Genomic DNA, 115,343 nt, shown 5'->3' with positions numbered 1-115,343 from the left:
GGCCAGCAAACAAGGCTTTACCAAAACTATCAATCGGAAAAACTTTTTTACGTATTGGGGCAAGCGATTGCCAAAAACGCATCCCGAACTTTTCTAACTGATTAAACAGCGGTAACCCAAGCATGGCAAGCCCAATCAACACCAGTACCGCACCCAGTACAATTCTTGGCGCACTGTTACTCATAATGGACTGAAAGATTGCCACCCCAATAACACTTGCAATCAAGCCAAGCAAGGCATAACTGATGAGGCGCCCCAAATGATACGTCAAAATCAAGCCATTTTTTTTGCTGTCCGATACATGCTGCATAGACAGCCCAAAAGCTGTCACAATGCCCCCACACATCCCCAGACAGTGCGGTGAGCCAAACAACCCCATGCTAAAGGCTGCCAAAAATAATGCCCAAGTCATAAAATGCTCCAAAAATGTCTAAAAATTTTTCAAAAAAAGTAAACAAATCAATAGAAAGAAATCAGCAGGAAAACAAATAACACCAACGCGTTATTTTTGCTCGTCAGTAGGGTCTTGTATTTTTGGGGGCTGAGAAGATGAAGGCTTGGCGGGATTTTGCCCCAATTGTTCGCGGCGAAATTGTCTGTCATCCAAAATGACCCGCTGAGATTCATTGTCCAAATCGTCAAATTGGCGTGATTTGATGGCGTAATAAATGGCAAAAATACCCAATACAAATAGCACTAAACTAATAGGAATCAAAAAATACATGCTTTGCATCGCGCATCCCCATTACTTGGCGTAAACAAACGAATTAAGTTTAAAAACCATTATACGCTTATTTTGGCATAAATAAATGCGGCAAAATGTCGCAGTGTTGCACTAGTAATTAAATAGCAGCAATCAAATAGCCTTTGCTATGCTTACAAAAAAAACACATGGGTTGCAAATCAAAGCAACTCAGTGATTTGAGTGCGAACAATGAATGCTATAATCAATGAATGCTATAATCATAGTGGGTTAAACATTGAGGTTTAACTTGGTTTTAAAACTCAAAATTCTACAAGGAAATTATGATGTTGATGCCTAAAATCTTTAAGCTTTCAAAAAAACGGTTGCTTGCCTTAGGCGCGGCTGTTATGGTTGGTGCGTTATTGATGCCAACAGCAAACGCGGCGACGGTGCTCATTGATGTGCGTACCCCAGAGGAGTATTCTGTGAATCATCCCGCAGGCGCCATTAATATTCCACACAATGAATTGCTTGCCAAAATAACGGCGCAAGGCATTGCCAAATCAGATACCATTAAAGTATATAGCCGTGGCGGCAGTCGTGCCCAACAAGCCAAATCTGCTTTGCAATCAGCTGGCTACACCAATGTAGAGATTCAAAAATAACTTATTTATTGGTCGGTTGGCAGTCGTATTGGGGTTTGACAAGATCGCGAGCGAATGCCAGCAATTCATACAAAGCGCGTCTTGAGTGCTGCAGATTCTGATCAAAATGCTGCCAATCATTTGCCTTTGGTAAAGGGGCGACACTTGGGACAGTAGCCACGCCATTGATAGCAAATTGCCTTCTTGAGCGGTTCATATGATACGCATCGGTTACTAAAATTACCTGTTTGACATTGACCATTTCTGCGGTAAATTTGGCATTCTGACAGGTGTTAAAGCTGTTTTTTTCTGCCACTATCCACATAATGCCTTTTTTTTGCAGCCATTTTGCCATCCATGGCGCCTCCTTACCACTGACGATAATGGGTAAGTCAGTCTGCTGATACACTTGGCTGGCTTTAATCAATCGACCTTCGGTAAATTGGTTAATCACAATCTCATTTTGCTGGTTATTGGTTAATCCGCCACCTAACACTACAATCGCTGTTGCAGGATTGACGCTCACCGCCGATTCTGGCAGGCGATAACAATCTAACATAAACAATACCATGGTAGAAAACAGCGGGGTGAAAAAACTGAGCGTGATTAAACACCCCACCAATACAACAACGGTCAAAATCCGTTTGATGGTTGAAAAAAATCGCTCAAGATAACTAATGAGCTTGGCGAGTGCTACCATCAGATTCAATCCAAACCGGTTCAGCTTCCAATTTTATCCCAAATTTATTCAATACAGTCTCTTGTATAAATTGCATAGTTTTGGCAACATCACGTTGCGTTGCAACGTTTGGCGCATGGTTAGTCAAGACTAGGGCTTGTTTCACATGGGTTAAAATCGGCGCAATGCCTTTACCCTTAAGCCCTGACTGGTCAATAAGCCAGCCAGCCGCAACTTTGCAGTAATCAGTCAAATTGCCTTGGGCATCTTTGACAGGATAATGCACCAGATTGGGATAGCTCTGCAGTAACTGGTCAACTTGAGATTTGGCGACGATGGGGTTTTTAAAAAAGCTGCCACAATTTGGCAAGTCATTGGTATCGGGCAGTTTACTTTGACGAATGTCGATGATGGCATTCATGGTGTCCACGGGTGTGACTTCATCGCGACCGGCTTGGCTTGCATAGTGCTGTGCAACTTTTGCCACATCCCCATACTGGGTATTGGGTTTGGCGGTTTTACTGAGGGTAAAAATCACGCTGGTAATGAGCCACTGTCCTGCTTGCTGTTTAAACAAGCTGTCACGGTAGCTAAACTCGCAATCAGATTTGCTTAGATGATGCCACGTTAAACTCGGTATATGAAACGCTTTCACGCTGTCTATTACATCTTCAGCTTGTACCCCATACGCACCGATGTTTTGCACGGGACTGCCACCCACCCAGCTTGGAATTAACGCCAAATTTTCCAGTCCATACCAACCTTGATTGACCGTGTCTACCACGAGCGTATGCCAATCCTCGCCAGCCATCACCTCAAGGGTTATTGTTTGGGTGTCTTCAGACAGGATAGTTTTACCTTGAAGACTGGGCGACACGACAACCGCGTCCAACACTTCGGGCAAAATAACATTACTGCCATTCGATAGCACAACAAACGCTTGTTGATGGGCTGCCAGTTGCCTAAAAGTCGGCTCGATATCAGATAGTTGAGTTAAACGGATAAATTGTTTGGCTTGACAGGCCAATGCCATGGTATTGTATGCGCTAATATCCACATAGCTAGCATTCGCCTGCGCAGGGTTAGATTCAAAGAAATTGGTCATAAAAATATCGTTAATAATCGGCAGAGGTGCTCATCGCCAGTGCAATGACTAGCGCAATGATAAAGTGCTTATTATAACGAAATATCACAGAGAAAATCGGGATTTTTATGACCCCATGACAGCCAATTAAAAACCTTCTTCATCACTGCCAAAATGGTTAATATCCCTAAAGCGGCTCAGCTGACGACGCTGTTTTTTATTTGGGCGATGATCTGGGCGGGCAAGGTTAGCAAGTTTTTTTTGTTCGGTGAAAAATTCTCGTTGACTGATACTGGCATCGGTCTCTTGGTAAAGTACACTAGCGGCAGTGGCATTGCCGCGCACTTCAGACAGCGCCAGCACCTTGACCGTCTTTTGGGTGTAATGATTGGCTGACCCTTGACGAATCGTCAATTCATCACCCACCGCTATTTCTTTACTGACCTTCACGCGATTGCCAAAATGGTGGACCCGTCCCGATTCAATCGCTTCCTTGGCTAGGGTGCGAGTTTTATAAAACCTTGCTGCCCATAGCCATTTATCTAAACGCACTTTAATTTTATCAGTTGTACTCAATGACATTTCCTATAACTTCACTGCATCAATAACTTTAGATTAAATGGTTGTTTTTTAGAATCTTTCAATACACCACATCGATATTTGTAACAAGCAACTGGCGTGTCAAAACGCGGCTATTGGTTTATCCGTTATCCATATCCATCATCAAAATTATAAAACGCTGCTTAAACACTGAAAAGTCACACTCATTAGTAAGACTCAGGGGGTTTAAGCTAATGGATATGGTGAGTGAGCCAAGCCAAAATATCATCATACACTTGTTGGTGATTAGGCTCTAGCAAGATTTCGTGGCGCATCGCTTCATATTGCTGCATGCTAACCGAGGTAAAATTATTTTGTTGCAAACGTTTGACGATACGCGGAATGCCTTTTCCCATCTGCCCAACGGGGTCATCTTTTCCGCTGACAAATAGCAGCGGTAACTGTCTGGGTACTTGTTGATACCAATGCTTATTGGTGCCTGCTTGCATCAACGACATAAGCGCAAAATAGCCATTGTTGGTAAACTGAAAGCCGCAAAGCTTGTCATCAAGGTAGGCTTTTACTTGCTTAGGATCTGAATTCAACCAATTAAACCCTTGTAAATCGGGTTCTTTTCTAAAGGGTAGGTTATTAAATTGGTTTAAAATCTTATCCAATACCGGATTGGTGCGGCGCGTGGTAAAGTGATTAAGATTTTTGGTCACAGGCACAAACAAGTTTGCTAACGGATTAAAATCTGAGGTACCCATAATCACTGCCCCATCAAATCGCTCACCATAGCGCTGCAAAATACAGCGAACGATAAATGACCCCATACTGTGACCCAAGATAAAATGGGGGATATCAGGGTATTTTTCAGCCATTAACTGCGCATGCTCCATCACATTATCAATCATCAACTCAGCAGGATTGGGGTTGCCCATATAGCCTAAGCAACCATTGTCATAGGCTTGCTGTCCATGACCTAAATGGTCAAACGTCAACACCGCAATATCATGATTTGCCAAAAATTGCGCAAAGGGTTGGTAGCGGCCTTGGTGTTCTGCCATGCCATGTACGATTAGCAAGGTGGCAACGGGCGTCACTTTAGGCAGATACAATGTGTAGTTGTTATTCATCGCAAATTTCCTGTGAGTGTTATTTTATGATTAGGGTAGCATAAAAAAGCCGTCATCAGACGGCTTTAAATCAACACACAAATTCACATATCAACAACCTGATTTTTTCATATCCGCTTCTGATAACGGATTGGCACCACGGGTAGGGCGCGGGCAAGGCTCACCATAGTATTGACGATCGGCAAAATAGCTTGAGCGCACCATCGGACCTGCCCAAATATTTGCAAAGCCCAATTTTTTACCGTGTGCAGTATAACGGTCGAATTCATCAGGGTGCACAAATCTATCAACTGGGGCATGCGATTTGCTTGGCTGCAAATATTGACCGATGGTAATTAAATCCACATCATGCGCCTTTAAATCATTAAGTAAAGCATAAACCTCTTCTTCGGTCTCGCCAAGACCCACCATAAAACCACATTTGGTGACGATATCAGGGCGACGCGCTTTGTAATCTTTTAACAGCTGTAATGAATGCTGATAATCCGACCCCGGGCGAAACGCTTTATATAAACGTGGCACGGTTTCGATATTGTGGTTAAATACGTCCGGCGCTGTGTCACTTAAGATATCAAGTGCCACTTGCTCACGACCGCGAAAGTCAGGGACTAAAATCTCAATCAGGCAATTAGGGCTTAACTGACGAGATTCTTTAATGACATTGGCAAAATGCTGAGCGCCGCCGTCACGCAAATCATCTCGGTCAACCGAGGTAATCACCGCATATTTTAATCCTAAACCGGCAATGGTCTCAGCGGTGTGAATCGGCTCAAGCTCATCAAGCGCATTGGGGCGACCATGCGCCACATCGCAAAATGGGCAGCGACGGGTACAAATATCTCCCATAATCATAAAGGTCGCGGTGCCATCACCAAAACATTGGGGAAGGTTAGGGCAAGCCGCTTCTTCACACACCGTATACAGCTTTTGTTCACGCAAAGTTGACTTGATGCGCGCCACTTCACTGGGCGATGACAGTTTGACGCGAATCCAGTCAGGTTTTTTTGGGGTTTCTACCGTTGGAATGATTTTAATCGGAATACGGGCAACCTTATCATGGCCACGTAGTTTTTCACCCACTTCAGGACGTTTTGGCTTGTCGCAATTTGATTTGTCACGAGCGATGGGTCTATCGGTGTGCGGCGTTGAAGGGGCAAAAGTTTGTACAGTGTCGGTCATTGCTATGATTAATCCTTGAATTCATTTAGCATATTTTAGGGGGTCATTATAACAGAAATCTATGCTGACGAATTTAAACTATTTTGGGATAAGCTTTGTTGTTTAAAGTACAGAGCCAAAGTTATTTTTCATCATAGTAAAAAAGCGATAATCGGCTCAAACGCATTTATTAAAAATTATTGGGCTATTTTTTTAAAAAATAATGGCTATGTTAACAAAAACGTATTTTCTCATTAACATTTCATCACATTTCAAGTATATTAGAAGGGTTAAATTTTTTAGCCAAAGCCATGCTGGCTAGTAGCCATTTCAAAATTCAACTGTGTTGTGAAGAGGGCTTTCAGACGCATGGTTAACACAATAATCTTACATGACTATGAGGACGATTCATGCTAGAGAACTATCGTAAACACGTCGAAAATCGTGCGGCACAGGGTATTGTGCCACAGCCACTTAACGAACAGCAAACGGCTGACTTGGTTGAACTATTAAAAAACCCACCAGCGGGTGAAGAAGCGACACTTGTAGATTTATTAGAAAACCGTATTCCACCTGGGGTTGACCAAGCAGCGTATGTTAAAGCGGCATTTCTAGCGGCCATCGTTAAAGGCGAAACCACTTCTCCTCTGATTTCAAAACTAAAAGCGATTGAATTATTGGGTCATATGCAAGGTGGTTACAACGTTGAACCATTAATTCAAGCATTAGACGACAAAGAATTGGCGAAGGCTGCGGGCGACGCGCTGAAAAAAACCTTACTGGTATTTGATGCCTTTAATGATGTCACTGAAAAAGCGGAAGCGGGCAATGAAGTGGCTAAAGAGGTATTACAATCTTGGGCAAACGCTGAGTGGTTCACCAGCCGTCCAGAAGTGCCAAAAAAAGCCACTTACAAAACCTTCAAAGTCACCGGTGAAACCAATACCGATGATTTGTCACCTGCCCAAGATGCATGGTCACGTCCAGACATCCCCCTACACGCATTAGCCATGCTAAAAAATGCGCGTGAAGGTATTGTGCCAGACCAAGACGGCGTGATTGGTCCGATGAAACAAATCGAAGAGATGAAAAAAGACGGTATTCCATTGGCATATGTGGGTGACGTGGTTGGTACCGGTTCAAGCCGTAAATCAGCGACCAACTCGGTATTGTGGTTAATGGGTGATGACATCAAAGGCGTGCCAAACAAACGTGCCGGCGGTCTTGTATTGGGTGGTAAAATCGCACCGATTTTCTTCAACACCATGGAAGATGCGGGCTCATTACCTATCGAAGTGGATGTTAGCAAACTTAACATGGGTGATGTATTTGATATCTACCCACATGACGGCAAAATCACCAAACACGATTCTGACGAAGTGATTGCAACTTTTGAATTAAAATCACCAACGCTGCTCGATGAAGTGCGTGCCGGTGGTCGTATTCCATTGATTGTAGGTCGTGGCTTAACCAACAAAGCCCGTGAATATCTAGGTCTAGGGGCGTCTGACATTTTTGCAAAACCAGAACAGCCTGTCGACACTGGTAAAGGCTATACTTTAGCGCAAAAAATGGTCGGTAAAGCTTGTGGCGTAGAAGGTATTCGTCCTGGTGCCTACTGTGAACCAAAAATGACCACCGTGGGTTCGCAAGATACCACAGGTCCAATGACCCGTGACGAATTAAAAGACTTGGCTTGTTTAGGCTTCTCTGCAGATTTGGTCATGCAATCATTCTGTCATACGGCAGCTTATCCAAAACCAATCGACGTAGAAACTCAGCACACACTTCCTGACTTCATCATGAACCGTGGCGGTGTATCATTACGTCCAGGTGATGGTATTATTCACTCGTGGTTAAACCGTATGCTATTGCCTGATACTGTTGGTACAGGTGGTGATTCACATACCCGCTTCCCAATGGGTATTTCATTCCCAGCAGGTTCAGGTCTAGTGGCGTTTGCGGCAGCGACCGGTGTAATGCCATTAGATATGCCAGAATCAGTTCGTGTACGTTTTGTCGGTGAAATGCAGCCTGGTATCACCTTGCGTGACTTGGTACATGCGATTCCTTACCAAGCCATCAAAGAAGGTTTATTGACTGTTGAGAAAGCCGGTAAGAAAAACGTATTTAACGGCCGTATCCTAGAAATCGAAGGTTTAGAAGACTTAACCGTTGAACAAGCATTCGAATTATCAGATGCCTCTGCCGAACGTTCAGCCGCAGGTTGTACTATCACCCTGTCTGAAGAATCAGTAAAAGAATACCTAACGTCAAACATCACCCTACTCAAATGGATGATTTCTGAAGGTTATGGCGATGCCCGTACCATTGCACGCCGTATCAAAGGTATGGAAAGCTGGCTTGCCAACCCAACATTATTACGTGCTGATGCAGACGCAGAATATGCCGCTGACATCACTATCGATATGAGCGCCATCAAAGAACCGATTCTTTGCTGTCCAAACGACCCAGATGATGCCAAAACCTTGGCAGACGTTGCTGGCGACAAGATTGATGAAGTGTTTATCGGTTCATGCATGACCAACATCGGTCACTTCCGTGCAGCGGGCGCGTTGTTAAAAGAAGTACCTGCGGGTAGCTTAAGCACACGTCTATGGATTGCACCACCCACTAAAATGGATGCACGCCAATTGATGGATGAAGGTCTATACAATGTCTATGCACAAGCGGGCGCACGGACTGAAATGCCGGGTTGTTCACTGTGTATGGGTAACCAGGCGCGTATCGCACCAAAATCAACGGCTGTATCAACTTCGACACGTAACTTCCCGAACCGTTTAGGTCAAGGTGCTAATGTGTACTTGGCTTCTGCAGAGTTGGCGTCGGTGGCTGCGGTACTTGGTAAGCTACCTACCAACGAAGAATACCAACAATATGCTGGTAAGCTCAACAGCATGTCAGCTGATATCTACAAATACTTAAACTTCGACCGTATGAGCGAATATACTGAAGAAGCAAATAAAATTAACGTAGCACAGCTTACCTAACCATCGTTAGATTAAAGTTAGGCTCATCTAATTTTGATTAAGTAGGATAGCTTTTAATTAAGTAGGATAACAATAAAGTAAGACCCTGCAACATAGCAGGGTTTTGCTGTTGTTAGCACTTACATAAAAATTTTTGAACGTTTAGCTAAAAAATATCTTGGCAAAATTTGGCTTATAGTAATGGCATCTGTGGCGAGGCTTCAGCTTGCAGCAAATTTGAATAAGTCACCCCAACCAAACGTACGGGTAAAAGTTTTGGGGTATGCTCATATAACCATTGAATCCAATAATGGGCATCAGATTCTTGTTCAAAGTAGGAGGAAATACTATGAGAACGGGTAATCACACTAAAATCGCTGTATTTGATTTTAATGGTGATGGTGCGAGCGTAACGCTGCTTTTTTTGTAAATCTTTAAACGCTTGGCTATTTTCGCGATATAGGGCAGCCACAATGACTTTATCATCCATGGTATTTTGTAAAAATGTTGTCTCAGAACCGACAGATTTATGGTTGCGCTCAGCTTTAACCTCTCGATTATCAATACCGTGGGCAATCTGGTGAAAGAAATCACCGCGTTTGCCAAAGCGTTGTTTTAATACGTCCGCTGGGGTATTGCGTAAATCCAATCCTGTAAATATACCCATGTCATGCAACATTTTGACGGTGGCTTTGCCAATCCCGTGAAATTTTTTTACCGGTAAATTGGCGATAAAGTCCAATCCTTGCTCAGGTGTGATAACCGCAATACCGTTGGGTTTATTTAAATCTGACGCGATTTTGGCAAGCATTTTGTTATAAGACACGCCTGCTGAAGCGGTCAGTTGCGTTTGCCGCAAAATCTGTTGGCGAATGCGATTGGCGATTAGTGTCGCAGAATTTTTTTCATACGGGCTATCGGTCACATCCAGATACGCCTCATCCAGTGATAAGGGTTCGACCAGTGGCGTATATTGGTGCATGATGGTACGAATTTGCTCACTAACTTCTTGATACACCTCAAAACGTGGTTTGACAAAAATTGCTTGGGGACACAGCTGACGGGCTCGATAGCATGACATGGCAGAATGCACACCAAACTTGCGTATCTCATAACTTGCTGCTGCGACGACACCACGCCCATTGGGGTCACCGCCAACGACCAATGGTTTACCTTGTAACTCAGGATTATCCCGTTGCTCAACACTGGCAAAGAACGCATCCATATCGATATGAATAATTTTACGCATGGATGTTAGTTTACCATTCTAACTATACGGGGAAAGTATTTAATTAACTTGTTAAACATAAAGACGCTAGCTAATATAAACAATAAATTCAAAATTTACTGATTGATAAATTCAATTGATAAGTAGTCTGTAATCTGCTACATTATCGGTATCAAGGGGAGTAACTTCTCACTTTAACAGTTTGTGATTTATCGTCATTACGTAAGCAGCCGCTTACCGGTAAATCAGCTATTTTTTAGCCATATATTGAGCTAATCATCAAATAGTAAGCCAGACCTTGACTTAACACAACCACATATTTGGTCGGTGTGAGTCAAGGTTTTTTTGTGCTTAGCATTTCCCAAAATCCTTTGACTTATTGCCAACCATAGTTTGTGAATGCATACTAAGGAGCGATAATGTTACTTGCAGCAGTGAATCAAATGACAGAACCCATGAGCATTGGCAGTCCCATGCTATATGCCGTGTTCTTTGCTATCGTAGCGATACTGTTATTGGTTGATTTTTTTACCTTTAAAACCCCAAAAAATGGTGAAGCGGTTTCGATGAAACAAGCGGGTATTTGGAGTGCCATTTGGGTGGGCGTGTCTGTGCTGTTTGCAGCCGGTCTATGGTGGTATCTAGCACAAAATTTTGGCGGTGATATCGCCACTCAAAAAGTAGGGGAGTTTTTTACAGGATATTTACTGGAAAAATCGCTCGCCATTGATAATGTTTTTGTATGGCTGATGATTTTTGCGGCGTTTGCGGTGTCGCCTGCGATGCAACGGAAGATTTTACTGTACGGGGTGATTGGTGCGATTGTCATGCGCACGGTGATGATTTTTGCAGGGGCTTGGCTTGTCACGGAGTTTAGCTGGATTTTATATATTTTCGGTGCGTTTTTGCTCTACACCGGGGTAAAAATGTGGCAAAACCACGATGAGCAAGAAGACCCGAAGCAGTCAGGCTTATATAAGTTTTTACAAAAACATCTGAAAATCAGCGATGACAGCCATGATGCATCAGGCCAAGAGCGGTTTGTGTTAGTGAAAAATGGCGTAAAATATTTTACCCCGTTAGCGGTGGTGCTTATCTTGGTTGAATTGTCGGATGTGATTTTTGCGGTGGATTCAATTCCTGCAATTTTTGCGGTCACTACCGACCCGTTTATTGTTTTGACGGCAAACTTGCTGGCCATTTTGGGTCTACGGGCGATGTTCTTCTTGTTATCGGGTTTGGCGGATAAATTCCATTTATTGCCTTATGCGCTTAGTGTTATCTTGGTGTTTATTGGCGCCAAAATGCTACTGCTTGATGTGTTCCATGTGCCGATGGCTATCTCGTTAGGCTTTATTGCTACCGTACTAACAGTGACAGCGATTTTATCGGTAAAGTTTCCGAATTTGGGTAAAGTTGAAGCATAAAAAATATTTTTGAATAAAAAAAAGGGCTAACAATTTAGCCCTTTTTTGTGAATTAAAAACTGACTATTTGGCATAAAATGCTTCTAAAGTAGGCACAAATTGTTTTTTTCGGCTGATCAAGTTACCCAAATCAAGCAATTTATCATTGAGTCTGGTATCAAATGCTTGCTCAATGATTTCATTTTGTGCATCGTTGCTACCAACCGCCCAAGACTGCTGTTGTAAAATATCAACAATAATAACTAGCATATAATCCAAGCCATCTCTTTGGCGGATTAGTTCACTGGCTTGTTGGATACCCTCAATGCGCGAAAACACCACATCAGGATTAACAGTTTCGATACTAGCGATTGCCCATTTTTTATTTGAGAAAATAAACTGTTTATAATCGGTAGTGACTAACGCATCATCCGTTAAGTCGCTGATATTGCTTTTTGCATCGAATAATTGATTGGCAAAGCGGTTTGTATCGTGAATCCCTGCAAGGTGAATGACTGCTTGTAACGCTCGTTTGTCACTGTCTGTAGTGGTAGGACCTGTCAGATTAAGCGTATCAGAAATAATTGCACCTGCCATCAATGTCGCCATTTGCTGAGAAATCAGCAAATTCTTTTCCATAAACATATGGTATAAAATGGTGCTGGTAGATCCGACAGGTTCAAATCGAATATAGGCAGGTTCGGCAGTGGTCAAATCACCAAGTTTATGATGGTCGACAAGGTAACAAATACGGGCGTCTGCTAGATTGGCAATCGATTGCTGGCTTTCATTATGATCGACTAAAGCAGCGAGTTGGTCAGGCTCAAGATGGGTGAGTAATTCTGGTAATCGGACTTTAGCAAGTTCAATTAAAAATTTGGTTTCTTGATTGATATCATCTAAGCGGTAACTTTTGGCATCTATACCTTGTTGATTGAGCCAATAGGCCATGACGATGGCGGATACAATAGCATCGGTATCCGGTTTTTTGTGCCCAAAAACAGCAATGGTTGTCATAAAATTACCCCAATATAAAACACAGCTATTATATCATCTTGTCAAAATCAAACGGTTGACTGGCAAGTTTGCGATGAAAAAGCCGATATTGACTAATCGGCTAACTTTACCATTAAGTGCAACAAAACTACAGGGCTGATTGGATAAGGTGAATGAGGCGCTCACCGATTTGGACGGTTTCATCGGCACTCATGTTGAGCGGTGGCAATAAACGAATGGCATTACCGCCTGCGACATTAATGATTAGATGATGATTGTCACGCGCTTTATCGACCAAGCTATCAAAGGCAATGCCGCGATCCTGTGGCAGCACCACCCCTAGCATCATGCCTTTTCCGCGTACAGTAACCCCTTGGCTACCCAGCTCGCTGGTGATTTGCTCAATCAATGCTGCGCTATTGCTAAGGGTAGTTGCCATCATATTCTCATCATCAATGACATCAATCACTTCGCTAACCACACGGCAAGCAAGCGGCGTACCACCATACGTTGAACCGTGTGAACCATAGCTAAAAATATCATTGGCTTTTGCGCTGGTCATGCAAGCACCCACAGGAAAACCATTCCCCAAACCTTTTGCTGTGGTCAAAATATCAGGTTTGATGGAGGAATATTGATAAGCAAAGTATCGCCCCGTACGACCATTGCCCGTTTGCACCTCATCTAAAATCATTAGTAAGTCATGGTCATCGCAAACTTTGCGAACTTGGCTTAAAAAATCAAAGCCATTGGTCGCAGTATTGACGCCACTTTCACCTTGGATAGGCTCAAGCATCACAGCGCAAACATTGTCGTTATCGGCAATCGCTTGGCTAATCGCTTCAATATCCCCAAAAGGCACGCGAATAAAATCATCATCTAAGGTAAAAAATCCTGCTCTAGCCATTGGATTTGCGGTGGCGGATACGGTCAGTAAGGTGCGTCCATGAAAGGATTTTTCCATCACAATCACTTTGGCTTGGGTTTGACCACGATTTGATGCAAACAGTCGCGCCATTTTTAATGCCGCTTCGTTGGCCTCGGCACCGCTATTGGCAAAAAATACTTTATCCATGCCTGCGACTTGGCATAACTTTTCACCCGCGCGCTCTTGCCAATCAATACCAAAAAGATTGCTAGTATGCACAAGCGTTGCGGCTTGATCGGCGATCGCGGCAGTGATACGCGGATGACAATGCCCCAGGCCACAAACAGCAATCCCTGTTAACGCATCCAAATACGGCGTTCCGTCAGCGGTATAAAGGTAACTACCTTGACCTTTGACAAAGCTAATGGGCTGGCGTTTATAGGTGGGGAGTAAATAAGAGCTCATGGGGATTCCTTTAATCATAGTTAGCGAATCATAGTTAGCAATTCATAGCTAGCGAAATCACTAACCAATCAAATCTACGTTATTTAAAAGCGTCTAATTCGTCACTAAACGGGGTGTCTTCTGCACCGACTTTATAGTCCTCATTCGCCCAAGCGCCTAAGTCAATGAGCTTACAGCGTGCACTGCAAAATGGCTTGGTGGGGTTATCTGCCCAAACGGTGGGTTTGCCACAGCGCGGACAGGGGTAAGTTTTGACAGGTGCATTTGATGGGGTGTGCTCGGTTTTAGACATAAACAAAAGGTATTCTGAAAAATGGTGTATCGGATTATTTGCCATAGTATACTATAAATCCTTTTTTTTGGGCGAATCAAGCGACTGTTCATGCTAAGTCATCAATTTACTAGACCGTTTCAACCCGATCGTATCCGTCATCCCAGAGATTTTCAGCCACTTGCCGCAACATTTTGGCAGCAACCCGCCATTTTTCTTGAAATCGGTGCAGGGAAAGGCAAGCATGCCTTGAGTTTTGCCAGCGATAATGCCAATGCCCATCTCATCGCGATTGAACGTACTGCAGAAAAATATCAAGCCATGCAAAAAATGGCGAATCAAGCAAAGTTGTCTAATTTAACGACTATTCATGCCGATGCCATTGCTTGGGTCACCCATGCTGTACCTGCCCAAAGCTTATCAGGGGTGTTTATTCTTTACCCCAATCCAGAACCGCACAATCCCAACCAACGCTGGCTTAACATGCCGTTTTTTGAGTGGTTGCTGTCTCGGTTAAAACCAGGTGGCGAGCTTATACTTGCCAGTAACATTGAAAGTTATATTGATGAAGCTGAGCATAAAGCACAGACGGTTTGGCAAGTACCGGTGGAGAAAACCCAAGTACCCAATCATAGTGAACGCACGCATTTTGAGGTGAAATACCTAGCGCGTGGCGAGGCGTGTTGGCAACTGAGCATAAAAAAACCGCATGGTTATACCACACGGTTTGATGATTTTAATTCACTTTAGTCAGGTTTTAACGCAAGGGGCGTGGTTTGGGTGTCATCGGCACGTACCACATAAGTTTTGGCGATTTTATCATGTAGGCTTAATCGCTCTTTGCTGGTGAGCATCATGACCAAATCAACGACTAACACAACCAAACCAAAAATCGATAAAGAGTAAGCCAATGTGGTAAATAACCCACGCATAATGATTAAATTAAAAAATCCAGGAATGGCATTGGACTTGCGATCCAAAATGCGTATGCCCATTATCATTTTACCGATAGTCTGACCACGGCGCATCAATAATAGGACTTGCGCAATCATTAAGCCCCATACCAAAATATTGGTCAACAACAATATATGTTCAGGTAATGCTGACATGAGTTCCATCTGCTGGGCAGATGTCAATCGGGTTTGTCCTGCTTCTGCCCATTTGAGTAATTTATCAAAATTTGGGCTGTTGTACAGGGAAATGAACAGGGGCGACGACGCCAATACCATAAGCAGGGTATCTACTAATTTTGCTGCGATACGACTACCGATGCTGGCAAGGTCTAACTGTTTTTTGGCATGGGCAATGTCTTGGTTTGAGCCAAGTTTTTTGGTCAATGTGACCTTGGTAGGGTTAGGGGATTTGTGCGGGTTATTCGCTGAATACCGATCCCAAACATTCTCAGCGTCTTCTGAAGGCGATATAGGATTAGGCGTGTTGTTAATAATATAATCTGCTTCATCAGAAGCGGGCTGCTCACGTTGGTGGGTATCGACTGGCAAGCTTTCATCAATCGTTGGACGGTAAAAAAATTGTCCATCCGTCATCGCATTGACTGTGTTCCAGTTATCCATCCCTTGATGCCACATCAAATCAGTGAGTAACACTTGCCCTGTGGCAAGCATTTGATTGAGTTGTTCAAGGGTATAAGGGCCGGCTTGCACATTGTTGCGAGCTAGAAAAATATGCATGTAATAACTCTACTTCTACTGGGTGGTAAAATTTGAATGACTGTATCTTATTATATGATGTTTTGCAACATCGTGCTAAAAATCGCTTATTATACAAGGCATGTTATTCAAAAAAACGCGATATCCTTATGGATTGACGTCAACAGCATCTAAACCATTAGCTATGCTTGGGTGGTAATGATGGCTAGTAATGATTGGTAGGTGGTAATTATCTATCATAGGCTGAACCAAAAGTATGCTAATATTTTTGGTTTAGCCTACGATTATTTTTCTTATTCTTATACTTGTTCTTATATTGTCAGATTGTATTTATGTCAGCAACTCATCCCACCAATGTCAGCATTGATTTTGATAAACCTTGGTATCACTATTTGACTTATTTTCCGAATTTCCCCAAGCTTGATGCAACATATACTCATGCAACACATAGTCATGCCCCTGCTATCAATATTGTTGAAAATTTGAATGCTGATTTGGATAGATATGAGCATGTAAACGCCAGCCGTATAGGCAATTTTGAAAAATTACCGATTCGCTTTGTTGACCAAGCGTGTCTGCCTGAGGGCGAGGCTTATGAAAGTTTTATTGCCAAGACAGGTAAAATTCCAACCCGTGACAATCACCATGATTTACTTAACGGTTTGATTTGGCTGAATTTTCCGCAGGCTAAAGCGGTATTTAACGAACTCCATGCCAAAGATATTTTGCGACATGGTATTCATAACGCCAGAACAGCGCTGCGTAATGCGTTAACCGTATTTGATGAAAATGGCGGCATTGTGGTGAGTTCAAATAGACTATTGCTTGAACAGTTACAAGCATTTAAATGGCACGCAGCTTTGGTCACTCATAGAGCAAATTGGTTGGCTCAACATCGTACCATTGCCTTTTTTCCATTTGGTCATGCCCTGCTTGAAAAATTGGTTAACCCAAGAAAAAATATCACCAGTCATACCTTGCTGATTTTAGTAGATGAGGGTTGGTTTGAGCAATCCATAGCGAGTCAGAGAAACCAGCTTGATACCGCAATTGCTAAGCTATTTCGAGAGCTAGCAATGCCAGATTTGGCGGGCAATTCAGTTAAGCTATCATCCAAAAGCTTTCAGCCGTTACCTGTGATGGGTATCCCTGGCTATAGTGCTGACAATGTGATACCCGCATTTTATCAAGATGAGGCTGTTTTTAGGGGTCCAAGAGCGTTCAGCGCGCCTATTTTTCCATTGCATGACTGATTACACCAGTGAACAGACAATTTATAGCAGTGGTTGGGGTGATTGCCCAGTCTATGAATCTTGCTTGATAAAAGCCGGTTAATCCGTTAGCATTAAAGCAACCTCTAGTTCATCCAGTCGCATTTATTGATGAAACTCATAATTACTAATAAAAATATTGGAGCATCGGCATGACCACCAAAGTCGTCAAAATTGATAATAAAGTTCGTATGATTACAGGTAAATTAGCCCCACATCTTGAAATTCAATGGGAAAATTATACGTTAGCAGAATTGCAATCATTGCTTGCGACGGTGGTGCGTTTTGAAATTGAGCACAACTTTCGTCGTCATAAAGATTATAAAGATAGCAAAGGCGCTAACATTCAAGTGTTTAATGATGCCAACGAACTTAAAGTCACAAGTTTAAAAGACGAATTATTAATCATTCGCGATAGCCAAATCGATTCACAATAACTATGAATCCGTGAATCAATCAAAATCCAAGCCGAATGACTTGGATTTTTTTACGAGTTAGATTTTTTCGCCATGTTGTTGGTGATTGTTGAAGCAAAGTATCACCCTAAATGCTCAATGATTGCCATTGATAAAAAAATAATCGATAGCCTTTTAAGCATGGTATAATTGTCAGTTTTTATTGACAAGCGAATCATGGGTGACACGATGAAATACCCTAAAATCTACGACGTAATTGTGATTGGTGGCGGTCATGCTGGTACAGAAGCGGCGCTAGCTGCTGCGCGCATGGGTCAGCAGACGCTGTTATTGACGCATAATATTGAAACCTTGGGACAGATGAGCTGTAATCCTGCGATTGGCGGGATTGGCAAGTCGCATTTGGTGCGTGAAGTCGATGCGTTGGGCGGTGCTATGGCGCTTGCCACCGACAAAGCAGGGATTCAGTTTCGTGTGTTAAATAGCCGTAAAGGTGCCGCTGTCCGTGCCACACGAGCCCAAGCGGACCGTATTTTATATAAAGCGGCGATTCGCTATACCTTAGAGAATCAGCCAAACTTGGATATTTTCCAACAAGCGGCGGATGATATTTTGGTTGAGAACGGCAAAGCCGTAGCCGTGGTTACCCAATCAGGGATTGAATTTGCTTGTGGCGCAGTGGTGTTGACGTCTGGCACTTTTTTAGGCGGTACTATTCATATTGGACTGGAAAACCACAAAGGTGGACGTGCAGGCGATCCGCCTTCCATCCGTTTGGCAGATAGATTGCGTGAACTCAAGCTGCCGGTTGGACGTCTCAAAACAGGCACGCCCCCACGCATTGATGCGCGCACGGTAGATTTTAGTGCCATGACCGTTCAGTCAGGGGATACACCACTGCCAGTCATGTCGTATTTGGGCGATGTGTCTATGCATCCGCGCCAAATCAACTGCTATATTACCCATACCAATGAACGCACCCATGACATTATCCGCAGCGGGTTAGATCGCTCACCCATGTATTCAGGGGTGATTGAAGGCATTGGCCCCCGTTATTGCCCATCGATTGAAGATAAAATTCATCGGTTTGCTGATAAAGACAGCCATCAGATTTTTATTGAGCCTGAAGGGTTGACCACCCATGAGCTTTATCCCAATGGAATTTCAACCAGTCTGCCATTTGATATTCAGTTGGCTTTAGTGCGCTCGATGAAAGGGCTGGAAAATGCGCACATCTTGCGTCCTGGCTACGCGATTGAATACGATTATTTTGACCCGCAAAATCTTAAACCAAGCCTTGAGACCAAATCGATTGATAACCTATTTTTTGCCGGTCAAATCAACGGAACGACAGGGTATGAAGAAGCCGCTGCACAAGGTATCTTAGCTGGGTTAAATGCCGCACGTCGTACCCAAGGACTGGATGCTTGGACACCGCGCCGCGACCAAGCCTATATCGGTGTGTTGGTAGATGATCTTATCACCCATGGCACTAAGGAGCCGTATCGTATGTTTACCAGTCGTGCCGAATACCGTCTGCTGCTACGTGAAGACAATGCCGATCAACGCTTGACAGAAATTGGGCGCGACTTAGGACTGGTGGACGATGCGCGCTGGCAAGTGTATAGCGATAAAATGACAGCGATTGAGCAAGAAACCGCACGTTTACGCTCGCTTTGGGCAACGCCCACTAATACGCTGGGTCAATCATTTATCAATAAAACCGGCGAAGTATTGACCAAAGAGAATAACGCGCTGGATTTGTTAAAACGTCCGAACGTGTCATTTGATGATATTAGCGAATTGACCGAATCTCCTGTGTCTGCTGAAGTGGGTGAGCAAATAGAAATTGGTGTCAAATACGCCGGTTATATCGATCGTCAGCAAGTTGAAATCGGTCAGATGAAAAAACTTGAACACACGCTCATTCCAGAGGATTTTACTTATCATGATATCTCTGGGCTTTCCAATGAAATCGTGCAAAAACTTGAAAAAGTGCGCCCAACGACGCTTTCCCAAGCCAGTCGCATTAGCGGTGTCACGCCAGCTGCGGTACAGCTTTTGGCAATGATGATTAAAAAAAGCAAAAAAGCGCGTGAAGTGCTAAGCTCCTAACTTTACACCATGCTACATAAGTCCCATGGTATTGGTATGTGCCAAACTTGGGACTTTTTTATCCTCTGTTGCCGTAAAACCACCGACTTCAGGCGGTGGATATAAGGCAGCTTAAGCAACCATATTCACGCACAAAGAATATAAAACATGCTAGAATAAACCCATGAAAACACTCAAGTTACGCATACGAGATAAGCACACAGCACAGCTTAATAACTTAAGCGGTTCGGTTAATTTCGTATGGAACTATGTCAATGACTTGAGTTATAAGCACCTACAAAAAACTGGTAAATTCTTTAGTGCTTACGACCTAAACGACTACACCAAAGGTAGTGGTGAGTTACTAGGCTTGCATAGTCAGACTATTCAGGCAATCAATGAAACCCATGCCAAAGCTAGAAAACAATTCAAAAAAGCCAAACTAAACTGGCGAACCAACAACCCAAATTCAAAACGTAAATCATTAGGCTGGCTACCGTTTAAACAATCTGCCATTAAGCATATTGCCACACACCAAACAGGTAAAAAAGGCTTAAAATCCACCTTACAGCTTAGTTTAGCCAAAGGGCAAAAGCTAATCATCAACCTATGGGACAGCTACAACCTTAGCCTATACCAAATCAACACATGCGAATTGGTACAAGACAGCCGTAACCGTTGGTATGCCTGTATCACCGTCAAAGACTACCCCAAGACACAATGCGGAACGGGTAGCGTAGGCATTGACTTAGGCTTAAAAGACAGTGCTACCACCTCAAAAGGCAATAAATTACAAATCAAACAAACGCTCAACTATGCCAAAGATTTAGCCACCGCCCAACGTGCCAAAAACAAACAGCGTGTCAAGGCAATCCATGCCAAAATCAAAAACACACGCCAAGACCTCATCCATAAATTCACCACCCAATTAGTTAAAGATAATGCGCTAATCGTGGTCGGTGATATTCAGAGTAATCAATTTAATAGTAAAAAAGGCAAACTCGCCAAATCGGTTTACGATGCAGGCTGGTTTGAACTCAAAAGGCAACTGACCTACAAATGCGAGAACGCAGGTTGCCGTTTTGAAATCGTGAATGAGAGATACACGACCCAGCGATGTTCGTGTTGCGGTGAAATCACCGCCAATAGTCCGAAAGGTAGAAAATCGCTTGGAATAAGAGAATGGATATGTGCTTCGTGTGGCACATGGCATGATAGAGATATTAACGCCAGTCGGAACATTCTTGCGGTTGGGCTTGACCGTCTTGTAGAAGGAATCCCCGAACGATAGGGAGGGGAGGAAGTCAAGTGATGGCTCGTAGCATGGGCGGCAATGAAATATTAGCGGCCAATATTTTAGGATTTACCACCGTGTTTTCCATGTTTAGTCTAGCCATCGGCATGGCGTTGTTACGCCATTTTGGCTTGGCTTAGCACAAAATTGGCTAGTCGTAGATTATTCAAAGTAGATTATTCAAAGTAGTGTAGCCATTTTAGCGCAACTTCATCAACGTTATCGATATTGTCAGACTTTGGCAACCATTCACGGCTAGCGGTAACCCGAATCGCATTGGTTTGATTGATATCATATTGACTACCAATACTGATTTTAGGCTGCCAATAGCTTTCATTATCGCTATCGCCACTTATCCAAAATGGCAGTTTTAATTCTGATATCGCACGCCAATTTGGACGCAATTCCGCATTGCACCCGACATTGACGCCAAGCCCAGCACGATAACCATGGTATAAGCCTTTACCAAACTGCGCTGCAATAGTGCCCAAGCCATAGCAAATATTGGCGGGCATATCGCCTGTGTTTGGGGCAGCGCTACCGATTGCCACGCTTTTACCAAATTCACCGCTGATATTTGCGACCAAATGATTGTCTGTAGCGCTGCGGTCATCTTTGTTAATAGCCTTGATACCCTCAAAGACTCGCTGTAAGCCAATATTACCACCCCATGAAATACCCTTTTTTGCGCTATTAATCGGATGAAATGAACGCACATCAAATAATCCTAGCTGCTCAAGTTGCACGCTATCTTGGTGGTCTGCGTTGTCGTGGATGCTAAGACCCATACTCAATGCCGTCAATTGTGAGCCTATGGGATAACCATCAATTTTATCCAACGCATCACGATACACCATGCGGTAATTTAAAGTGATAGCCTGGTTACTGTCTAATTTAGGTCGTCCACTCACACTATCAAGCGACTGCTGGCTAATCCCAATATCAAATCGACTTAAAGGATTAGCCAGTTCAGGATTGTCTCGGCTAGGCAATATCTGAGAACTTAACGCCCGATTTTGATGGGTATTGTTAAAAGCCTTGGGATGATTTGCCGTGTTGCGGGCATTTAATTGCGCTTGCACAACGGTCGGTGTGGAAGGACTAAAATTGGTAGAGCGAATCAAATTTTCGCGATTTAACATGCGTACCACTTGGGCAGGGGAAATCATTGGGGAGTTATTCACTAAAAAATTTTTATCGGGAAAAATAGAATTTAGTAACACTAAAATTTCAGAGGCGCAATTATCGGATAACAGATAATAGGGCAAGTTTTGGTCTTTGATTTCCCAAGTTCGATAGGCAAGTTGTTTAACCTGTTTATCGGTAAGATTGAGCTGATATTGCCATACATTGCGCCCATTATCTTGCAAATATTCTTTGATACCTTGCTGATAATTGGTCATGGTAAATTCGCCCGCATTGCCACCGATACTGGATTTGTAAGCAAATTTTAAAAAATGCTCACCGTCGGTGACTTTCGGCGTGAAATTCAAATAGTATTGATTGCTAAGATCGGCATTATCAAATCGCAAAAAACTATGGGCAAACGCAGACGGTGGGCTATCTAAATACTCACTGGCAAAAATTAATGAGACGGATTGGGGATTGATTTTTTGTAGCCATGAATCGAGCGCATCACAATGTTGATGGGGTAGGCTTGAGGTATCGATGGCTAAGTTTTCAATGAGCCACTGTGTACGAGCGGGAAAGCGACATTGGACAGAGGCATTATTTTTTTCGCTTGGGTGAAATAACTGTGTAAGGATTTCATCAAGTTCTGCTTGTGGATTTTTGGCGCCTTGTGTGCTGGCAAAAAATTGTCGTTGGCTCGCTTGTGGGTTAAAACGATTGTTGACCCGACTTTCAAAGGGCTGTTTTCTGGTGACTGTTTCAGGATAATACAACAACCGCAGCCATGCTTTTTGCGCCGCTAAGTTTTGCTCATGGGCTGATGTCAATGCCGTTTGCAGTGCTTGGGTAGTGGTAATAGGCGTCGGCGTAGATAGGGCTGTATGTGACGAGAATTGCTGAGCTGGCGCAGGTGATACATGTGACACAGGCGCTGCTAACGCATAATGTTGAGCGGATATTAGGCTCAATACAAAGACTGCTTTAGCTAACTGCTTTTGAGTAAAAGCTGTTTTCTTTTGATTAAAAACACGGGTTACAGCGTGTTGATGATAGCTGTATTTGAGAAAGTTCATATGGGTGCTCTTTTTTTATAAGATAAGTTTTATAAGCTAAGTTTTCACAATTTTTGATAAGCAAAGCATATAATATCTGTGTGCGAATTAACATTGCCCAATTTGTAATCACATCATTGTAGGCAGCTAGCCGACTGTAAGACAACTTGCCAAATAGATTTTATCCGCTTAATTTGCTATAATTTTTTAATTATTTAGCAAAATTTTTTTAAACTATTGTGATTTATTGAAGGGTATAAGGACAATTCAGTCATGGATAAACAAGCGATTTTATCAGCGTTAACGCCTGAAATTGTTGAAAAATTTCGTCAAGCAATTTCGCTTGGCAAATGGGAAGATGGTCGAAAGTTGACGGAAGAACAGCGTCAAACTTGTATGCAAGCGGTGATGGTATGGGAGCATGAATTTTTGGGTGTAGAAGAGCGCACTGGCTATATTCATCGTCCCAAAAAAGCGGCAGAAGACTGTGATATCGGTCATGATCATCACTACCCAAATAAATCGCAAGATGAAGATGGCGAAAAACCGATTAAATTTAGTTAGGCGATAAAAAAAGGCGAGAGCATTTTCTCGCCTTTTTTACACTATTTTATTAAGTATTTATTTATCAGTTATTTGAATACTAAGTACTTAAGTATAAGTACTTAGTATTAGCTAGTTGATTATTTTTCTAGAATGGCGACTACACCTTGTCCGCCCGCCGCACAGATAGAAATCAGCGCACGACCTGACCCTTTTTGATCCAGTAGTTTAGCGGTGCTGGCAAGAATGCGACCACCGGTTGCGGCAAACGGATGCCCTGCAGCAAGTGATGAGCCATTTACGTTAAGTTTACTGCGGTCAATCGCGCCAAGTGGCTTATCAAGACCTAAGCGTTCTTTGCAAAAACTTTCGTCTTCCCACGCAGCAAGCGTAGACAATACCTGTGAGGCAAATGCTTCGTGAATTTCATAATAATCAAAGTCTTGCAGCGTTAATCCTGCACGTTCCAACATACGTGGCACAGCATACGCAGGTGCCATCAAGAGGCCTTCTTTAACGCCTTTTTTACCGGTAAAATCAACCGCAGCGGTTTCTTGGTAGGTGAGATAAGCAAGCGGTTTTAATCCATTCGCTGCAGCCCACTCATCTGTGCCTAATAACACACAAGATGCGCCATCGGTCAACGGTGTTGAGTTACCTGCCGTCATGGTTGGGTTGGCATTTTTCTTACCAAATACAGGTTTTAATGACGCCAATTTTTCTAACGAAATATCAGGACGTAGATTATTGTCGCGTGTCAAACCCTTAAATGGCGTGATTAAATCATCAAAAAACCCCTCATCATACGCACGTGCCAAGTTTTTATGGCTGTTAAAGGTAAACGCATCTTGTGCTTCACGGGTGATCGCCCATTCAAGTGCGGTGATGGCTTGGTGCTCACCCATCGATAATTTGGTACGAGGTTCACCATTTTGCGGTGCATCAATCAAGTCTTTTGGATTAACGCTTAATAACGCTTGCAAGCGATCTTTATTGGTTTTGGCATTATTAAGTTTTAACAGCGCTTTACGCAGCCCATCACCAATGCCTAAAGGGGCATCAGAAGTGGTGTCAACACCGCCAGCAATCCCTGAATCAATCAGTCCCAAGGCGATTTTATTGCTCACCGCGAAAGCCGCTTGCAGCCCAGTACCACACGCCTGTGACACATCATAAGCAGGCGTTTGCGGACTCAATGCCGTGCTTAACACACATTCACGAGTAAGATTGATATCACGGCTTAATTTAATGACCGCGCCCGCCACTACTTCACCCAAGCGTTTATCTTGTAAGTTATAGCGTTCCACCAAGCCGTTAAGCGCAGCTGTCAACATTTCAGAGTTGCTGACATTGGTATATTGACCATTTGAACGGGCGAACGGAATACGGTTGCCACCTAAAATAGCGACCTTTTTACCAGCAGGTTGATGAGTGGGGTGTTGAAAATTGTCCATAGAAAAGTCCTTTTGAGCAATTAATTAAAAAAATTGGCTAAGCTTAAACCAAATAATTTTTAAAAATAACGAAATCTTTTAAAAATAACTAAACTTTTTAAGTTGCAGTGATGTTACCATAAAACGCAGACAAAAATACCCATTAAAGGTATATATATAACAATAATTTATATAAATTGCTAACACCAATAAAATTTTATTTGATATGACTGTTCAATATTGCTTGATTGGTATAGAATTTAGACAGAAAATATTTTTAAATTAGTGTTTTACTCAGTGTTGAACTTAGTATTTAATTGAGCCTTATCTAATAGCCTAAGCAAAACAAACTATTCAAAGGAGTCCTTATGTCAGACCATTATTCCGAATTCGTTCAAAATCCATTGGGACGTAAGATTGCCCAAAATTTGGGTTTACCGATGCCAGTCAACCTTGAGCGTTATAAAGACGGTCAAGCACCTATTACCGGTAGTGTCATTTTTGGAGTCAGTGAAAACGCTGTCATAGCAAATGACATCGCCAAAGTATTAGCCAATGTGCAAGCCGATGTCTATCTAGACGCCAATGAGTCAGCGCGTGATGCTTTACAAAATGCACAGATTGACGCCGAGCAGTTTGGCGCGAATCAGTATTTTAAAGTGGCTATTTTCGATGCTTCAGGTATCAACACAACCCATGAGCTAAAACAAGTTTACAACTTCTTTCATCCGATCGCGCGTTCGATTGACCGCTCAGGTAGGGTCATCGTTATTGGCTTGCCACCTGAAAAATGCACCAGTATCGCACAGGCAGCAGCCCAGCGTGCTTTAGAAGGATTTGTCAAATCCGTCGGTAAAGAGTTTAAGCGCGGTATCACAAGCCAGCTTATCTATGTAGACCCAAATGCGGCGCAAAACCTTGAATCTACGCTTCGTTTCTTTGCCTCACCGCGTTCTGCGTATGTGTCAGGACAAGTGGTGAGAGTGGGTCAAGGCAACCTAGTCACGGTCGATTGGCAAAAGCCCTTAAAAGGTAAAACACTGGTGGTGACTGGCGCGAGCCGAGGTATTGGCGAAGCCATCGCAAAGGTATTGTCGCGTGATGGCGCACACGTTATCTGTGTGGATGTGGCTGCACAGCAATCGGACTTGCAAAAAGTAGCAGGTGAGATAGGCGGCTCTACCTTAACATTAGATATCACCGCCGACGATGCTGGCGAAAAAATAGCCGCAGCGGCAGCTAAGCGTGGCGGCTTAGATGGTATTGTCCACAATGCAGGCATAACGCGTGACAAGACATTGGCAAAAATGGATGATAACATGTGGGATGCCGTCATGAACGTCAATCTCAATGCGGAAGAAAAAATTGATGATTATCTGCTCAGTCATGACAGTTTCAATGAAAACGCGAGAATTGTATGTGTATCATCCATTAGCGGTATTGCCGGCAATTTGGGACAGACCAATTATGCCATGAGCAAAGCTGGCGTGATTGGTGCGGTACAAGCGACTGCGCCTACGTTAAAGAACGGTATTACCATCAACGCGGTAGCGCCAGGATTTATCGAAACCCAAATGACCGCTGCCATACCTTTTGCGATTCGAGAAGCAGGTCGCAGGATGAACTCAATGAGCCAAGGCGGTTTGCCGATTGATGTGGCTGAGACCATTGCTTGGCTGGCTTGCCCTGCATCGGGCGGCGTCAATGGCAACATTGTCCGCGTCTGTGGTCAAAGTGTGTTGGGTGCGTAATTATTGACGGGCTGAAAAAATCAGTATCGAAAATATCGCTACTGATTTTTTCCATTATTTTTTCTAAGTCAAACTTAAACTAAGCTTTATGCAAAAAATCAACAATTAGATTGTGACATTCGATTATAATAAACTAAGTTCTCAGATTTTGAGATCTGACGGTAATAAAAAGTAATGGAATATACCCGAACCCTATTCAATCGCCAGCCCTTTGTTGGCTCAAGCTTAAAAAGTAAAAAAGTAAGGACAGTCTGTATGTCAGACCAAAATTTTAGTCGTTTGCCAAAACCGCACACCACCTATGCCAATATTATTAAAAGTTTTTTACCCATTGGCGACCAAGACAAATCAGCCAATGCGGTGTTGCCTAGCGCTACTTATAGCGTCAATACGCTTGAAATCGACCATGATAACTTAGCCGATTACCGTAGGATTTGTGGTTTTGAAAATAATAGCTACGTGCCGCCGACGTATTTTGCGGTGCTGTCACAGTCGTTACAGATGAACATGATGGTCAAAGAGCCATTTCCCTTTGCCATGCTAGGCTTGATTCATGTGCAAAATACTGTTACCCAATATCGGCGCATTAAAGATAGCGCAATTTTTAGAATGGCGGTGAGCTTTGCTAACCTGCGCGACCATGATCGCGGTAAGCAATTTGATTTTGTGACTAAAGTTTTTGAAAAAGATGAGCTGGTTTGGGAAGGGACTTCGACGTATTTATCACGCCAAAAAAGCAAAAAAACGACTCACAAAGCATCGACGACGCAAGTAGAACCCAAGCCCACACTTGATAGTAATGATATGCATGAATTTTGGGAAATTCCCGAAGATATTGGGCGTCGCTATGCGTTTATCTCTGGGGATTTTAATCTGATTCATTTGCATCCTTTATCCGCCAAAGCATTTGGTTTTCCAAAAGCCATTGCACATGGTATGTGGACAAAAGCCAAATGTTTGGGTGCGTTGGGTGATTTGCCAGAGAGCTTTACCTGTGATGTGACGTTTAAGTTGCCGATTTTTTTGCCCTCTGAAGTAGAGTTTATCGCAAAATTTGATAACCGTGACGAGCAGGTGGATTTTGGTGTGTATGATGCCACTACACCAAAAGCCAATTTGATTGGGAAAATCACCCAAGCGCAGGCTAAAAAATAGCGATAAAGAGAAGGTCAATAAGGGTTCAATGTTAAGCGGCTATTTTTTTAGCAGGGTGTTTTTTAGCACAGGATTTTTTAGGATGCTATTGAAGCAATGAAGGATTTAATGGATTATCAAGCGCTAAATCAAAACCTAGCCCAACTATTATCAAAATTTGATCTTAATCAAAAGGTAGGTGGTTGCAGTCTGGTCATTTTTCATCAAGGTAAAGCGGTCACTCAACTGGCTCATGGCGTAGCAAATATTGATAAAACTAACCAGCAAATTACCCCTTGGCAGCCATCCACCCTGTCGCTGAATTTTTCGACAGGCAAGGGCATACTGGTTACGTTGATTCATATTTTAGTGAGTCAAAATCTTTTAGCATATGATAAAACCTTGGCTAGTTATTGGCCAGCATTTGCCCAAAATGGCAAAGATAGCGTCACTTTGCGCGATATGCTAACCCACGAGTCAGGATTATTTAATATTGTCAGTATTACCGAACACGCCAAAGACATGCTAGATTGGCAACTGATGCTCAGTAATGTTGAGCAAATGGCGTTGAATAGTCCAACTAATACGCATAGTTCAGGTAATAGTTCAGCTAATAATAAGCAGTCTGTTAATCAATCAACCGAATCCAGTGCGGCTTCCAATGCAGATTCCAGCGCGGCTTATAGTGCCTTGGTATCGGGCTGGGTATTGGGTGGGCTGATTGAAAAAGTAACGCAATTACCCCTGCAGCAAGCCCTAGAATATTATTTATTGCAACCGCTTAATTTGGTCGGTCAAGTCTACTTTGGGGTACCCAAAGACAAAGTCGAGCAGGTTGCCGGTCAAATACGTGCCAAAGAGACTCAAGCTAAACCTTTACTCACTCAAGATGCCGACTCAACGCTACAATTTTATCAATCACTGCCTTTTTACCCAGCATGGTTAACATTGTCTCAATCGGGCTCTCCTTTGACGACGCAAGCCATTAACGCGCTGTATTTTCAACCTGCTAATATCAATATCGAAGACTATAAATCTGCGCTGGTACCCATCGGTAGCAGACAATTTAATTATTATCACCCTGTCACACTGCAGGCGAAAATTCCTGCCGCAAATGGAGTAGCCAGTGCGATAGCATTGGCAACAATCTATGCAATGCTTGCAAATCGCGGTGTTTGGCAAGGTAAAACGCTAATCAATTCTGCTGTTTTTAAGGCGCTTTCAACCATTCACAATGAGCAATTTGACAAAATCATGCCAGCGGTTATGGCATGGCGACTCGGTTACCATCGCGTGTTTAGTCTGTTCCATGATGTGTCTGATGCATTTGGACATATGGGGTATAATGGGTCTATGGCTTGGTGTGATCCCAGTCGCGCATTAGCAGTCAGTTTTGTACATAATTATGATGTGACTATGCTGGGTGATGATCGACAATTTATCTTGAATGAAACGATATTGGATTTTTTTGCTTAGCCTAATTGTTGAGGCTTGTTTGTTAGTCTCGTTTCTTAGCACCATTTAAACAATAAAAGGAATGTAATCAATGCAGTATGACAATCAAAATATTTTTGCCAAAATTCTTCGTGGTGAGATTCCTAGCCATAAAGTTTATGAAGATGACAAAACGCTTGCTTTCATGGATATCATGCCGATGGCAGAAGGGCATGTTTTAGTGATTCCAAAATGTGAAGCCGTTGAATTGTCGGATATGCCAGCAGATTACATTGCGGCAGTTTTTAGCGCCGCGCAAAAAGTCATGGCAGCGCAGCGCAAGGTATTTAACCGCCAAGGTATTGTGCAGATGCAGTTAAATAATGCAGAGGCAGGACAATCAGTATTTCATTACCACGTTCATTTGATTCCAAGCAGTATCTATCATCTTGGCTTGCATGAAGATCGACAAGGCGATCATGAACGCCTAGCAGCATTGGCAAGTCAATTAAAATCAGCAATTGCAAATTAATTAACTACTTGCAAGTAGCAAATGGTTAAAACCCAACCCCCTATTTGCAAGCCGGTAAGATGGTGGTAGAGGTACAAATCGGCAAAAACCCCGCATCGGTTAAAACATCTTGTGCTTTTGCTGATTTTAGGTAATCCACAAAGATTTGACTGGTTTCAGGGTGATTCAAAATTATCCCATCTTGCAGAATTGGCGGATAACTATCTTTGGGTAGTATTAAATAGTTATTGGTTAGCGTCTTCACATTTTGAAGGGCATTGTCATTGGGTTTATTCAATACTTGAGACAGACTTACAAATCCAAAATCTGCTTTTCCACTATCCGTTAACGCAAAAGTTTCATCGAGGGTATTGGTATATACAATCTTAGACTGGATATTATTATAAAGATTTTGATTGACCAACCAGGCTTCTGCTGCCACGCCATAAGCTAAACTCTTTGGATTGGCTATCGCTAAACTAAAGGGTTTATTGTCAAGCATCAACTGATCGAGCGTGGTTGTAGCGCTAATGTCCATGGGGTATTTATGACTATAAAGCACTAGCTGACCCCGGGTATAAGTGAAGGGCGATGATTTAACACCCTTAACACTGGCAAGCATTTGCTTCGGATAACTCTGATTACCCGACAAATAAATATCAAAGCTTTGAGGATTGGCATTGACCGTATCATACAGCGCAGCATTGGGCGCAAAAGTAATTTGAATCTTTATATTCGGGTAATTGTGATTAAAATCTGATACCAAAATAGGCAATACCATGCGAAGATTGGAAAAAGCGGCTATACGTAGATTTTCAATCGCTTTAGGTGAAGAGGCGGCAGGCGCATTCTTTGAGATAGCTTTGGCAGGTTCTTTGGCAGATTGGTTATTTGACGTCGTTGAGTTTTGATTGCTATTTGATGAATTACAACCTACTATCAATGCTGTGAAAATACATAGCATTGTGTTAAAACAGATCGAGGTAGGTTGATTAAAAGACATATATTTACAAATTTAACCCTAGTTTTTAGCGACAATATGATTAAGTGACGGGCAAGAATACTATACAAAGTAGTAAGTGAGTGTGTAAAAAACGTATCGATTTTATGGAAAAATTATTTTTTACGTGTTTTTTGTTTTGAAACAGAAATAATGAAAATAGTTGTTGCAAAAAAAAATAAAGTTGCTAAAATACCACCCCACATAGCCGATTACAGATAAACTAAAAAGCTATGGCCATCTATGCCAGTGTGGTGAAATTGGTAGACACGACGGATTCAAAATCCGTTGCCTTTAAAAGCGTGTCGGTTCGAGTCCGACCACTGGTACCAAATTAAAGCTCCTAATAACAGGAGCTTTTTTTTTGAGTTAAAATTGCTGTATAAAAGAATGATTAAGGTATTATTTTTAATTGTTTATCAAGCAAATCTATAATGCTATAATGGATTACATGTTACTCAGTCGCAGTGCTAATACTTTTGTTAGGGGCTAATAAAAAAATTAAGTGGTGATGACGGCCATATTGCTTACTTAAATTTACAAAATTTACAAGCGTGTAGCATTCAACTTTTATTACAATTACGCACCATATCTATTAGAACTGTTAGATTTTGCCTTTTATCTTACGAGATTGTCACATGTTAGCAAAGCTCATAAAATTATCTCCTCTCATCTTTGCACTTTCATTTGCTGGATGCAGCTCTAAAACAGCAATTATTAGCGGTATGAATGTGGGTAAATTGCCTGAATCGACAGTACCCGACCAACCCGTGTCATTTGTAGCAGATAATGGCATTCGTTTTAATGTGACCGAATTAACCGCAAATAACATTCCTATGCCTAACCTGTTAGGCTCGAGAACGATCTCATTTCCGCCTGTTTCGAAGTCCGCTGCAACCTATAGTACAATTGCAAAAGGCGATGTGATTGAAATATTCTTACCAGGATATCCTGAAATCACGCAAGGTGTTCAATCGGCAGGAAATAGTATTTATGCAAGTGGCTACCTAGTCGACCAAAGCGGTTTTTTGCAGTTTCCCATGATAGGGCGAGTGAAAGCTGAAGGTTTAACAGTTTCACAACTCACCAGCCACCTAGCAAACCGTTTATCTCGTTATCTTAAACACCCAGATCCGCAAGTACGGGTTATTTCCTATCGTGGGCATAAGTTCTATGTTGATGGTCAGGTAAAATCGCCTGGACAGTATGATATCGCGGATCAGCCCGTCAATCTGTATACAGCAATCAGTATGGCAGGCGGTACTATTAATACCTCAGATACCAATAACATTCAGCTGATACGCGACGGTAGAAGCTATAACTTTGGTTTTAAATCACTACAAAATGCCGGATATTCCCCAAACTCGCTATATTTGAGAAATGGTGATACTATCAAAGTCGGTGATATTACCAATCATAAAGTCACGGTAATGGGTGAGTTTACCAAACCCAGTACCATCCAAATTCCTGAGAATGGATTAAGTTTGATTAGTGCGATTGGGGAAGCCAATGGTATGGTGCCTACCTCTGCAAATGCCAAAAAGGTATACGTACTAAGAGAAAATAGTTACCAAAACGAGTCAAATATTTATCATATTGATTTAACTTCCATTACAAATTTTTCGGTTGCAAATCGATTTAAAATGCAGCCGGGTGATGTCGTGTATGTAGACCCAACAGGTCTGACACGTTGGAATCGTGTAATTAGTCAAATCTTACCATTCTCTTCAATTACAAATATTGCTAGAAGCTTTTAACCGCATGGAAATTAACGATGTCATTTAAAAAAGTTTTAGTGGTATGCGTCGGTAATATCTGCCGCAGCCCTATCGGTGAAGCGCTATTACAGAAACAACATCCTAATCTAATCGTAAAATCAGCGGGATTAAGCGCATTAGTGGGGGAAGGGGCTGATGACAAAGCCATTCAAGTGATGGATGAATGGCATATTGATATTCGTAGTCATCGCGCCCAGCAGCTTACCCAAGAATTGATGCAAGCATTTGATTTGGTGCTTTGTATGTCCAAAGATCAAGAGAATTGGATCAAACAAAATTATTCAAGCCAACGTGGCAAAGTATATCGGATTGGCCATTGGATAAATGAAAATGTAGCCGATCCTTATAAACTTACCATCGACAAATTTTATGAAAGTCGAGCAGTGCTCAGTAAAGCCGTAGAAAGCTGGAAGGATAAATTAGCGTAAATTCTGACGCTAGCCAGTTTTTCGAAATTATAAGAAAGATTTATTTATTCTGTAACAATTAAAATGTATTTTATCGTAGTTTAGCATCAAGTGAGTAAGCATGGATCAGAAAGTAAATGATGATGAAATTGATTTAAGAGCGTTGATCGCAACTTTGTTAAATCATTGGAAATTAATTTTATCAATGCTGTTACTTGGTTTATTAGGCGGTCTCTATTATGCCCAATCGGCAACGCCAATTTATAAAACCAACTCATTGATTCAAGTTGACAAAAAATCCTCAGGCGTTTCTGCGTTAGGTGAGGATGTTGCCGGTCTTCTAAACACTCAAGATGGTTCTGCTCAAACAGAAGTAGAAATCATCAACTCTCGTATGATTCTGTGGCCTGTCATTAACCAATTGCATTTGGATTTAACGGTCAATCAACTTAAAGACAGTTTTTTAGACAAATTACTTACCAAGAAAAGTGTTCTAGTTAGTCATACAGACAATGGGGTGGGTAATTTAAAAGTTGGATTATGGATAGCTGAATTTAATGTCCCTTTGGCCTACCAGAATAAAAATTTCACTTTAACTGCCATAGACAGCCAAAATTTTAAGCTGATTTCGCCTGATGGCGCTGAGTTTACCGGTAAAGTTGCAACGGCATCGCGTTTTAAAATGAGTGCGGGTAATATAGATATTCAAGTCACTTCATTAGCACCTGGTTATTCTTATAACTTGAGTAAACTTACACCGGCTAAGGCGATAGATAACCTTAGAGCAAATCTTGCGGTGGCTGAAAAAGGTAAACAAACAGGCATTTTAGACGCTTCACTTACAGGCGCTAATCAAGATGAAATCACCCATACATTAACGCGCATCGTTAAAATGTATGAAACGCAAAATCTTGATAAAAGTAGCGCGGAAACGACTAAAACCCTGGCATTTATGCAAGAGCAACTGCCTAAACTCAAATCAAAACTTGCCGAAGCAGAAGCAAAATTTAATAATTTCCGTGAGCAAAATGCGACAGTTGATATTGATAAAGAAGCGGAATTGGCGGTCACACAAAGAGCGACAATTGAAACCAACCTGCGTGAACTTGAGCTAAAACGAGCAGAATTATCCGAGCGCTATACGGATGAATATCCGGTATTAAAGCAATTAAATATGCAAATACAAGAGCTAAAAGACAAAGAAGACGCGCTTAAACAAAATATCACGCGTATTCCAGAGGTGCAACGTCAGTTTTTAGAGTTATCGAGTGATGTTAAGATTAGCAATGAAATTTATTTAAATATGCTCAAAAACTACGAGCAATTACAAATTGTCAAATCTGGACAATTGGGTAATGTACGCATCATAGATTTACCTATTAACACCTATGAACCTATTGCACCAAAAAAAGCGCAAATTGTTCTAATCGCGACCCTTTTAGGGTTAATGCTAGGCATCGGACTGGCCTTCTTAAAGTCATTGCTATTTGCGGGCGTGAAAAATTTAGAAGAATTAGAGAACAACACAGATGTTCCGGTTATTGGTGTCATTCCTCATTCGCCTCGATTAACGCGGTTGTTAAAAAGTAAATCAACTAAAATTCCTTTGGTTGAAAAAATTGAACCTGAAGGTATTGTTAGTGAAGGCTTTAAGTCCATTCGCACTCATTTATTGTTTAATGCAACAAAAACCGATGGCAATACATTGTTGATAACGGGTGCAGGACCTGGTGTCGGTAAGTCATTTATTGCTGCCAATCTTGCCGTGGCAATGGCGATGACAGGCAAACGGGTACTGTTAATTGACGCGGATGCTAGGTTAGGTCATCTGCAAGATCGATTTAATTTGCCAAATATCAATGGATTGGTCGATTATTTGGTTGATGATACGATTGATGCAGCTAATAGCAGCTATATGATTCAAACCACACTATACGAAAATCTGCAGTTTATACCCAGAGGAAAAGGGCATAGCCACGCTTCAGAATTATTCTTGAAAGAAAAAATGAAAGCGCTTTTGGATTTTTATCGTCAGTTTTATGATTATATCATTATCGACACTTCACCTGTAATGGGCACTTCAGATGCGCTATCGATAGGGCAATTGGTGGATGCAGTCTTATTTGTCGTACGATATGACGTTTCAAACGTAAAACAGGTGAATTATGCAGTCGAAAAACTACAACGTGCGAATGTAAAAGTAGAAGGGATTATTTTCAATGATGCTAAGCAGTCTTTAATTGGCGCCTATAATTATCATTACGGTTATGAATATAAATCAAAAAATTAATGACATAAAAATTAAGCATAGCCATATTTTCTACTAGGTTTTATATGAGCAATACAACTAACGCTACTAAAGCGCCTTTAGCTTTTACCGTATTATCTAATGCGATTGAGCAGCCTCGCTGGCTAAAAGTAGTGAGTCTGCTACTGATAGATTATATTGCATCTATCATTACGTTGGTTTTAGCGATTGCCCTACGCTATGCAAAATTTGACTTTCATACCAATCTTTTGTCAATTATGCTGCTTGCCGCTTTACCTGTTATTTTTTTAGCGGCTACCAAGTTTTACTCGCATGTCATTCGAGTTTTTCAAGATGAGCGTATGCGTTGGGCGCTGGTAGTTTTGCTGGGTTATTTGTTAATTAGTCAAATACTGATTTTTTTAGGAGTAACCCCTGAGATTCCGAGAGCGGCTACCGCTATCCATGTTTTTTTGTTTTACTTATGGATATGGAATAGCCGAATTGTTTTGCAATTTATTATTTCAAGAACATTGCATCCTGAATTTTATACACAAAAAAAAGAAAATGTATTGATTTACGGGGTGGGTCATATCACGAAAGATTTGATGCATGTACTTCATCAAACTCACCAATTTAAAATAGTTGGGATTATCGATGTCAATGATAACTTTATTGGGGCTAGGGTATTAGGGGTTAAGGTCTATCCTAAAGATAACCTTGAGTCTTTAATTACAGACTTAGAAGTTAATCATGTGTTTTTTGTATTACCCAGCCATCAGCGCCATATCCAAGAGCGTATTGTCAAGCAATTAGAAAACGTACCAGTTAAAATTAGTGAAATTCCAAGTTTGGAAGAAATCACCAGTGGTCGAATTAAATTATCAGATATTAAACCTGTCGATGTGCTAGATGTGCTACAACGAAATACGGTTAAACCAGATACATCGCTTCTTACCAAAAATATCAAAGATAAAGTTGTGATGGTGACAGGGGCGGGCGGTTCAATCGGTAGTGAGTTATGTCGCCAAATATTAAAGCAGCAACCAAAAGCCTTGGTATTATTTGAACTGTCGGAGTATGCACTTTATGCCATACATAGTGAATTGCAAAAACTTGCCAAAAATATTCAGCAAGACCGACAACTACCAACTGTGACGCCGCTGTATGTGCACCTAGGCAGTGTTACCAATCAAAAACTTATTGAACTGCTATGCAACCAATACGACGTTCAAACCATCTACCATGCAGCCGCTTATAAACATGTCCCTATCGTCGAAAGTAACGAATACGAGGGTGTAATCAATAATTTTGTTGGTACGTTTAATACGCTACAAGGCGCAGTTAGCGCAGGTGTTGAGACTTTTGTGGCCATCTCCACTGACAAAGCCGTCCGACCAACCAATGTCATGGGTGCGACCAAACGCATGGCAGAGTTAGCTTGTCAAGCGATGGCTGCAGACCAATCAAAAACCACTATCAGTATGGTGAGATTTGGTAATGTATTAGGGTCATCGGGTTCTGTCGTACCGCTGTTTAATAAACAAATTGCAGCTGGCGGGCCTATCACCCTGACACATCCAGAGGTGACAAGGTATTTTATGACGATTCCTGAAGCAGCTCAGCTGGTTATCCAAGCAGGGGCGATGGCACATGGCGGCGAGGTGTTTGTGCTGGATATGGGTGAGCCAGTCAAGATTATGGACTTGGCCAAACGTATGATTACGTTGAGTGGACTTAAAGTTAAAGACCAACATAATCCGAATGGTGATATTGAAATTATGATTGCGGGTTTACGTCCTGGTGAAAAACTGTATGAAGAGCTGATTATTGATGGGGATAATATCGAATCCACCCAGCATCCATTAATCATGCAAGCTCGAGAACGTAGTTTTGCTAAGATTGAACTCGATGATTTCATAGACCATATTATCGAACAATATAATAATGAAAAAGATTTATATTGGCTAAGGCAAAAATTTGAATATTTTGTTGAAGGATATAGGAATAGAAGTAATCCTTAGCTAATAGGCATCTATAATATAAAAAATTAGTAATAATTTTAGCTTATTTAATTTAATGAAATCTCTATTCACATCTAAAATTTTATATATTTAATATGGCTTAACTGCAATGAATAAGACTCAACTATTAAAAAATTTAGGTATTTATGACTTTGCATTATATTTTCTTTTTTTAAAAGAAAGGATGACATTTAATTTCAATGAATCTTCTAAATTAACTTATAAAGAGCACTTAGAAAAAGATATTGTTATTAGAAATCATAATAAAAAAAATGCTGATATACCAAAAATAATTTGGATGTTTTGGGATAGTGAAAGTATTCCTGCAGAGGTTAATTTATTTAAAGAACGTATAAGAATTGATAATCCTGAATATCAATTAAATTTAATAACTTTTGAAAATTTAAATTCGTATGCGGATGAGTTAGTATTTGACGAAAACGTCGAAATACCTATAGCAAATAAAAGCGATTTAATTAGATTAGCCCTACTTTATAAATATGGGGGTATTTGGCTAGATATCACCACCATATTGTTAAGACCGCTTTCTTGGTTTTTACAAATTGATAATATTAATAATTTTGATTTGATTGCTTTTTATCGTGAAAAATCGACGACTGATTTTTCTCGACCAATCATAGAAAATTGGTTTTTAGCTGCCCCGCCCAATAATGAATTTATAATGGAATGGTATAATGCTTTAAAACCTTTAGTTTATATGGGTATTAAAGAATACTACGCTAATCTGCAAACCCATCCTCAGTATGACCAAATTGTGCAAAACATTGATAGACCCTCTTATTTACTAGCCTATCAAGCTGCCCAATTAGTATTATTAAATTACCCTAATCAATACAATTTTTATTTAAGAAAATGCGAAAACAATGCTTTTTTGATTCATGAAAGTGTGAAATGGAGCGCTATTAAGATAAATAGCTATTTAGCATTTAAAAACATAGATAAAACCAATGGATTACCAATCGTAAAAATCACTTCCCTTGAACGTATATTTTTAAATGTTTTGTTACAAAATGACTTAGTAAGTAATAATAGTATTTACGGCTCATTATTAGAGAATAAAAAACACTAATGAAAAATAGCCTAAAAAAAATATTAAATGAACGATTAAAAAATTCTTTATGGATGGTAAGTGAAAAAGGTTTAAGTATCTTTGGCTTAATATTTGTCACTTCATTAGTAGCTAAATATATAGGTCCCTCGGTATATGGAGAGTTAGCATTAGCAGGTACTATTTTTGCTATTGTGAGAGCGGTAGCAATATTAGGGATAGATCAAATTTATTTTAAGCAGGCAAGCAAAAAATCTTATCAAAATAGCCAATTAATTGTAAATGCAATTTATATTATAAGCAGTATCTATATACCTTTTTCTGTCTTAACATTGGGCTGGTTTTATTTTTATGGTAGTGGTCAGCATATAGTGTTTTTCGTTGCAACCTGTTTAGCAGTGTATATTGGTGTAATTGATATTAGAGCTATTCATTTGGATGCTATTTTGCTTTCTAAGTATAATGTAATTGCAAATTCAGTTGGTATCCTAATTAGCTTGATTTCACGATATCTGATAGTAAAATTTAACTTGCCTATTGAATTATTATCAATTCCAATTATTCTTACTGCTTTTGTACCGTTTGTATTACGACAGTTAATCTTTAGCTCTAAAGTTAAATTGCAAAATCCTAAATTAAAGCTTATTCATTTTATTAGTTATTACAGATATTTTTTAAAAGTTGGAATTCCGTTAGTTGTATCGAGTTTATCAGTCACAATTTACACGCAATGTGCTAACTTGATTTTAGCTTCTCTCGAAAGTACTAAAGAAGTTGGTTACTATTCAATCGCCTCAACGCTAGCAGGTTGTTGGTATTTTGTACCTGTTACTCTTATGATGTCTTATCTATCAGGCATTTACAATGAAAGGGATGAGGAGAAATCACTAAAAAAATCAGTAAGATTGTTTAGGATTATTAGTATTTTTTGTATTTTTATTATTACAATGTTAGCTTTATTCGGTAAATTCATTATTACTAAATTATACGGTGATGCGTTTATCCCTTCAATTAAGATATTTTACTATCTACTCATAGCAAATTACTTTTCAGTCATGGGCTTTTTCTTCTTTAGATTGACATTAAAATATGGAGGTTATAAATTTTTGGCAAATAAAATGGTGTTAACCTGTATTATCAATGTACCTCTTACATATATATTAGTAAGATTATATGGTGTTATTGGCGGTGCTTATGCAATTGTTATTACTGAGTTCATTTCAAGTTTTATAATTAATTTGCTTTATAAACCTTTAAGAGCAAAAGAGATTCTTTTAAGAACAATTGGAATCAATATAATCAAATAATTCGATTTACTATATGAGGTATAAAGATGTCATGGATTAAATTAAGCTTGATAATACCAATGTATAATGTTGAGAGTTATATATCTGAGTGCATTAATAGTATACAAAATCAAATTACTGATGAAGTTGAAGTTATAATCATTGATGATGGTTCAACAGATAACTCAAAAAAAATACTGGATGAATTAATTTTTAATTTACCAAAAAATAAAGCTAAACAATTTAAAGTTTTTAGCCAAAAAAATCAAGGTCAAAGCGCTGCAAGAAATAAAGCACTGAATATTGCATGTGGAGAATATGTGGGGTTTATTGACTCAGATGATATTTTGGATGGAAATTATATAAAAGAATTATTTAGGATAATAAATGGTTATGAGCCAGACATTATATCTATCAGAGCGGCAGGATTTAAAAAATTAATCAATGACCAAAGTGCAATCTCTGAAATGAAACTACTAGATAAAGTTGGATTATATGACTTAACTGATGAACTGAAAATTGAAATTTTTAATAGACATCATTGGTATATATGGTCATATATTGTAAAGAGATCCATTATTAGAAATAATAGGTTTATTTCAGGAATTTATTTTGAGGATGCAGTGTTTTTATCTTCATTGGTACTTAGATTAGATAACATTTATTTTTCTGATAAAAAAATTTATAACTATAGATATAATATGAATGGCAGCCTCCTTTCAGCTTCTTCGAAGAATGTTCAGAAAAATATTGATAGCTATAAATTTATAATAAATTATTTTTATAATGAAATAAGAAACAATAATTTTTATTCTATATCTTATGTAATTTCATTACAAACTTATTTAGCATACTTAAAAGATAAAAAAGGTATTTTTGCAATGATAAAAGCATATTATGAGTTTTTTGATTATCATAAATATGTGAACAAAAAATTACTGTTAAATAGAGGCAATTTATTATTTTATAAATTTGGTGTTTCTTTTCTTATTTTTCTAAGTATTTTTAGGAAGTAATTATATGGTTAATTTAAGTTTAATTGTTCCTGTTTATAATGTGGAAAATTATATTATTGAATGTTTAAATTCAATTGTAAAGATTATTCCTAGTGATGGTTCTACTGAGGTAATTATTATTAATGATGGTAGTCCAGATAATTCTATTAATTTGATAGAAAATTATATCTTAAATTTAAATGATAATATAAAAAATAATTTTCATATTTTTAGTCAAGAGAATAGAGGTCTTAGTGGCGCTCGTAATACAGGAATAGACAATGCTAAAGGTCAATATTTAGCGTTTCTTGACTCTGATGATGTACTTCAAGGTGATTTTTTTAATGATATTTTGGCTATAATAAAGAAACATAATCCGGATATTGTTGAGTTTAGAGCTATTCGCTTTGATGATAATGGCAATACATCAAATCCTTTCCCAAAATTATTTGATGATGGCTTTTATGATTTAGATCAAAAGATATGGAAAAAACTGTGTAATATATCTGCATGGTACTCATGGTTAAGAGTTTATAATAAAAATTTATTTGATGATATCAAATTTCCTGAAGGAAAGAATTATGAAGATGCTTATACTACACCTTATGTTTATTTAAAGGCAAAAAATATTTATTTTTGTAATAATGAATATATAGGTTATAGAATTAATCCGAATGGAATTACTGCAACTAAATCTATAAAAAATATAAATGATATAGGGGGAGCAGCTGAGAAGCTGATAGGCTTTTTTAACAGTAGGCCTGAATTGAGCTCAAGTTTTATATCTTTAGCGCAATACTATATAGCTACTAGCTATGAAACGGAGGGGTTTTTTGTGGCAAATAAGAGATGGAAATTGTTAAAAGAGCAATTATATACATCATCATTTGATAAAAAATATATAGTAAATCGCGGGAATAAATTTTTTTTTCTATTTGAAATATATTTTATTAGTGCAATTTATTATTTAAAAAAATTTGCAAGAAAATTTGGTATTAAAAAATGAAAAAAAATTGTTTCCTTAGTGGTAATTTAAACAACTCAGGTGGCAACGAAAGATTAACAACGCTGATTGCCAATGCATTAGCCCAAAAAGACTTAGAAGTATCTATTTTAAATATTGCTGATGGAAAATCACCTTTTTTTGAACTAATGCCGAGTATTAAAACATATTCACTTTATCCCAAAAAAATTTCATTCAAAAAAAACTTTTTTGGCGCTATATGGCGTATTCGAAAGTTTGTTACACAGCATCAGATAGATACTTTGGTAGTCGTAGATAGTATTTCCTGTATTTTTACAGTACCAGCCTTATTTGGTCTGAATATAACACATATCTGTTGGGAGCATTTTAATTTTAATGTCAATCTCGGAGTAAAGCATCGTGCTATCGGACGCAAATGGGCAGCTAAATATTGTGATTATGTGGTAACTTTAACCAAAAGAGATAAAGAATTATGGGAGCAGGGTATTAAGAATATTAAAGCGAAGATTATACCCATCGCAAATCCAAGCCCATTTGAGGTACAGGAAAATATGCCATCTTTGGACTACAAAACGATTTTGTGTGTAGGCCGACTAACTTATCAAAAAGGATTTGATCTACTTATTACTGCTTGGAATAAAGTTGCTGAACAAAGGCCCGATTGGAAAATTATCATTGTAGGTTCAGGTGAAGATGAGTTAATGCTAAAACAAATGGCAAAAGACTTTGAGGTGGATGATTATATCATATTTGCAGGACAGCAAAAAAATATGGATACATTTTATCGGCAAGCTTCATTTTTCTGTATGAGTTCGCGGTTTGAAGAGCTGCCTATGGTTTTGCTAGAAGCGCAAAGTTATGGTTTACCAATTGTTGCATTTGATTGTAACACTGGTCCTGCAGAAATTATTGCCCATAACATAAGTGGACTTTTAGTAGAGCCAGGAAATATAAATGGACTGGCTAATTCATTATTAGGGTTAATAAACTTATCTAATATTCAGTATGAACAAATGTCATCGAATGCTGTTAAAAATAGTGTCAGATATTCTGTCAACCCTATAGTGAAACAATGGTTAAATATTATTAAATAGAGTAATTTATGAAAATACTATATGTAATTACCGGACTAGGTCAAGGTGGCGCAGAACGTGTAGTTTGTGATTTAGCAGATAAAATGTATGAAAAAGGGAATGATGTTAAAATTGCTTATCTAACTGGAGATATTTTAACAAAGCCTTGTTACCAAGAAATTGAATTAATTAAAATTAATTTAAATAGTTTGCGGTTATTTCCTCTTGCTTATATTAAACTTTCTAAAATAATTAAAAATTTTGAACCAGATGTTGTTCATTCACATATGGTACATGCTAATATCTTTACGCGCCTTGTTCGAATCACTACCTCTATAAAGAAACTTATTTGTACTGCGCATAGTAGTGATGAAGGTGGGGGATCGAGAATGCTTGCGTACAGATTTACACATAATCTAGCTGATTTAACTACTAATGTTAGTAACGAAGCAGTACAAGCATTTATCGAAAAAAAAGCAGTACCAGACTCAGATATCATTACAGTATATAATGGAATAGATCTGAGTAGGTTTTTTTATAACTCAGAAGCCAAAAATAAAATTCTGAATGAACTTAATATAAATGAAAACTCTTATTTGATTCTAGCAGTGGGACGTTTTAGTGAGGCGAAGGATTACCCAAATTTATTGCACGCTGTTAAAACTTTAAAAAATAAGAGTACTGAAGATATCAAATTAATTATTGCAGGAGATGGGGAATTACGTTCAGAAATTGAAAAAATTATTGATGAATTGGGTTTAAAGCAAGACATTCATTTATTAGGAAGACGTAATGATATCCCAGATTTAATGAGTGCTGCAGATTTATTTGTATTATCATCTAAGTATGAAGGTCTACCTACAGTTTTAATAGAAGCCATGGCTTGTCAGGTTCAAATAGTAGCAACAGATGTAAGTGGTGTTAAAGAAATTGTAGATATTTATGGTCAGATCGTTCCTACTAATGATAGTGAAAGTTTATCAAATGCTATTATTAAAGCAATAAGCCGACCTATTAAAAATACTAATGGTGCTAAGTATGTAAAGAGTAAATTCGACTTAGAGATTATCTCTGAGCAGTGGTTAGATAAATATCGGAATAATTAATTCATGATTCTTTTGAGTAAGATTTCAAATAAAGCTATTTTTATTTGCATATTTATATTAATTTGCATAAAACTCATTACTTATTTTCTAATAAAAAATGATTATATCTCTTTTGGGTTGGGTGGCGGTAACGATTCAGAGTATTATCATGCCTATGCTTTAGGTTATACTGATTTGGTAGTAAATTTTTGGCCTGTCATTCTAAGGTTTTTTAATGATCTTGGTCTCTATTCTCGTGATGGAATTTCCTATTTATTTTTATTTATAAATTTATTTATAATTCCTTTTTTAGTGGCTAAATTGTCTGGTCTTAATTTCCAAAAAAGTCAAAAATATTATCTTTATAGTGTTCTGCTGTGTCTGATCTATCCTACACTTTTTTTCTATACACTCGATATTTACCGTGATGAATTTATGGTGCTCTGCTTTCTAGTAGGGTGTTTAATTGTGAAAAAATGTTTAAGTCGTTCAAATTTTATTTCCTTTTCTTATTTTTATCTACTTGCAATTTTAATAGGGTTTTTTTTGGTGGCTTTGCGTCCTTATTTAGGTTTCGCATTTCTATTAGCATTAGGTTTATGGAAAATAAGGCTGCCAAAAAAACGTATCCTCTTATTTGCTATTTTATATTTTTCTGCATTATTTGTAATAAATTATATCGGTTTATTTAAAAGTATTACTGATTATCGTCAAATATTTGACGAAGATACAGGTGGTAGCAATTTAGGTTTAAATTTTTCTAATCCCTTGTTATTTATTCCTAACTTTATTTTGAGTGCTTTGGGTCAACTTTTTGGATTATACTTAGTCAATCCATTTGCGGTTCTATTGTTTATAATTGAAACAATACCTGTTTTATTTATGTTGTCTTTTATCTTAAAAAATATAAAATATGCAGATAGCTTTATTCGTTTTTTAATCGTATTTTTTGTTTTATATGCAAGTATATGGTTAATTGGAAATGATAACTTAGGTACGGCTGTGCGGTTGAGACTGTATAACTATCTTGCTGTTTATATATGTTTTTTTTACATATTAAAACTTAAATCAAGTTATGAAATTCAAAAGGTAATTAAGAAATGAATATAGTAATTATAGGGATAATTTCATCGAGCTTTTAAGGTTTCCGTGTAGGTTCAATTCGCACTCTTCTAAAAAAAGGTCATCAAGTCTATACGTTTACTTCTGAATATACGGCAGAAGACCTAAAAAAAATAGAAAAGTTATATGCTACACCAGATACATATAGATTAGGTCGTGGTTGAATAAATCCACTTGCAAATATAATTGCAACATATCAACTCTCAAAAAAATTAAAGCAATCAATCTTGATGTAATATTTTCTTTTTTTCTAAAATCTGTCATCTATGGCGCACTCGCTGCCAAAATGACTAAAGTACCCAGAAAAATTGCTATGATAGAAGGCTTGGGTTATGCATTTACTGTACAGCCAAAAGATTATTCTAAAAAAGCAATGCAACAATCCCTTAATTTTAATGATGAACAAATCTCATCAATCAATATACGATTTAGCAAAGCATTGAAGAAATCTTTTTATTAGAGAAATGGTGAGAAACTTATGAAGCAAAATAATAGAATACTCCTGATTGGTACAACAGCCGAATGCGTATATAATTTTAGAAAAGATTTAATTCTCACATTGGTAGCTAAAGGCTATGAAGTCTATGCTTTCACGACTGATTATATTCCTAGCGAACTCGAGAAAATTTCGGCATTAGGTGCCACTCCAGTCCCTTATGTTTTTAGTAGGGGAGGATTAAATCCACTTAATGAATTTAAAAATACTATTATTCTCTACCAAAAAATCAAAAAAATAAATCCTTACCTAGTCTTAAGTTATTTTGCCAAACCCGCTATTTTTGGTACTCTTGCTGCAAAAATGGCAAAAGTCCCTAGAATTTTTGCCATGTTAGAAGGATTAGGCTATACATTTACCGAGCAGCCAGAAGGTCTAAGTACTAAAACCAAAATTATTAGAAAATCTCAAATTGCCTTGTTTAAACTAGCCTTACCCTTAGCAGATGGCGTTATATTTTTAAATCCTGACGATCCAAAAGATTTATTGTACCAGAATAATATACAGGTAAAAGATGTACATATATTAGGTGGAATAGGAATAAATTTAAACTCTTATTCCTATTCCTCAAAAAGTTTAGAAGAGAATATTACTTTTATATTTGTAGGAAGATTGCTTAAAGAGAAAGGAATCAAAGAATTTATTAATGCCGCAAAAATTGTAAAATATCAATATCCTAATACAAGGGTTGTAGTTCTTGGTGCGATTGATGACAGTAACCTAGGTTCTTTAACAGCAGCGGACGTTAAAGGGTTAGTAGAAAGTAACTTAATAATTTATCCTGGTAGAGTAGATAACGTTGTTGAATGGCTAGAAAACAGTGATGTATTTGTGTTACCTTCGTATTATAGAGAGGGTATACCCAAAAGTACTCAAGAGGCAATGGCAATTGGGCGTGCTGTAATAACGACTGATGTACCAGGATGTCGGGAAACTGTAATTGATGGCGTGAACGGTTTTATTGTTCCCAAATGGAATCCTCAAGCTTTGGCCGAAAAAATGATCTATTTTATTGAAAATCCTGAAAAGATCAGTGAAATGGGTTATGAAAGTTATAAAATAGCTCAAGATAAATTTGATTCGTATAAGGTGAATGATCGGCTGTTAAAGATATTGGGTTTATAATGTAAGAATATAATGAGAGCAATATTATGAAAATTATAATTACAGGTGCGACAGGTTTTGTTGGTAAAAACTTAACTCAGTATCTCACAACTAAATCAGATACAGTCATACCTTTATCAATTAGAAATGGCGATTATCAATTAGATAATACCGCAGATGCGATTATTCATCTTGTAGGTAAGGCTCACGATACCAAGAATACCTCAGATGATAATGAGTATTATCGTGTAAATACCGATTTGACGATTGCTTTATTTGATAAATTTTTACAGTCAGATATCAAAGATTTTATCTTTTTTAGTAGCGTTAAAGCGGCTGCTGACAGCGTTGAAGGTACATTAACCGAAGATAGCAAAGCAAATCCCCAAACTGCTTATGGTAAATCTAAGCTTAAAGCAGAAACCTATTTGCTTTCAAAGCAATTACCGTCTAATAAACGCTTGATAATTATCCGTCCCTGTATGATTCATGGTGAAGGAAATAAAGGAAACCTTAATCTACTATATCAAGTTGTAAAATATAGTGTGCCTTGGATATTAGCCGCCTATGAAAATCGCCGTTCTTTCATTAGTATAGACAACTTAAATTATGTAATTTATGAAATATTAAATCATCCAGAAATCCCTTCAGGAATTTATAACATAGCAGATGATAAACCCATGTCTACCAACGCATTAATCACCCTTATCGCCAAATCTATTAACAAAAAACCTAGATTGTTAAAGATTCCAAAATTTGCCATCAACCAAATGGCAAAGATTGGTGACAAAGCTCACCTACCTTTAAATACTGAGCGGCTGCAAAAACTTACAGAAAGTTATGTGGTATCTAATCAAAAAATTAAGCAATCGCTTGGTATTGACACATTGCCATTTACCGTCGAACAAGGGCTAACCAAGACGATTAAAAGTTTTGATAAATAGGGCTATACTATGATTCGAGTTTTGGATTTTTTATTTGCATTAATTGGACTCATTGTCACTTTACCGTTATTAATTATCGTATTGGTGATTGGCTATTTTGACACGGGTTCTCCCTTGTTTATTCAAGAAAGAGTGGGTAAAAATAAGAAAGCGTTCAAGCTTATCAAGTTTCGTACCATGAAAATAGCAACTAAGTCAGTTGCTAGCCATCTAGTAGACAGTTCGGCCATTACACCTTTAGGGAAATTTTTACGTAAAACAAAATTAGATGAGTTGCCACAGCTGATTAACGTACTTAAAGGAGAAATGAGTTTTGTGGGACCAAGACCTAATCTATTTAATCAACAAGAGTTGATTGAAGAGCGAGATAAGCTCGGTGTTTATGATGTTTTACCTGGCATTACAGGGTTAGCACAAATCAATAATATTGATATGTCAACGCCTAAATTACTAGCCGAAACAGATAAAGAAATGATCAAGACTTTATCACTAAAAAAATATTTTGGCTATATTATGAAAACAGCTTTGGGTAAAGGAAGTGGTGATGCAGTTAAACAATACAAAATTTCTTAAGCTGCCTTTAGCAATTAGTATGGCGTTATTGTGTAGCTTTTCAGCACAAGCTGGGCAATTAGTTCAAATTGATAGTGATCTACGTCAAACACTAGAAGTTTTAAAACTCAATGATGTGCTAAATGTTGATATATCAACCTGGCCGATTAGCTCAGAAGCCATAGAGACCGCCTTGAGTCAAGCGCAGCCCAAATCAGATAATGACAAACTATTATTGAATCAAGTTAAGCAAAAGCTTGAAGCCAACGATGTATCCAAGCTACAAATAGTGAGCAACGTGAATGGTGACGAGCGTGCTGTGTTTAGCGGTTTTAATACCGAAGGCAATACGGTGACGCCTTTAGGTGTTAGTGTGTCACATAGCCATGCAGGTGAGAACATTGATTATAAAATTCAAGGTACCTTAAATGTCGATGATGATGAGCCTAGCAAGTCATCGAATCTTGATGGCAGCTATATCGGCACGAAATTAGGTAAGCATCGCCTTGCCTTTGGTAGTATTCCCGTATGGTGGGGCAACGGCGTTGATGGCAGTTTAATTCGCAGTAATGCGGCTAGACCTGTCACGGGCTTTTTAATGCAGCGTGCTAATAATACCCCCATTAATTTTCCTGTATTATCAAAACTGGGTAATTTTAATTACCAAATTACTGCCGGTCAATTACAAGACTATAAGGCAGAGCCTCACGCTAAATTGATTGGCATGCGGGCGAGTTTTCAACCGCATGAAGCCTTTCAAATAGGCGCATCGCGTACATTAATGTGGGGTGGCGATAATAAGTCCGAAAGCCTAAAGTCTTTAGGTAAGGCTTTAATCGGCAAATATGATAATGGCGGCGAAACGGAAGATCCTTCAAATCAAATCGCAGGAATTGATGCACAGCTGAATTTAAAACCGTTGGTGAATTTGCCGGTGAGTGTCTACGGTGAATTTATTGGGGAAGATGAAGCAGGGGGTTTGCCAAGTAAACATGCTTATTTGGGTGGGGTAAAAGGTACGATCCCGCTGTTTCAGCAGCCTTGGCTCTGGCATGCAGAATGGGCGAATACTTATTATGATTTGGATAAAACCAATACTATTTACACCCATAGCATTTATAAAGATGGTTATTATCAAAAGGGCTTGCCGCTAGGTCATCCGATTGGTGGGGATGGTGAAATCATTAGTGTGGGACTATCAGGTCATATTGATGCTAATAACCAGCTCGGGTTCAAATACGCTAACGCCAAAGTGAATCAGTCTAATCAAGTGATTAATTCAGCCTTTGCAACCAAGCAAGATTTGGATATTGTCGAAGCGGATTGGAAACATAAATACAATGACAAAACCTCGGTTAAACTGGGTATTTGGGGTAAAAAAGACAGTATCAGCGATGATAAAGATGCGGGTGGTAATTTGGTGTTAGAGTATAGCTACTAATAATTTTAAGTCATAAAAAAGAGCCAAATGGCTCTTTTTTAAGTCAAATTATTGCTCAACTTTTACTGCTCAACAAAGGCGCGTTCAACCACATAATCGCCTGTGCCGCCCATACGTGGTGATGGTTTCAGACCAAAGTCATCGAGTAGTGCCGCCACATCTTTATTCATAGATGGGCTGCCACAAATCATCGCGCGGTCATCGCTTGGATTGATGGGTGGCAATCCAATATCTTGGAATAATTTGCCTGACTTCATTAAATCGGTCATACGCCCTTCATTGCGGAACGGCTCACGCGTGACGGTGGGGTAATAGATAAGTTTATCTTTAACGTATTCACCCAGTAACTCATCTTCAAACAAGGCTTTTTCGAACATATCCCGGTAGCCTAGTTCACTCACATAGCGTACGCCATGCACCACGATAACTTTCTCAAAACGCTCATACACTTCTGGGTCACGGGCAAGTGACAAAAATGGTGCCAAACCTGTACCCGTTGCTAGCATATACAAATGCTTGCCAGGGTTTAGGTCATCAAGCACGAGGGTGCCAGTGGGTTTTTTGCTCACCAATAATTTATCACCCACTTTGATATGCTGTAAAATAGACGTCAAAGGACCATCTTGGACTTTGATAGAATAAAATTCGAGCTCTTCATCATAGTTGGTGCTGGCAATAGAGTAGGCACGCATCAAAGGTTTTCCATTGACTTCCAGACCAATCATGGCAAATTCACCATTCCTAAAACGTAAACCTGCATTACGGGTAGTTTTTAGGGTAAATAATGTGTCATTCCAATGATGCACATAGGTAACGGTTTCTTCATAAAATTTTGACATAGCGCCCAACCTTGTATTGGTCATAGATAAAAATAAAACTGGATAAAGGATAAAAATAGCGGGTTAATATTGACATTCTGGGGCGATATGATAGCAAATTTTTGATGATTTAGTCGAATTTGGGCGTAAAAAAATGGCATAATCATAGTTTAAAATATCATATTTTAACGACCCATTATGTTACCACAACAAATTACCCTGCCGATTATCGGCATTGTGAACTCCCCGCTTAAGCAAAAGTTTGGCGCACCCCGCCAGCCCAATCTTGTCGATATCAACGCTACTATCAGCATGTTGCCGCCCTACAATGTGCTCAGTGCTTTTGAAGGCATTGCCCAATTTAGTCATCTTTGGATCATCTGGCAATTTCATCAAAATCGAATCAATGCAAATCAGTCAAATTTTCAACCAACGGTTCGTCCACCTAGACTTGGCGGTAACCAAAAGATAGGGGTTTTTGCCAGTCGAAGTATGTATCGACCGGCAAATATTGGATTGTCAGTGGTCAAATTTTCGCATATTGAAAACACTGAGGAGGGTTTGAGGCTGCATATCATTGGCGGTGATATGATAGATGGCACGCCAGTCATTGATATCAAACCATATTTGCCTTATAGCGATAGTATTGATGATGCGATTGCTGGGTATGCCAGCCAAAAACCCATCATCAAGTCGGTGCATTGGCATCCCGATTTATTGCCGGATTTATCCAATATTGCAGTAAAAAGCCAGCTGAATCAAACAGATTGGCAAACCATCGAGCAACTCATTGCCCAAGACCCTAGACCTGCATATCGACAACAAGCGCTTAATACCCCATTTGTCATGCGTTATCAAAATGTCGATGTTCATTTTAGCCAAATAGCGGATAGTGTTTTGCAAATTCAAACGATTGAGCTATTAAACTAGACCGTGTAAACTAAGCCGTGGCACGGATGATATGAAAGCTTTTATCTAGCCGTATATTGCTAAACTGTTTCAAAAAAATTTACTTGTTCACAAAATACTGACTATATAGCGTGATTATTCGCTATATTTTTTTTGATTATTTAGTATGATATGGGCTGTATTTTACTTAGATAACCTTAGGACACCGTATGATTAAACTGGGCAAAATCAGTCAAGCTATGATAGGTATGCTGTTAATGGGCATCACCGTAAGTGGTATCGCTGACGATAAAAATAACGATACTATCGCAATTGATATGTCAGAATTATCGACCACCAAAGAAGAAGTGGCGGTATTACAAGTGTTATCAGAAATCTGCCCACCCATGCTGAATAAATCGCAACAAACAGGGTTTAACACTGCTTATAATGTCGAGCTAAAAAAATTAATGCCGACCATCAGTGATCCTCGTTTAGCGGTGCAGTATTTATCCTCTCAGCAAGATTACAAGCAAATTTTGAATGAAACCCGCCAATGGACACTCAGTTATCCAAAAGCGGACAATCTTCAATTATGTAAAGAACTTGCCAACAGTAAATACTAGTTTAACTCAAGCCGTGCTATCAACCCCCTAACTGATTTAGGGGGTTTTATTTATAATAAATCGTTGATTTTTAGACCGAATACAGTGTTGAATTACGATTTTTTTTGCTAATATAGGCAATTTGTTTTACCAAGCGTCCAAGCAAACAGGTCGCATTTGATTTGAGCTAAGAGCAAATAACTAGTAATTGCAAACCCATCTAAAACCATTTAAAATAGATATTTTTTTGACCATCTACAAACCCAAAGAATTTGCCAAAAAAATCGGCGTATCAATATCTACCTTAAGGCGATGGGACAAATAAGGAAGACTTGTACCAACCAGAACCGCAACCAACCACCGTGTTTATACCGATGAAGACATTTTCAAAGTCTTAAACATTGAAAAACCGAACAATCAAGGTAAAATCGTTGTCTATTGCAGAGTATCAAGCTATGCCCAAAAAGACGACCTATACTCATAGATAGATGCCATGCAGACCTTTTGCCTGGCACAAGGCATAGCTGTTGATGAATGGCATAGTGAATTAGGCGGTGGCTTGAACTTTAAACGTAAAATTTTTCTATCACTCATGGGTAGAATAGAAATAGGGGAAATTAAAACCCTGTACGTTGCATACAAAGACCGTCTAACACGTTTTGGCTTTGACTACTCTGAACACATGGCAAATCGCCACAACTGCCAAATCATTGTAGCCAACCAAGAAAAGCTATCACCACAACAATAATTGGTTGAAGACATGCTAGCAATCATTTATAGCTTTAGCAGTCGGCTATACGGACTGAGAAAATATAAAAAACAAGTCAAACAAATGGTAAAAGAAACGCCATGATAAAAGGACACACGATAGAACTAACACCGAACAACAAACAAGCCACCTACTTTGCTAAGGCTTGTGGTGTAGCTCGTTTAGCTTATAACTGGGCGTTGGCAGAATGGCAAAACCAATATCAAGCTGATAAAGTATATCGTGATAACTGTCAAAAAAATGGCATAGCAATTGACAGAACCAAACTTAACAATCCAAGCCAATTTAAACTCCGAAAACAGCTAAATTTTATCAAAAAAACAAAATTTCCATTTATGTTTGACGTTACCAAATGCAGTCCACAAGAAGCCATTATTCAACTTGGCAAAGCATTTGACAACTTTTTTAAAGGACGTGCAAAGTACCCCCAATTTCGCAAGAAAGGTATAAATGACAAATTTAGCTTAACCAACGACCAGTTTAAAATAATTGGCAAAAATATAAAAATTCCCAATTTGGGCTGGGTCAAATTAACAGAAAACTTGCGTTTTAATGGCAAAATCATGAATGCCACTATTTTCAAAAAAGGCATGAAATGGTTTGTCTCTATTGGTGTAGAAATTAACGAAACACCAAAGCCCCTCCCTCGAACAGACAAAGCCATTGGCATAGACCTAGGCATAACCGATTTAGCTGTGTTATCAAACGGCACAAAAGTGCAAGCCCCTAAGCCATTGAAAAGCAAACTTAAACAGCTAAGACGACTAAGCAAACAACTTAGCCGGAAACAAAAAGGTAGTAAAAACCGTGAAAAAGCGAAAACCAAGCTATCACGATTGCATTACAAAATCAGTTGCATCAGAAAAGATTTTATTCATAAACTCACCACAAAGCTTGTCAAAATGTATGATGTGATTTGTATAGAAAACTTAAATGTTAAGGGCATGGTAAAAAATCGCAAATTAAGCCGTGCAATTAGTGATTTAAGCTTTTATGAGTTTAAACGCCAACTGATTTATAAGGCAAATCAATCTCGCAAGACAATCAAAGAAGTGGATAGATTTTATCCAAGCTCTAAAACTTGCTCGCATTGTGGCTTTGTGATGGCTAAAATAGATTTAACGTTAGCCATTCGTAACTGGCAATGTCCTAGCTGTGACACACAGCATGACCGTGATATTAACGCAAGTTTAAATATTTTAAATCAAGCAGATAGGGTTTTAACCTTGTCTTAATTTTAACCATTGGTGGGTAGGTTCTATCCCCAATTAAAAACGCCTATGGAGTTGATGTAAGTCCAAGTTCAAAAGAATAAGGCAAACAACGGTGAAGTAGGAATTAAACGCTAAATTTATCCTTTAGATAGGTTTAGATAGGTTTTAAGGAACAGTGAGTGAGATGAAAGCAATCGTAATACCGCAATACACCCAACGTCTGATGGTCGGCACTTTTGTCGCCGCCAGTTTTTTTGCCACCACTGTACAGGCAAATGCCGCGATACAACAGCCTGAACTAGACAATTCTGCTTTTATCTTAATTGACTATGATACAGGTACGGTATTGGCTCAAAAAAATGCCGCGCAGCCATTTCCACCTGCGTCATTGACCAAAATGATGACCAGTTATATCATTGAGCAGCGGCTGCTATCAGGGGCATTAAAAGAAAACGAACCCATCCTCATGACTCCAGAAGCTTGGTGTAAAGGCTCAAGTGAAGAGTCTTGTATGTATGTCCCCGTCAATACAACCGCCCCTGTGATTGATATGTTAAAAGGTATTATTATCCAATCGGGTAATGATGCGTCAAAAGCGATGGCACAGCACATTGGCGGTAGCGAAACCACGTTTGCAGATTTGATGAATGAAGAAGCCAAAAAAATCGGCATGACCCATACCCGTTTTATGAATGCAACCGGTATGCCACAAGAAGGCCATCAAGCGTCTGCCGAAGATTTGGCGAAGCTCGCCCAAGCGATTATTAAGAACAGTAAAAAGTATTATCCCATCTATAGCCAAAAACAATTTACTTATAACGGCATCACCCAAGGCAACCGCAATGCGCTGTTGTTCACCGATCCAACGGTAGACGGTCTAAAAACAGGGCATACCGAAGAAGCAGGCTACTGTCTAGTAGCATCAAGTAAACGCGGTGATATGCGCCTGATTTCAGTGATTATGGGTACTAAAAGCGCTCAAGAGCGCGCAGACCAATCGCGTAACTTACTCAACTGGGGATTTAGTAATTTTGCTACTAAAATTGCCGCCCCAGCACAAAAAAACTACGGCAGCGTGCCAGTCAATTTCGGTGCTGTCGATAAAGTCAACGTCGTCAGCAAAGGCAATTTACAAGTACTAGTGCCAAAACTGGATCAAGAAAAAATCAGCACCGTGGTCAATTTGCCAGCCGATGTCAAAGCGCCGCTCGCGCAAGGTCAAGAAGTGGGTAAACTAGTGGCTATGCTCAATGGCAAACCTGTGGCGTCTGTGCCACTGGTCGCTGAAACCCAAGTTCAAGAAGCTGGAATTTTTAAACGTATGTGGCAACACATCGTACTGTTCTTTAAAGGTTTATTCTAAATTACAAAGAAAAATTATAAAAAAACCCTTCAAATGAAACGAAGGGTTTTTTTAACTCAAATTTTAACTCAAAAGATTGGACAGCTGTTTAATATATTGATCGAGTGTATCGTCTATTACTTCTTTTTTGACAAAATAATCCACCCCCGCTATTTTTAGCAGTTCAATGGTATGCGGATTTAACGCTTTGGTATCATAAACACAAACAATAGTGACCCTGGCTTTATTTTCACGCTCACGAAATTTGCTGACGAAGTCTAATATCACTTGATAATGAATATTTCGGGAGATAAACAGCGCATCCACTGTATGAAATAACAAATAATCTTCAAGAGGTTCGGTATTGGTAAAGGTCTCAACTTTAGCACCGGCATTTTCCATGCGTTTGGCTTTTTCGAATAAATCTTCATAGTGATACCAAACGACAATATGTTTATTTATCAATAAATTGCGTTCATAGTTGTGTTTCCAATCTTTTAACAGTAACGATACCTGGAAATTGGTACCCACATCAGGTTCGCTGGTAACTGTGATGCCGCCTTTCATCAGTGCTAAGAGTTTTTTCACCAAAAATAATCCTGCAGAATTAGTTGAGGAGGTATGTTTCACTTCAGGATTAATTTGGAAAAAAGGTTCAAAAATCTGCTCTAAATATTCCTTCGCAATGCCTATGCCGGTGTCTTCAATCTGCAACATCCATCGTACTTGCGTTTGTAAATGTTGCAACTGCGAGGTGATTGTTATGCTGCCTTTATCGGTAAATTTAATTGCATTTTCTACCAATGAGCTAATAATTAAAGTGATTTTTTGAATATCGCCTTCTAGGACATAGTCGGCATGATAGGGCTTTGCTGTTAAGGTAATATTTTTCTCGGCAGCCAGAGGCTGATAATCATTGACAATTTGGGTGATTAACGCCGTTGGACTAAATTGGTAGGCGCCGACGCCTGTTTGACCTTTATCGATACGGTTAATTTGGATGATTTGATCCAGCTTAGCATTCAAATCATCTTTACCCAAACTAATAATTTCAACGGCATCTTTTTGCTCAGCGCTGATATATTGATTGTGTAATAGCTGTAGACCCGATTCGATACGACTCACCGAGGATTTAAACTCATGAATCAAAATATTTTCAAATTTTGAGCTATGCTCAAGCTGCTTAAATTGGCTGTCTTCAAGGGCATTTTTTTCTTGGCGAAGGGTGTTGATTTGGGCAATTTGCGCCTTACGCTTGTTGATCAAATACACCAAGGCTTTTTCAAATACCCAAGCCTCATTACTTTTTGGCAGCTTATACGCCTCTGCCTGTGAAAACTCATCTTGCAAAATTTGATGGCTTAAGTCTTCAAGTTCTGGTAAGCGATGGCTTAAATTTTGCACCTTCTGCACCACAAACCACAAATTTAGCAGCGCAATAAATGATAGCACAAGCATTAACGGCAAGTGTTGCCAAAACCATTGCTGGCGAATGGTTTGTAGGTCAAGGGTGAGATTACTATAGCCAATTAGCTGGTCGACTTTGGTGTTTTTTTGATTGGGCGTTAATTTCAACAAATTAATTTTAACAGGTTCGCTCAGTCCGTAATAGCGCTCAAAAAGCACTTCAGTGACTTTAATCGGACGGGTGGTCGGATGCTGCTGCTGATCAAATGGAAAAAATACAATGCTTTCGTACTGCGGCATTTCGCTTAACAGTTTGTCAACGCTGGTGGTTGTCACACTGTTAGGATTGCTGGCAGTAGACTGGGCAAGTAGATAATTTATCCTACTCGCCTGTTTGATTTCAGATTGCACCGTTTGGGTCAAGTCGACTAAGGTATAAATCGCAAGGCAAATAAATAAAACCAATAAAAAGGGTAGCGCAATGATACGCTTTACCGCAATTTGATAACCTAAACTCTTCTGTACCATTCACTCATCCCTTAAAACGCCAATCTTAACATCGCCTTAACGTTTTTTGCTGCGTTTTTTGAATTTTTGCACCTCTCGACGTTTACGTTCTTTTTGCGCATCCGTCATGGTATTGGTGCGACCGGCGTACGGGTTGGCGTTTTGTTTAAACTCAACCCGAATCGGGGTGCCTTCAAGCTTGAATACTTTGCGAAATTCGTTTTCTAGGTAGCGACGATAACTGTTTGGCACTTGGCTGGTCTGATTGCCATGAATCACAATAATCGGTGGATTATGACCGCCCAAATGCGCAAAACGCAGTTTAATGCGTCGCCCGCCTACCATAGGGGGTTGGTGTGCAGTAACCGCATCTTGCAGAATTTGGGTCAAGCGACTGGTGGAAATATCAAACATTGCCGCATCATAGGCACGATGAATCGATGGGTAAAGATTGCCAACACCCGTCCCATGAAGTGCCGAGATTAAATGCACTTTTACATAAGGGATAAAGTTAAAACGTCGATCCATTTCAATTTTGACAAAATTCTTTTGGTCTTGGTCAAGCCCATCCCATTTATTGATGGCAAGTACCATCGCGCGACCCGCTTCTAAGGCGTAGCCCAACAAGTTCAAATCCTGGTCGGTAATGCCTTCTTGCGCATCAATGACCACGATAACTACATGGGCATCTTTGATGGCTTGCAAGGTTTTTACCACAGAAAATTTTTCAACTTTTTCGTCAATACGTCCACGGCGACGCACGCCCGCGGTATCAATCAACACATAATGTCTGTTGTCACGCTCGTAGGGTATATAGATACTATCGCGCGTGGTACCTGGCATATCAAAAACCACCACGCGTTCTTCGCCAAGCAAGCGATTGACAAGCGTAGATTTGCCGACGTTGGGTCTGCCAATGATGGCGATACGTAAGCCATCAGGTGCTTGTTCTTCTTGGTCATCGCTGGGCATATTGGCAGTGACGGCTTCTAGTAAATTGCCCACCCCACGTCCGTGACTGGCTGCCATGGAAAATGGCTCGCCAAAACCTAACGCATAAAATTCATGAATCGCCGCTTCATGGACGCCATCCATTTTATTGGCGGCTAAAAACACCGGCTTGCCTAGGGTGTGAAGTTGTTTGGCAATGACTTCATCGGCGCCTGTGATACCCGCGCGGCTATCAACCACAAATACAATGATATCTGCTTCATGGATAGCGGTATGAGATTGGTGCGACATATAGTCATCAATGGTGCCGTCACCTTCATCCACTTCGCCAATACCACCGGTATCGATGACGATAAAGGATTTTTCTTCAAAGGTTGCATCGCCATATTGACGGTCGCGGGTCAGACCTGCCAAATCAGCAACCAAGGCTTGACGACTGCGGGTCAACTGATTAAATAGGGTGGACTTGCCAACGTTCGGACGGCCAATCAAGGCAACAACTGGTTTCATAAATTTAATTTCCAAAATTTTCAAAAAGCAAGATTTTCAACAAGCAAGATTTTAAACACGCTTGAAAAATTCATTATTTCTATAACTTAACAAACCCAACATCGCGCTGCAATGCTGGGTTGTCATTTAAACTCACACTTTTATCAGTATGGGCTGCTCATCCACTCGCCAAAACTGCCAAATGCGTGAACAGTTTAACAATTAACGATTTACTTGCCAAACACTAAATGCGCCATTTGCGCTTTGGGCAATCAAACGGTTATTGATAAACTGTAATACCGCCACGTCGGATTTGGCTTGTTTTCTGTCAACCAGTGCCCCTGAGGTGCGGTCATATACATGCAAATAACCCATGGCATCACCAACCACCACATAGCTGCCGATACTCACCGCGTTACTCAAACCACGATAAGACAAATTATCGGTTTGCCAATTAACTGTGCCTGTCATTTTATCCATCGCCACCAACTCACCATCGAGCGAAGTGGCGTAAACTTGGCTAGCATCTGTGCCGACTGATTTTAAGCTCGCCAACTCTTTGACAAAACTTAGCTGCTGGGAAGCCATATCGGCAGCGACTAACTGACCACTGTAGGACACAACGTACAGCATATTGCCATCTAATACGGGGGTGGCGTCCACATCAGAAATTTTTTCGATATCACTGCTGCCTTTGCTGATACCAAAACGTTTTGACCAAATGGGTACGCCATTATCGATGTTTAAAGCATGGATACGACCATCAGCTGTCGAGACCAGCACCGTATTGCGATTGAACAAAATCGGCGTGGCACTACCGCGAACGCTTAAATTTGGATTTTGGGTGTTAAAATTCCAAATTGGCGCGCCAGACTCAAGCGACAGCGCACTAATTTTACCATCATTGCCAAGGGTAATCACACGGTTTTGGCTGATGAGGGCAGGGGATAGGGTTACCGTGTCCAAAGGCGTTTGCCAAATAACTTTGCCAGTCATTCTGTCTAACGCAAAGATGACCCCTTTGCTGTCACTAACCACGGCTACGCGAGATTGTTCATCTAGCGCCACCCCTGACATTAGGCCTTGCTTGAGCTTGATGCTCCAAAGCGCTTTGCCTTGCCCATCAAACGCTTGCACGCTACCGTCTGCTAACGCATTCACATAGCCATTGTTGTCATACGCTACGCGAAAGGCGGTAGGTTGCTGGCTGATGGTGGGTTTATTGCGCAAATTGCCAAAGCGTTGGCTAACTTTTGCATTGTTGCCTTGACTAAACAGCGGAGAAATCACATTTTGACTGCTAGCGAGTTTCACAAGCGCGGCAGGTTTATGGACATTGTCAGATTTTTTAAATTTGTCACAACCTGTCAGGGTCATCGCTACCACCAAGGCAGTTGCAAATACGGCAGGTTTCATTAAGTTTGTCGATAAGGGTGTCGATTTTGTTGTTGTTATGGTAGTCATTGTTAATCTCGTAACGTACGGTGAAGTTTAAAATATTGTCAGTTAAAAGTTTTGTCAGGTTAAGATTTTTTGCCTAATTTGCACCTATTTTATGCTTGAGGCAATAGCAGGCGCAGATGCGATTGCTGCAGCAGGGGCAGTATTTTCAGCTTGGGTAGGTGCTTGGATAGGTTTAGCGAGTACGCCGCCTGTTAAATCAGGTTGTTTGACGCTTAAGCCTAGGCTTTCCATTTTGATACGTAGCAATGCACGGTCTTGTGGGTTTGGGTTGTTTTGATTGCGTTGTTCAATCAGTTGCCAAGCCTTTTGGTAATGAGTAGCGGCGGCTTTTTTATCACCTTGTTGGTTGGCAATGTCTCCCAAAATCTCAAGTTTACTGGCTTCAAAGGCAGCGGGCAAAGGGCTTTGTAAGCGTTTTTGTGCCGCATCCGCTTGATTGTCTGACAATAGCACTTGTGCTTGGCGCAAAATGGCAATGGCTTTTAGCCCATTATCCTTAAGCGTTAACTGAGCGGCTTTTTGTAGCGTTGTCGCCGCCGCTTTTAAATCATTTTTATCGGTTTGCTGTTTGGCTTGCAGCATCAAGGCTTGCCATGTATAAACCGAATTATCATGGTTAGCCACAAATTCGCCCAAGTCTTTACCCAAATTGGTTTGCGCCGTAGCCAGTTGTGCTTGTGCTTTAGTATCGCTGGTAGCTTGGGTGGTTAGGGTGTCAATGTTGTTTTGGTCGCTTTGAATTTTGGCAAAATCGTTCGCTGCTGCGGTATCTATATTGCCGCCATGCTTTTGCCAGTAAGTCCAACCAAAATAACCCGCTAATACCAACATAATGGCGGATACAATATAGCCACCATATTGTTTGAGCGCGCTTAAGGATTGCTGTTCATCATTTACTAGCTTAGGTTGTACGTCTTTAACCATTACATAAAGCCTTTCAAAAAATTACTGATATAGGTTACCCATCAAATTTGGCTCAATCAGATAGATTAGATAAAATCTGGATTTTCGCTAAAGAGCGTGTCACTCGCGACCGTAATTTGGTCACCAGTTGCCATTTTTTTGATGGTAATTTGCTGATTGGCGACTTCATCTTGCGCGATAATCACTGACAATTGCGCACCTGATTTGTCGGCTTTTTTCATTTGCGCTTTTAAGCTCGTGGCACTTGCCATTTTTACGCGAAGATTTGAACGTCGTGTACGCAGCTCATGGGCAAATTTGATGGCATCGGTGTAAACATCAGGATGGGCGACCACAAATATATCACAGGCAGGTGTTGCCTCAAACGGCTGTACCTTTTGCATGAGTAATAACAAACGCTCAAGCCCCATGGCAAAACCTACTGCCGGTTCGGAAGCGGCTGGTTTATCACTGCCAATGGATTTGATTTGTCCAATAAGCCCATCATAACGACCCCCAGCACATACCGTGGCTTGGCTACCCAACTGGTCAGTCGTCCATTCAAATACGGTTTTGTTATAATAATCTAAACCGCGTACCAGTTTTGGATTTATCACAAAATTGATGCCGACTGCTTTAAGATAGTGTTGCAAGGCTTCAAAATGCTGCTGGCTTGCTGTCCCCAAAAAGTCAGCAAGCTTTGGTGCGTTCTCTAAAATTTGTTGGGTATTTTTATCTTTACTATCTAAAATGCGTAGTGGGTTGGTGGTTAAGCGGCGCTGACTATCTTCATCCAATTGAGATTTTTTATCGGTTAAAAAATCCACCAAGGCTTGGCGATACGCCAGTCGTTCGTCTATCTCACCCAAGCTATTAATCTCAAGTTGCACCACATCTAAAATACCCAATTTTTGCCACATTTGGTAGGTCATGATAATGAGCTCAGCATCAGCATCCGCCAATTCACTGCCAAAACTCTCAACCCCTAATTGGTGAAACTGACGATAACGGCCTTTTTGCGGTTGTTCATAGCGAAACATAGGACCAATGTACCAAAGTTTTGGATTATCACCCCGCAACAAGTTATGCTCCACCACGGCACGTACCGCGCCTGCCGTGCCTTCAGGGCGTAGCGTCAATGCCGTGGGTGGGTTGGATTTGTCATAAAAACTATACATTTCCTTTTCGACAATGTCAGTGGCATCGCCAATCGCACGGGCAAATAGCTGGGTTTCTTCAACGATTGGGATGCGAATTTGCTCAAAGCCAAATTGATTGAGCACATCGATAAGGCTGCTTTCAAGTTGGCGCCATTCACTCGATGGGCGCGTAGATTCTGTCTCAATATGCAAGATATCATTAAAACCTTTAATGGATTTTAACATGGTCAATTTCCCAAACAATGCAAACTAAAAAAATAAACGACACGAAAATTATTTAACCCGTAAAATTTCATTGGCGCGCTGCGCTTCACGCTCAGCCACTTTTTGACGGACCATGGCTTCAATCTCATCGGCAAGCTTGGTGGTATCAATCAAATGTGATTTTTCGCCATTTTTATATACTAGGCTATTTGGACTGGCACCCACCACGCCGATATCTGATTCTTTGGCTTCCCCTGGACCATTGACTTTACAGCCAATCACCGACACATCCATTGGCTCACGGATATCCTCTAGGCGTTTTTCTAAGTCCATCATCACCCGAATCACATCAAACTCTTGGCGTGAGCAGCTAGGGCAGGCGATAAAATTCACCCCATTACTACGGATACCGAGTGATTTTAAGATATCAAAACCGATTTTAATTTCTTCTTCTGGCTCAGCGGCTAACGAAATACGCATGGTATCACCAATACCTTCTAGCAGTAGTCCGCCTAAGGCAATCGCAGATTTAACGGTACCGGTGCGGTATACCCCCGCTTCTGTCACACCTAAATGCAAGGGATTGTCAACTTGTGCAGAAATCAACCGATACGCATCCATGGTCAAAAACACATTACTGGCTTTGACTGAGATTTTAAATTGATCAAAGTTATTACGATCTAAAATATCAATATGGCGCATCGCCGATTCAAGCATAGCTTCACCCGTGGGTTCGCCATATTTTTTTTGGATGTCTTTTTCTAGTGACCCCGCGTTTACGCCAATGCGCATACTGATGCCATGATGTTTGGCGGCGGCAATCACTTCACGCACTTTTTGTTCATTGCCGATATTACCTGGGTTGATACGTAAGCAGTCTGCACCTGCATCAGCTACCGCCAGTGCAATTTTATAATCAAAGTGAACGTCTGCCACCAGTGGCACAGAAACTTGTCTTTTGATTTCGGCAAAGGCTTTTACGCTTTCCATCGTTGGCGTAGAGACGCGCATCAGATCAGCACCGGCATCGACACAGCGCTGAATCTGTGCCACAGTGGCATCGACATCACAGGTATCGGTATTGGTCATACTTTGCACACTAATGGGGGCGTCACCGCCTACTGCGACATTACCGACGTAGATTTTTTTGGTGAGTTTACGTTTGATGGGGTTATGCGCTGACATAGGCGTTCCTATTATTATAACTATTATAACGAATGATTTAGCGTATTTTTAAAGTGATAAGCCGTTAAGGTTTTAGAGTAAAATTGGCTTTATCGTTTTGGGCATAATTGCTTAATTTAATCGGTTGTTTGTTCAAATCCAAGCTCACGTTGCTGGCTTTGTCGATAGTGACTTGAAACGGCGCTTGACCTGTCAATTGGTAACTACCCCGTGCTTGATCGCCATCTAAAATCGTATTGCCTGTCGCATCCACAATGGTGATTTTGGTGGTGTCTTTGACAAAAATGTCAATCGAAGCTTTAGCACCAGCTTGTCCTGTCGCTGCTGTACCGCTGGCATTATCAGCACTCACCGCGACACCAGTAATGGCAGAGCCCGTGGCGGGTAACCCACTGGCAGTCACTGTGTTAGTCACAATCGCTGAGCCTGCATTGTTAAGCGACGCACCGCTGACCTGATCTTGGGTTGGCATACTGGCAACAGCACTAGCGGGCGCTTGTTCAACCGAGTCATTATGTGCTTTGCTAACTTTATTAAAAATAAAAATCGCAAGCCCCAATACCAATAAAATACCACCAATGACAAAAGGGTTAATACGCACACTGGGACGCGCTTCGCGATTAAGCGTGCCCATCGGCTGCATCGGGGCATTGATGACCGTGGCATATTTTTGTTTGAGGGTAGCGGGGTACTGGGCATCAAAACTTTGTGCGACCAGATTTTTATCCAAACCCAAAAAACGCCCATAGGTAGTGGCAAAACCGCGCGCAAAGGTAGGCTGTGGCAAGGCGTCAAAATCATTGGCTTCAAGCGCCCGAAGATGACTTTTTAAAATGAAAGTTTTGGCAGCCACATCGTCAATCGATAAGCCTTTTTTCTCACGGGCTTGTTTAAAACGCTGACCCAAAAGCTGGGTTGTGTCATGAACCGGGGTAGAGTTTTGTTGATTGTCGGTGTTATTGCTGTTTTCCATCTTATTTCCAAGTTGACGTTGGGGTTAAAAGTCCAGAACGAATCTGCTTTGCTTCATCGCTAAGTGGATAGCGATCCAAAAGCTGCTGGGCTAATTTTTGCACTTCTATGGTATTGTTCGCAAGTTTGGCAAGCCTAATCCCTTGCGATAAAGTGCGCGGGTCAAGGTTGGCTTGACCAATAATTTTAACCAAATCATTATACAGCGCCTGCGCCTCCAAAAATTTGCCATCGGCCAATAAAATATCAATAAGCTCTGTACGGGCGACAATGCTTTGGCGATTGGCATCGAGCGCCTTGATAAATGACTGTATCGCCAGCGGTTTATTTTTGACCTTTAATGCTGTGCGACCTAAATTTTCTAACGCACTGGCACGACCGTCATACCCTAACGCAGAACCCGCAATTTGAAACTGGGCAATCGCTTCTTGGTTACGACTGAGTTGGGCAAGATAGACGCCATAGTTGTTGTTTGCTTGACTAAAGTCAGGATTGAGTGCGATGGCGTTTTTAAAATAAGCTTCGGCTTTTTGCATATTGCGCGGGCTGCCTTCTTGCTGCAATAACACACCCATCATATCATTAGCTTCTGCTGACTTTGGATAAGACTTTAATGCACTTTCTAACTGTCGTTTGGCATCGTCTAATTTACCACCACGAATATATTCAGCGGCAATCGCGGTGCGAATTCTGGCGATTTCTTCTGGATTTTTTTCCCAGCGACTTGGGTCACTGGCGGTGACTGTCTGCGTGGTAACTTGTCGGGTGGTGCTACAACCGGTTAGGCAAAGGGTGAGGCTTGAAAGACCAATCATACCTACGGCAAAAACCTTCGATAAAAAATTTGATTTGCCCGGCATTTTATCGTCGTCTATATGGTTGTCGTGTAATTGACACAAAATAGCAGGTTGACTGTGGTATAAATGAGTTTGACGTGAGTGAAATGATGGCATAACAAACTTACTCATAATCAAATGAACTAAAATAAACCAAATTGAATAATTAAAAATTTTGACAGTAGCTAACCAATTTTAATCGTTGATAAAACCCAATAGCAAAAACAAGCCTAGCATTAAAAATGGAAAAATGGCTATTACTATAGCAAAAAAACCTTGATGACACCAACCGATAAGGCTAACTTGCGCCTTTATCATGCTAAACTATTATAATGATAAAAGATTTAATGAGATGCTTTAGATTGTAACGTTTTGGACACTTTTTCTTGCCATTGTTTTGCTCGGCGGGTTTTATCGGTGACTTGTCCGACCAGTTGTCCACATGCCGCATCAATGTCATCGCCGCGGGTTTGGCGAATGGTACAGACAAAACCTGCTTGGTTTAAGATATTACTAAACGCATGGATACGATTGTTACTAGAGCGTCCGTAAGGCGCATGTGGGAACGGATTAAACGGAATCAAATTAATTTTGCAGGGCAAATCTTTGAGCAGATTGACCAGCTGACGGGCGTGTTCATCAGTGTCATTGACGTCTTTTAACATCACATACTCAATGGTGACGTGCTTTTTATGACGGGGGTTTTCGTCATATACATAAGATTTAGCGGCGGCTATCAGTTCTTTGAGTGGATATTTTTTATTGATGGGTACCAGTTCGTTACGCAGTTCATCATTGGGTGCATGTAGGCTGATCGCAAGCGCCACATCAATGTCTTTGGCGAGCTCATACATCTTTGGCACAATACCCGATGTTGACAGGGTAACGCGGCGTTTGGACAAGCCAAAACCAAAATCATCGAGCATCAATGACATACTGGCTACCACAGGCTCATAATTTAACAAGGGTTCACCCATACCCATCATTACCACATTGGTCACCCGATTTTCACGTTCAGTGACAGGCACATTTTCCATATAAGACTGGTTGGCAACCCACAGCTGTCCGATAATTTCGCTAGGGGATAAATCCCGCTCAAAACCTTGTTTGCCGGTGCTACAAAACGAGCAGTCAAGCGCACAGCCGACTTGCGATGAAATACACAAGGTTTTACGTCCAAACTGTTTGTTATCGTCAGCTGGGATAAGTACAGTTTCCACCAGCGAGCCACCTGCTACTTCAAACACCCATTTGCGAGTACCGTCTTCACTAAATTGTTTAAACTTGACCGTTGGGGGCGATACAGTTGCCACTTCATCCAATGTTTCTTGTAGTTTTTTGGATAAATTGGTCATTTGATAAAAATCGGTCACACCCAATTGATAAATCCACTTCATCACTTGGGTGGCGCGAAACGGTTTTTCGCCGAGATTGGCAAAAAATTGTCCAAGCTCAGCCTTACTCATGCCAAGTAGATTGGTTTTTGCGGTAAGGTCTTGGGGATTGACCATTTCTGGGTTTTGAATGACAGGAATTTGGGTCATAGCGGTCGGATAAGCGTGTCAAATAAACAAGATAGTATACTAAAATCTCAACGAATTGTCATGGTAAAACATAGTGAACCTTGTCAGCAGCTTTATATACAATATCTTTATCTTTATTTACTTCCAAAATATGGTCCAAATTGTCATGGCCAAAGTTATAAAATCTCTACCCATCAAAAAGAGATAGCAACAATTGCAATAATTAGGCATAAGAATGCCAATAACCACTTCCATTCAAGCGAAACAAAATCAACCGTGCGACGGACTAACCTAGCAGACCAATGGGGCAGCTGATAAACCACTTCGCCATTGGCATGCTTACCGCCCCGATACCAAAGTTTAAGCTGTTTTAACATATGTTTATGTCCATTTCTATATCTAAATCTAAATCTAAATCTAAATCTATGTCTAATAAATTGATGAATATGACACTATTAAACTTGTATTGGGTTAAGTCTATATGACAAACAAATAAAAAATCGTAAAAATTGATATAAAAACTCACCCAATTGTTTAAAAGAGGGGGAAATGGGGAGGTGTACTAAATAAGTGATATTTTTAGCCAAAGCATTGACAATAAAAGTTATAATGTTTCCCCATTTTTTAGCCCATTATTCTTTTTTATTTATGTCCAACCATCCATTGCTTACCCCTCTCAATATCGGCGACCAGACCATCGCCAACCGCATCATCGTTGCCCCGATGGCAGGTGTCACTGATAAGCCTTTTCGTATGCTGGCTAAGTCCTTTGGCGCAGGGCATGCCGTGTCAGAGATGATGACCTCTGATGCCACTTTGTTTGCCCATCACAAAACACTGTATCGTGCCAATTTTGATGGCGAAATCGCGCCTATTTCTGCGCAAATCGCTGGCTCAGACCCAAAAAAAATCGCCGAAGCGGCTCGCTATCAAGTTGCCAATGGGGCGCAAATTGTCGATATCAATATGGGTTGTCCTGCAAAAAAAGTTTGCAAAAAGCTTGCGGGTTCTGCGCTACTCAAAGATGAAGACTTGGTCAAGCGATTATTGGATGCCACGGTCAATGCAGTGGATGTGCCAGTCACGCTAAAAACCCGTCTAGGCTATGCCAATGGCGAAGAAAATATTTTACGTGTTGCAAAAATGGCAGAGGAGGCAGGTATCGCCATGATTGTAATACATGGACGCACGCGGGAAGATAAATATCTGGGTAGCGCTCGCTATGAGCTAATTAAAGAAGTCAAAAATCTTCTCACCATTCCTGTTATCGTCAATGGCGATATCGACAGCCCGCAAAAAGCCAAACAAGTATACGAGCAAACAGGCGCCGATGGCATTATGATTGGGCGGGCAGGGCAAGGGCAGCCTTGGATTTTTCGCGACATTGCGCATTACCTAGAAACTGGTGAAATCTTGCCCAGTCCAACAATGGATGAGTTAAAAGAGATTGTATTAAGCCACTTGCAGGAGATTTATGCGTTTTATGGCGAATATTCTGGGTGTCGTATCGCTCGTAAACATATTGCTTGGTATACCTCAGGCATTGCCAATGCCAATGCGTTTCGCCAAGCCATGTATGAAGAAGATACCACCGCTGGACAGTTTAACGTGGTCGCGCGGTTTTTAAAGACTGCGGAATTTGATTGAAACTTCCACTATAAAACAGTCAATCGTAGCGCGCTTATGACTTTTTAGAAACAAAGATTCGCAAAAAAGCATTATTGTTGAATTTAAAATCTGTTAAAATTTTGCTGAGTCTCTATAATAGACCGATATCAAACAATAACCATATACGATTAATCAAATTATAAGGAGTCAGCGATGGCACATTTACGAATTGGCGACACGGCACCAAATTTTGACGCACAAACCACTGAAGGCAACATCAATTTTTACGATTGGCAAGGTGATAGCTGGGTGGTTTTATTCTCACATCCGGCAGACTTTACCCCAGTTTGTACCACGGAGTTAGGACGCACGGCATCATTGGGTGATGAATTCAAAAAACGCCATGTCAAACCGATTGCTTTATCAGTCGATAGCGTCGAAGATCACAAAGCTTGGGCAGGCGATATCTCAGAAACCCAAGGCTGCGAGGTGAATTTCCCCATCATTGCAGACGCCGATAAAAAAGTATCGGAAGCTTACGACATGATTCACCCAAACGCGTCAACCACGCATACGGTTCGAAGTGTATTTATTATCGATCCACAGCATAAACTGCGGTTAACTTTCACTTACCCAGCCGCTGTCGGTCGTAACTTCAATGAAATTTTACGGGTGATTGATGCCTTGCAATTGTCAGATAATTATGGCATTGCAACGCCAGTTGAGTGGCAAGACGGGGACGATGTGATTATCCCGCCAAGCGTCAAAAATGAAGAAATCGCCGCGAAGTTCCCAAAAGGTCATAAAGAAATTAAGCCTTATCTGCGCACCACGCCACAACCGAATAAATAACCTTTTATGTTAAATTTGAAATCAAAAACCTAGTCGCTTGACTGGGTTTTTTTATGCCAACTGTCCCATTAAATATACTCAACTAAATTTAAAGCTACTAAACTAAATTTACAGAACGGATGCTGAATAACCAAAAATATTTGGCTAAACTTCAATTAATGGCGTGATAATGGATATAAACAATGATAAACAATCAAGTTAAAGATGGCTTTAAAACCAGCGCATTGCTTATGCTTGCTCTGACCGGTTGCCAAACGGTGAATACTAAAAACAGCGGTGGGTCAATGGTATCTTCTCGATGCGCCTATCATGGGTTATCGTCATGATGAAAGCGCTCAGCGGGTTTTGCGCTTGACTCGCTATCGCACCCCACCGACCGATACCAAAGGCTATGGCAACCTTTATCAGCTTGATAGTGTGATTGAAACCAAGACTCTGGCAAAATAACCGAACTCATCAAAAAAAGCGATGGCTAACACGAGTCATCGCTTTTTTATTGGCAAATTATTTGTGGCGAATCGCCCACGACTGGTGAATAGGGCGTTTACTATCAAAATCAAAGCCGATGGTTTGGTTGGTCATTTCTTCAACGTGGTAACGGTTGTAAATTTCGTCATCGAGCACAAATTTGGTAAAGTTATTGGAAAAATATAATACGCCTTCAGAGGATAAGCGATTCATGGCACGGTTGATGAGCGGTACGTGGTCGCGCTGCACATCAAACGTACCTTGAAATTTTTTGGAGTTAGAAAAAGTCGGCGGATCGATAAAAATCACATCGTACTGCTCGGTGTTGCTTTTAATCCATTCAAAAATATCTTGGGCAATAAACTGGTAGCTTGGCAAATCTGGCAAGCCGTTTAGGGCAAAATTTTTGCGTCCCCAATCCAGATAGTTTTGTGATAAGTCCACCGATGTCACCGCTTTTGCCCCGCCCAATGCCGCATGCACGCTGGCAGTACAAGTATAAGCAAACAGATTAAGCACCGTTTTACCGCGTGCGTTTTCTGCAATAATTTTTCGGATGCTGCGATGGTCAAGGAATAACCCTGTATCCAAATAATCGCTAAAGTTCACCAAAAAATACGCCCGTTGGTTGTTGGCGGTTGGCTCGCTGACCACATGGAATTTACCCGAATTGGCTTTTTTCTCATACTGCTCATTGCCGGATTGGCGGGCGCGAGTTTTGATAAACACTTGCTCACGGTTCACTTGCAAGGCTTCACGCACCCCATGCAGCGCTAGATTAAAGCGCTTTTTGGCGGTCTCTACTGGAATTGATTTGGGGGCGGCATATTCTTGCACATGTACAAATTCGCCATATACATCCACCGCTACTTTAAAATCAGGTAAGTCGGCATCATACACCCGCAGATTGGTCACAGCTTGTTTGTGAGCCAGCTTACGCAGATTGGCAAGATTTTTTTGTAGTCGATTGATAAAATCTTGACCTTCTTCTACGGCAATTTCACGTTTTTCAAAGCGCGTAATAAGCGGTGTGTCTTTGCTCTTTAACAGCTCACCATAACGAAAATAAACGGTGATAGCACCATTGTGACAGCGTAGGGTTTTTGGCTCGGCCAGGGGTAGTACGTCGGCTTGTTCAACTTTGGCAGCGAGGACGCCCAAAGTCACTTTGGCAGGGCTGTCTGCAAACAGGGCTTGTAATTTTTTACCCAAGCCTTGATACAAGGGTTTAATCAATTCTTCTTCACCCAAGCGCTCACCATATGGTGGGTTGGTGATAAACAGGGGATTGACCCAACCATTGACTTGTTTTTCTAGTGCCAAATTAAGGGTCGCCAGTGAGCGCTGCTGCAAGGTAATGCGGTTGATGATAGGCGTCAAACCTGCGGCGATTAAATTTTTGTGCGTGGCTCGAACTGCGCCTGAGTCCATATCAAAAGCAAACACCGCGGGCATCTCGCCATTTGCCATGGCATCTAGGCGATGATGAAAACGGGTTTGCGCGTCTTGCACCATAGCCTCCCAAAGCGCAGTGTCATGATGTTGCCATGCGTAAAACCCAAATTGGCTATCGGCTTTATCCAGTCCTACCGCATAATCTGCGCTCATCAGCAAGGCTTCAATGATAAGCGTGCCTGAGCCACACATCGGGTCGACGATACTGTCAAATTGGGTGGTGTGAAAATTCACGCTATAGAGCAGGGCAGCCGCCAAGTTTTCTTTGAGTGGCGCTTCAGTCATCGCAGCACGATAACCACGGCGGTGCAAACTGGTACCTGATAAGTCTAGATACAATTCAGCTTGTTTGTCACCCACAGTAGCGACAATGCCAAAATCGGGGTTTTTATCGACATTGGGGCGACGACCGAATTGCTCGTTAAATTGGTCAGCAATCGCATCTTTGACACGCAGCATGGTGAATTGCTGGTTGGCTTGTACGCGCTTATCTAGGGTCAAACGAATCGCAAAAGTCTGCTCCAAATCAAATAACTGGGTCCATTTGACAGTTTTGGCAAAGGTATAGAGCTGATCTGCAATATCGTACTCGGGATTGATGTTCTTTTTGCCCAGTGGTAACAATACCCGAGATGCCACACGAGACCATAGGCAAACCTGATAAATCTGCGCCAACGTCAATGTCGCCATCAGCCGACCCGTGCGCTCAATTTGTGTATCTATACCAAAGCTTGCCAGCTCAGTTTGCAAGGGAATCTCTAGCCCATCCGCACAAGTGATTACAATGTGAAAAGTTTGCCCAACGGGCGTTGTATTGCTGTCTGTCATAAATACTGCCAAAAAAAGTCAAAGTTGATTAATGGCGTATTTTAGCATGATTAGCAAAGGACAAATGATAGAATGTCTGAAATTATGGGGAAGTTTTTACCGATGGGGCTACTTCGTTTGGCATTGCGCTTGGCATTAAAAGCTGCATATGAGGATAAGGTGTGGCAATGCAGGCATCATCGAGTGCTACTTTGATTTGTTCGCGTAGATTTTCTTTGATAAATGGCATTCGAGACACGTGTGGCGGATTGACCCAAAACCGCACGATAAAAAATACCCCAAAATCGCCAATTTTATCCACTGTCGCCGTGGGCGCAGGACGCTCTAATACCTCTTTGGTGTTGGCTAAAATATCAAGAATAATAGCGCGAGCGCTTTCAATATCCGCTTCCAACGCGATACGCACTTCAATATCAAAACGAATCAGATTTTTGGCAGTTAAATTAATGACTTCGGCTGAGGCAACGGTTGAATTGGGGAAAATCACGGTGATATTGTCACGGGTCAAAATTTGGGTAGTGCGCAGGGCGATTTGCACCACTTTGCCTTCTTTTTCATTAATGTTGACCCAATCACCGACTTGAAACGACTGCTCAATCAAGATGGTGATACCAGCAATAAAGTTGGCGAGTGTGGCTTGTGCCGCAAAACCCACTGCGATACCTGCAATCCCAAGACCTGCAACCACAGACACAATATCAAAACCAAACTGCGACATCACCGAGGCAATCCACAATACGATAATGAGCATGGACAACAAATTATGCAGTAATTGTTCAATCGACGCGTTTAGTCCATAATTTTTGAGCATTTTTTGCATCAAATAACCGAGGTTGTACCACGCCATATAAAAAATCACTGACCAAATACCGGCTTTGGCAGTGGCTTTGACTGTTTCAGGTTCAAAATTAAGCTGACTCATTACCGCAAGCAAACTTGAAAACAACCACATCAACCGTGCGATAAGCCTTAACGATTGGCTGTATTTACTGTCTTTGGCGATAAAACGGGCAGAATTGATGAGCAACAAACTTAGCCGATAGACCACGCCCAAAATTACCAACAGTACCATAATTTTGATACCTGTACTGGCAAGTTTGGAGAGATACAGCGGCCAATTAACCGCTTCATCTTCGAGCGAACCACCGACTGCTTTATAGACGTCATAATACAAGTCGTGATAGATATTTTTAAAAAATTGGTTCACGGACATACAATGAGTGATCTCGAGTCAAAAAATCAAAATAAAAATAATATAAGGCGTTTGGGTTAATTTAGGTTGGTTTGGGTTAAAGGGTGGGCAATATCGCAAGTAATTTATCCATATGCCCCTTGGCGCGGACATTGCGCATCTCATGAACCAGCTTGCCTGCGTTGTCGAAAATTAATGTTGAACGCACCACGCCAAGGCTGACTTTGCCGTACAGTTTTTTTTCGGCAATGATGTCAAAATATTGGCAAAGTTGTTCATCGGTATCACTCACCAGCGCAAAATTAATCTGTTGGTTGGTGATAAATTTTTCATGGCTTTTGACACTATCTCTTGATACGCCAATGACTTGGTAGCCAAACTGCTGTAATTGGGTCAAATGCTGGCTAAAATCTTGCGCTTGCACACTACAGCCTGAGGTGTTGTCTTTTGGATAAAAATACAAAATCAAGCCTTTCTCTGACTGCTTGGCATACGCTGGCAGGTTGATTTGACGCTGGATAAATTGCGGCTGCGCTGTGGCATGACGGCTGGTATCCGCTTCAACCGTGGTGACCAAAAAATCGGGTAGTTGAGTCATGGGCATTTCCCAAGCAAAAATTGAATTAACAATATCAGAAAGCCAGATTGAGTACAAACTTCTTCATGCGACAAAACAAAAAAAGACCAGTAAACAACTGGTCTGGTGGCGCGGCTCTATCGATTATGGTATTGATTGTAGCCGATTAGGGACGGGCTTTATTAAATTTAACGCCGTTACCGCACGCTTTCATACGCGCACTGATGGTTTGGAAAGTTTTGTTTTGGCGAACATCTTTGCCACTTTTTACCCAAGTATCAAGCTCATTTTTTTGTGCTTGGGTGATTTTTGATTGTTCATCTACCACACAAGTACATACTTTTTTTGCAGAAGCGGCATCAGTGATGTGTTTTTCGGTCATTTGGGTGGCGCAAGCATTGACATATTGTGGGTTGGCGGCATGCGCGGCAAACGGCAAAACCATGCTAGCAAATAGGGTCACGATGGCTGAATGTTTCATAGTTTATCCTCATAAGAGACAGCAGTATAGAACAGCAGGTGTTCAATCGTACAATGGCTAGCTTTACCGTTGACGCAATAAAGCTGGCAGAATTTGATAATGATAGATTACTGATAAATCGTTGGGTCATCTATTTCAGCTTGTAAAAAACCTTGCTGTCGTAAATAACAGCTATCGCAGTGTCCGCAGGCGCGTCCTTCGCTATCTGCGCGGTAGCATGACACGGTCAAAGAATAATTAACCCCCAGCGATACCCCCAATTTAATGATTTCTGCTTTACTTAACTGCAACAATGGCGTTGCAATGTGGAGATGATTGCCCATCACACCGGCTTTGGTAGCGAGATTTGCCATCTTTTCAAAGGCTTCAATATATTCAGGACGACAATCAGGATAGCCTGAGTAATCCACTGCATTGACACCAATCACAATGGCATTGGACTGTGTCACCTCTGCCAATGCCAGCGCATACGACAAAAAGATGGTGTTACGCGCAGGTACATAGGTAATGGGAATGCTGTCATTATGCTGATTATCGCTAAAATCTGTTTGTTTGGCATCGGGTACCACCAGCGAAGCATCGGTCAACGCCGAGCCACCTAGCTGTGCCAAATCAATATCGATAATACGATGGTTGACTTGGGCAGTCGCGGCAATTTTTTTGGCAGCATTAAGTTCGCTATTGTGGCGCTGACCGTAGTTAAAGCTTACCGCTGTGACGTTGGCATAATTGGCTTTTGCCCAATAAAGGCAAGTCACGGAATCTAGCCCGCCCGAGAGTAAGACGACGGCGTTTTGGGGTGTGGTTGATGTACTCATAAAAATTTACTAATGACAAAAGGTGTATTTTATCAGAACTGAAGCAATTGTTGATGGGAAAATATTGGGATAAAAGTAGTCAACTCAATATTAGCCAAAAAATATTTAGGAAAACTGCTATCACTATCAGTAAATATTTGCGTATTCCACCCAAATACCTTATAAAATAACCAAGAAGTTTTAAACCGAGAGTTAAACTACGTTATCCGACAATTTAGCCCAACCCCTACCACCGTCGTCATTGTGCCATTTTTCATTTTCTTCATTTTTTCTTTTTTAAGGTCACTCATGATAGTTCAAACCCATTTTGTTAGCCCTATTGCCATATTATCAGCCATAAGCGTTGGCTTGATGTATTTGACAGGTTGTAGTGTTGCGCCCTCAACCGCCAAACCCGATAGCAATACTGTTACTATCCCTACTACTATTGCTACCACCCAAGCGAACACAGATACCCAAGCACTCACCACGCGCCCACTAGACAAGGCACTACAAAAATGCGCCAGCGAGTTTTTGGATAAAACCCAGCCGACAATGACCGCTAAGTTGTCGCAAAAAACCTACCCACTGTGCTTTAATGGCTTTGCGGTGATGTATTCGGGTGTCACCAAAACCCCTATTTGGGTCGCTGAGCATTTGACGCGACAACGAATAACGGCTGCCAAAACCTTGGTCAGAGAGGATAACTTTCATGAAGAAACTCGCCTGCCGACCGAGGTGCGTAGTCTATTAAGCGATTATACCCGTACCGGATTTGACAGAGGGCATTTAGCACCCAATGCTGATATGGCAAACCCGGACTCACAATTTGATAGCTTTAGTTTGGCAAATATCGCCCCACAAACGCCTGACAACAACCGTAAAACTTGGGTAAAAATTGAAACGCAAACTCGCAACCTGACCAACCAATACGGCTCAGCTTATGTGGTGACAGGGGTGGCGTTCTTAACACCGGAAGTCAAACGGCTAAAAAATCGCGTGTTGGTGCCATCGCATTTTTTTAAAGCGGTATATCTGCCATCACAACAGCAAGCGCTAGTATTTTTTAGCCCGAATGATGATAGCGGAACCGTTGAAAAAATTAGCCTAAGTACCCTTAAAAAACGCACCGGGGTAAATGCGTTTCCCAGTTTGCCGAGTAATGTAGCGACTATTTCACCATAACCAAAATCAGTAACAGCAAATCAGTAATTAAACAGGGGAAAAAGATGAGTGCTTTTAAACCATTTCAAAATGATAGCCAAAGCGTGGGATTGGGCGAATTTACCCTTGAGAATCAAGGAGAGCAAGTCAATCTCTATGGCAGTGCGACGTTTACGTTGGATAAACAAAGTTTAGCCACGGCAAAACAATTGCAAGATGTATTGAGCCAAATCATTGCGTATTTAGAAGCCCATGAAGCACAAACGGTGGAAAAATCTACCACGCAACAGCAGCAAGCGTCGCACGTGGACGAAGTGAATAACCCTTTTTTATGAATAAAAAAAGCGCAAATCAAACAATTTGCGTTTTTTATGGGTCAACTATTTATTGGTAAAGTAGGCATCAAGCTATGCATTAAAACTGATAGTTAAAGCCAATTTTAGTTTTGCTATCGACACGGTTATCAACCAGTGGGCTGTCTTTTTGCTCATCGCTCAAATACTCTAAATGCTGACTGATAAACGCACTCCAGCGTGGCGAAATGGCGTAACTGGCACTGACATTCACATAGGGGGTAATGCTACTATCAGCGTTATAAGCTTTTATCCCGGTGCGTCGCGATTCTTGCTCAGAAACACCAAAGTAGTAGTTGTTGTACTTGTCATTGTACCACTGCAGTCCTAACTCAGGATAAATGGTGATTTTATCATCCATTGCCTTAAATCTGCTCAAATGCGCCACTTTTGCGCTAGTACCATCACTGCGGCCTAACGCATCAGTTTCCACTTGCGCTTTAAAGCCACCATACGGGGTAATGCGCATATAGCTAGTGCCCACCATAGCAGACCATTTACGCTCATCGAGTCCTTTTAACGCCGCTGTGCTCGCATCGTCTGGATCAAATGAACGGCTATCGTAGCTTGCGGTCAATCGCCATTCGTTTTGTGCATCTTTGTAGGGATAATAACCCGCTTCACTGCCTTCAATATAGAGTCGATTGTTGTCATAAAATGCCTGTGGCATGATCGTAACATCATTGTCCTTATCGTACGCATAATGATTGATAGACGCGTTTAACCCCAGTTTAAAGCGGGCATTGGTATCCACTGGCATAGAGGCTGCGTGGGCAAGTGTTGTGCCCAACATACTGGCAAGTACCAGACAAGGCGCGAAAAAGTGTTTCATAAAAACATCCTGTGAGAGTGGGTCATACAAAAAAGTGCTGACAGGCGTAAAGCGTAGAAAATAACAACCGATTTGCCTGTGAACCATACAGCAAGGTGATAAATTTATTATGGCATAAAAAGGTCAGCGCAAATAGTTGAATTTAAAGGTGCGATAGATGAAATCCAAGCCAGCATAAATCCTTGAGCTACCTTGAGAACACCATTAAAATGTTATAATATAACATTTTTAATATTCTCAATACTTAATTTGGCGACCCAGCATGATAAACGCATTGATTAACAAATATGCTTTTTTTAGCCGACCTTTTTTGCTACTAAGGCTACTAAAAACCCCCACGATTGCAGGGGTGACATTGACGCTGAGCCTATTGGGGGGATTAACAGGCTGCCAAAAACAAACTGACAATCCATCAACCTCAAAGCAATCAGCCTCAAATCAATCCCCATCAAATAGCTCAGCTACAACAGTCTCATCAAACACCGTTATTGATAGCCAATTACCCACCGTGTATGCCACCACCAATGTGTGGGGTTCGGTGGCTAAAGCGGTCGGGGGTGATAAAGTCAATGTGATTGTGGGGGTCGATGATTTATCACAAGATCCGCATGATTATCAAGCCACAGCGACCGACAAGCTTAATGTCACTAAATCTGCTGTCATGCTGGTCAACGGTGGCGGATATGATGATTGGGGTATAAGCTTAGCTGAGTCGGTAAGTCATAAACCTGTGCTGATTAATGCCGTCGCACTTTCAGGGCTGTCGCCTAACACGGACAATGCGGCAGATGAGCCTGCCAGTGAACAACACCAACACGACACTCAACACGAAATAAAAACCGCTGATCCGCAGCCATCAGATCATCCTCACGTGCCCAGTGAAGGGCATAGCGAAGTACATAGTCACTCGCACGGTGACTTCAATGAGCACGTGTTTTTCTCCCTCGATACAGCAAAAAAAGTGGCTGAAGCGGTCAACAAGCAATTGGCTGCAACATCGCCTGCCAATCAAGCAATTTATGCGAAAAATACCCAGCAATTCATCCAGCAAATTGATGCGCTTAAAGTCAAAGCCCAACAAATCGGACAGCGAAAAGCCATCACTGCCTTTGCTACTGAGCCCGTCATTGGTTATTTGCTAGCCGATATGGGCATCAAGGATGTGACGCCAAAAGCCTATGTCGTGCAATCAGAGACGGATGCAGGGGTGTCGGTCAAAGTGCTCAATGACAGCAAAAGCCTGCTGAGCAATAAACAAGTCGGCTTGTTGGTGGTCAATGCCCAGACCGAGGATGCTACCTCAAAGCAACTAATCACATTGGCGAAGGCATCAACAGTCCCAGTTGTGGCGGTCTATGAAACCTTTCCCGATGGCGTGACAAGCTATACGCAATTTATTGAAAAAACCCTGGATGATTTTGCGGTCGCGACGCGCTAATTTTAAGCAGCCTAAAAATTTTAGATTACCAATTAACGCATTTGGGGAAAAATTTGCGTTAATTGGTATAGTATTGACTGGTTATCCCTTATAATGCTTAATTTTTTGCAATGTCATATTGCCAATCAACCATCCTTGCCTTTAGCATGTTGCCGTTAGGATGAAGAAGTAGCCACCATGCCCATGTCAACCACCAAAATAGCCAATAGCGAGCGGCAGTTTGCGCAGGCTATTCATTGCCAATCGTTTGTCAAACTGCCACAGTCACAGCAAATCATTTTGCAAGTCAAAGATGCCAGTATGCACTTTGGGCAACGTCTGCTATGGCAGGATGTCAATTTTTCGATTTTATCCGGTGAATTTGTGGCATTGCTCGGCGCTAACGGTACAGGCAAGACGACATTGCTGCGAAGTTTACTCAAACTTGTGCCACTATCAAGTGGTTCAATCACGCTTGGCAAAGATATTCGAGTGGGCTATGTGCCTCAGCTCAAAGACTTTGCGCCAAAACTACCGATTCGGGGTAGGGACTTGGTGCAGCTAGGGCTAGATGGGGAAAATTATTTGTTTGGTCTATTTAGCCCCAAAAAAACCTTGGGCAGTTTTTGGCAGACAGCAAAACAAAAAAAATATTTGGTGGATAAAGCCATTGCGGAAGTTGGCGGTGAGTCATTTTGTGATGCGCCGCTTACCATGCTCTCGGGTGGTGAGCAGCAGCGCATGCGTATCGCCCAAGCCTTGGTCGCTGAGCCTGATGTTTTGTTGATGGATGAGCCGCTACTGAGTCTTGATGTGGCAAGCCAGTATGTGGTCAGTGATATTTTAGCCCATCGCAAACAGGCGCATCATACCGCGATTTTGATGATTAGCCATGAACTCGAGCCGATTATACCTTTGGTAGATAAAGTACTGCGCCTTGAAAATTCGACTGCCAACCTCGGTGGTGTCGACTTAATCAATCGATTTCGCTAATTTATTTGCTTCAATCAAAAACAAGTCATCACATTCGATGGTTTTTTAACTTTTGGAATTTACATGCTGCTCACGACTTGGCTACATACCATCATTAATTTTGATAACTTTGCTGAGCTGTTGCCCTTGGTATCAACGTCCATCGTGGCCGCGGTATTGTTGGGTGTGATGGCGGGATTCATTGGACCGATGGTACAGGCACGGGATATGGCGTTTGCCGTGCATGGGACAGCAGAGCTGTCGTTTGCAGGGGCGGCGTGTGCCTTATGGTTAGGGTCTTCAGTGACGCTAGGTGCGGTCATTGGGGCGGTGACGGCTGGCATGGTGCTGGGGGTCATGGGGATTGATAGCAAAAACCGCAACTCAGTGGTGGGTATTTTGTTGCCATTCGGGCTTGGGCTGGGGGTATTATTTTTATCCTTGTATCAAGGTCGCTCCTCCAATAAATTTGGCTTATTAACCGGGCAAATTGTTGCAATCACGCCCGCTGAATTACAGTCGATGTTAGTGGTTGCGGTGATTGTACTGTCAATCATTGCCATATTTGGTCAGCGCATGTTATTTGCCGCAGTTGATCCGCAAGTTGCCCAAGCGCAGCATTTGAATTTAACATTTTTATCCTTGCTGTTTATGTTTGCACTGAGTCTTGTGGTGGCGGTGAGTGTGCAGTTTGTCGGTGCATTGCTGCTATTATCATTACTCATCACGCCTGCCGCAGCGGCGAGTCAAGTGACAGCTAGACCCATCTATGTCTATTTGTTGTCCATGCTGTTTGCCATCATCGCTGGGGTCGGCGGGATATTACTATCGTTAGGACCTGGACTGCCGATTTCACCTTATATCACTACCATTTCATTTGTGATTTATTTAAGCTGCTGGGGAATTGGCTACCTACGAAAAAAAGCAGGGTGGAACAAACGCTTAGCTGCAAACTTTTCTTAATCAACAGGGTATAAAAAAAGCGCAAATGGTATCAATTTGCGCTGTTTGTATCTTAGTGTGTATTAAAGTTTAAACTTTAAACTTCAGCCAGGCTAGTAGGGGCATCGATGGTTTGAATCACGCCACCGCCTAGACAAATATCACCGTCATAAAATACACAAGACTGACCCGGTGTCACCGCACGCTGTGGCTCGTCAAAAACCACCTTTATGGTGTCACCCGTTTCATCAAGGGCAAAAACTGTACAAGCTTGATCGGGCTGACGATAGCGCGTTTTGGCGGTACAGCGATAACCTTGGGCGGTAAATAGTTGGGTGGGTGCATCAACCACCCAGTCAAGCTTATAAGCGGTCAATTCGGTGGATTGTAACATCGGATGGTCATGCCCTTGACCGACAATCAGGCGATTATTATCCAAGTCTTTGTGTAACACAAACCAAGGCGCCTCATCTCTATCTTTGACCCCACCAATACCAATACCGCCACGTTGACCAAGTGTGTAATACATTAAGCCATCATGGGTGCCGATTTTTTTGCCATCATCGGTATAGATATCGCCTTTTTGAGCGGGCAGATACTGCTGTAAAAAGTCTTTAAAGCGTCGCTCGCCGATAAAGCAAATGCCCGTAGAGTCTTTTTTCTTCGCAGTTGCTAAATCGTATTGCTCGGCAATACGGCGTACTTCAGGTTTTTCTAACTCACCCACAGGGAACAAGGTTTTGGCGATTTTATCGCCTGCCACCGCGTGTAGAAAATAGCTTTGGTCTTTATTGTTATCAAGTCCGCGCAGTAGTGGCGCTTTGCCAGTTTCATCACTAAAACCGCGGCGCGCATAGTGACCGGTGGCAATATAATCCGCCCCCAAGGTTAGCGCATAATCCAAAAAGGCTTTAAACTTGACTTCTTTGTTGCATAAAATATCAGGATTTGGGGTGCGACCGGCGCTATATTCCGCCAAAAAATGCTCAAATACGCGATCCCAATATTCCATGGCAAAGTTGGCGGTATGCAGTTTAATGCCGATTTTATCCGCCACCGCTTGCGCATCGGCAAGGTCAGCCATGGCGGTACAATACTCAGTACCGTCATCTTCTTCCCAGTTTTTCATAAACAAGCCTTCAACATCAAAGCCCGCTTGTTTGAGCAAAACGGCGGTGACAGAAGAATCAACGCCCCCTGACATTCCCACAATGACGCGGGTTTGGGCAGGCTTGGCAATATCAGATAAATTAACAGCAGTTGAATAAGTCATAATGTTTAAAAGTGCCAAAAGGGTTATTATAGCAAATTTATTGCTTGTTAAAAATCAATAAACCTGCCACAATACCGTCATCGGATGAGCCGATATCGAAAAAACTCAACTTATTCTCGTAAGTTGGGTTTTTTAATGCGCAAATTATATTGATTGATTTTTTCAAATTCACTGATTGGCTTTAATAGATAAAGCGACATTGTAAATTCAGAAATATTCTCTATATAACCTTTACTGATAAAAAATTTGGGGGTGGTATGCGTTGGATATTTCTGACCGTCATTGTATTGTTGTTTGAATTGTTTACTTATGGGGCGGGGCGGGGGCTGCAGTGGTGGGCAGGGTCTTGGTTGTCCGAGCGGTCTTCTCGCTATTTGATGATTAGTCTATTTGTGATAAGTAATGCGTTATTGGTATTTGGCATCGCACGCTTGACGAGCTTTGGGCTCAAGCTGTCTATGACTTGGCTGACTATTTTGTGGTTTGTCATCATGTCGATGGCGGCGGTGGGCATTATCAATTTGGTGTTGATGAAAGTTGCCCCGCAATTTTTTAATTCCGTGAGTTATCAAATCTATGGACAGCGCATTTTGTTGCCGCTCGTGTTTTTTGGCATGGTATTGATGGGTATTTATAATGCTTATACACCCACCATTCGTCATATCACCTTGACTGCCAATCAGCCACTTGCCAAACCGATTCGCATTGGGATGGTTTCAGACTTGCATTTGGGTCTAATGGTCGGTGAGCGGCAAATTAATCGATTAACTGAGATGGTAAAAGCACAGAACGTGCAACTACTGTTGATGCCTGGCGATATCATGGATGATAATGTTGACTATTATACCTCGCAAAATATGCAGCCAGCACTGCAGCAACTAGCAAATGCAGTGCCAATGGGCGCGTATGCCACGCTAGGTAATCATGATATGTATGGGCATGAAGGCGAGATTCGCGATGCGATCAAAAAAGCCAATATCACCTTATTGGCAGATGACAAAGTGTTGGTTGATAACCAGCTTTGGTTGGTAGGACGACTGGATAATCATGCCACATATCGTAAAGCGACCAAGGACTTAATGCCGTCAACTACCGAGAAGCCGATAATTTTACTTGACCATGAGCCCAATGAGATTGAACAAAACGTACAATTACCGATTGATTTGCAAGTGTCTGGACATACCCATAATGGGCAAATATTTCCTGCCAATTTTATTGTCAAATTTATCAATCGTTTGGGTTACGGCTATGAACGTATCAACAATACTGATGTGATTGTAAGCTCGGGCTATGGTTTTTGGGGGGTACCGTTTCGGCTAGGCTCGCAAGCGGAGCTTTGGGTAATTGATTTGGTCGGTAAAAAATCCTAAATTTTTTAAGCGCGCTTTAACTCATCTTTAATGAGCACATTGAGGCTACTGCGGATTATGATGATGGCAGATTATGGCGATGACAGATTATTGCCATGAAAGACTATTGTATAGACGCTGTCTGCATCATCAGTTGTATATTGCTACGAATATCCTCGAGTGACATTTGCTGGTCTTGCTGCAGGCAGTAACTTAAATTATTTAATATAATCCCTGCATACGTATGCCCTTGAAAATCCAAGTCGCCTGGGCGTCCATGGCGCTTGGCATGCTCAATATAATTTTGTTTGATTAACGCATACATGTCATCATATAAATGAATGTTGGGGGTTTTGATTTGCCAAAAAGCCAGTATGCGTTGTTTTTGCGCATGAATAAACGCCCAAAATTGTTCCAAACACATCAGTAAATTCTCTTGACTGGCGACACTAAAGCGTTCAGTTAAAAACTTCTCATACACTTGGCGAAAATTACTCACCATTTTCTCTGCCAGCGCCTCTTTACTGGCGTAATGACGATAAAAGGTTGAGCGATTGATCGCTGCCGTATCTAAAATATCTTGGACAGTGATGGCGCGGTAAGGTTTCTGCTGCAGTAATGCCAGAAAAGCTTGCTCGATATGTTGTTCAGTCTTAATGACCCGTAAATCATTTTGGTTCATCGCTTATTAGTATCCTTACGCGCTTTATCTTACGCTTTATGTCTTAGCCTTTAAATTTTAGCAATCGCATGATTGGCACAAAATTTTTATAATAAACAACATTATCTGCCTAACTGTATCCTTATGCAACATTTATGTTTTATTTGATGCTTGATGGCTGTTTACGATAGTTTTATATTGCCACCTATTCAGCATAAATGACATAATCAAGCTATTTTCTATGATAAATCCGTCTGCCTGCCGTCGGATTTTTTAGATTTTGTAAATCAAGGTTTGCGATAAGCACAAAAAAATGGCTGAAGCCACGCTGACTGGGGTTGAAAATATTCTGCTAATAGACGTAATATCTAGGCAAAGCAAACGCAGTTTAATTTCAACCTGCTAAAATGTTACTATCGTCAAGTACATAGATAACTTTGGTTACAAAATATAATTTAACCGCAATTTTATAATTCGACTTATAATAATCCATCTTATCAAATTGCGTCGTTAATTTATGAGTAAAGCACATGCTAAAAGCTCGGTTCCTGCACTGACATTAGGGGCAATCGGGGTCGTTTATGGCGATATCGGTACCAGTGTACTGTATTCAGTCAAAGAAGTTTTTAATTCTGGTCATGTCGCCTTTAACGTTGCCAATATCTATGGTGTGCTGTCATTATTTGTATGGACGATTACCATCATCGTCAGCCTCAAGTACATCTCGTTGGTGCTACGTGCCGACAATAAAGGGGAAGGCGGTCTGATTGCGATGCTCGCCTTGGCATCAAGCGCGGTGAAACATCGCCCAAAATTGCACGCAATCATCATGACCATGGGAATATTTGGTACCTGCTTGTTTTATGGCGATGGGGTGATTACCCCATCCATCTCGGTGCTATCGGCAGTAGAAGGTTTGACAGTGGTATCGCCACGGCTGCATAGTGTGGTAATTCCTGCAACGCTGACCATTTTGTTCATACTGTTTTTTGTGCAAAAATTTGGTACCAAAGGTATCGGCAAGCTGTTTGGACCTGTGATGGTGCTATGGTTTTTGTTGATTGCTGGCATTGGGGTTTATCATATCCAGCACAATGTCGAAATCTTGCAAGCCATCAATCCCATCTATGCTTATCAGTTTGTGATGACCAATCCAACACTCGCCTTTATCATTTTGGGGGCAGTTGTCCTGTGTGTGACAGGCGGTGAAGCCTTGTATGCCGATATGGGGCATTTTGGCAAAAAACCGATTCGTATCGCTTGGTTTTCCATTGTCATGCCTGCCTTGCTGCTCAATTATTTTGGTCAAGGCGCATTTTTACTCGCCAATCCTGATGGCAAATCCAATCCCTTCTTTTTGATGATTCCAGATGCCATGCGTATCCCCATGGTAGTGATGGCAACCTTAGCGACAGTGATTGCGTCACAAGCGCTGATTTCTGGGGCGTTTAGTATCACCAAACAAGCGGTGCAACTTGGCTTTTTACCGCGTATGCGTATTGTGTATACCAATGTCAAAGAAGTGGGTCAGATCTATATCCCAGCGATTAACTGGGGCTTGTTTATCGCCATTGCGTTTGCTGTGGTGATGTTTAAATCATCGGGTGCGTTAGCGGCCGCTTATGGTATTGCGGTTTGTACGGATATGCTGATTACCACGATATTGACCTTCTTTGTGATTCGCTATGCGTGGAAATACCCTTTGCTACTGTGTATTGCCGCGACCTCATTGTTTTTTGTGGTGGATTTCTTGTTTTGGGCGTCAAATCTGCTGAAGCTCCTCAAGGGCGGTTGGTTCCCATTGTTGTTAGGGGGCGTCATGTTTGTGCTCATGATGACTTGGCGAGATGGGCGTAACTTGGTGAGAATTGCCCATACCACAAGACAAATTAACTTAAAAAATTTCTTGGATGACTTGTTTGGTAGTTTTACCAATAAACGCTTACAAATAGCTTTGGAGTCGACGCAAGGCAAATTAGAAAAGTTGACCCAAGATATTGAAAACGCGCCACTTGAGAATATCCAAGAGCTGCAAAATCAGCAAGCGTTACTGCAAGAGAAAATCTTAATCAATCAGCGCTGCCAAGTGCTTTTTGAAAATATCAAAAAAATCAAAGGTATTGCCGTGTTTATGGTCTCTGAAGTCGATATCGTACCTGTGGCGCTGAAACAAAACTTAAAGCACAATAAATGCTTGCATGAGTACAATATCTTTGTCACCGTTAATACCTTAGAAACCCCTTGGGTGGGTCTCAGCAAACGTAGTGAAGTGACCTATTTGGGACACAATTGCTGGAAGGTGGTGCTCAATTTTGGCTTTAAAAATGACCCTGATGTCCCAGACTCGCTCAAACACATTCAGCAATTTAACTTTGATTTCGACCCTGCCAAGGTAAGTTATTTCTTATCCCATGAGGCAGTGGTGGCATCTGAGAGCATCAAAGGTATGGCATTATGGCGTGAAAAATTGTTTGCCCATATGCACCGTAATGCTGGTACCGCGGCTGAGTTTCTAAAACTCCCTAGCAACAATGTGGTAGAAATGGGCGCCAAAGTAGAAATTTAAATGCCCAACATAAAAAGACCATTATCCTTCGATAGTGGCTTTTTTATTCTGCTTTTATGCTTGATTGAAACTTAGTCTGTTTCAAACGCTTGATTCAGCGAGGCTTCGACGGCATCAATCCGCGCTTGGCATACTTTATAGGCGTCGATGGACTCGGCTACAATAGTCATCAGCGCGTCGATGTTGGGTTCTTGGCTATTTTGCAAGAGTTGTGCATTTACTTTTAATACCTCATAGGCGCTTTTAAAATCGGTTGGCTCGGTCATGGTTATTCCTGTTGATGGATAAGTCAGTTTTTTGGGTGTTTGGCATTGACAGTGGCTTGTAGATAGCCATCTTGTAGTTCAATGGTTAGGGTTGAATTGGGTTCAACTTGGGCAATCGAAGTCATCACCGTACTTGATGCAGGATGCGAGGTTCTGATAATCGCATAGCCACGGGTTAATACAGTTGACGGATGCTGTAACAATGTCATCTCACGCAGTTGATTGGTCGATTGACGAGCCGTGGTGATTTGCTGATAGGCAAGTTGGCGAATCTGTACAAATTGGTTGTCCATGGCAAGTTTAGCGGCAGATAATTGTCGCTGCGCTGCTGATTGTATCTTGGCAAATTGTTGTTCGCTATCACGGCGTGCCTGTAAGATGTTAGACTTAGCAATTTGCTCAATGGTCAAAAAATGTTGTTTGGCACCCTGGGTAATAGTGAGCAAATGATTGCGAATGCCTGCGATAACCTTGGATGGGGTATCAAAACTTTGATGTGCAACTTCATCTAGCATGACACGGTCGCGCTCATGACCAATGCCGACCCATACCGGTATCGGCTGCTCCGCCACCAGCGCGGCAAGTTCGTAATCATTGAGATACGCCAAATCACCCACCGCGCCACCACCCCGGATAATCACTATCAAATCTGCGGTAATATGCTGCTTGCTCAGATTTTTCATGCCTTTAATGATGGCTTGGCGGATGTCTTCAGGGGCGTTATTGCCTTGAAAGGTGGCATGCTCATAATGAAAAATACAAGCCCCTGTGCTGGCGAGTCTATCGGCATCCGCGCGAAAATCGCCTAGCCCTGCAGCTTTTTCAGGGGCGATGACGAGCACATGCTCAATATCAAACGGCATGGGGAGCGATTTATTGAGATCGATCAGCCCTTCTTCATGCAGTCTGGTTAAAATCATTTGGTATTGCTTTGCCAAATCGCCCAATGTGTAGGTGGGGTCGATATCGACGATGTTTAGCGAAAAGCCATATTGGGCATGGAACGTGGCTGAGACTTTGAGCAATACATTCAATCCTCGCTCAAGGCTCATGCCAGTGTTTTTTTCAAACTTTGACAGTATTTTGGCTGCTTGACCACGCCATAGCGTGCCGCGGCAGCTGGCAGTGACTTTGCCCTCCATATCTTTATCCGCCAATTCAAAATAATAGTGACCGCCTTTGGCTGACAGACTACGGATTTCAGCTTTCACCCAAACCGTATGGGCAAACGTTTCACTAATCACCAACTGCACAGCGGATAGATAATCGGTCAATGACAATACCGTATCGCTTAATGCCTGTTGCAGTTGGCTATCGCGATCTTGAGTGGCTAATTGTTCGCTAAAGTCATCATCGTTTAAGTTATCAACACTTAAGTTATCAACACTGCCACGCTTTGCCGTTGCTTTATTGTCATGTTCATCATCGTCAAGCAGCGCCAAAAATACGTCATCAGCCTGATTTAATGAGGTGGTTTGCAAATCCAGTCGTGCGAGCTGCGCTTCAATTGATTTGATAACGGTTTTGGAAGCTTTTGCCATGGCGGATTCTTGATAATTAAAAATAAAATTGTAGGGGAAAATGATAACGCTGACAATGTGACATTTGTGATTTAGGTGTGATTCAGGTTGCTAAATTTTTGATTTTAAATATTACATTATATTTTATGATGTAATATTCAGAAGTGGAATATGGATAAAGAATAATATTGTTTTTGCTTGACGATGATTTTTTATAAAATAGAATCAATTTAAACTTTTATAGATTGATTTTTATACATTGAGATGAGGGGTGACCATGATGACTGTTAATTTTCAAAAAAAAACTAATGTTCAATACAAAACCGTAGCCGTGCTATCGAGTCTGGCGTTATTAGGCGTGAGCCTAGCGGGCTGTTCACGTGCGCCTACCCAGCAAGACCAACAAGCCGCTTCAGGTCAAGCCGCTACGCAATCAAATGCAGGTGCGAGCGATAAAGGCGGTATTAAACTGCTCAATGTCTCCTATGACGTCGCGCGTGACTTTTATAAAAGCTACAATCCACTGTTTATCAAAGAATACGAAGCCAAAAACAGCGGCAAAACCGTTGATATCCAGCAATCGCATGGCGGCTCTAGTAAACAAGCGCTAGCGGTTGCCAACGGTCTACAAGCGGATGTAGTGAGTATGAACCAAGGCTCAGATGTAGAGCTGTTGGTGAAAAAAGGCTTGGTAGCGCAAGATTGGCAAAGCCAATTGCCAAACCAAGCAGTCCCTTATACCAGTGCCATCGTGTTTTTGGTGCGTAAAGACAACCCAAAACAAATCAAAGACTGGTCTGATTTGGCAAAACCAGGCGTACAAATCGTACTTGCCAACCCAAAAACCACAGGTAATGGGCGTTATGCCTTCTTAGGCGCGTATGGCTATGGCTTACATAGTTTTAATAAAGATGAAAGCAAAACCAAAAACTTTGTCAAAGCGTTGCTCAAAAACGTGCCGGTGTATGAAAATGGTGGGCGTGCGGCGACGACCACGTTCTTACAACGTCAAATTGGCGATGTGTTAGTCACCTTTGAAAATGAAGCCAATCTCGCGGTTAAACAGTTTGGTAAAGGCGATGTGCAAATTGTCTATCCAAGCTACACCATATCAGCAGAAAACCCTGTGGCGATTGTCAAATCAGTGACCGATAAAAAAGGCACGAACGACGCAGCGAAAGCGTATCTTGATTATTTATGGAGCGAGCCTGCCCAGCAATTGGCGGCAGATTTATACCTGCGCCCAAGCGACGCGGCGGTACTGGCTAAAAATCAAGATAAATTACCCGCGCTTACCACCTTTAGTCCGAATGCCGAATTTGGTAGCTGGACGGATATCATGACCAAATACTTCAAAGATGGGGGTGTCTTTGATCAACTAGCCAGCCCGACGAGCACCATAGCATCGGCACCTGCAGCAAAATAGTTCGCTGTTTTTATCTAACAAAACCAGAGTTCGGCTCTGGTTTTTTATTCTAGCTAAGAATATTTAAAGCGCATAAATATAGTTTGGAAAATCCAAGTGAGATGGTACTATAGCCGTGCTTAAGATTTTAGGTACAGAGCTTTTTGTATCTTTATTTTTGAATTTTTATTTTTTAGGGCTTACGCAAAGACGACCGAAGGCGAGCGTAACTGCTCACGCAAATAATCACTGAGTAAACCCCTTTTAACCTGATATAAAGATTGTTTTAACCGTTTAGCTTGTCTGGCTAACTGCAGCCAAACCAGCATACAACAACAAATATGATTCCGCTGAATACGAGCCTTACGACACTGATTAGCTTCAATACCAGTGAGTTGTTTAAGTTCTCGGTGAAACTGCTCAATCTTCCAGCGGATGGCACACACCAATCGTGTGCCATCTGATGAATCCTGATTGGTGTCATTGGTGACAATCCAGTCCGTGCGGTTTTCATTAACCACTACTCGGAACAGTTGCACTTTGTAATCTTTAGGAAAGGCATGTATTTTAATCAGTTTGCCATTTTGTTGCTCTTGGTCAGTCCAAGTTAATTCGTTGACTGCTTTGTAAGGGTTTACTCCTTTTGAATCATCGACTTTGCGATTGGATTTTAAAGGACAATAATAGATTTTTTGTAAGTTATCAATATACAGCATAATGTCTTTGGTGGCATACCATGTATCCATGAGCACATATTTGAATTTAATTTGTTTGTGTTCAATACTGTGCTGTAGCATGTCTTTTAGATGGTCAAGTTTGCTTTTGCCATCGGTGGTTTTGTCATAAATACGGTAATCAATGAGCCAGTATTGTTCGGTCTTTGGATTGACATAGATACAGTTAACGATGCAGATGCCTTTAATAATGCGATGGGCGTTGCCACTGTATTGGCGATTAACCAATTCGATTTTGTGACTATGATTTTTATCGAGTATGCTGTCATCAAAGATAAGATAGCCATCGTCGTCTAATACGATGTCGTCTTTGACTTTTTCCCATACGAGCTTGGGTTTTAGTTTGTCATGACGTAGGTATCGATTGATGCGGTCATGACTAATTGATTCAGGATGATGTTCTGCGTAGTTGGTAAGGGTGTAATTGGTTTGGCTTACCAGTAAATATTGACAGTAGTCTAGGCGGGTGATAGCTTTTTTCTTCATCTCTTTATGCTATAGTGAAAACTGAATTATATCGAACAGGGTCGTTCGTGGTAGGCCTGTCGAACCATAACGACCGTTACCCTTAGACAAGCTCAGGGCAAACGGTGCTTACTATAATTTAGGATTGACTATACTATATTTTTATCCGCTTTCGCAAAATTTTATGCTTTTTGCGTAAGTCCTATTTTTGTATGTTTATTATTTTAAATTCTGACGTTGCCTACCGATTATTAGTAAAGGAAGCCCTGCATGGCAAGCATCAATGCTAACCATCAAGCCGATTTAACATCAAACAATCAGCCTAAAACACCCAATTCACCCTTAAAACGCAATAAAAAGCGCCATATCATGCCGTTTTTTAATTTGAGTTTGGGCATCAGTGTGTTGGCGTTGTCGATTATCGTGCTGTTGCCATTTGTGGCAATGGTAATGACGACCGCCGATATTGGCGTGGCAGGGTTTATCAAAACCATTGCCGAGCCGCGCGTCAAGGCGGCGATTGAACTGTCGCTAAAAATGTCATTGCTAGCGACATTGACCAATTTGGTGTTTGGTACGCTGATTGCATGGGTGTTGGTGCGCTATGAGTTTTGGGGAAAGTCGATTTTAAATGCGCTGGTGGATTTGCCTTTTGCCTTGCCAACGGCAGTAATGGGTATTTCGCTAGCAACGTTATATGCACCCAATGGGTTAATCGGGCAGTTTTTTGCGCCATTCGGCATTAAAATTGCTTTTACCCCTATTGGTATTTGGTTGGCGCTGATTGTGGTAAGTTTGCCGTTTATTGTGCGTGCGGTGCAACCTGTGCTTGCGGAGCTGTCGCCAGAATATGAAGAGGCGGCATCGGTGCTGGGCGCTGGGAGACTGACAACTTTTAGACGGGTCATCTTGCCAGAGTTGTATCCTGCCTTGCTGATGGGCTCAGGCATGATGTTTGCGCGGGCGACGGGAGAGTATGGCTCGGTGATTTTTATTGCGGGTAATTTACCGATGAAATCTGAGATTTTACCGTTAATCATTATTGGTAAGCTTGAAAGCTTTGATGTGCAAGGGGCTGCCGCGGTTGCTTTGTTTATGTTGATGATTTCGTTTGTGATTTTATTTGCCATTAATGCCTTGCAGTGGCTATTTACCAAACGTATGGGCGGGGCAAGTGTATGATAGATAGTAGCCAATATCCTTACCAAACCCAAGCCGCAACCCGTGAGCCGACATGGCTACGTTATACGTTAATTGGCATTGCGGTGGCGTTTATGACGCTGATGCTAGTGATTCCGCTGATATCGGTGTTTTATGAAGCATTAAAATCTGGCTGGCAGTTGTATGTGGCTGCCTTGACCGATCACGAGGCATTATCGGCTATCAAGCTTACCTTGATTACGGCGCTGATTGTGGTGCCGATTAATACGGTGATTGGGATTGCATTAGCCTGGCTATTAACCCGATTTGATTTTAAAGGTAAACAATTCCTCACCACGCTGCTAGATTTGCCATTTTCGGTGTCACCCGTGGTCGCAGGCTTGATGTTTGTGGCACTACTGGGCGCCAATACTTGGCTTGGCGGCTGGCTAGAATACTTTGGTTTTCAGGTGATTTTTGCCATTCCCGGTATCGTGCTTGCCACCATGTTTGTGACTTTTCCATTCGTGGCGCGTGAAGTGATTCCGCTGATGCAGTCGCAAGGCAGTAGTGAAGAGCAAGCGGCATTAACACTCGGTGCGTCAGGCTGGCAAATGTTTTGGCGGGTGACGCTGCCCAATATCAAATGGGCATTGCTATACGGTATTATTTTGACCAATGCCCGGGCGATGGGTGAGTTTGGCGCGGTGAGTGTGGTCTCAGGTCATATCCGCGGTGAAACCAATACCATGCCGCTATTGGTTGAGATTGCCTACAATGAATACAACATGACGGCGGCGTTTGCGTTGTCGAGTTTGTTGGCGTTGTTGGCACTCGTTACCTTAATCGTGCAGCAGGCGTTGACTAAACGTCAGTCTGGCAATGATGAATAACATTGCTGCAATTTAAAAAGTAAAAAGTTAAGAGAATACCATGAGTATTGAAATCCGTGATATCACCAAACAGTTTGGTCGCTTTACTGCACTACAACCGATTAATTTAACCGTACCAACGGGCAAATTAACCTCACTCTTGGGACCTTCAGGCTGTGGTAAGACTACCTTACTGCGCATCATCGCAGGGCTTGAGCTTGCCGATACGGGACGTATTTTGTTTGATGGTGAAGATGTAACCGATGTGCCTGTGCAGCAGCGTCATATCGGCTTTATGTTCCAGCATTACGCGTTATTTCGCCATATGACCGTGTTTGATAACGTGGCGTTTGGCTTGACCGTCATGCCAAAAAATAAACGCTTAAGCAACGCGGAAATCAGCAAAAAGGTCAATTATCTGCTGGAGCTGGTGCAACTATCCCAAACCGCAAAAAAATACCCGCATCAACTCTCAGGCGGTCAGCGTCAGCGTATCGCATTGGCGCGTGCGTTAGCGGTAGAGCCAAAGCTGTTGTTACTTGATGAGCCATTTGGCGCACTCGATGCCAAGGTGCGTAAAGAATTACGTGCTTGGCTGCGCTCAATTCATCATGAGCTCGGTGTCACCAGTATTTTAGTGACCCATGACCAAGAAGAAGCGGCAGAATTATCCGATGAAATTGTGGTGATGAACCAAGGTCAAATCGTGCAAATTGGGGATTATGAGACGCTAGTCAATCATCCCTCGAATCATTTTGTTGCCAATTTTCTGCAAGATTCGCACGTCGAATATGTGATTTAGCTTAGTTAAATTTAGCCTTAATTAAATTTAGCTTAGTTAAGCAATAAAAGAAGAAGCCGCGTGCTTCTTTTTTTTGCTAATTTTTTTGCTAAAGGTTGAATAAAAAAAGGGTATTATGACATACCCTTTTTATCGATGGATTATCTTATCGAGGGATAAGCGTTAAACTGCGCAATAATTATTTTGCAGAGTGACCTGTTAGCTCCACTTTATGTTTTTGATGATCTTCTAAGCCTTCATAGTAGTTACGAAGTACCGCTAACACTTCTGGACGGCTGAAGTTATCAGGCACGTCTTCACCTTCCGATAAGGCTTTACGCAATTTGGTACCTGAGACTTTGACATGATGGCTGGCATCGTGTGGGCAAGTTTTGGTCGATGCCATCGAGTCACAAGCGTCACACCAGAATGTCCAGTCAATTTTTAACGGTTGGGTGATTAAATCATTCGGTTTGAGCGTATCAAAAATATGCTGCGCATCAAATGCGCCATAGTAATCACCGACGCCTGCATGATCACGACCGACAATCAAATGGCTACAGCCGTAGTTTTGACGGAATAAGGCATGTAATAACGCTTCACGCGGACCTGCATAGCGCATATCCAGTGGATAGCCTGCTTGGATGACGGTGTCTTTACGGAAATAATGGTCGATTAATGTACCAATCGCTTCTTGGCGTACGTCTGCCGGAATATCCCCAGGTTTTAATGCGCCAAGCAAGGAATGAATGAGTACGCCATCACAGATTTCAATGGCGATTTTGGCAAGGTATTCATGTGAGCGGTGCATCGGGTTGCGGGTTTGGAAGGCAGCGACGGTTTTCCAGCCATTTTGAGTAAAGATGTCACGGGTTTGTGCCGGGGTGAGGTAAATATCACCATATTTGCTCGGAAATTCGCCTTCGCTCAACACCACCACATCGCCGGCTAGGTTGACATCACCTTGTGCCATTACCATGGCAACGCCTGGATGCTCAAGCTCTGTGGTGCCAAAGACGGTTTGGCATTCGTGCGCTTTGTCAATGCGGTATTTTTCGCTTAAGGTCAAAATTCCCATGATTTCGCCTTGATATTCAAGCGCAATGTCATCGCCTGGGTTTAGCGTATCGGCGGTGGCAGTATCGGTCGATAGGGTAATAGGAATGGGCCAAAACACGCCCGCATTGTCACCGGTGGTTAAATGCATATTGTCACATACGCTTTGCCAGTCTGCTTGGTTCATAAAACCATCTAGCGGGGTAAAGCCGCCAATACCGAGCATAATCAAATCACCGGCTTCACGGGAGCTGATTTGGATTTTTGGGAGATTTTTGGCTTTTTGCTGGGCAGCGGTTAGCGCATCGCCTTTAAGTAATTTTTCTTTTAATGTGTCACTACCGTGCGGTGGTACTAGTTGGCTTAGAGAATGGAGAGTTGAAGTGGCGCTTTGGCTCATCGGATTTCCTATATTAGCGGGTCAAAATTAACGTGTCAAAAAAACAGACGGTTCAAAAAAATTAAGGTAGCGTATAATAGAATATTGCAGTTCGCAATAATAAATGCAGTAACTCGATATATTTATGTAAAAATGGAATTTACTAAATACCCCTTGGGCATTTATGATAGGCAGGTTAAAATTTCACCCAGTTGAAATGGCTGCAACAGCTAAAAGTTTTAAATTTAATTTGTAATTAGAATTTGTCTTAGTGACATAGGAATCCGCATGTATAAATACAACGCAATTGACCAACAATTGGTAGACGATCGGGTCGAGCAGTTTCGCGACCAAACCCGACGTTTTTTGGCTGGCGAGCTCAGTGAAGAAGCATACTTGCCATTACGCCTGATGAACGGTCTATATATTCAGCGTCATGCGCCGATGCTTCGCGTGGCGATTCCTTATGGTCTGCTTGCGACGTATCAACTGCGTAAACTTGCCGACATCAGCGAAAAATACGACCGTGGCTATGGTCATATTACCACCCGTACCAATATGCAATTTAACTGGCCAAAATTAGAAGAAGTGCCCGATATTTTGGCAGAACTGGCATCGGTACAAATGCATGCGATTCAAACCTCGGGCAACTGTATCCGCAATACCACCACCGACCAGTTTGCCGGTGTGACGGCTGATGAAATCGCCGATCCGCGCCCATATTGTGAAATCATTCGTCAATGGTCAACGTTTCACCCAGAATTTACCTATTTACCGCGTAAATTTAAAATTGCGGTCATCGGTACTCGCTCAGACCGTGCAGCGACCCAGCTGCATGACATTGGCTTGCATGTGGTCAAAAATGACGCAGGCGACATCGGTTTTGAAGTGATGGTGGGCGGTGGTCTAGGTCGCACCCCTGTGATTGGCAAAGTGATTCGTCCGTTTTTACCTGAACGCCATTTACTCTCTTATTTAGATGCCATCTTACGTATCTACAACCAATACGGTCGCCGTGACAACAAATATAAAGCCCGTATCAAGATTTTGGTTGAAAGTATGGGCGCCGAAGCGTTTTCACGAATCGTGGAAGAAGATTGGGAAAAACATAATAAAGACGGTGCGTTAACATTGACAGCTGAGCAAATCGAACACGCCAAAACCTACTTTCCACCGCCAGCGTACCAAACATTCAGCCAACAACAATTACAAGCTAGCCAAGACAAACTATCTGCCCAGTTTGAAGATAGCGAGTTTGTACGTTGGTTTAACCAAAATACCCGCGAGCATAAAGTCAAAGGCTATCATGTGGTGATTATCTCACTCAAACACTTTATGCAAGACACGGGCGATATCACCGCTACCCAAATGCGCGTGGTGGCTGATTTGGCGGACAAATACAGCTTTGGTGAAGTGCGCGGCACCCATCATCAAAACTTGGTGCTCACGGACGTCAAACTTGAAGAAGTATATGAGGTCTATCAGGTGCTCAAACAATACGACCTTGCCCGCCCAAATATTGGCTTATTGACGGATATTATCTCATGTCCAGGCTTTGACTATTGCTCATTGGCCAATGCTAGCACCTTAAATATCGTCAACCAAGTCAACCAATATTTCCAAGACGCAGATTTTGTTCATGATATTGGTGAAATTCGCCTAAATATGTCAGGCTGTATGAATGCCTGTGCGCATCACCATGTCGCAGATATCGGTATTTTGGGCGTAGATAAAAAAGGCGAGCATTGGTACCAAATTTCGCTCGGTGGTAGCTCGGGTCAAAACGCCAAATTAGGCGATATTTTGGGGAAATCCGTGCCTGTCGATGCGGTTGCGGCGACAGTGGATGATATCCTGCAAGTCTATCTTAAATATCGCCAAGCGGCGGATACCGATTTTGGTAGTGAAACATTTGCCGAAGTTGTTGATCGTATCGGCATTGAGCCATTTAAAGAGTATGTATATCGTGACAAATCAGAACAGCCGGTGGAGGGATAAGCCATGGCACTCATTAACCAAAGCCAAGTGATTGATAATGTAAAGTCAGTGAGCGTGAGTATTCATGAGCAAAAAATCGCGCATATCGATCCATCCCAGTATGCCTCAGATATCACTGAAATTTTGGTGGACTATCGCCCTGTCGAATTTAGCGAAAAAAATCCGCCAAAACCGCAGTTAGAAGCGGATGATTTGGTAGCGCTGTCCCATCGATTGGGCGATAAAAAACTGGGTATTATTTTATCGGGTGCCAGTGATTATCAATTTTTGCACCAGGACTTTGCCAAAGTGATGCCGCTACTGTCCGTGATTGTAATTGATTTTCATGGTTTTCGTGATGGACGCGGTTATAGCCTAGCGCAAAAAATCCAACTACACCCCAGTTATAACCCCGCTATTGTGTTGCGCACTAGTGGTGATATATTGCCAGATACCTTGCAGCTACTTACCGAAGTTGGGTTTAGTGAGTTTGATATTGATGACAGTGATTTTAACCCCGGTTGGTTTGATTATTTTGTCGATATCAAACACCGTTATACAGGCCGCAGTGTGACGCAATTACCGATTTTTGCCAATTAATTGTTGAATGATGCTAAGATTAAGCGAATCTAAGGGTTCGCTTTTTTAATGTTAGCAAGTTGCTACGGTGTCGTTTCTAACTTCTTGTTTCTGCATTTCAAGTCAACTTGTTAATTCTAAATTTTCATAATAATATCATTAAAAATCATTTTTTAAACAGCGCATAATTGATTAGCATAGCGTATCCCAATTTTTCACCATAAAACATTAGGAAATCCAATGAGCAATAAATTAAATATCGACCTAGATAAAGCTAACGCAGAATTAAATGGCAAAACCGCAGAAGAAATCATTGCTTGGGCACTGGCACAAGGTAGTAATCCTATCATCACTACCAACTTTCGCCCTTACGAAGTGGTATTATTAGAGATGGTTGCCAAACAACGTCCTGATATCAAAGTATTGTTCGTCGATTCTGGCTACAACACTGAAGCGACTTATCGCCATGCGCAAGATTTGATTAAACGTCTAAATTTAAACGTGATTACCTACTTGCCGCAACAAACCGCAGCTTGGCGTGATGTCGAGTTCAACGGTGTACCTAGTGTGAATAACCCAGCGCACGCAAAATTCACTGAGCAAGTTAAACTTGAGCCATTTGGACGTGCGTTAAAAGAAATTGCCCCTGATGTGTGGATTAATGCGATTCGTAAAGACCAAACGGAATTTCGTCAATCGCTTGACGTATTGTCAGAAAGCAAAGACGGCGTGTTAAAAGTAGCGCCATTGTTCCATTGGTCAGAAGATGACTTAGAAGCTTACTTAAAAGAGCATGATTTGCCAAATGAACATGACTACTTTGACCCGACCAAAGTTGAAGAAAACCGTGAATGTGGTCTACATACACAATTATAATTTTTGATCGGCAGTATGTATGATAATGTTAAGCTGAACTTCGGTTCAGCTTAATTGTTCTTGTCACTATTGTTCTTGTCGCTATCTAATGTTGGGAATGTCTATGAATACCTTACCGCTATTTTTTAAATTAGAAAATCGCCCCGTACTCGTGGTTGGCGGTGGGGAAGTGGCACTGCGTAAAGCGGATTTGCTTGACAAAGCTGGTGCGACAATCACCTTTGTCGCACCCAGCTATGAGCCGAGACTCACCGCGCAATTTAGCGATTCTCGCCATCAATTGATTAACGATGTTTATCAGCAAAAATATTTGGATAAACAAACCATCGTCATTGCTTGTACCGATGATGAAACGGTGAATGCGCAGATTTTTCAAGACTGTGAAGATCGTTTTATCCCAGTCAATGTCGTCGATAATCCACCGCTATGTACCTTTATCTTTCCTGCCATCGTTGACCGCAATCCGATTACCATTGCGGTATCAAGTGCAGGTAAAGCACCAGTGCTGGCAAGACTGCTGCGCGCCAAAATCGAAACAGTCGTGCCACCGCAATATGGCGAATTGGCAGGGTTGGCAGGTAAATTTCGCGATAAAGTAAAAGCTGCATTGCCCAATGTGACAGCTAGACGCAAGTTTTGGGAGCAAGCGTTTGAAGGACAAGTGGCGGAATCGGTATTTGAGGGTAATTCAAATAGCCTAAGCAAAGCTGAAGCCCAACTTGAAATTTTGCTACAACAGCACGCCAACAACCAACCCACGAATAAAGCACAGCTTGGCAAAGTGTATATTGTGGGCGCAGGGGCGGGCGACCCTGATTTGCTCACCTTTAAAGCGCTACGATTGATGCAACAAGCGGATGTGGTATTTTATGATAATTTGGTTTCAGCGCAGATTCTCGATTTATGCAGGCGTGATGCCACCAAAATCTACGTCGGCAAAAAAGCCAGTGATCATGCCGTGGGGCAAGAAAAAATCAATGAGCTACTGATCGAACAGGCGCAGCAAGGACAGCGCGTGTTACGCCTCAAAGGCGGCGACCCGTATGTATTTGGGCGGGGCGGCGAAGAAGCCGAAGCGTTGGTCGCAGCTGGGATTGAGTTTGAAGTCGTGCCCGGGATTACTGCAGCCACCGCCGCAGCAAGCTGTGCCGGTATTCCATTGACTCACCGTGCGTATGCGCACTCTGTCAAGTTCGTCACCGCCTCTCTTAAGACGGATACCATCAATGAAGACTTTGCTAGCTGGCTTGATGATAACCAAACCGTGGTTTTTTATATGGGGTTAAAGCAGCTGGATAAACTGACGAGTGGTTTGATTAACGCAGGAAAAAATCCCAGTACACCGATTGCGATTGTGTCCAATGCCAGCTTGCCACATCAGCAAGTATTGACAGGCACGCTTGAGACCATCGTGGCAAAACAACGTGAGGCAAACTTGCCCGCCCCAGCGATTTTGATCATGGGCAATGTGGTTAAGCTACATCACAGACTTAATAAACTATCTTAATAAACTATAGCAATCTTTAATTGGTGGGGTATGGCAGTTAAAAAAGCTTGCAGATTGTGGTAAATACTTATAACTTAAATATCCGTTAGAAAAATTAACGAATGGGTCAGATAACAAAAATATTTTTGTCACAATTTAATATGACGTTTGTTGTGAAAGGATTTATGTATATTGTAGCAATACATATTATTTGTATCTGCTACAACATCAACTAGTAATTTAGAAGGATAGGGACATGCAACTAAAACCTAAACTGATTTTAACCAATCTGTCATTGGCTTTAATGTTGTTGATATCACCCATTGCCCAAAGCAAACTATTGCCAAAACCCGCCACCAATGCTAGCCAGTCAGCGGCAAATCGCTACGATAGCAGTAATGATATCTTTCATCCTGTCTATGGGAAAAATGGTATGGTGGCTTCCGAGCAAGGGTTAGCAACGCAAGTTGGTTTGGATATATTAAAACAAGGCGGCAATGCTATCGATGCGGCGGTCGCGGTTGGATTTGCCTTAGCAGTCGTCTTGCCAAATGCCGGCAACATTGGTGGTGGTGGTTTTATGGTGTTGCATGATGATAAAACTGGCAAAGATGTTGCGATTGATTTTCGCGAAATTGCGCCAGCCAAAGCCAGCCGTGATATGTACCTGGATAATCAAGGTAATGTTATTGATGGAAAATCATTGTTCACGCATGATGCTTCAGGTGTGCCTGGGACTGTAGCTGGGATGGAATACGCGCTAAAAAAATGGGGTACCATGCCATTATCTAAAGTGCTTGAGCCTGCAATTAAGCTTGCAGACAAAGGGTTTATTGTCAGTGATGTATTGGCACAGACGTTAAAAGAAGAAAAATCAACACTGGGTAAATGGTCAGCTAGCAAAGCGATTTTTTTCAAAAACGGTGAACCGCTGAAATCTGGTGATTTGTTGGTACAAAAAGACTTGGCGAAATCATTGCGTTTGATTGCCAAACAAGGGGCAAAAGCATTTTATCAAGGTGAAATCGCCACAAAAATTGCGAAAGAAATGCAATCACAGGGCGGCACAATGACACTTGAAGATTTAAAAGCATATAAAGTTGTTGAGCGTCAGCCAATTATTGGTGATTATCGAGGCTATAAAGTGGTTACCATGCCACCCCCAAGTTCGGGGGGTGTACACTTGATTGAGATATTAAATATGCTTGAGCATTACCCTATCAAAGAAGATGGGGTAAATAGTGCCAAAAATATTCACCGCATGGCAGAGAGTATGAAATTAGCCTATGCTGACCGCTCAGAATATTTGGGCGACCCGGATTTTGTCAAAATCCCTGTCACAGGTTTAACATCCAAAGCATATGCGAATGAACGGGTCAAAACGATTGATGAGAATAAAGCAAGGCCTTCATCAACCATTAAACCTGGTAAACCACAACCTTATGAAAGTGACCAGACTACGCATTTTTCAGTCATGGATAAAGCGGGCAATGCCGTTGCTGTCACCTATACATTAAATCTTAACTTTGGTAGTGGCATTGTTGTAGAAGGCACAGGGATTTTACTCAATAATGAAATGGATGACTTCTCAGTAAAACCCGGTGTGCCAAATGCGTTTGGTCTAGTGGGTGGTGCTGCCAATGCGATTGAAGCAAAAAAACGTCCACTTTCTTCAATGACACCAACAATTGTCATGAAGAACAATAAACCTTGGCTGGTGACAGGTAGTCCAGGTGGGGCTCGTATCATCACGACTGTATTGCAAAGTGTGGTTAATACCATTGACCATGAAATGAATCCAGCAGAAGCGATAATTACACCACGAGTTCATCACCAATGGTTACCCGATGAGCTTAGAGTTGAAGAAGGCATTAGTCCTGATACGATAAAATTGTTGCAAGACAAAGGTCATAAAGTTGTTACTAAAGCACCAATGGGACGTATTCAAATTATTCAAGCGGATGATTCTGGGTTTTATGGCTATTCTGACCCAAGAAATCCTGATGGCAAAACATTAGGTTTCTAAACTGCTCATTAAAAAAACGTGAGTGATGCGACTCACGTTTTTTTTACTAACAAAATATATCAAGATTATTTTTTGCCATTAGTAGCCCAGTAAATCTTGAATAATTTTATCTGCTGTACCACTTTTCGCCAATCTCGCATTTTGCCCTGCCCACAGTGAGCTAAACTCATCACTTCCCATGCTTTCGGCTTTGGCTTTAATGGGGTTGCTGACAAACGATGCATGGGGAAATGGCGGTGCAGACTCGCTAATATACCCCGTTTCTTGCATAAAGCGATTGACAATCCCGCGTGCTAAGCCGCCACTAAATACATTGGTTAAAGCGGTGTGTTCGGCTCGCTCACTTTGCAGCGCCTCGCTGTGAAAGTCTTTGGTATCACACTCATCTGCCAGCAAAAAAGCCGTACCCACCTGTACTGCGCTGGCACCCATAGCAAACGCTGCTTGTGCGGTAGCGTTGTCGCTGATACCGCCTGCCGCAATTACCGGCAAATTGACAGCGTTGATGATATTGGGCAGTAGGCTAAAAGTGCCCGCTTGCAGCGTCACATCTTGGCTTAAAAACATACCCCGATGCCCACCCGCTTCCAACCCCTGCGCGATAATCATATCCGCCCCATTGGCTTGCAACCAGCGCGCTTCTGCAGGCGTGGTGGCGGACGATATCACAATCGCCCCGGATTTTTTGACGATATTTAACAAAGCTTTGTCAGGTAGCCCAAAATGAAAACTCACCACAGGGACTTTTAAATCCGCCAATAGCGCTGCTTGTTCATGGGTAAATGGCTGACGTCCACCGGTCGTGGCTATCTCATCTTGGGTCAAACCAAATTCTTGATAATAAGGTTGTAGGGTATTAAACCATTTTTCTTGCATCGCTTGGGTATAGTCAGGTTGTTGATGCGCAAAAAAATTGACATTAAAAGGGGCATCAGTCGCAGCACGAATAGCCTTAGTTTCACTTTCGATTTTTTGTAGGCTGAGCAGGGCACCAGGTAGTGATCCCAGTCCGCCTGCTTGGCACACAGCGATAGCAAGTTTGCTGTCTTGGACACCTGCCATCGGCGCTTGAATGATGGGTAATTGAACTTTAACGTCGTCAAGAAAGCTGTTAATCGCCTTGGTATGATGGATCATTTTATGTTCCTTGTCATTATATTAATGTGTTTGTCTTTATGTTATGGGCTCACAGGGCAAAAATCGAAAACCATTTTAGTGTATCGCCAATAGATGATATTGAAAAGTAGTATATTTAAAAGCACTAGATGGAGTAGTGCTATATGCCCGTTATAAATCGGCTGAATATAAAAAGCCCCAGTAACATTACTGGGGCTTTTTTGACTAGTTAATTTAGGTTGACTATTTAAGCATTAAGTTTAGACACTAAGTGTAGGTATTAAGCGCTTGGAATCGCCATCAACAGCGCTTGTCTTGCCTCGGTATTGTGTTTGAATTCGCCCAGTAATGACATACTGCGGGTATCGGATTTTTGTTTCATCACCCCGCGCATCATCATGCACATATGCGCGGCATCCATCACCACCGCTGCGCCTTTTGCCCCTGTCATATCCATCACCGCTTGCGCGATTTGGCGGGTTAGGTTTTCTTGAATTTGCAAACGTCGCGCGTACATATCCACGATACGGGCCATTTTTGACAGTCCAATCACTTTGCCATCGGGCAGATACGCCACATGGGCTACGCCATAAAAAGGCAACATATGATGCTCACACATCGAATAAAACTCGATATTTTTTACCATGACCAATTCATTATTGTCAGTTGGAAAAATCGCGTTGTTGGTAATTTCGACCAAATCTTGATGATAGCCTTGGGTCAAAAAACTAAAGGCTTTAGCGGCACGTTCAGGGGTATTAAGCAGTCCTTCACGTGTTAAATCTTCCCCTGTTGATGCAATTAGGGTGCGGTAGGCATCACTGTTTTGTTGGATAATCTCGTCAAAATTTGCAGGCATAGTCATGATAACATTTAAGTTTAAAAAAAATAGGCATAGCTTAACGCTTTACCACTATTTGTAAAGCGATTTTTGTCACAAACGCCATGAAAATCACTAAATTTGCTTTGTTTGGGTTTTTTGCTAGAATTAACCCCTAATTTTAAGCTATTATAGTGCATATTCGTTCACTGAAAAATAAGGAAAAACCATGCTATTAACAGGGAAGCGTTTCGTTGTTACCGGTATCGCCAGTAAATTATCGATTGCTTGGGGTATCGCAGAAGCGTTACATCGTGAAGGCGCGAGTTTAATTTTGACCTATCCGAATGAAAAAATGAAAAAACGCGTGGATATGGCAGCCGAAACGTTTGGTGCAGAGAAGGTATTGGCGTGTGATGTGGCATCAGATAGCGAAATCGAAGCGTGTTTTGCCCAAGTTGCTGCACACTGGCCAGAGGGCATTGATGGGGTTGTGCATGCCATTGGGTTTGCCCCTGCCGATCAGCTAGATGGTGATTTTACCCAGGTGACTACCCGTGAAGGTTTTGCTATTGCCCATGATATTAGTAGCTACAGCTTTGTGGCACTTGCTAAAGCCAGCCGTGAGTTACTGGCAAAACGCCAAGGCTCGCTGTTAACCTTGACGTATGAAGGCAGTATTCATGTGTTGCCAAACTACAATGTCATGGGTCTAGCCAAAGCGAGTCTGGAAGCGAGCATTCGCTACCTTGCGAGCTCTCTGGGTAGCGATGGTATCCGTGTCAATGGGATTTCTGCAGGTCCGATTCGTACCTTGGCGGCAAGCGGTATCAAATCATTTCGTAAAATGCTAGACACCAACGCCAAAATGTCACCGCTACAGCGCAATGTCAATATTGAAGAAGTCGGCAATGCCGCGATGTTCTTATTATCGCCTTGGGCGTCTGGTATCACCGGCGAGATTTTATTTGTCGATGCAGGTTTTAATACCGTGGCACTCTCTGAACAAGTGATGATGCAGGTAGAAGAATAATTTTTAGGCGGGTAGTGGATAAAAGAGCGACCATGGTTGCTCTTTTTTTTTACTTGCTGTTTTTTTGCTTACTTTTTTTGATTGGTGTTTGGATAGGGATTGCAAAGCCGTCTGGTTAAGCTTACCATTTTTTGTCAGGCTTAACATGTTTGGCAAGTCAGGTAAAGACTGATAAATGGCGGTATCTAATGATTAATAAATTACCTAAGTGGATTTTATGGGGTGGCTGCGTACTGGCGTTTAATGCAGGGTGTATCAATAGCACCGCGTTAGTCGGCTTCACGCACTTATCTGCTTCGCATGTAACGGGCAATGTGACGCTATTTGCCACAGCATTGGCGGAACAGCACTACCAGCAGATGGCGATGGTTTGTATGGTGCTGTTATCGTTTTTATCTGGGGCAGTTATCAGTGGGTTTGTGGTGGGTAGTACGGCATTAAAAGAAGGTAAGCGCTATGGCAACGCTCTGTTAATTGAAGCAAGTTTATTAATCATTAGTCTAATTTTATTTAGCTATCAGTCATTTTGGGGACAGGTGTTTGCCGCGATGGCTTGCGGACTGCAAAATTCGATGGTCGCGACCTATAGCGGTGCGGTGATTCGCACCACCCATTTGACAGGATTGACCTCAGATATGGGCTTAGCCTTGGGCAATTGGCTGGCTGGCAGACCGATTAATAAGAAGATGTTCGTGTTTCAAGCGATGATATGGTACAGCTTTTGCGGGGGCGGGGTATTGGGTGCTTTGGGCTATATCCACTATAAATACATGACGCTGATGTTACCCATTGTGATTGTGTTATCGTCAGCGCTGGCTTATCAAACGTATTTATTAACCCGTAAAAAAACGGCTAAGCAAATACCTTAACCGTTTGATTTTATCTTATTCTTATTCTTATTCTTTATCTTCGAATTTTTTCGCCTCATGTAACATATCAAGCAGCGATTCATCAGAGCCCTTAGAGGTAGAAGTGCCCGCATTATCTTGGTTGATGTCGGTACGATTGATGCCTTCCATCGCTTCATTGGCAACATCAGATTGGGCGTTGTCTAATTGAGATTTGTCGATAGGGTTAGCGTTAGTATTGTCAGTCATGGTCGTCTCCTTGTTCTTTTCTTTTATACGGTTGTTTTCTTTTATATGTTAGACCTACTAAGCTTAATATTATAAGTAAAACAAATGGCTTACAACAATAAAAGATGAAACGTAACCAAAAATATACTCATGAGTGACGTAGGGATAAATTTATTACTTTGTTAGCTATATATTACTGGCTTTAGATTGCATACTTTGTACTGCATAAAAGCTAAGTGAGTTACAGAGGTTGATAGATTGCAAGCGACACTGGCTGTCGTGACTGTGGCAATTCGGGCGATTTTTTCATTGAGCGGTGATGGTGAGGTGTTTTTTTTGCTGTATAATTTTTTGAGCGACCCACTCGCTATCTATAAAAATTCTTGAGTATTTACTGCATGCTAACGATTATACAAAGTAATAAAATCGATACGCTATTTGACCATTTGTTAAAGGCTTACAAAAATCCCAGTTATCAAAGCTCAATTTTTGAGCCATTTCAGGTGATTGTGCCATCTAAAGTCATGGGGGAGTGGTTAAAAAAACAAGTCGCAGATAAAGCAGGCATCAGCACCTTAGTGACCACCGAATTTTGGGGTCGCTATTTTTTGGGACTGATGCAGCGGGTTTTAAGAACCTATGCGCGCATCTCGGAGGAAGACGATATATTAGACGTGCCAGAAGTGGCAATGCTATCCAAAAACGTCATGCAGTGGCAAATTTTTGGCTATTTAACCCAGTACCGACAAGCCATTGTGGAGCAGCCGCAACATCCGCTTTATCCATTTTTATCCCCGTTGGTTGAAGACAAAGAAGCGGATAACCCAAATGCGATTGGTTTTGCACCTGATACACCCGCCATCGTTGACAGTTTGAGCTGGGCGAATAACCAATCGCTCCTGTCTAATGACGTGATTAGCCAATCTGCTGAATTGCAAACCCAAGATCAGCGCATCTGGCAGCTAGCCAGTGATATGGCAAATATGCTCAATCGCTACATGACCTATCGTCCGCAGTGGCTTACTCATTGGGGGCAAGACAAGCCTGTCGCGGTGAGTGACATGATTGCCAAGAAAGATGCGCTGCATAATCGCTTAAACGGGCGGGATGCGTCCAACGCCATTGACACACCAGACTGGCTCGTTGAGCACTATGAACAACTAGAAGCGGCGCAGCGATTTTTATGGCGGCAGCTGTTTGACGATGACTACCGGTTTCGTGAGCAGTTGCATCAGCAGTTTTGGCAGGCATTAAACCATTCAGAAACCCGTATCCGCAATATCAGTCGTAGCAAGTTACCAAAGCACGTGTTTTTATTTACTTTGCAGCAGTTACCACCGACAGAGTTACTGGACTTACAACGCTTAGGGATGCTAACCGATGTCACGATTTTACACTTTAACCCGTCAGAGCAATTTTGGGCAGATATCGTCGATAAAAACTGGCTTATGCAGATGCAAATGGAAGACGATGCCAGCAAGCATGACGCTTGGTATCTAAAAGATTATGGTCATACTTTGTTGTCACGGTTTGGCAAACAATCGCGTGAAGTGTTTGCCATGCTTGCAAGCTTATCGGGTAATGAATATGAGCATGTGCTATGGCAAGATGATTTTGATAACACACCGCCCAATACGTTACTCGAATTTATCCAACATGACATCTTGATGCTAGAAGAAGTCGCGACGACCGCCAAAATCAATGACATGCTTAAACTGGTGAAAGGTGAGGAAGCAAAGGCAGCGATTGAAGATAGCCGCCAAAACCTTGTGCAGCAAACCCAGCTTTTACAGCAGCAGCTTGCCAATATTCAAAGTAATGGGCTGAAAGATATTGAATCCACGCTTGGTCTATATAAAGCCATCAAAGACAAACTCAAGCAAGAATCCAACAAGCAACTTGAAAACGTGGAAAAATGGCGACCCAAACCACTTGATACCAGTATTGCCATTCATGTCTGTCATAGCATGGTGCGCCAGCTTGAAGTGCTACGCAGTATGATTATCGGGTGGCTAAATTATAGCGATATGCAAGCCACGCCAGCGCAGATTCCCACCGATCCTTGGGATAGACGTGCGTTATCAGATATTTTGGTATTATTGCCTGACATCGAAACGCACCAAAATATCATCGAAGCCACGTTCCCCAAACATGTAGGCGGTGACGGCTATCAGTTGCCAGCCAAAGTGACAGGCGTGGTGGCAAAAGATATCAACCTGCTTTGGCAAGCGATTACAGGGTACTACACGCTGCTCAATCGGGCGGGCGCTCGGTTTCAGCGTAGCGAAGTATTTGATTGGTTGATGCTAGCGCCGCTATATGAAAGCTTCGGGCTTAATTTGGAGCAGATGACCCGTGCTTGTGATTTGCTGACTCAGGCAGGATTTATTCGCGGGTTTGACGAGCGGCATTTGCAGCAAACCTTAAGTGCTGCCGATGATGATTATCGATACACCTTTGCTTATGCGCTTGAGCGCTTGGTCGCTGGCGTGATGATGCCCAAAGCCACGGTGGTCAGTTTTGGCGAGTATACCAATAGCTTTGGCGTGGTAGAGAAGTTTGTACCACTGACAAACTTGACCATGGCAGATGCCGACATCGTCGCTGTGCTGTGTGATATTTATCAAACGTTGGATGAAAATCGTCACCTAGGCAATGACGTCAAAACCCTGCCTGACTGGCTAAGCCAAATAGAAAAGCTCATTCAACAAAAATTTAGCCTATTTAATCAAACCAATGCGTGGCGCGCGATTTTTGCCGCACAAAATGACCTAAAAGAAAATATCGAAGCCAATAGCAAATACCTCGCTACGGTAACAAGCAAAACCGCAAAAAACCCCAACCCACCTACCGAGCCAGTGCAGCAAATTGACACCGAGAATTTGCCCCTTAAACTCACTTTTGTACTCGAAAATATCGCCCAATCGATTATCAATCAGCAAGTAAGTGCCGAGCCGTCTGGTGTGATTACCTTTGCCCGTATCGGTTCAGTACGCAGCCTGCCGTATAAATTAGTGGTGATGCTCAATTTAAATTTATCTGAGTTTCCAAAGCAAGAGGAGCAAAACCGTTATAATTTGATGCAGGCAGGGTTGCCCATTCGCGGTGACAGATTTCGAGAAGATGACGATTTAGGCGCGTTTTTGGACGCGTTGCTATGCGCCAAGCAAGCGTGCTGGATATTTTATAATGGTAAAAGTACCACAGATACCCACGAGCATTTACCTGCCAGTCCCGTACAGGAATTACTCGACTTTTTGCAAAACCGAATGGCGAGTGATGACGTAAGCATTGACCCCAATAATGACTCAAATAGCCTAAGCAATAATTTTCAAAATCCCCCAAGTTCCCAGTCAGCTAACTTTGAACAATGGGTAAAAGCGTATTTGGTCACCCATCATGCCGCCTTGCCATTTGATAAAAGTTATTTTGAATTGGCGCAAACTGAGCAAAAAAACGAGCAAAAAAGCGAGCATAAAGATAAAGGTATTCAAAGTACCGAGCAAATTAATGGCGAGGGGTTATCCGCTGATTTACACCAAAACACAGCTACTCTAAACCAGCAAATCAAGCTGTCAAAAACTGCCCTGTACCCACCTGCCAAAATTTGGCACAATCTTTATACGGCGCTGCAAGATAAAAACGCTACGTCCACTCAGCCAATCGTGCAAGTCTGGGATACAAAGCAACTAACCGAATGGCTATCGCAGTGGCAACAACTAAAACAGCGTTTGTCCAACCTGCCTGAACAGTCGCAGCAGCATTATGTCAATTTAAGCAAAATCGTTGGCAACCTAGCCGATCCTGCCAAAGCCTTTGTGAAGGCACAAAACATTGCTATCCCTGCCCAAGGTGATAATGATAGCGGTGATAATGATAACGAGTTTGAATCGTTAACCTTGGATGCGTTAGATGGCTGGTTGTTGCGTAAGTCTTTGTTAGATGCTTTTTTTGCCCAAGCCTTGTCCGATAAGGGCGATAATAACCATAATACTCACAATATTCATAGCAACGAGATGAAACTGGCAGCAAACGCGCAAAAGCCAATCATTCAAGAATCAATCAACATCGCTATCAATGAGTTATTGCCAGCCGGGGTGAACCGCTATCAATCTTTACAGCAAAATCAGCAACAACTCAAAAAAGATTTGCAGGATTTTGTTCATCACTTAAAAACTATCAGCCAACAGCTCGATGCTACTGAGGCAAAGTTGTTAGGGAATTTTTATTCAGATAAATTTGGGGCATTAGATGTACAAAATACGGACGAGGTCGTCCAGTGGGTGGCAACGGCGTTAACCCCCTGTGAAGAGCAGCGAATCGCGATTAGCGCCTTGGCGTTGGATAAACAAGCAGGACTGATGGACAGTAAAGAAAGCTGGGTCATCACTGCCAACTTGCCATTATATAAACCGTATCAATCAATTGAAGATAAGGTTGCAGCAGCTGCCAATCCCAGCTATTGGTTAAATTATTTGCCAACCTCTGGCAAAGAAAAATACCTTTTGCAATTTTGGTTGCATCATTTATGTTGGCAAGTGCTGCGCCGCACCACGGCTCAACAAGCGCAGGCGAATGATGGCTTTTCGCTGTGGCAGTTTAGTAATAAAAAAACCGTGTATCTACCTGCCATCCCTTGTGAGCAAGCCTATGGTTATTTGCAGGATATTGTGATGGTGTATCAACTCATTGATAGCGTCGTAACCATTGTACCGCCGGCTTTTTGCCTGTCATTTTTACAAAAGCAACAAAAACACCCAGAGGCACCAGCCAGCCAGCATCTAGGTGATTGGCTAAAAGACAGTAATTTTAATTTTGTGGATGTGAACCAGTTTGACTACCCGATTTGGCAGCATTTAATCGGCGATTATAAACCATCGGTGGTTATTGGGTTTGCCCAGACGTTGGGCGCGCTGATTTATGAGCCTATATTATCTATGCTCAAAGAATTGCACCAACTCATTGAAGCATGACACGCATTTTTATCAAAGAAATCTTATGAAACACGATATTCATACCCCAAGAATTAAAGCAAGCACCGAAACAAATATCGAGGCAAACATCGAAACACGTATCAAAGAAGACGCTGATTCTTTATTCCATTTGCCCCCTGCTGTCACGTTGCCATTGACCGGGCGCCATTTGATTGAAGCCTCAGCAGGCACAGGCAAAACATGGACGCTGACTGGCGTGATGTTGCGATTAATCGTGCAAGCCGGGCAGCCGTGTGAAAAAATTATCGCCACCACCTTTACGCGAAGTGCCGCCGCCGAAATGCGCCAACGGATCCGTGAGCGTTTGCAAGATTTTTATCAATTGCTGCAAATGATTAATCATTCTACATTTACACCGTTAAATGACAGCGATTTGGATAGCAGCAAAGCTATCGCTGTACAAAAATATGCACATTTTATTGCGCAGGTGCAAGCGCTTGCGGCACAAAAAAATTTACTGGGTAAGTACCAAGACCCTATCAATAAACACTTAATCGAGTGGGTCGCCAAACAAGTCTTTGGGTTACCGGTAGATGTAACCCCAGCAGCAAGCGCAAAAGTAAGCCCGAAAGAAAGCCTAAACACCCCAAAGCCAACCGCCGATGATAGTGAAAACAGCACCCATAAACCTGCCAAAAACACCGTTAATTTTCGTATCGCACTGCAGCGCACCACATTGGCGCTCAACCAACTGGATCGCCTATTTGTTAGTACACTCGATAGTTTATGTCAGAAGTGGCTAAGAGAATACAGTAGCGAAACGGGGTTTTCTGCAGAGGTGCAAATCAGTAATGATGTCAGCGGCATCATCAAGGGTATGATTCATGACCAAATAAGGGCATTTATGGCGCAGGTCAATGCCAATATGCCTGAATTGTACCCGATGATGTTTGACAATAACGTGTTTTTACCGGTTGATGATTACTACGAGGCGGTCAATCGCGCGCTGAATTTTTATACCGCTGAGATTGATTTGGTCGAGTTACAAGAATTTGATATTTCTGCAATTACTGATAATATGCACGCTATAGCCAACTATCAAAATCCAGAATTTGAAACTTTGTTTGATAAGGGTGTCAGAAAGAAAAAGGGATTTAACGGTCGAAATAAACTGGCGAAAAACTTTGACGAAATTAAAAATTTGCAAGATTATCTTAAAGACACAGATATAGCAAAAATATTAGACGTCTCTAAAGTGGCTAAAATCGATAAATTATTTGAAGCGTTTAATGATTTGTACCAAAACGATATTGGTTTCGATGATAACGTTAATGATAGAGAGCAATTCAAATCTTTTGAAATAGTAAACAATATTTGGTTGTTGATACAACAACAGCAGCAGCTTCAAGATTATTTTAATGACGTCAATTACTATTTTATCCAGTTTATCAGCCGTTACGTGCGTACCCACCTACCAAAACGACTTGAATCACAGCGGCTAACTACCTTTGCCTTACAATTGGCGCGGTTAAACGATGCGCTATCAGGCAAAAAAGGTCAGTCGTTAGCGCGTTATATTCGTCATCAGTATCCCATCGCCTTAATTGACGAATCGCAAGATATCAACACCGAACAAGCGTTACTCATTCAAAGGGTTTATTTACAAGACTTTGAGCCAGATAAAGCAGATAAAGCAGAAAAATCAAATGGTAGAAAATATCACCCCCCATCGCAGTTTTTGCTGTTGGTAGGCGATCCCAAACAGGCAATTTATGGCTTTCGCGGTGGGGACGTACAAAACTACACCACGCTAAAAAAACTATTTCCAGAGCACCCCAAGTCACTCAACCAAAACCATCGCTCGTCAGCCGCGCTGATTGATAGCCTCAATCACTGGTATGGCGTTGGCGAGCAAGATATTGACCCAAATGAAGCCGACCAGCTACCCAATGTTAATCAACAGCCGTATTTTATGGGGCGTGAAATTTATTATCGTAAAATCTCTGCCACGCGCCAAACCGCAGAGCTGGTTGTCGCTAATGCGGCGGAAAATGAAGCTGCTAGCTTACCTGCGTTCAATCATATTGCTATCGAATATAAAGCGCCCTATAGTCAGCAAGTGGTGGCATTAGCCGAGAATGACGTCACATCAAATGATACTGATTCCTCCAATAACAATAATGACTTCTCGAATGACATCATCTCATCAACTGATGAAAAAACGGTGGATTATGCCGATGCGATTGCCGCGCAAATTTTTGATTTATTTGATGATGGCAAGCCATTAAGCTACCAAACTCGTGGCTTGACGCTGAGCGATATTTGTGTGTTGGCAGTCAAAAACAGTGAACTTCATACCATCGAGAAACGCTTACATCATCATGGGATTGCGACGGTCAGAGGCGGTAGTCAAAGTGTCTTTGGCGATAGTATGAGTGTTGATTTGATGACCTTACAAAGCGTGCTGTTGACGCCATTTAGCGAATCAAAATTAAAATCCTTGATGTTGTCTAGTTTTTTTCAGATGACCCTTGAACAAATCAACCAGTTGTATGATGCGCTTAATCAAACTAACGCCCAAGCGGTGCAAGGGCAAGCTCACCCTCATCCTCATCATCAAGCGTCAATACACACCAGTTTGGCTGAGATTCAGCAATTGGTATTGACCGCTAGCGAATTGTGGCAAAAACACAGTTTTTTGGTGGCTATACAGTGGCTGCTCAATCAACCCCTTACTTTACCCAGCCAAATCACCCTCAATTTTTGGCAGCGCCTCGCCAAACATCCAAATGGCGAGCGATTACTCATCGATTTGCGCCAGTTGTTAGATATTATTAGTGACCAGTTCAATGGACAGGTAGGCGAGCATCAACTGTTTGAGTGGTTCTGCGCCCAAGTGCAACAGCAGCCTAAAGAAGATTGGTCAACGCAGCAGCGCTTGCCATCTGATGAAGGGGTGCAACTGATGACGGTTCACGCGTCTAAAGGCTTGGAGTTTCCGATAGTGTTTGTGGTTGGATTTACCGGGGAGAGTAAAGCCAAGTTTTATGGTGCGCCGTTATATCTGTATGGTATACAAACCACCCATCAAGCAACGCCCCAATTCACTCAAAAATTGACTCAAAACAATGATAATCCACTGTTAAGTCGGCGATTGACCGCATTACCCAGCCAAATAGCCGATAACAATCCAATCAACCTAATCAATTATGTCGCCATTGAAGACCAATCTGCCTATGAGGAACGATTGCGATTATTGTACGTTGCCCTTACCCGCGCAAAAGAACAAGTGTATCTTGTGACTGTCGCCAAAAAATCTGCAGTGAAAAATTCTGCTTTGGCGCCTTTTATGGACGATTTGGCAAAATTTGCTGTCAAAGAAACGTTGACTAAAACGACCCATATTATAGATTCAAATAGCCTAAGCAAATACTATGACTCAAAGCTAAAATTTATGCCCAAAGGAAATAGGCAAAATGAGCAAAGCGCTACGGTCGCTAAGATTGATTACGATGAAATTATCAAAGTCATTACCATCGATACCTTTAAAGGATGGGCGAATACCAGTTTTACCGCATTGTCTCGTTATATCGACCATACCAGCGTTGATACAGTGGTTAATGCCGAAGACAGGCAAGATGATGATATTTTATCAGCGGTGCAAACCCGTTTATTGCCTATCCCAAATAGTAGGCTAGCGGGGGAGCAAAGTATCGAGGTTAATTCCATTAGATTTAACTTTGAAAAAGGCACAAATCCGGGTACTTTTTTACATAGTGTTTTAGAAGACATCGCCAATAATTACAATGAAACCCCTGAGTTGGCTGTACCACAGCAAAATGCCAGATCAGACAAGTTAAAACGCTGGTCAGTCATGGTGGATCGCACGTTAAGACGCTACCAAATGCCGAGCAATTATTTTTCTACAAAAGAGAGTAGTGCAGGGCAGTATGGCAACTGGCATGATATCAAAATTGATAATTTGCAGCCTGATTATGTCGCGTTGGTGGATTGGCTAGATGACATCATCCATACGCCGTTAGCCGCTTCGGCAGTCCCGCTGGTCAATATCAAACACAACCAAAAAGTTGCTGAATTAGGGTTTAATTTACGCTTAAACCAGCATTTGTCATTTAGCGACTTAAACACGTTGTTTCACCAATTTGATATCCCACTGCAATTGCAAAGCCAAGAAGTCAACACCATGGTTTGGCAGTATCTCAAAGGGGAGATTGACTTGGTGTATCAGCACGGCACACAGTTTTTTATCGTCGATTATAAA

At 41.7% G+C, this 115,343-nt stretch carries 95 protein-coding genes, 1 tRNA gene and 3 pseudogenes (2 of these 99 running past the window's edge); 59 read left to right on the top strand and 40 right to left on the bottom strand.

The genetic code is table 11. From position 1 onward, the window contains the following. On the bottom strand, window positions 1–412 hold the 5' portion of the coding sequence (locus tag ACAM39_RS06240) for a sulfite exporter TauE/SafE family protein (RefSeq protein ID WP_369627027.1). The gene continues 518 nt to the left of window position 1, outside the view; the window shows 412 of its 930 coding nt (coding positions 1–412); it begins with the start codon at window positions 410–412; its stop codon lies off the left edge, out of view. 90 nt (window positions 413–502) lie between these two features. Then, entirely contained in the window at window positions 503–733 is a 231-nt protein-coding gene (ccoS, locus tag ACAM39_RS06235; RefSeq protein ID WP_050325577.1) for a cbb3-type cytochrome oxidase assembly protein CcoS, read from the bottom strand. A gap of 296 nt (window positions 734–1,029) precedes the next feature. Here ccoS and ACAM39_RS06230 point away from each other — a divergent pair, with 296 nt between their 5' ends. Beyond that, entirely contained in the window at window positions 1,030–1,350 is a 321-nt protein-coding gene (locus ACAM39_RS06230) for a rhodanese-like domain-containing protein (protein ID WP_257619603.1), read from the top strand. 1 nt (window position 1,351) lies between these two features. Here the strand turns inward: ACAM39_RS06230 and ACAM39_RS06225 are convergent, their stop codons facing one another. The 5 genes from ACAM39_RS06225 to lipA all read right to left on the bottom strand — a co-directional run bounded on the left by ACAM39_RS06225 (window position 1,352) and on the right by lipA (window position 5,950). Beyond that, window positions 1,352–2,029: a YdcF family protein gene (locus tag ACAM39_RS06225; protein ID WP_369627026.1), complete on the bottom strand. Its 678-nt coding sequence runs from the start codon at window positions 2,027–2,029 to the stop codon at window positions 1,352–1,354. Continuing rightward, complete coding sequence (gene murB / locus ACAM39_RS06220) at window positions 2,004–3,113, bottom strand: UDP-N-acetylmuramate dehydrogenase (protein WP_369627025.1); 1,110 nt, start codon at window positions 3,111–3,113, stop codon at window positions 2,004–2,006. The genes ACAM39_RS06225 and murB overlap by 26 nt, the downstream gene beginning before the upstream one ends. 126 nt (window positions 3,114–3,239) lie before the next feature. After that, on the bottom strand, window positions 3,240–3,674 hold the full coding sequence (locus ACAM39_RS06215) for an RNA-binding S4 domain-containing protein (protein WP_036598052.1): 435 nt from the start codon (window positions 3,672–3,674) through the stop codon (window positions 3,240–3,242). A 209-nt stretch (window positions 3,675–3,883) separates the two neighbouring features. Then, on the bottom strand, window positions 3,884–4,771 hold the full coding sequence (locus ACAM39_RS06210; protein ID WP_369627024.1) for an alpha/beta fold hydrolase: 888 nt from the start codon (window positions 4,769–4,771) through the stop codon (window positions 3,884–3,886). A gap of 90 nt (window positions 4,772–4,861) precedes the next feature. After that, a complete protein-coding gene (lipA, locus tag ACAM39_RS06205; protein ID WP_284034151.1) occupies window positions 4,862–5,950 on the bottom strand; it encodes a lipoyl synthase in 1,089 nt (362 codons plus the stop codon). 389 nt (window positions 5,951–6,339) lie between these two features. Here lipA and acnB point away from each other — a divergent pair, with 389 nt between their 5' ends. Continuing rightward, a complete protein-coding gene (gene acnB / locus ACAM39_RS06200; RefSeq protein WP_369627023.1) occupies window positions 6,340–8,940 on the top strand; it encodes a bifunctional aconitate hydratase 2/2-methylisocitrate dehydratase in 2,601 nt (866 codons plus the stop codon). Between the two features lie 172 nt (window positions 8,941–9,112). Here the strand turns inward: acnB and dinB are convergent, their stop codons facing one another. Next, a complete protein-coding gene (gene dinB, locus ACAM39_RS06195; RefSeq protein WP_369627022.1) occupies window positions 9,113–10,168 on the bottom strand; it encodes a DNA polymerase IV in 1,056 nt (351 codons plus the stop codon). 398 nt (window positions 10,169–10,566) lie between these two features. On the opposite strand from dinB, the gene ACAM39_RS06190 reads away from it, so the two are divergent. Continuing rightward, a complete protein-coding gene (locus ACAM39_RS06190; protein WP_369627021.1) occupies window positions 10,567–11,574 on the top strand; it encodes a TerC family protein in 1,008 nt (335 codons plus the stop codon). Between the two features lie 63 nt (window positions 11,575–11,637). Here the strand turns inward: ACAM39_RS06190 and ACAM39_RS06185 are convergent, their stop codons facing one another. The 3 genes from ACAM39_RS06185 to ACAM39_RS06175 form a co-directional block, all read right to left on the bottom strand. Then, window positions 11,638–12,570, bottom strand: coding sequence for a manganese-dependent inorganic pyrophosphatase (locus ACAM39_RS06185; protein WP_128680897.1), 933 nt, complete (start codon window positions 12,568–12,570; stop codon window positions 11,638–11,640). 127 nt (window positions 12,571–12,697) lie between these two features. Then, entirely contained in the window at window positions 12,698–13,882 is a 1,185-nt protein-coding gene (locus ACAM39_RS06180; protein WP_369627020.1) for an aspartate aminotransferase family protein, read from the bottom strand. A gap of 79 nt (window positions 13,883–13,961) precedes the next feature. Further along, entirely contained in the window at window positions 13,962–14,174 is a 213-nt protein-coding gene (locus ACAM39_RS06175) for a DNA gyrase inhibitor YacG (RefSeq protein ID WP_201666419.1), read from the bottom strand. Between the two features lie 90 nt (window positions 14,175–14,264). Between ACAM39_RS06175 and ACAM39_RS06170 the strand changes: the two genes are divergently transcribed. Then, complete coding sequence (locus ACAM39_RS06170) at window positions 14,265–14,903, top strand: methyltransferase domain-containing protein (RefSeq protein WP_369627019.1); 639 nt, start codon at window positions 14,265–14,267, stop codon at window positions 14,901–14,903. Here ACAM39_RS06170 and ACAM39_RS06165 read toward each other — a convergent pair. Next, window positions 14,900–15,844, bottom strand: a complete 945-nt coding sequence (locus tag ACAM39_RS06165; RefSeq protein WP_369627018.1) for an RDD family protein — start codon at window positions 15,842–15,844, stop codon at window positions 14,900–14,902. The two genes, ACAM39_RS06170 and ACAM39_RS06165, sit on opposite strands and share 4 nt — an antisense overlap. A 311-nt stretch (window positions 15,845–16,155) precedes the next feature. Between ACAM39_RS06165 and ACAM39_RS06160 the strand changes: the two genes are divergently transcribed. The 5 genes and pseudogenes from ACAM39_RS06160 to ACAM39_RS06140 form a co-directional block, all read left to right on the top strand. Then, window positions 16,156–17,076 carry a DUF3025 domain-containing protein gene (locus ACAM39_RS06160; protein ID WP_369627017.1) on the top strand — a complete coding sequence of 307 codons (921 nt, stop codon included), beginning with the start codon at window positions 16,156–16,158 and terminating at the stop codon, window positions 17,074–17,076. A gap of 170 nt (window positions 17,077–17,246) precedes the next feature. Further along, window positions 17,247–17,531: a hypothetical protein gene (locus ACAM39_RS06155; RefSeq protein WP_159374837.1), complete on the top strand. Its 285-nt coding sequence runs from the start codon at window positions 17,247–17,249 to the stop codon at window positions 17,529–17,531. A gap of 207 nt (window positions 17,532–17,738) precedes the next feature. Continuing rightward, the gene (mnmG, locus tag ACAM39_RS06150; protein WP_369627016.1) at window positions 17,739–19,625 is read left to right on the top strand and encodes a tRNA uridine-5-carboxymethylaminomethyl(34) synthesis enzyme MnmG; all 1,887 of its coding nucleotides are present in this window, start codon (window positions 17,739–17,741) and stop codon (window positions 19,623–19,625) included. 163 nt (window positions 19,626–19,788) lie between these two features. Further along, window positions 19,789–20,895: an RNA-guided endonuclease InsQ/TnpB family protein gene (locus ACAM39_RS06145; protein ID WP_369627015.1), complete on the top strand. Its 1,107-nt coding sequence runs from the start codon at window positions 19,789–19,791 to the stop codon at window positions 20,893–20,895. Between the two features lie 11 nt (window positions 20,896–20,906). Next, window positions 20,907–21,038 (top strand): annotated as a pseudogene (locus tag ACAM39_RS06140) (AEC family transporter); the annotation flags it as partial. Window positions 21,039–21,074: 36 nt separating this feature from the next. Here the strand turns inward: ACAM39_RS06140 and ACAM39_RS06135 are convergent. After that, window positions 21,075–23,102, bottom strand: a complete 2,028-nt coding sequence (locus tag ACAM39_RS06135) for an Lnb N-terminal periplasmic domain-containing protein (RefSeq protein WP_369627014.1) — start codon at window positions 23,100–23,102, stop codon at window positions 21,075–21,077. A gap of 252 nt (window positions 23,103–23,354) precedes the next feature. Here ACAM39_RS06135 and ACAM39_RS06130 point away from each other — a divergent pair, with 252 nt between their 5' ends. Continuing rightward, window positions 23,355–23,645, top strand: a complete 291-nt coding sequence (locus ACAM39_RS06130; protein ID WP_369627013.1) for a YeaC family protein — start codon at window positions 23,355–23,357, stop codon at window positions 23,643–23,645. Between the two features lie 119 nt (window positions 23,646–23,764). On the opposite strand, the gene ACAM39_RS06125 is transcribed toward ACAM39_RS06130, so the two are convergent. Then, a complete protein-coding gene (locus tag ACAM39_RS06125; RefSeq protein WP_369627012.1) occupies window positions 23,765–25,078 on the bottom strand; it encodes an acetyl-CoA C-acetyltransferase in 1,314 nt (437 codons plus the stop codon). A gap of 347 nt (window positions 25,079–25,425) precedes the next feature. Between ACAM39_RS06125 and ACAM39_RS06120 the strand changes: the two genes are divergently transcribed. From ACAM39_RS06120 to ACAM39_RS06105, 4 genes are all read left to right on the top strand, one after another. Beyond that, window positions 25,426–26,808, top strand: a complete 1,383-nt coding sequence (locus tag ACAM39_RS06120; protein ID WP_369627011.1) for a 3-oxoacyl-ACP reductase — start codon at window positions 25,426–25,428, stop codon at window positions 26,806–26,808. A gap of 255 nt (window positions 26,809–27,063) precedes the next feature. Then, complete coding sequence (locus tag ACAM39_RS06115) at window positions 27,064–27,963, top strand: MaoC family dehydratase (protein ID WP_369627010.1); 900 nt, start codon at window positions 27,064–27,066, stop codon at window positions 27,961–27,963. A 96-nt stretch (window positions 27,964–28,059) separates the two neighbouring features. After that, on the top strand, window positions 28,060–29,418 hold the full coding sequence (locus ACAM39_RS06110; protein ID WP_369627009.1) for a serine hydrolase domain-containing protein: 1,359 nt from the start codon (window positions 28,060–28,062) through the stop codon (window positions 29,416–29,418). A 70-nt stretch (window positions 29,419–29,488) separates the two neighbouring features. After that, entirely contained in the window at window positions 29,489–29,908 is a 420-nt protein-coding gene (locus ACAM39_RS06105; protein WP_369627008.1) for an HIT family protein, read from the top strand. A gap of 40 nt (window positions 29,909–29,948) precedes the next feature. On the opposite strand, the gene modA is transcribed toward ACAM39_RS06105, so the two are convergent. Further along, the gene (gene modA, locus ACAM39_RS06100) at window positions 29,949–30,890 is read right to left on the bottom strand and encodes a molybdate ABC transporter substrate-binding protein (RefSeq protein ID WP_369627007.1); all 942 of its coding nucleotides are present in this window, start codon (window positions 30,888–30,890) and stop codon (window positions 29,949–29,951) included. Window positions 30,891–31,132: 242 nt separating this feature from the next. Between modA and ACAM39_RS06095 the strand changes: the two genes are divergently transcribed. The 17 genes from ACAM39_RS06095 to ACAM39_RS06015 all read left to right on the top strand — a co-directional run bounded on the left by ACAM39_RS06095 (window position 31,133) and on the right by ACAM39_RS06015 (window position 49,496). After that, window positions 31,133–31,219: transfer RNA gene (locus ACAM39_RS06095), tRNA-Leu, on the top strand. A 306-nt stretch (window positions 31,220–31,525) separates the two neighbouring features. Beyond that, window positions 31,526–32,644 (top strand): polysaccharide biosynthesis/export family protein, encoded by a 1,119-nt coding sequence (locus ACAM39_RS06090; RefSeq protein WP_369627006.1) that lies wholly within the window; start codon window positions 31,526–31,528, stop codon window positions 32,642–32,644. Window positions 32,645–32,661: 17 nt separating this feature from the next. Then, window positions 32,662–33,093: a low molecular weight protein-tyrosine-phosphatase gene (locus ACAM39_RS06085; RefSeq protein WP_369627005.1), complete on the top strand. Its 432-nt coding sequence runs from the start codon at window positions 32,662–32,664 to the stop codon at window positions 33,091–33,093. Window positions 33,094–33,193: 100 nt separating this feature from the next. Further along, entirely contained in the window at window positions 33,194–35,362 is a 2,169-nt protein-coding gene (locus ACAM39_RS06080; protein ID WP_369627004.1) for a polysaccharide biosynthesis tyrosine autokinase, read from the top strand. Window positions 35,363–35,406: 44 nt separating this feature from the next. Then, window positions 35,407–37,344 carry a polysaccharide biosynthesis protein gene (locus ACAM39_RS06075; RefSeq protein WP_369627003.1) on the top strand — a complete coding sequence of 646 codons (1,938 nt, stop codon included), beginning with the start codon at window positions 35,407–35,409 and terminating at the stop codon, window positions 37,342–37,344. Window positions 37,345–37,453: 109 nt separating this feature from the next. Beyond that, complete coding sequence (locus ACAM39_RS06070) at window positions 37,454–38,434, top strand: glycosyltransferase family 32 protein (protein ID WP_369627002.1); 981 nt, start codon at window positions 37,454–37,456, stop codon at window positions 38,432–38,434. Next, window positions 38,434–39,720, top strand: a complete 1,287-nt coding sequence (locus tag ACAM39_RS06065; RefSeq protein WP_369627001.1) for an oligosaccharide flippase family protein — start codon at window positions 38,434–38,436, stop codon at window positions 39,718–39,720. The genes ACAM39_RS06070 and ACAM39_RS06065 overlap by 1 nt, the downstream gene beginning before the upstream one ends. A gap of 26 nt (window positions 39,721–39,746) precedes the next feature. Then, complete coding sequence (locus ACAM39_RS06060) at window positions 39,747–40,715, top strand: glycosyltransferase family 2 protein (protein WP_369627000.1); 969 nt, start codon at window positions 39,747–39,749, stop codon at window positions 40,713–40,715. Between the two features lie 4 nt (window positions 40,716–40,719). Continuing rightward, entirely contained in the window at window positions 40,720–41,700 is a 981-nt protein-coding gene (locus tag ACAM39_RS06055; protein WP_369626999.1) for a glycosyltransferase family 2 protein, read from the top strand. Further along, window positions 41,697–42,773, top strand: coding sequence for a glycosyltransferase family 4 protein (locus ACAM39_RS06050; protein WP_369626998.1), 1,077 nt, complete (start codon window positions 41,697–41,699; stop codon window positions 42,771–42,773). Before ACAM39_RS06055 ends, ACAM39_RS06050 begins: the two co-directional genes overlap by 4 nt. Before the next feature lie 8 nt (window positions 42,774–42,781). Next, a complete protein-coding gene (locus tag ACAM39_RS06045; protein ID WP_369626997.1) occupies window positions 42,782–43,858 on the top strand; it encodes a glycosyltransferase in 1,077 nt (358 codons plus the stop codon). 3 nt (window positions 43,859–43,861) lie between these two features. Continuing rightward, window positions 43,862–44,941: a hypothetical protein gene (locus ACAM39_RS06040; protein WP_369626996.1), complete on the top strand. Its 1,080-nt coding sequence runs from the start codon at window positions 43,862–43,864 to the stop codon at window positions 44,939–44,941. A 178-nt stretch (window positions 44,942–45,119) separates the two neighbouring features. Then, window positions 45,120–45,419, top strand: coding sequence for a glycosyltransferase (locus ACAM39_RS06035; protein WP_369626995.1), 300 nt, complete (start codon window positions 45,120–45,122; stop codon window positions 45,417–45,419). A gap of 18 nt (window positions 45,420–45,437) precedes the next feature. Continuing rightward, window positions 45,438–46,580 carry a glycosyltransferase family 4 protein gene (locus ACAM39_RS06030; RefSeq protein ID WP_369626994.1) on the top strand — a complete coding sequence of 381 codons (1,143 nt, stop codon included), beginning with the start codon at window positions 45,438–45,440 and terminating at the stop codon, window positions 46,578–46,580. Window positions 46,581–46,606: 26 nt separating this feature from the next. After that, on the top strand, window positions 46,607–47,503 hold the full coding sequence (locus ACAM39_RS06025; protein WP_369626993.1) for an NAD-dependent epimerase/dehydratase family protein: 897 nt from the start codon (window positions 46,607–46,609) through the stop codon (window positions 47,501–47,503). A gap of 9 nt (window positions 47,504–47,512) precedes the next feature. Next, the gene (locus ACAM39_RS06020; RefSeq protein ID WP_369626992.1) at window positions 47,513–48,076 is read left to right on the top strand and encodes a sugar transferase; all 564 of its coding nucleotides are present in this window, start codon (window positions 47,513–47,515) and stop codon (window positions 48,074–48,076) included. Continuing rightward, complete coding sequence (locus tag ACAM39_RS06015; RefSeq protein ID WP_369626991.1) at window positions 48,048–49,496, top strand: capsule assembly Wzi family protein; 1,449 nt, start codon at window positions 48,048–48,050, stop codon at window positions 49,494–49,496. Before ACAM39_RS06020 ends, ACAM39_RS06015 begins: the two co-directional genes overlap by 29 nt. 62 nt (window positions 49,497–49,558) lie before the next feature. Here the strand turns inward: ACAM39_RS06015 and ACAM39_RS06010 are convergent, their stop codons facing one another. Beyond that, on the bottom strand, window positions 49,559–50,335 hold the full coding sequence (locus tag ACAM39_RS06010; RefSeq protein ID WP_369626990.1) for a ferredoxin--NADP reductase: 777 nt from the start codon (window positions 50,333–50,335) through the stop codon (window positions 49,559–49,561). Window positions 50,336–50,512: 177 nt separating this feature from the next. Between ACAM39_RS06010 and tsaA the strand changes: the two genes are divergently transcribed. The 5 genes and pseudogenes from tsaA (at window position 50,513) to ACAM39_RS05985 (ending at window position 55,153) form a co-directional block, all read left to right on the top strand. After that, complete coding sequence (tsaA, locus tag ACAM39_RS06005; protein WP_369626989.1) at window positions 50,513–51,244, top strand: tRNA (N6-threonylcarbamoyladenosine(37)-N6)-methyltransferase TrmO; 732 nt, start codon at window positions 50,513–50,515, stop codon at window positions 51,242–51,244. Between the two features lie 188 nt (window positions 51,245–51,432). Further along, window positions 51,433–51,828, top strand: coding sequence for an MCR_0457 family protein (locus tag ACAM39_RS06000; RefSeq protein WP_369626988.1), 396 nt, complete (start codon window positions 51,433–51,435; stop codon window positions 51,826–51,828). 232 nt (window positions 51,829–52,060) lie between these two features. Beyond that, a pseudogene (locus tag ACAM39_RS05995) lies at window positions 52,061–52,660 on the top strand (IS607 family transposase). After that, complete coding sequence (locus tag ACAM39_RS05990) at window positions 52,657–53,811, top strand: RNA-guided endonuclease InsQ/TnpB family protein (protein WP_036605163.1); 1,155 nt, start codon at window positions 52,657–52,659, stop codon at window positions 53,809–53,811. Before ACAM39_RS05995 ends, ACAM39_RS05990 begins: the two are co-directional and overlap by 4 nt. 202 nt (window positions 53,812–54,013) lie before the next feature. Next, on the top strand, window positions 54,014–55,153 hold the full coding sequence (locus ACAM39_RS05985) for a D-alanyl-D-alanine carboxypeptidase family protein (protein WP_198511053.1): 1,140 nt from the start codon (window positions 54,014–54,016) through the stop codon (window positions 55,151–55,153). A 63-nt stretch (window positions 55,154–55,216) separates the two neighbouring features. Here ACAM39_RS05985 and ACAM39_RS05980 read toward each other — a convergent pair whose 3' ends face one another. The 9 genes from ACAM39_RS05980 to rlmN form a co-directional block, all read right to left on the bottom strand. Further along, window positions 55,217–57,067: a sensor histidine kinase gene (locus tag ACAM39_RS05980; protein ID WP_369626987.1), complete on the bottom strand. Its 1,851-nt coding sequence runs from the start codon at window positions 57,065–57,067 to the stop codon at window positions 55,217–55,219. Window positions 57,068–57,103: 36 nt separating this feature from the next. Beyond that, the gene (gene der, locus ACAM39_RS05975; protein ID WP_369626986.1) at window positions 57,104–58,507 is read right to left on the bottom strand and encodes a ribosome biogenesis GTPase Der; all 1,404 of its coding nucleotides are present in this window, start codon (window positions 58,505–58,507) and stop codon (window positions 57,104–57,106) included. Window positions 58,508–58,708: 201 nt separating this feature from the next. Continuing rightward, window positions 58,709–59,950 carry an outer membrane protein assembly factor BamB gene (gene bamB, locus ACAM39_RS05970; RefSeq protein WP_369626985.1) on the bottom strand — a complete coding sequence of 414 codons (1,242 nt, stop codon included), beginning with the start codon at window positions 59,948–59,950 and terminating at the stop codon, window positions 58,709–58,711. A gap of 84 nt (window positions 59,951–60,034) precedes the next feature. Beyond that, window positions 60,035–60,874, bottom strand: coding sequence for a YfgM family protein (locus ACAM39_RS05965; protein WP_369626984.1), 840 nt, complete (start codon window positions 60,872–60,874; stop codon window positions 60,035–60,037). 65 nt (window positions 60,875–60,939) lie between these two features. Continuing rightward, a complete protein-coding gene (hisS, locus tag ACAM39_RS05960) occupies window positions 60,940–62,238 on the bottom strand; it encodes a histidine--tRNA ligase (protein WP_369626983.1) in 1,299 nt (432 codons plus the stop codon). Between the two features lie 48 nt (window positions 62,239–62,286). After that, on the bottom strand, window positions 62,287–63,402 hold the full coding sequence (ispG, locus tag ACAM39_RS05955) for a flavodoxin-dependent (E)-4-hydroxy-3-methylbut-2-enyl-diphosphate synthase (protein ID WP_007115373.1): 1,116 nt from the start codon (window positions 63,400–63,402) through the stop codon (window positions 62,287–62,289). A gap of 64 nt (window positions 63,403–63,466) precedes the next feature. Then, window positions 63,467–64,375, bottom strand: a complete 909-nt coding sequence (locus ACAM39_RS05950) for a RodZ domain-containing protein (protein ID WP_219331325.1) — start codon at window positions 64,373–64,375, stop codon at window positions 63,467–63,469. A 1-nt stretch (window position 64,376) separates the two neighbouring features. Continuing rightward, window positions 64,377–65,327 carry a type IV pilus biogenesis/stability protein PilW gene (gene pilW, locus ACAM39_RS05945; protein WP_369626982.1) on the bottom strand — a complete coding sequence of 317 codons (951 nt, stop codon included), beginning with the start codon at window positions 65,325–65,327 and terminating at the stop codon, window positions 64,377–64,379. A gap of 227 nt (window positions 65,328–65,554) precedes the next feature. Next, window positions 65,555–66,754 (bottom strand): dual-specificity RNA methyltransferase RlmN, encoded by a 1,200-nt coding sequence (gene rlmN / locus ACAM39_RS05940; protein ID WP_369626981.1) that lies wholly within the window; start codon window positions 66,752–66,754, stop codon window positions 65,555–65,557. A gap of 627 nt (window positions 66,755–67,381) precedes the next feature. On the opposite strand from rlmN, the gene dusB reads away from it, so the two are divergent. The 3 genes from dusB to ACAM39_RS05925 all read left to right on the top strand — a co-directional run bounded on the left by dusB (window position 67,382) and on the right by ACAM39_RS05925 (window position 69,640). After that, window positions 67,382–68,380: a tRNA dihydrouridine synthase DusB gene (dusB, locus tag ACAM39_RS05935; RefSeq protein ID WP_369626980.1), complete on the top strand. Its 999-nt coding sequence runs from the start codon at window positions 67,382–67,384 to the stop codon at window positions 68,378–68,380. Window positions 68,381–68,554: 174 nt separating this feature from the next. Further along, on the top strand, window positions 68,555–69,193 hold the full coding sequence (locus ACAM39_RS05930) for a peroxiredoxin (RefSeq protein ID WP_369626979.1): 639 nt from the start codon (window positions 68,555–68,557) through the stop codon (window positions 69,191–69,193). A gap of 309 nt (window positions 69,194–69,502) precedes the next feature. Continuing rightward, window positions 69,503–69,640 carry a hypothetical protein gene (locus tag ACAM39_RS05925; RefSeq protein ID WP_309594714.1) on the top strand — a complete coding sequence of 46 codons (138 nt, stop codon included), beginning with the start codon at window positions 69,503–69,505 and terminating at the stop codon, window positions 69,638–69,640. Window positions 69,641–69,697: 57 nt separating this feature from the next. Here the strand turns inward: ACAM39_RS05925 and rlmKL are convergent, their stop codons facing one another. The 5 genes from rlmKL to queC form a co-directional block, all read right to left on the bottom strand. Further along, on the bottom strand, window positions 69,698–71,944 hold the full coding sequence (gene rlmKL / locus ACAM39_RS05920; RefSeq protein WP_369626978.1) for a bifunctional 23S rRNA (guanine(2069)-N(7))-methyltransferase RlmK/23S rRNA (guanine(2445)-N(2))-methyltransferase RlmL: 2,247 nt from the start codon (window positions 71,942–71,944) through the stop codon (window positions 69,698–69,700). 82 nt (window positions 71,945–72,026) lie between these two features. Then, on the bottom strand, window positions 72,027–73,151 hold the full coding sequence (locus tag ACAM39_RS05915) for a mechanosensitive ion channel family protein (protein ID WP_472828103.1): 1,125 nt from the start codon (window positions 73,149–73,151) through the stop codon (window positions 72,027–72,029). Window positions 73,152–73,233: 82 nt separating this feature from the next. Next, on the bottom strand, window positions 73,234–73,734 hold the full coding sequence (locus ACAM39_RS05910; RefSeq protein WP_369626976.1) for a peroxiredoxin: 501 nt from the start codon (window positions 73,732–73,734) through the stop codon (window positions 73,234–73,236). Window positions 73,735–73,879: 145 nt separating this feature from the next. Continuing rightward, the gene (locus tag ACAM39_RS05905) at window positions 73,880–74,194 is read right to left on the bottom strand and encodes a hypothetical protein (protein WP_065252727.1); all 315 of its coding nucleotides are present in this window, start codon (window positions 74,192–74,194) and stop codon (window positions 73,880–73,882) included. A gap of 107 nt (window positions 74,195–74,301) precedes the next feature. Then, window positions 74,302–75,012, bottom strand: coding sequence for a 7-cyano-7-deazaguanine synthase QueC (gene queC / locus ACAM39_RS05900; RefSeq protein WP_369626975.1), 711 nt, complete (start codon window positions 75,010–75,012; stop codon window positions 74,302–74,304). Between the two features lie 288 nt (window positions 75,013–75,300). Here queC and ACAM39_RS05895 point away from each other — a divergent pair, with 288 nt between their 5' ends. Next, the gene (locus ACAM39_RS05895) at window positions 75,301–76,176 is read left to right on the top strand and encodes a DNA/RNA non-specific endonuclease (protein WP_369626974.1); all 876 of its coding nucleotides are present in this window, start codon (window positions 75,301–75,303) and stop codon (window positions 76,174–76,176) included. Window positions 76,177–76,220: 44 nt separating this feature from the next. Further along, window positions 76,221–76,490, top strand: a complete 270-nt coding sequence (locus ACAM39_RS05890) for a hypothetical protein (protein ID WP_369626973.1) — start codon at window positions 76,221–76,223, stop codon at window positions 76,488–76,490. Window positions 76,491–76,569: 79 nt separating this feature from the next. Here ACAM39_RS05890 and ACAM39_RS05885 read toward each other — a convergent pair whose 3' ends face one another. Beyond that, window positions 76,570–77,340 (bottom strand): MipA/OmpV family protein, encoded by a 771-nt coding sequence (locus ACAM39_RS05885; protein WP_369626972.1) that lies wholly within the window; start codon window positions 77,338–77,340, stop codon window positions 76,570–76,572. Window positions 77,341–77,602: 262 nt separating this feature from the next. Here ACAM39_RS05885 and ACAM39_RS05880 point away from each other — a divergent pair, with 262 nt between their 5' ends. The 3 genes from ACAM39_RS05880 (at window position 77,603) to ACAM39_RS05870 (ending at window position 80,692) form a co-directional block, all read left to right on the top strand. Then, on the top strand, window positions 77,603–78,778 hold the full coding sequence (locus tag ACAM39_RS05880) for a metal ABC transporter solute-binding protein, Zn/Mn family (RefSeq protein ID WP_369626971.1): 1,176 nt from the start codon (window positions 77,603–77,605) through the stop codon (window positions 78,776–78,778). Between the two features lie 177 nt (window positions 78,779–78,955). Continuing rightward, window positions 78,956–79,750, top strand: coding sequence for a metal ABC transporter ATP-binding protein (locus tag ACAM39_RS05875; protein ID WP_369626970.1), 795 nt, complete (start codon window positions 78,956–78,958; stop codon window positions 79,748–79,750). A gap of 63 nt (window positions 79,751–79,813) precedes the next feature. Beyond that, a complete protein-coding gene (locus ACAM39_RS05870; protein ID WP_369626969.1) occupies window positions 79,814–80,692 on the top strand; it encodes a metal ABC transporter permease in 879 nt (292 codons plus the stop codon). Between the two features lie 76 nt (window positions 80,693–80,768). On the opposite strand, the gene mnmA is transcribed toward ACAM39_RS05870, so the two are convergent. Further along, complete coding sequence (gene mnmA, locus ACAM39_RS05865) at window positions 80,769–81,944, bottom strand: tRNA 2-thiouridine(34) synthase MnmA (RefSeq protein WP_369626968.1); 1,176 nt, start codon at window positions 81,942–81,944, stop codon at window positions 80,769–80,771. 257 nt (window positions 81,945–82,201) lie between these two features. Between mnmA and ACAM39_RS05860 the strand changes: the two genes are divergently transcribed. Continuing rightward, window positions 82,202–83,314: a metallophosphoesterase gene (locus ACAM39_RS05860; protein WP_369626967.1), complete on the top strand. Its 1,113-nt coding sequence runs from the start codon at window positions 82,202–82,204 to the stop codon at window positions 83,312–83,314. A gap of 103 nt (window positions 83,315–83,417) precedes the next feature. On the opposite strand, the gene ACAM39_RS05855 is transcribed toward ACAM39_RS05860, so the two are convergent. Next, window positions 83,418–83,975, bottom strand: coding sequence for a TetR/AcrR family transcriptional regulator (locus ACAM39_RS05855; RefSeq protein ID WP_248145646.1), 558 nt, complete (start codon window positions 83,973–83,975; stop codon window positions 83,418–83,420). Window positions 83,976–84,471: 496 nt separating this feature from the next. On the opposite strand from ACAM39_RS05855, the gene ACAM39_RS05850 reads away from it, so the two are divergent. Then, a complete protein-coding gene (locus ACAM39_RS05850; protein ID WP_369626966.1) occupies window positions 84,472–86,520 on the top strand; it encodes a potassium transporter Kup in 2,049 nt (682 codons plus the stop codon). Between the two features lie 71 nt (window positions 86,521–86,591). On the opposite strand, the gene xseB is transcribed toward ACAM39_RS05850, so the two are convergent. Next, a complete protein-coding gene (xseB, locus tag ACAM39_RS05845; protein WP_309594699.1) occupies window positions 86,592–86,786 on the bottom strand; it encodes an exodeoxyribonuclease VII small subunit in 195 nt (64 codons plus the stop codon). 23 nt (window positions 86,787–86,809) lie between these two features. Further along, window positions 86,810–88,327 carry an exodeoxyribonuclease VII large subunit gene (gene xseA / locus ACAM39_RS05840; RefSeq protein ID WP_369626965.1) on the bottom strand — a complete coding sequence of 506 codons (1,518 nt, stop codon included), beginning with the start codon at window positions 88,325–88,327 and terminating at the stop codon, window positions 86,810–86,812. 256 nt (window positions 88,328–88,583) lie between these two features. On the opposite strand from xseA, the gene ACAM39_RS05835 reads away from it, so the two are divergent. Further along, the gene (locus tag ACAM39_RS05835) at window positions 88,584–89,732 is read left to right on the top strand and encodes a sulfate ABC transporter substrate-binding protein (protein WP_369626964.1); all 1,149 of its coding nucleotides are present in this window, start codon (window positions 88,584–88,586) and stop codon (window positions 89,730–89,732) included. 179 nt (window positions 89,733–89,911) lie between these two features. On the opposite strand, the gene ACAM39_RS05830 is transcribed toward ACAM39_RS05835, so the two are convergent. Further along, window positions 89,912–90,931: an IS701 family transposase gene (locus ACAM39_RS05830; RefSeq protein ID WP_282841997.1), complete on the bottom strand. Its 1,020-nt coding sequence runs from the start codon at window positions 90,929–90,931 to the stop codon at window positions 89,912–89,914. A 249-nt stretch (window positions 90,932–91,180) separates the two neighbouring features. Here ACAM39_RS05830 and cysT point away from each other — a divergent pair, with 249 nt between their 5' ends. The 3 genes and pseudogenes from cysT to ACAM39_RS05815 all read left to right on the top strand — a co-directional run. Beyond that, window positions 91,181–92,092: a sulfate ABC transporter permease subunit CysT gene (gene cysT / locus ACAM39_RS05825; RefSeq protein WP_198001245.1), complete on the top strand. Its 912-nt coding sequence runs from the start codon at window positions 91,181–91,183 to the stop codon at window positions 92,090–92,092. Continuing rightward, window positions 92,089–92,943: a sulfate ABC transporter permease subunit CysW gene (gene cysW / locus ACAM39_RS05820; protein ID WP_065263715.1), complete on the top strand. Its 855-nt coding sequence runs from the start codon at window positions 92,089–92,091 to the stop codon at window positions 92,941–92,943. The genes cysT and cysW overlap by 4 nt, the downstream gene beginning before the upstream one ends. A 40-nt stretch (window positions 92,944–92,983) precedes the next feature. Continuing rightward, window positions 92,984–93,694: pseudogene (locus ACAM39_RS05815) on the top strand (sulfate/molybdate ABC transporter ATP-binding protein); the annotation flags it as partial. Between the two features lie 208 nt (window positions 93,695–93,902). On the opposite strand, the gene sat reads toward ACAM39_RS05815, so the two are convergent. Continuing rightward, window positions 93,903–95,159, bottom strand: coding sequence for a sulfate adenylyltransferase (sat, locus tag ACAM39_RS05810; RefSeq protein WP_312523665.1), 1,257 nt, complete (start codon window positions 95,157–95,159; stop codon window positions 93,903–93,905). Window positions 95,160–95,426: 267 nt separating this feature from the next. Here sat and ACAM39_RS05805 point away from each other — a divergent pair, with 267 nt between their 5' ends. The 5 genes from ACAM39_RS05805 to ggt all read left to right on the top strand — a co-directional run bounded on the left by ACAM39_RS05805 (window position 95,427) and on the right by ggt (window position 102,082). Next, window positions 95,427–97,136, top strand: a complete 1,710-nt coding sequence (locus ACAM39_RS05805) for a nitrite/sulfite reductase (protein ID WP_369626963.1) — start codon at window positions 95,427–95,429, stop codon at window positions 97,134–97,136. A 3-nt stretch (window positions 97,137–97,139) separates the two neighbouring features. Continuing rightward, window positions 97,140–97,715 (top strand): DUF934 domain-containing protein, encoded by a 576-nt coding sequence (locus tag ACAM39_RS05800; RefSeq protein ID WP_369626962.1) that lies wholly within the window; start codon window positions 97,140–97,142, stop codon window positions 97,713–97,715. A gap of 219 nt (window positions 97,716–97,934) precedes the next feature. After that, on the top strand, window positions 97,935–98,570 hold the full coding sequence (locus ACAM39_RS05795; RefSeq protein WP_159676330.1) for a phosphoadenosine phosphosulfate reductase domain-containing protein: 636 nt from the start codon (window positions 97,935–97,937) through the stop codon (window positions 98,568–98,570). Window positions 98,571–98,673: 103 nt separating this feature from the next. Continuing rightward, a complete protein-coding gene (gene cysG, locus ACAM39_RS05790; RefSeq protein ID WP_369626961.1) occupies window positions 98,674–100,077 on the top strand; it encodes a siroheme synthase CysG in 1,404 nt (467 codons plus the stop codon). 235 nt (window positions 100,078–100,312) lie between these two features. After that, window positions 100,313–102,082, top strand: a complete 1,770-nt coding sequence (ggt, locus tag ACAM39_RS05785; protein ID WP_369626960.1) for a gamma-glutamyltransferase — start codon at window positions 100,313–100,315, stop codon at window positions 102,080–102,082. Window positions 102,083–102,160: 78 nt separating this feature from the next. On the opposite strand, the gene ACAM39_RS05780 is transcribed toward ggt, so the two are convergent. Both ACAM39_RS05780 and folE read right to left on the bottom strand, forming a co-directional pair. Next, the gene (locus ACAM39_RS05780) at window positions 102,161–103,219 is read right to left on the bottom strand and encodes an NAD(P)H-dependent flavin oxidoreductase (RefSeq protein ID WP_369626959.1); all 1,059 of its coding nucleotides are present in this window, start codon (window positions 103,217–103,219) and stop codon (window positions 102,161–102,163) included. Between the two features lie 259 nt (window positions 103,220–103,478). After that, complete coding sequence (gene folE / locus ACAM39_RS05775; protein WP_007115330.1) at window positions 103,479–104,057, bottom strand: GTP cyclohydrolase I FolE; 579 nt, start codon at window positions 104,055–104,057, stop codon at window positions 103,479–103,481. A gap of 190 nt (window positions 104,058–104,247) precedes the next feature. Here folE and ACAM39_RS05770 point away from each other — a divergent pair, with 190 nt between their 5' ends. Continuing rightward, complete coding sequence (locus ACAM39_RS05770) at window positions 104,248–105,051, top strand: enoyl-ACP reductase FabI (protein ID WP_369626958.1); 804 nt, start codon at window positions 104,248–104,250, stop codon at window positions 105,049–105,051. 188 nt (window positions 105,052–105,239) lie between these two features. Then, window positions 105,240–105,920: a YoaK family protein gene (locus tag ACAM39_RS05765; RefSeq protein ID WP_369626957.1), complete on the top strand. Its 681-nt coding sequence runs from the start codon at window positions 105,240–105,242 to the stop codon at window positions 105,918–105,920. Between the two features lie 27 nt (window positions 105,921–105,947). On the opposite strand, the gene ACAM39_RS05760 is transcribed toward ACAM39_RS05765, so the two are convergent. Next, a complete protein-coding gene (locus tag ACAM39_RS05760) occupies window positions 105,948–106,148 on the bottom strand; it encodes a hypothetical protein (RefSeq protein WP_369626956.1) in 201 nt (66 codons plus the stop codon). A 377-nt stretch (window positions 106,149–106,525) separates the two neighbouring features. Here ACAM39_RS05760 and ACAM39_RS05755 point away from each other — a divergent pair, with 377 nt between their 5' ends. After that, window positions 106,526–111,100: an exodeoxyribonuclease V subunit gamma gene (locus ACAM39_RS05755; RefSeq protein ID WP_369626955.1), complete on the top strand. Its 4,575-nt coding sequence runs from the start codon at window positions 106,526–106,528 to the stop codon at window positions 111,098–111,100. A 25-nt stretch (window positions 111,101–111,125) separates the two neighbouring features. Further along, a protein-coding gene (locus tag ACAM39_RS05750; RefSeq protein WP_369626954.1) for a UvrD-helicase domain-containing protein crosses the window boundary here: on the top strand, window positions 111,126–115,343 show its 5' portion. 291 nt of this gene lie beyond the right edge of the window; 4,218 of the gene's 4,509 nt are visible here — the first part of the coding sequence; the start codon lies at window positions 111,126–111,128; its stop codon lies off the right edge, out of view.

Source organism: Moraxella sp. K02, assembly GCF_041154755.1.
GTDB lineage: Bacteria > Pseudomonadota > Gammaproteobacteria > Pseudomonadales > Moraxellaceae > Faucicola.
This window is presented reverse-complemented; position numbering and strand designations above follow the sequence as displayed.

Excerpts from the sequence above, each read along its gene's own strand:
- ACAM39_RS05870 (WP_369626969.1), top strand. The coding sequence starts at position 79,814 with ATGCTGCTCACGACTTGGCTACATACCATCATTAATTTTGATAACTTT.
- ACAM39_RS05985 (WP_198511053.1), top strand. The coding sequence starts at position 54,014 with ATGGTCGGCACTTTTGTCGCCGCCAGTTTTTTTGCCACCACTGTACAG.
- ACAM39_RS05855 (WP_248145646.1), bottom strand. The coding sequence starts at position 83,975 with ATGAACCAAAATGATTTACGGGTCATTAAGACTGAACAACATATCGAG.
- ACAM39_RS06135 (WP_369627014.1), bottom strand. The coding sequence starts at position 23,102 with ATGAACTTTCTCAAATACAGCTATCATCAACACGCTGTAACCCGTGTT.
- ACAM39_RS05755 (WP_369626955.1), top strand. The coding sequence starts at position 106,526 with ATGCTAACGATTATACAAAGTAATAAAATCGATACGCTATTTGACCAT.
- ACAM39_RS06155 (WP_159374837.1), top strand. The coding sequence starts at position 17,247 with ATGACCACCAAAGTCGTCAAAATTGATAATAAAGTTCGTATGATTACA.
- ACAM39_RS06030 (WP_369626994.1), top strand. The coding sequence starts at position 45,438 with ATGAAGCAAAATAATAGAATACTCCTGATTGGTACAACAGCCGAATGC.
- ACAM39_RS05950 (WP_219331325.1), bottom strand. The coding sequence starts at position 64,375 with ATGGAAAACAGCAATAACACCGACAATCAACAAAACTCTACCCCGGTT.
- ACAM39_RS05850 (WP_369626966.1), top strand. The coding sequence starts at position 84,472 with ATGAGTAAAGCACATGCTAAAAGCTCGGTTCCTGCACTGACATTAGGG.
- ACAM39_RS05925 (WP_309594714.1), top strand. The coding sequence starts at position 69,503 with ATGGGTTATCGTCATGATGAAAGCGCTCAGCGGGTTTTGCGCTTGACT.
- cysT (WP_198001245.1), top strand. The coding sequence starts at position 91,181 with ATGGCAAGCATCAATGCTAACCATCAAGCCGATTTAACATCAAACAAT.
- ACAM39_RS06230 (WP_257619603.1), top strand. The coding sequence starts at position 1,030 with ATGTTGATGCCTAAAATCTTTAAGCTTTCAAAAAAACGGTTGCTTGCC.
- ACAM39_RS06130 (WP_369627013.1), top strand. The coding sequence starts at position 23,355 with ATGGATAAACAAGCGATTTTATCAGCGTTAACGCCTGAAATTGTTGAA.
- ACAM39_RS06000 (WP_369626988.1), top strand. The coding sequence starts at position 51,433 with ATGATTAAACTGGGCAAAATCAGTCAAGCTATGATAGGTATGCTGTTA.
- ACAM39_RS05890 (WP_369626973.1), top strand. The coding sequence starts at position 76,221 with ATGAGTGCTTTTAAACCATTTCAAAATGATAGCCAAAGCGTGGGATTG.
- ACAM39_RS05770 (WP_369626958.1), top strand. The coding sequence starts at position 104,248 with ATGCTATTAACAGGGAAGCGTTTCGTTGTTACCGGTATCGCCAGTAAA.
- ACAM39_RS06125 (WP_369627012.1), bottom strand. The coding sequence starts at position 25,078 with ATGGACAATTTTCAACACCCCACTCATCAACCTGCTGGTAAAAAGGTC.
- hisS (WP_369626983.1), bottom strand. The coding sequence starts at position 62,238 with ATGTTAAAATCCATTAAAGGTTTTAATGATATCTTGCATATTGAGACA.
- cysG (WP_369626961.1), top strand. The coding sequence starts at position 98,674 with ATGAATACCTTACCGCTATTTTTTAAATTAGAAAATCGCCCCGTACTC.
- ACAM39_RS06120 (WP_369627011.1), top strand. The coding sequence starts at position 25,426 with ATGTCAGACCATTATTCCGAATTCGTTCAAAATCCATTGGGACGTAAG.
- rlmKL (WP_369626978.1), bottom strand. The coding sequence starts at position 71,944 with ATGACAGACAGCAATACAACGCCCGTTGGGCAAACTTTTCACATTGTA.
- cysW (WP_065263715.1), top strand. The coding sequence starts at position 92,089 with ATGATAGATAGTAGCCAATATCCTTACCAAACCCAAGCCGCAACCCGT.
- ACAM39_RS06010 (WP_369626990.1), bottom strand. The coding sequence starts at position 50,335 with ATGTCAAAATTTTATGAAGAAACCGTTACCTATGTGCATCATTGGAAT.
- dinB (WP_369627022.1), bottom strand. The coding sequence starts at position 10,168 with ATGCGTAAAATTATTCATATCGATATGGATGCGTTCTTTGCCAGTGTT.
- ACAM39_RS06015 (WP_369626991.1), top strand. The coding sequence starts at position 48,048 with ATGCAGTTAAACAATACAAAATTTCTTAAGCTGCCTTTAGCAATTAGT.
- murB (WP_369627025.1), bottom strand. The coding sequence starts at position 3,113 with ATGACCAATTTCTTTGAATCTAACCCTGCGCAGGCGAATGCTAGCTAT.
- ccoS (WP_050325577.1), bottom strand. The coding sequence starts at position 733 with ATGCAAAGCATGTATTTTTTGATTCCTATTAGTTTAGTGCTATTTGTA.
- ACAM39_RS05880 (WP_369626971.1), top strand. The coding sequence starts at position 77,603 with ATGATAAACGCATTGATTAACAAATATGCTTTTTTTAGCCGACCTTTT.
- ggt (WP_369626960.1), top strand. The coding sequence starts at position 100,313 with ATGCAACTAAAACCTAAACTGATTTTAACCAATCTGTCATTGGCTTTA.
- modA (WP_369627007.1), bottom strand. The coding sequence starts at position 30,890 with ATGTCTTTTAATCAACCTACCTCGATCTGTTTTAACACAATGCTATGT.
- ACAM39_RS05895 (WP_369626974.1), top strand. The coding sequence starts at position 75,301 with ATGATAGTTCAAACCCATTTTGTTAGCCCTATTGCCATATTATCAGCC.
- ACAM39_RS06060 (WP_369627000.1), top strand. The coding sequence starts at position 39,747 with ATGTCATGGATTAAATTAAGCTTGATAATACCAATGTATAATGTTGAG.
- ACAM39_RS06025 (WP_369626993.1), top strand. The coding sequence starts at position 46,607 with ATGAAAATTATAATTACAGGTGCGACAGGTTTTGTTGGTAAAAACTTA.
- dusB (WP_369626980.1), top strand. The coding sequence starts at position 67,382 with ATGTCCAACCATCCATTGCTTACCCCTCTCAATATCGGCGACCAGACC.
- ACAM39_RS06055 (WP_369626999.1), top strand. The coding sequence starts at position 40,720 with ATGGTTAATTTAAGTTTAATTGTTCCTGTTTATAATGTGGAAAATTAT.
- ACAM39_RS05980 (WP_369626987.1), bottom strand. The coding sequence starts at position 57,067 with ATGGTACAGAAGAGTTTAGGTTATCAAATTGCGGTAAAGCGTATCATT.
- ACAM39_RS06225 (WP_369627026.1), bottom strand. The coding sequence starts at position 2,029 with ATGGTAGCACTCGCCAAGCTCATTAGTTATCTTGAGCGATTTTTTTCA.
- pilW (WP_369626982.1), bottom strand. The coding sequence starts at position 65,327 with ATGCCATCATTTCACTCACGTCAAACTCATTTATACCACAGTCAACCT.
- ACAM39_RS06040 (WP_369626996.1), top strand. The coding sequence starts at position 43,862 with ATGATTCTTTTGAGTAAGATTTCAAATAAAGCTATTTTTATTTGCATA.
- ACAM39_RS05905 (WP_065252727.1), bottom strand. The coding sequence starts at position 74,194 with ATGAAACATTCAGCCATCGTGACCCTATTTGCTAGCATGGTTTTGCCG.
- ACAM39_RS05965 (WP_369626984.1), bottom strand. The coding sequence starts at position 60,874 with ATGGTTAAAGACGTACAACCTAAGCTAGTAAATGATGAACAGCAATCC.
- ACAM39_RS06175 (WP_201666419.1), bottom strand. The coding sequence starts at position 14,174 with ATGTCTAAAACCGAGCACACCCCATCAAATGCACCTGTCAAAACTTAC.
- ACAM39_RS06075 (WP_369627003.1), top strand. The coding sequence starts at position 35,407 with ATGAGCAATACAACTAACGCTACTAAAGCGCCTTTAGCTTTTACCGTA.
- ACAM39_RS05830 (WP_282841997.1), bottom strand. The coding sequence starts at position 90,931 with ATGAAGAAAAAAGCTATCACCCGCCTAGACTACTGTCAATATTTACTG.
- ACAM39_RS06190 (WP_369627021.1), top strand. The coding sequence starts at position 10,567 with ATGTTACTTGCAGCAGTGAATCAAATGACAGAACCCATGAGCATTGGC.
- ACAM39_RS05860 (WP_369626967.1), top strand. The coding sequence starts at position 82,202 with ATGCGTTGGATATTTCTGACCGTCATTGTATTGTTGTTTGAATTGTTT.
- ACAM39_RS06070 (WP_369627002.1), top strand. The coding sequence starts at position 37,454 with ATGAATAAGACTCAACTATTAAAAAATTTAGGTATTTATGACTTTGCA.
- ACAM39_RS06115 (WP_369627010.1), top strand. The coding sequence starts at position 27,064 with ATGTCAGACCAAAATTTTAGTCGTTTGCCAAAACCGCACACCACCTAT.
- ACAM39_RS06045 (WP_369626997.1), top strand. The coding sequence starts at position 42,782 with ATGAAAATACTATATGTAATTACCGGACTAGGTCAAGGTGGCGCAGAA.
- ACAM39_RS05910 (WP_369626976.1), bottom strand. The coding sequence starts at position 73,734 with ATGACTCAACTACCCGATTTTTTGGTCACCACGGTTGAAGCGGATACC.
- ACAM39_RS06110 (WP_369627009.1), top strand. The coding sequence starts at position 28,060 with ATGAAGGATTTAATGGATTATCAAGCGCTAAATCAAAACCTAGCCCAA.
- ACAM39_RS06090 (WP_369627006.1), top strand. The coding sequence starts at position 31,526 with ATGTTAGCAAAGCTCATAAAATTATCTCCTCTCATCTTTGCACTTTCA.
- tsaA (WP_369626989.1), top strand. The coding sequence starts at position 50,513 with ATGTTACCACAACAAATTACCCTGCCGATTATCGGCATTGTGAACTCC.
- ACAM39_RS06165 (WP_369627018.1), bottom strand. The coding sequence starts at position 15,844 with ATGCATATTTTTCTAGCTCGCAACAATGTGCAAGCCGGCCCTTATACC.
- sat (WP_312523665.1), bottom strand. The coding sequence starts at position 95,159 with ATGAGCCAAAGCGCCACTTCAACTCTCCATTCTCTAAGCCAACTAGTA.
- ACAM39_RS06085 (WP_369627005.1), top strand. The coding sequence starts at position 32,662 with ATGTCATTTAAAAAAGTTTTAGTGGTATGCGTCGGTAATATCTGCCGC.
- ACAM39_RS06170 (WP_369627019.1), top strand. The coding sequence starts at position 14,265 with ATGCTAAGTCATCAATTTACTAGACCGTTTCAACCCGATCGTATCCGT.
- ACAM39_RS05780 (WP_369626959.1), bottom strand. The coding sequence starts at position 103,219 with ATGATCCATCATACCAAGGCGATTAACAGCTTTCTTGACGACGTTAAA.
- ACAM39_RS06210 (WP_369627024.1), bottom strand. The coding sequence starts at position 4,771 with ATGAATAACAACTACACATTGTATCTGCCTAAAGTGACGCCCGTTGCC.
- ACAM39_RS05875 (WP_369626970.1), top strand. The coding sequence starts at position 78,956 with ATGCCCATGTCAACCACCAAAATAGCCAATAGCGAGCGGCAGTTTGCG.
- ACAM39_RS05930 (WP_369626979.1), top strand. The coding sequence starts at position 68,555 with ATGGCACATTTACGAATTGGCGACACGGCACCAAATTTTGACGCACAA.
- mnmA (WP_369626968.1), bottom strand. The coding sequence starts at position 81,944 with ATGACTTATTCAACTGCTGTTAATTTATCTGATATTGCCAAGCCTGCC.
- xseB (WP_309594699.1), bottom strand. The coding sequence starts at position 86,786 with ATGACCGAGCCAACCGATTTTAAAAGCGCCTATGAGGTATTAAAAGTA.
- ACAM39_RS06185 (WP_128680897.1), bottom strand. The coding sequence starts at position 12,570 with ATGACAACCATTGCTGTTTTTGGGCACAAAAAACCGGATACCGATGCT.
- ACAM39_RS06105 (WP_369627008.1), top strand. The coding sequence starts at position 29,489 with ATGCAGTATGACAATCAAAATATTTTTGCCAAAATTCTTCGTGGTGAG.
- ACAM39_RS05765 (WP_369626957.1), top strand. The coding sequence starts at position 105,240 with ATGATTAATAAATTACCTAAGTGGATTTTATGGGGTGGCTGCGTACTG.
- ACAM39_RS05885 (WP_369626972.1), bottom strand. The coding sequence starts at position 77,340 with ATGAAACACTTTTTCGCGCCTTGTCTGGTACTTGCCAGTATGTTGGGC.
- ACAM39_RS06180 (WP_369627020.1), bottom strand. The coding sequence starts at position 13,882 with ATGAGCTCTTATTTACTCCCCACCTATAAACGCCAGCCCATTAGCTTT.
- mnmG (WP_369627016.1), top strand. The coding sequence starts at position 17,739 with ATGAAATACCCTAAAATCTACGACGTAATTGTGATTGGTGGCGGTCAT.
- ACAM39_RS05800 (WP_369626962.1), top strand. The coding sequence starts at position 97,140 with ATGGCACTCATTAACCAAAGCCAAGTGATTGATAATGTAAAGTCAGTG.
- ACAM39_RS06020 (WP_369626992.1), top strand. The coding sequence starts at position 47,513 with ATGATTCGAGTTTTGGATTTTTTATTTGCATTAATTGGACTCATTGTC.
- xseA (WP_369626965.1), bottom strand. The coding sequence starts at position 88,327 with ATGGCAAAAGCTTCCAAAACCGTTATCAAATCAATTGAAGCGCAGCTC.
- der (WP_369626986.1), bottom strand. The coding sequence starts at position 58,507 with ATGAAACCAGTTGTTGCCTTGATTGGCCGTCCGAACGTTGGCAAGTCC.
- ACAM39_RS05835 (WP_369626964.1), top strand. The coding sequence starts at position 88,584 with ATGATGACTGTTAATTTTCAAAAAAAAACTAATGTTCAATACAAAACC.
- folE (WP_007115330.1), bottom strand. The coding sequence starts at position 104,057 with ATGCCTGCAAATTTTGACGAGATTATCCAACAAAACAGTGATGCCTAC.
- bamB (WP_369626985.1), bottom strand. The coding sequence starts at position 59,950 with ATGACTACCATAACAACAACAAAATCGACACCCTTATCGACAAACTTA.
- ACAM39_RS06050 (WP_369626998.1), top strand. The coding sequence starts at position 41,697 with ATGAAAAAAAATTGTTTCCTTAGTGGTAATTTAAACAACTCAGGTGGC.
- ACAM39_RS06215 (WP_036598052.1), bottom strand. The coding sequence starts at position 3,674 with ATGTCATTGAGTACAACTGATAAAATTAAAGTGCGTTTAGATAAATGG.
- ACAM39_RS05805 (WP_369626963.1), top strand. The coding sequence starts at position 95,427 with ATGTATAAATACAACGCAATTGACCAACAATTGGTAGACGATCGGGTC.
- ACAM39_RS06145 (WP_369627015.1), top strand. The coding sequence starts at position 19,789 with ATGAAAACACTCAAGTTACGCATACGAGATAAGCACACAGCACAGCTT.
- ACAM39_RS05990 (WP_036605163.1), top strand. The coding sequence starts at position 52,657 with ATGATAAAAGGACACACGATAGAACTAACACCGAACAACAAACAAGCC.
- ispG (WP_007115373.1), bottom strand. The coding sequence starts at position 63,402 with ATGTCAGCGCATAACCCCATCAAACGTAAACTCACCAAAAAAATCTAC.
- lipA (WP_284034151.1), bottom strand. The coding sequence starts at position 5,950 with ATGACCGACACTGTACAAACTTTTGCCCCTTCAACGCCGCACACCGAT.
- ACAM39_RS06160 (WP_369627017.1), top strand. The coding sequence starts at position 16,156 with ATGTCAGCAACTCATCCCACCAATGTCAGCATTGATTTTGATAAACCT.
- ACAM39_RS05795 (WP_159676330.1), top strand. The coding sequence starts at position 97,935 with ATGAGCAATAAATTAAATATCGACCTAGATAAAGCTAACGCAGAATTA.
- ACAM39_RS05760 (WP_369626956.1), bottom strand. The coding sequence starts at position 106,148 with ATGACTGACAATACTAACGCTAACCCTATCGACAAATCTCAATTAGAC.
- ACAM39_RS06080 (WP_369627004.1), top strand. The coding sequence starts at position 33,194 with ATGGATCAGAAAGTAAATGATGATGAAATTGATTTAAGAGCGTTGATC.
- rlmN (WP_369626981.1), bottom strand. The coding sequence starts at position 66,754 with ATGACCCAAATTCCTGTCATTCAAAACCCAGAAATGGTCAATCCCCAA.
- ACAM39_RS06065 (WP_369627001.1), top strand. The coding sequence starts at position 38,434 with ATGAAAAATAGCCTAAAAAAAATATTAAATGAACGATTAAAAAATTCT.
- acnB (WP_369627023.1), top strand. The coding sequence starts at position 6,340 with ATGCTAGAGAACTATCGTAAACACGTCGAAAATCGTGCGGCACAGGGT.
- queC (WP_369626975.1), bottom strand. The coding sequence starts at position 75,012 with ATGAGTACATCAACCACACCCCAAAACGCCGTCGTCTTACTCTCGGGC.